Source organism: Microbacterium sp. NPDC089321 (assembly GCF_040684935.1).
Lineage (GTDB): Bacteria > Actinomycetota > Actinomycetes > Actinomycetales > Microbacteriaceae > Microbacterium.
Genome location: NZ_JBFBGX010000001.1, coordinates 961,553 through 1,074,002, shown reverse-complemented (window position 1 = coordinate 1,074,002; position 112,450 = coordinate 961,553). Strand labels below are relative to the sequence as shown.

At 69.0% G+C, this 112,450-nt stretch carries 109 protein-coding genes and 1 tRNA gene (2 of these 110 cut by a window edge); 47 read left to right on the top strand and 63 right to left on the bottom strand.

Translation table 11 applies throughout. The features are described 5' to 3' along the window. The 3 genes in view from AB0N59_RS05035 to xdhC are tightly spaced (at most 1 nt apart) and all read left to right on the top strand, a layout consistent with a single transcriptional unit that may run on beyond the window. Positions 1 to 1,457: the 3' portion of an FAD binding domain-containing protein gene (locus AB0N59_RS05035; RefSeq protein WP_363479614.1), read on the top strand. The gene continues 28 nt to the left of window position 1, outside the view; only the last 1,457 of its 1,485 coding nucleotides appear in the window; its start codon lies beyond the left edge, outside the window; its stop codon occupies positions 1,455 to 1,457. Beyond that, on the top strand, positions 1,454 to 3,817 hold the full coding sequence (xdhB, locus tag AB0N59_RS05030) for a xanthine dehydrogenase molybdopterin binding subunit (RefSeq protein WP_363479611.1): 2,364 nt from the start codon (positions 1,454 to 1,456) through the stop codon (positions 3,815 to 3,817). The genes AB0N59_RS05035 and xdhB overlap by 4 nt, the downstream gene beginning before the upstream one ends. 1 nt (position 3,818) lies before the next feature. After that, the gene (gene xdhC / locus AB0N59_RS05025) at positions 3,819 to 4,640 is read left to right on the top strand and encodes a xanthine dehydrogenase accessory protein XdhC (RefSeq protein ID WP_363479608.1); all 822 of its coding nucleotides are present in this window, start codon (positions 3,819 to 3,821) and stop codon (positions 4,638 to 4,640) included. Positions 4,641 to 4,714: 74 nt separating this feature from the next. Here xdhC and AB0N59_RS05020 read toward each other — a convergent pair whose 3' ends face one another. Continuing rightward, positions 4,715 to 6,235 carry an NCS2 family permease gene (locus tag AB0N59_RS05020; RefSeq protein ID WP_363479605.1) on the bottom strand — a complete coding sequence of 507 codons (1,521 nt, stop codon included), beginning with the start codon at positions 6,233 to 6,235 and terminating at the stop codon, positions 4,715 to 4,717. Positions 6,236 to 6,351: 116 nt separating this feature from the next. Further along, entirely contained in the window at positions 6,352 to 6,855 is a 504-nt protein-coding gene (locus AB0N59_RS05015; RefSeq protein WP_363479602.1) for a nucleoside deaminase, read from the bottom strand. Positions 6,856 to 7,074: 219 nt separating this feature from the next. Between AB0N59_RS05015 and moaA the strand changes: the two genes are divergently transcribed. Then, positions 7,075 to 8,103 (top strand): GTP 3',8-cyclase MoaA, encoded by a 1,029-nt coding sequence (moaA, locus tag AB0N59_RS05010; RefSeq protein WP_363479599.1) that lies wholly within the window; start codon positions 7,075 to 7,077, stop codon positions 8,101 to 8,103. A 24-nt stretch (positions 8,104 to 8,127) separates the two neighbouring features. Here moaA and coaBC read toward each other — a convergent pair whose 3' ends face one another. Beyond that, the gene (coaBC, locus tag AB0N59_RS05005; RefSeq protein WP_363479596.1) at positions 8,128 to 9,357 is read right to left on the bottom strand and encodes a bifunctional phosphopantothenoylcysteine decarboxylase/phosphopantothenate--cysteine ligase CoaBC; all 1,230 of its coding nucleotides are present in this window, start codon (positions 9,355 to 9,357) and stop codon (positions 8,128 to 8,130) included. A 54-nt stretch (positions 9,358 to 9,411) separates the two neighbouring features. Between coaBC and AB0N59_RS05000 the strand changes: the two genes are divergently transcribed. Together AB0N59_RS05000 and AB0N59_RS04995 are read left to right on the top strand one after the other, a co-directional pair. After that, positions 9,412 to 10,128: an NRDE family protein gene (locus AB0N59_RS05000; protein ID WP_363479593.1), complete on the top strand. Its 717-nt coding sequence runs from the start codon at positions 9,412 to 9,414 to the stop codon at positions 10,126 to 10,128. 157 nt (positions 10,129 to 10,285) lie between these two features. Continuing rightward, entirely contained in the window at positions 10,286 to 10,432 is a 147-nt protein-coding gene (locus AB0N59_RS04995; protein ID WP_363479590.1) for a hypothetical protein, read from the top strand. 121 nt (positions 10,433 to 10,553) lie between these two features. On the opposite strand, the gene AB0N59_RS04990 is transcribed toward AB0N59_RS04995, so the two are convergent. From AB0N59_RS04990 to AB0N59_RS04960, 7 genes are all read right to left on the bottom strand, one after another. Continuing rightward, positions 10,554 to 11,684, bottom strand: a complete 1,131-nt coding sequence (locus tag AB0N59_RS04990) for a glycerate kinase (protein ID WP_363479587.1) — start codon at positions 11,682 to 11,684, stop codon at positions 10,554 to 10,556. Between the two features lie 5 nt (positions 11,685 to 11,689). Next, the gene (gcl, locus tag AB0N59_RS04985; protein WP_363479584.1) at positions 11,690 to 13,477 is read right to left on the bottom strand and encodes a glyoxylate carboligase; all 1,788 of its coding nucleotides are present in this window, start codon (positions 13,475 to 13,477) and stop codon (positions 11,690 to 11,692) included. A 9-nt stretch (positions 13,478 to 13,486) separates the two neighbouring features. Beyond that, positions 13,487 to 14,371 (bottom strand): 2-hydroxy-3-oxopropionate reductase, encoded by an 885-nt coding sequence (locus AB0N59_RS04980; protein ID WP_363479581.1) that lies wholly within the window; start codon positions 14,369 to 14,371, stop codon positions 13,487 to 13,489. Between the two features lie 28 nt (positions 14,372 to 14,399). Continuing rightward, positions 14,400 to 15,185 (bottom strand): TIM barrel protein, encoded by a 786-nt coding sequence (locus AB0N59_RS04975; protein WP_363479578.1) that lies wholly within the window; start codon positions 15,183 to 15,185, stop codon positions 14,400 to 14,402. Between the two features lie 265 nt (positions 15,186 to 15,450). Continuing rightward, positions 15,451 to 16,263, bottom strand: a complete 813-nt coding sequence (locus tag AB0N59_RS04970; RefSeq protein WP_363481204.1) for a bifunctional allantoicase/(S)-ureidoglycine aminohydrolase — start codon at positions 16,261 to 16,263, stop codon at positions 15,451 to 15,453. Further along, complete coding sequence (locus AB0N59_RS04965) at positions 16,260 to 17,525, bottom strand: aldolase (protein WP_363479575.1); 1,266 nt, start codon at positions 17,523 to 17,525, stop codon at positions 16,260 to 16,262. The genes AB0N59_RS04970 and AB0N59_RS04965 overlap by 4 nt, the downstream gene beginning before the upstream one ends. Before the next feature lie 5 nt (positions 17,526 to 17,530). Further along, a complete protein-coding gene (locus AB0N59_RS04960) occupies positions 17,531 to 18,928 on the bottom strand; it encodes an NAD-dependent malic enzyme (protein WP_363479572.1) in 1,398 nt (465 codons plus the stop codon). A 195-nt stretch (positions 18,929 to 19,123) separates the two neighbouring features. On the opposite strand from AB0N59_RS04960, the gene AB0N59_RS04955 reads away from it, so the two are divergent. After that, on the top strand, positions 19,124 to 19,891 hold the full coding sequence (locus AB0N59_RS04955; RefSeq protein WP_204974846.1) for an IclR family transcriptional regulator: 768 nt from the start codon (positions 19,124 to 19,126) through the stop codon (positions 19,889 to 19,891). Between the two features lie 73 nt (positions 19,892 to 19,964). Here AB0N59_RS04955 and aceE read toward each other — a convergent pair whose 3' ends face one another. Continuing rightward, positions 19,965 to 22,691: a pyruvate dehydrogenase (acetyl-transferring), homodimeric type gene (gene aceE / locus AB0N59_RS04950; protein ID WP_363479567.1), complete on the bottom strand. Its 2,727-nt coding sequence runs from the start codon at positions 22,689 to 22,691 to the stop codon at positions 19,965 to 19,967. A gap of 65 nt (positions 22,692 to 22,756) precedes the next feature. On the opposite strand from aceE, the gene AB0N59_RS04945 reads away from it, so the two are divergent. Beyond that, the gene (locus AB0N59_RS04945) at positions 22,757 to 23,509 is read left to right on the top strand and encodes an SDR family oxidoreductase (RefSeq protein ID WP_363479564.1); all 753 of its coding nucleotides are present in this window, start codon (positions 22,757 to 22,759) and stop codon (positions 23,507 to 23,509) included. A gap of 89 nt (positions 23,510 to 23,598) precedes the next feature. On the opposite strand, the gene pucL is transcribed toward AB0N59_RS04945, so the two are convergent. The 5 genes from pucL to AB0N59_RS04920 form a co-directional block, all read right to left on the bottom strand. Continuing rightward, positions 23,599 to 24,492, bottom strand: coding sequence for a factor-independent urate hydroxylase (gene pucL / locus AB0N59_RS04940; RefSeq protein WP_204974849.1), 894 nt, complete (start codon positions 24,490 to 24,492; stop codon positions 23,599 to 23,601). 9 nt (positions 24,493 to 24,501) lie between these two features. Further along, entirely contained in the window at positions 24,502 to 24,843 is a 342-nt protein-coding gene (gene uraH, locus AB0N59_RS04935) for a hydroxyisourate hydrolase (RefSeq protein ID WP_204974850.1), read from the bottom strand. Positions 24,844 to 24,854: 11 nt separating this feature from the next. Next, positions 24,855 to 25,343 (bottom strand): 2-oxo-4-hydroxy-4-carboxy-5-ureidoimidazoline decarboxylase, encoded by a 489-nt coding sequence (uraD, locus tag AB0N59_RS04930; RefSeq protein ID WP_363479559.1) that lies wholly within the window; start codon positions 25,341 to 25,343, stop codon positions 24,855 to 24,857. A 179-nt stretch (positions 25,344 to 25,522) separates the two neighbouring features. Continuing rightward, positions 25,523 to 25,990 carry a thioredoxin-dependent thiol peroxidase gene (gene bcp, locus AB0N59_RS04925; RefSeq protein WP_363479556.1) on the bottom strand — a complete coding sequence of 156 codons (468 nt, stop codon included), beginning with the start codon at positions 25,988 to 25,990 and terminating at the stop codon, positions 25,523 to 25,525. A 44-nt stretch (positions 25,991 to 26,034) separates the two neighbouring features. Beyond that, positions 26,035 to 26,892, bottom strand: coding sequence for an aldolase/citrate lyase family protein (locus AB0N59_RS04920; protein WP_363479553.1), 858 nt, complete (start codon positions 26,890 to 26,892; stop codon positions 26,035 to 26,037). A gap of 218 nt (positions 26,893 to 27,110) precedes the next feature. Here AB0N59_RS04920 and AB0N59_RS04915 point away from each other — a divergent pair, with 218 nt between their 5' ends. From AB0N59_RS04915 to allB, 3 genes are all read left to right on the top strand, one after another. Further along, entirely contained in the window at positions 27,111 to 28,640 is a 1,530-nt protein-coding gene (locus AB0N59_RS04915; protein ID WP_363479550.1) for an NCS1 family nucleobase:cation symporter-1, read from the top strand. 23 nt (positions 28,641 to 28,663) lie between these two features. After that, positions 28,664 to 29,389, top strand: coding sequence for an aspartate/glutamate racemase family protein (locus AB0N59_RS04910; RefSeq protein WP_071641964.1), 726 nt, complete (start codon positions 28,664 to 28,666; stop codon positions 29,387 to 29,389). Between the two features lie 70 nt (positions 29,390 to 29,459). Then, a complete protein-coding gene (allB, locus tag AB0N59_RS04905) occupies positions 29,460 to 30,857 on the top strand; it encodes an allantoinase AllB (protein ID WP_363479547.1) in 1,398 nt (465 codons plus the stop codon). Positions 30,858 to 30,918: 61 nt separating this feature from the next. Here the strand turns inward: allB and AB0N59_RS04900 are convergent, their stop codons facing one another. After that, positions 30,919 to 31,887, bottom strand: a complete 969-nt coding sequence (locus AB0N59_RS04900; protein WP_363479544.1) for a helix-turn-helix domain-containing protein — start codon at positions 31,885 to 31,887, stop codon at positions 30,919 to 30,921. 99 nt (positions 31,888 to 31,986) lie between these two features. Here AB0N59_RS04900 and AB0N59_RS04895 point away from each other — a divergent pair, with 99 nt between their 5' ends. Beyond that, on the top strand, positions 31,987 to 32,130 hold the full coding sequence (locus tag AB0N59_RS04895) for a hypothetical protein (protein WP_363479541.1): 144 nt from the start codon (positions 31,987 to 31,989) through the stop codon (positions 32,128 to 32,130). Positions 32,131 to 32,155: 25 nt separating this feature from the next. Here AB0N59_RS04895 and AB0N59_RS04890 read toward each other — a convergent pair whose 3' ends face one another. Further along, a complete protein-coding gene (locus tag AB0N59_RS04890) occupies positions 32,156 to 33,334 on the bottom strand; it encodes a glycosyltransferase (protein ID WP_363479538.1) in 1,179 nt (392 codons plus the stop codon). 94 nt (positions 33,335 to 33,428) lie between these two features. Here AB0N59_RS04890 and AB0N59_RS04885 point away from each other — a divergent pair, with 94 nt between their 5' ends. After that, positions 33,429 to 34,013 carry a hypothetical protein gene (locus tag AB0N59_RS04885; protein ID WP_363479535.1) on the top strand — a complete coding sequence of 195 codons (585 nt, stop codon included), beginning with the start codon at positions 33,429 to 33,431 and terminating at the stop codon, positions 34,011 to 34,013. Positions 34,014 to 34,028: 15 nt separating this feature from the next. Here the strand turns inward: AB0N59_RS04885 and AB0N59_RS04880 are convergent, their stop codons facing one another. Beyond that, positions 34,029 to 34,601, bottom strand: coding sequence for a dihydrofolate reductase family protein (locus AB0N59_RS04880; protein ID WP_363479532.1), 573 nt, complete (start codon positions 34,599 to 34,601; stop codon positions 34,029 to 34,031). 73 nt (positions 34,602 to 34,674) lie between these two features. Here AB0N59_RS04880 and AB0N59_RS04875 point away from each other — a divergent pair, with 73 nt between their 5' ends. Continuing rightward, complete coding sequence (locus AB0N59_RS04875) at positions 34,675 to 35,241, top strand: TetR/AcrR family transcriptional regulator (RefSeq protein WP_363479529.1); 567 nt, start codon at positions 34,675 to 34,677, stop codon at positions 35,239 to 35,241. A gap of 75 nt (positions 35,242 to 35,316) precedes the next feature. On the opposite strand, the gene AB0N59_RS04870 is transcribed toward AB0N59_RS04875, so the two are convergent. From AB0N59_RS04870 to dnaK, 14 genes are all read right to left on the bottom strand, one after another. Then, entirely contained in the window at positions 35,317 to 35,796 is a 480-nt protein-coding gene (locus AB0N59_RS04870) for a hypothetical protein (protein ID WP_363479526.1), read from the bottom strand. 243 nt (positions 35,797 to 36,039) lie between these two features. After that, positions 36,040 to 37,449 carry an Ldh family oxidoreductase gene (locus tag AB0N59_RS04865; protein WP_363479523.1) on the bottom strand — a complete coding sequence of 470 codons (1,410 nt, stop codon included), beginning with the start codon at positions 37,447 to 37,449 and terminating at the stop codon, positions 36,040 to 36,042. Further along, positions 37,446 to 38,582, bottom strand: coding sequence for a hypothetical protein (locus AB0N59_RS04860; RefSeq protein ID WP_363479520.1), 1,137 nt, complete (start codon positions 38,580 to 38,582; stop codon positions 37,446 to 37,448). Before AB0N59_RS04860 ends, AB0N59_RS04865 begins: the two co-directional genes overlap by 4 nt. Positions 38,583 to 38,589: 7 nt before the next feature. After that, on the bottom strand, positions 38,590 to 39,963 hold the full coding sequence (locus AB0N59_RS04855) for a class II 3-deoxy-7-phosphoheptulonate synthase (RefSeq protein WP_363479517.1): 1,374 nt from the start codon (positions 39,961 to 39,963) through the stop codon (positions 38,590 to 38,592). Further along, positions 39,960 to 41,012, bottom strand: a complete 1,053-nt coding sequence (locus AB0N59_RS04850) for a hypothetical protein (protein ID WP_363479514.1) — start codon at positions 41,010 to 41,012, stop codon at positions 39,960 to 39,962. Before AB0N59_RS04850 ends, AB0N59_RS04855 begins: the two co-directional genes overlap by 4 nt. After that, positions 41,009 to 42,313, bottom strand: coding sequence for an MFS transporter (locus tag AB0N59_RS04845; RefSeq protein WP_363479511.1), 1,305 nt, complete (start codon positions 42,311 to 42,313; stop codon positions 41,009 to 41,011). Before AB0N59_RS04845 ends, AB0N59_RS04850 begins: the two co-directional genes overlap by 4 nt. After that, positions 42,310 to 43,101: a hypothetical protein gene (locus AB0N59_RS04840; protein WP_363479508.1), complete on the bottom strand. Its 792-nt coding sequence runs from the start codon at positions 43,099 to 43,101 to the stop codon at positions 42,310 to 42,312. The genes AB0N59_RS04845 and AB0N59_RS04840 overlap by 4 nt, the downstream gene beginning before the upstream one ends. Further along, complete coding sequence (locus AB0N59_RS04835) at positions 43,098 to 43,829, bottom strand: hypothetical protein (protein WP_363479505.1); 732 nt, start codon at positions 43,827 to 43,829, stop codon at positions 43,098 to 43,100. Before AB0N59_RS04835 ends, AB0N59_RS04840 begins: the two co-directional genes overlap by 4 nt. Further along, positions 43,826 to 44,098: a PqqD family protein gene (locus AB0N59_RS04830; RefSeq protein ID WP_363479502.1), complete on the bottom strand. Its 273-nt coding sequence runs from the start codon at positions 44,096 to 44,098 to the stop codon at positions 43,826 to 43,828. Before AB0N59_RS04830 ends, AB0N59_RS04835 begins: the two co-directional genes overlap by 4 nt. Before the next feature lie 493 nt (positions 44,099 to 44,591). Continuing rightward, positions 44,592 to 45,071, bottom strand: coding sequence for a hypothetical protein (locus AB0N59_RS04825; protein ID WP_363479499.1), 480 nt, complete (start codon positions 45,069 to 45,071; stop codon positions 44,592 to 44,594). Between the two features lie 131 nt (positions 45,072 to 45,202). Then, positions 45,203 to 45,661 (bottom strand): MerR family transcriptional regulator, encoded by a 459-nt coding sequence (locus AB0N59_RS04820; RefSeq protein ID WP_363479495.1) that lies wholly within the window; start codon positions 45,659 to 45,661, stop codon positions 45,203 to 45,205. A 2-nt stretch (positions 45,662 to 45,663) separates the two neighbouring features. Then, entirely contained in the window at positions 45,664 to 46,650 is a 987-nt protein-coding gene (locus AB0N59_RS04815) for a DnaJ C-terminal domain-containing protein (RefSeq protein WP_363479492.1), read from the bottom strand. A gap of 7 nt (positions 46,651 to 46,657) precedes the next feature. Next, positions 46,658 to 47,305, bottom strand: coding sequence for a nucleotide exchange factor GrpE (locus AB0N59_RS04810; protein ID WP_363479489.1), 648 nt, complete (start codon positions 47,303 to 47,305; stop codon positions 46,658 to 46,660). A 2-nt stretch (positions 47,306 to 47,307) separates the two neighbouring features. Next, on the bottom strand, positions 47,308 to 49,167 hold the full coding sequence (dnaK, locus tag AB0N59_RS04805; protein WP_363479486.1) for a molecular chaperone DnaK: 1,860 nt from the start codon (positions 49,165 to 49,167) through the stop codon (positions 47,308 to 47,310). A gap of 256 nt (positions 49,168 to 49,423) precedes the next feature. On the opposite strand from dnaK, the gene AB0N59_RS04800 reads away from it, so the two are divergent. From AB0N59_RS04800 to AB0N59_RS04745, 12 genes are all read left to right on the top strand, one after another. Continuing rightward, entirely contained in the window at positions 49,424 to 50,113 is a 690-nt protein-coding gene (locus AB0N59_RS04800; RefSeq protein WP_363479483.1) for a CbiX/SirB N-terminal domain-containing protein, read from the top strand. A 266-nt stretch (positions 50,114 to 50,379) separates the two neighbouring features. Beyond that, positions 50,380 to 52,101, top strand: coding sequence for a nitrite/sulfite reductase (locus AB0N59_RS04795; protein ID WP_363479480.1), 1,722 nt, complete (start codon positions 50,380 to 50,382; stop codon positions 52,099 to 52,101). Next, positions 52,098 to 52,838, top strand: a complete 741-nt coding sequence (locus tag AB0N59_RS04790) for a phosphoadenylyl-sulfate reductase (protein WP_363479477.1) — start codon at positions 52,098 to 52,100, stop codon at positions 52,836 to 52,838. Before AB0N59_RS04795 ends, AB0N59_RS04790 begins: the two co-directional genes overlap by 4 nt. Continuing rightward, positions 52,835 to 53,749 carry a sulfate adenylyltransferase subunit CysD gene (gene cysD / locus AB0N59_RS04785; protein WP_363479473.1) on the top strand — a complete coding sequence of 305 codons (915 nt, stop codon included), beginning with the start codon at positions 52,835 to 52,837 and terminating at the stop codon, positions 53,747 to 53,749. The genes AB0N59_RS04790 and cysD overlap by 4 nt, the downstream gene beginning before the upstream one ends. Beyond that, positions 53,749 to 55,047: a GTP-binding protein gene (locus tag AB0N59_RS04780; RefSeq protein ID WP_363479470.1), complete on the top strand. Its 1,299-nt coding sequence runs from the start codon at positions 53,749 to 53,751 to the stop codon at positions 55,045 to 55,047. The genes cysD and AB0N59_RS04780 overlap by 1 nt, the downstream gene beginning before the upstream one ends. A 54-nt stretch (positions 55,048 to 55,101) precedes the next feature. Next, positions 55,102 to 56,184: an ABC transporter substrate-binding protein gene (locus AB0N59_RS04775; RefSeq protein WP_363479467.1), complete on the top strand. Its 1,083-nt coding sequence runs from the start codon at positions 55,102 to 55,104 to the stop codon at positions 56,182 to 56,184. Next, entirely contained in the window at positions 56,184 to 57,038 is an 855-nt protein-coding gene (locus AB0N59_RS04770; RefSeq protein ID WP_363479464.1) for an ABC transporter ATP-binding protein, read from the top strand. Before AB0N59_RS04775 ends, AB0N59_RS04770 begins: the two co-directional genes overlap by 1 nt. Further along, positions 57,028 to 57,933 carry an ABC transporter permease gene (locus AB0N59_RS04765; RefSeq protein ID WP_363479461.1) on the top strand — a complete coding sequence of 302 codons (906 nt, stop codon included), beginning with the start codon at positions 57,028 to 57,030 and terminating at the stop codon, positions 57,931 to 57,933. Before AB0N59_RS04770 ends, AB0N59_RS04765 begins: the two co-directional genes overlap by 11 nt. Beyond that, the gene (gene cobA, locus AB0N59_RS04760; RefSeq protein WP_363479458.1) at positions 57,930 to 58,946 is read left to right on the top strand and encodes a uroporphyrinogen-III C-methyltransferase; all 1,017 of its coding nucleotides are present in this window, start codon (positions 57,930 to 57,932) and stop codon (positions 58,944 to 58,946) included. Before AB0N59_RS04765 ends, cobA begins: the two co-directional genes overlap by 4 nt. Further along, on the top strand, positions 58,943 to 60,328 hold the full coding sequence (locus AB0N59_RS04755) for an FAD-dependent oxidoreductase (protein ID WP_363479455.1): 1,386 nt from the start codon (positions 58,943 to 58,945) through the stop codon (positions 60,326 to 60,328). The genes cobA and AB0N59_RS04755 overlap by 4 nt, the downstream gene beginning before the upstream one ends. Further along, positions 60,325 to 60,654 (top strand): ferredoxin, encoded by a 330-nt coding sequence (gene fdxA, locus AB0N59_RS04750; protein ID WP_363479452.1) that lies wholly within the window; start codon positions 60,325 to 60,327, stop codon positions 60,652 to 60,654. Before AB0N59_RS04755 ends, fdxA begins: the two co-directional genes overlap by 4 nt. Further along, positions 60,647 to 61,567, top strand: a complete 921-nt coding sequence (locus tag AB0N59_RS04745; protein ID WP_363479449.1) for an NAD(P)/FAD-dependent oxidoreductase — start codon at positions 60,647 to 60,649, stop codon at positions 61,565 to 61,567. Before fdxA ends, AB0N59_RS04745 begins: the two co-directional genes overlap by 8 nt. 27 nt (positions 61,568 to 61,594) lie before the next feature. Here AB0N59_RS04745 and AB0N59_RS04740 read toward each other — a convergent pair whose 3' ends face one another. After that, positions 61,595 to 62,056: a DUF3817 domain-containing protein gene (locus AB0N59_RS04740; protein WP_363479446.1), complete on the bottom strand. Its 462-nt coding sequence runs from the start codon at positions 62,054 to 62,056 to the stop codon at positions 61,595 to 61,597. 135 nt (positions 62,057 to 62,191) lie between these two features. Then, positions 62,192 to 63,496 (bottom strand): DUF222 domain-containing protein, encoded by a 1,305-nt coding sequence (locus tag AB0N59_RS04735; protein ID WP_363479443.1) that lies wholly within the window; start codon positions 63,494 to 63,496, stop codon positions 62,192 to 62,194. Positions 63,497 to 63,767: 271 nt separating this feature from the next. Between AB0N59_RS04735 and AB0N59_RS04730 the strand changes: the two genes are divergently transcribed. The 3 genes from AB0N59_RS04730 (at position 63,768) to AB0N59_RS04720 (ending at position 68,688) form a co-directional block, all read left to right on the top strand. Then, entirely contained in the window at positions 63,768 to 64,628 is an 861-nt protein-coding gene (locus AB0N59_RS04730; RefSeq protein WP_363479440.1) for an RIO1 family regulatory kinase/ATPase, read from the top strand. Positions 64,629 to 64,746: 118 nt separating this feature from the next. Then, positions 64,747 to 66,180 (top strand): MFS transporter, encoded by a 1,434-nt coding sequence (locus tag AB0N59_RS04725; protein ID WP_363479437.1) that lies wholly within the window; start codon positions 64,747 to 64,749, stop codon positions 66,178 to 66,180. A gap of 129 nt (positions 66,181 to 66,309) precedes the next feature. Next, positions 66,310 to 68,688 carry a glycosyl hydrolase family 65 protein gene (locus tag AB0N59_RS04720; RefSeq protein WP_363479434.1) on the top strand — a complete coding sequence of 793 codons (2,379 nt, stop codon included), beginning with the start codon at positions 66,310 to 66,312 and terminating at the stop codon, positions 68,686 to 68,688. A gap of 9 nt (positions 68,689 to 68,697) precedes the next feature. On the opposite strand, the gene AB0N59_RS04715 is transcribed toward AB0N59_RS04720, so the two are convergent. Both AB0N59_RS04715 and AB0N59_RS04710 read right to left on the bottom strand, forming a co-directional pair. Continuing rightward, positions 68,698 to 69,909: an FAD-dependent oxidoreductase gene (locus AB0N59_RS04715; RefSeq protein ID WP_363479432.1), complete on the bottom strand. Its 1,212-nt coding sequence runs from the start codon at positions 69,907 to 69,909 to the stop codon at positions 68,698 to 68,700. Positions 69,910 to 70,005: 96 nt separating this feature from the next. Continuing rightward, positions 70,006 to 70,665 carry a TetR/AcrR family transcriptional regulator gene (locus tag AB0N59_RS04710; protein ID WP_363479429.1) on the bottom strand — a complete coding sequence of 220 codons (660 nt, stop codon included), beginning with the start codon at positions 70,663 to 70,665 and terminating at the stop codon, positions 70,006 to 70,008. Positions 70,666 to 70,731: 66 nt separating this feature from the next. Here AB0N59_RS04710 and AB0N59_RS04705 point away from each other — a divergent pair, with 66 nt between their 5' ends. Together AB0N59_RS04705 and AB0N59_RS04700 are read left to right on the top strand one after the other, a co-directional pair. Next, positions 70,732 to 71,628, top strand: coding sequence for an alpha/beta hydrolase (locus AB0N59_RS04705; protein WP_363479426.1), 897 nt, complete (start codon positions 70,732 to 70,734; stop codon positions 71,626 to 71,628). A gap of 147 nt (positions 71,629 to 71,775) precedes the next feature. Continuing rightward, entirely contained in the window at positions 71,776 to 72,660 is an 885-nt protein-coding gene (locus AB0N59_RS04700) for an AraC family transcriptional regulator (protein ID WP_363479423.1), read from the top strand. A 201-nt stretch (positions 72,661 to 72,861) separates the two neighbouring features. Here AB0N59_RS04700 and AB0N59_RS04695 read toward each other — a convergent pair whose 3' ends face one another. Continuing rightward, complete coding sequence (locus AB0N59_RS04695; protein ID WP_363479420.1) at positions 72,862 to 74,061, bottom strand: MFS transporter; 1,200 nt, start codon at positions 74,059 to 74,061, stop codon at positions 72,862 to 72,864. 164 nt (positions 74,062 to 74,225) lie between these two features. Continuing rightward, the gene (gene dcd, locus AB0N59_RS04690) at positions 74,226 to 74,831 is read right to left on the bottom strand and encodes a dCTP deaminase (protein ID WP_363479417.1); all 606 of its coding nucleotides are present in this window, start codon (positions 74,829 to 74,831) and stop codon (positions 74,226 to 74,228) included. 220 nt (positions 74,832 to 75,051) lie between these two features. Between dcd and AB0N59_RS04685 the strand changes: the two genes are divergently transcribed. The 5 genes from AB0N59_RS04685 to AB0N59_RS04665 all read left to right on the top strand — a co-directional run bounded on the left by AB0N59_RS04685 (position 75,052) and on the right by AB0N59_RS04665 (position 80,192). Beyond that, on the top strand, positions 75,052 to 75,618 hold the full coding sequence (locus AB0N59_RS04685) for a TasA family protein (RefSeq protein ID WP_363479414.1): 567 nt from the start codon (positions 75,052 to 75,054) through the stop codon (positions 75,616 to 75,618). A gap of 67 nt (positions 75,619 to 75,685) precedes the next feature. Then, positions 75,686 to 76,216, top strand: a complete 531-nt coding sequence (locus AB0N59_RS04680; RefSeq protein ID WP_363479411.1) for a signal peptidase I — start codon at positions 75,686 to 75,688, stop codon at positions 76,214 to 76,216. Positions 76,217 to 76,340: 124 nt separating this feature from the next. Then, on the top strand, positions 76,341 to 78,206 hold the full coding sequence (locus AB0N59_RS04675; RefSeq protein ID WP_363479408.1) for an Ig-like domain-containing protein: 1,866 nt from the start codon (positions 76,341 to 76,343) through the stop codon (positions 78,204 to 78,206). Positions 78,207 to 78,256: 50 nt separating this feature from the next. Further along, on the top strand, positions 78,257 to 78,976 hold the full coding sequence (locus AB0N59_RS04670) for a response regulator transcription factor (protein ID WP_363479405.1): 720 nt from the start codon (positions 78,257 to 78,259) through the stop codon (positions 78,974 to 78,976). Then, complete coding sequence (locus tag AB0N59_RS04665; protein WP_363479402.1) at positions 78,969 to 80,192, top strand: HAMP domain-containing sensor histidine kinase; 1,224 nt, start codon at positions 78,969 to 78,971, stop codon at positions 80,190 to 80,192. Before AB0N59_RS04670 ends, AB0N59_RS04665 begins: the two co-directional genes overlap by 8 nt. A 16-nt stretch (positions 80,193 to 80,208) precedes the next feature. Here AB0N59_RS04665 and AB0N59_RS04660 read toward each other — a convergent pair whose 3' ends face one another. The 4 genes from AB0N59_RS04660 to AB0N59_RS04645 are packed head-to-tail and all read right to left on the bottom strand — an operon-like array spanning position 80,209 to position 83,901. Then, positions 80,209 to 80,874, bottom strand: coding sequence for a response regulator transcription factor (locus AB0N59_RS04660; protein ID WP_363479399.1), 666 nt, complete (start codon positions 80,872 to 80,874; stop codon positions 80,209 to 80,211). Continuing rightward, positions 80,871 to 82,124, bottom strand: a complete 1,254-nt coding sequence (locus AB0N59_RS04655; RefSeq protein WP_363479396.1) for a histidine kinase — start codon at positions 82,122 to 82,124, stop codon at positions 80,871 to 80,873. The genes AB0N59_RS04660 and AB0N59_RS04655 overlap by 4 nt, the downstream gene beginning before the upstream one ends. A 26-nt stretch (positions 82,125 to 82,150) precedes the next feature. Continuing rightward, positions 82,151 to 82,960, bottom strand: a complete 810-nt coding sequence (locus AB0N59_RS04650; RefSeq protein ID WP_363479393.1) for an ABC transporter permease — start codon at positions 82,958 to 82,960, stop codon at positions 82,151 to 82,153. Beyond that, the gene (locus tag AB0N59_RS04645; RefSeq protein ID WP_363479390.1) at positions 82,957 to 83,901 is read right to left on the bottom strand and encodes an ABC transporter ATP-binding protein; all 945 of its coding nucleotides are present in this window, start codon (positions 83,899 to 83,901) and stop codon (positions 82,957 to 82,959) included. Before AB0N59_RS04645 ends, AB0N59_RS04650 begins: the two co-directional genes overlap by 4 nt. 256 nt (positions 83,902 to 84,157) lie before the next feature. Between AB0N59_RS04645 and AB0N59_RS04640 the strand changes: the two genes are divergently transcribed. Both AB0N59_RS04640 and AB0N59_RS04635 read left to right on the top strand, forming a co-directional pair. Next, a tRNA-Gly gene (locus AB0N59_RS04640) sits at positions 84,158 to 84,231 on the top strand. Between the two features lie 62 nt (positions 84,232 to 84,293). Beyond that, complete coding sequence (locus tag AB0N59_RS04635) at positions 84,294 to 85,031, top strand: IclR family transcriptional regulator (protein WP_363479387.1); 738 nt, start codon at positions 84,294 to 84,296, stop codon at positions 85,029 to 85,031. On the opposite strand, the gene AB0N59_RS04630 is transcribed toward AB0N59_RS04635, so the two are convergent. From AB0N59_RS04630 to AB0N59_RS04620, 3 genes are read right to left on the bottom strand one after another with little or no spacing between them, the layout of a single operon-like run. Beyond that, positions 85,028 to 85,774 (bottom strand): IclR family transcriptional regulator C-terminal domain-containing protein, encoded by a 747-nt coding sequence (locus tag AB0N59_RS04630; protein WP_363479384.1) that lies wholly within the window; start codon positions 85,772 to 85,774, stop codon positions 85,028 to 85,030. The two genes, AB0N59_RS04635 and AB0N59_RS04630, sit on opposite strands and share 4 nt — an antisense overlap. A gap of 30 nt (positions 85,775 to 85,804) precedes the next feature. Continuing rightward, entirely contained in the window at positions 85,805 to 86,926 is a 1,122-nt protein-coding gene (gene alr / locus AB0N59_RS04625) for an alanine racemase (RefSeq protein ID WP_363479381.1), read from the bottom strand. Next, the gene (locus AB0N59_RS04620) at positions 86,923 to 88,311 is read right to left on the bottom strand and encodes an amino acid permease (protein WP_363481201.1); all 1,389 of its coding nucleotides are present in this window, start codon (positions 88,309 to 88,311) and stop codon (positions 86,923 to 86,925) included. The genes alr and AB0N59_RS04620 overlap by 4 nt, the downstream gene beginning before the upstream one ends. A gap of 356 nt (positions 88,312 to 88,667) precedes the next feature. Between AB0N59_RS04620 and AB0N59_RS04615 the strand changes: the two genes are divergently transcribed. Both AB0N59_RS04615 and AB0N59_RS04610 read left to right on the top strand, forming a co-directional pair. Further along, a complete protein-coding gene (locus AB0N59_RS04615; RefSeq protein WP_363479378.1) occupies positions 88,668 to 89,723 on the top strand; it encodes a homoserine dehydrogenase in 1,056 nt (351 codons plus the stop codon). After that, complete coding sequence (locus AB0N59_RS04610; protein ID WP_363479375.1) at positions 89,720 to 91,117, top strand: aldehyde dehydrogenase family protein; 1,398 nt, start codon at positions 89,720 to 89,722, stop codon at positions 91,115 to 91,117. The genes AB0N59_RS04615 and AB0N59_RS04610 overlap by 4 nt, the downstream gene beginning before the upstream one ends. A gap of 56 nt (positions 91,118 to 91,173) precedes the next feature. On the opposite strand, the gene AB0N59_RS04605 is transcribed toward AB0N59_RS04610, so the two are convergent. Next, positions 91,174 to 91,617, bottom strand: coding sequence for an Lrp/AsnC family transcriptional regulator (locus AB0N59_RS04605; protein WP_363479372.1), 444 nt, complete (start codon positions 91,615 to 91,617; stop codon positions 91,174 to 91,176). An 86-nt stretch (positions 91,618 to 91,703) separates the two neighbouring features. On the opposite strand from AB0N59_RS04605, the gene AB0N59_RS04600 reads away from it, so the two are divergent. Further along, complete coding sequence (locus AB0N59_RS04600; protein WP_363479369.1) at positions 91,704 to 92,906, top strand: aminotransferase class V-fold PLP-dependent enzyme; 1,203 nt, start codon at positions 91,704 to 91,706, stop codon at positions 92,904 to 92,906. Positions 92,907 to 92,924: 18 nt separating this feature from the next. Here the strand turns inward: AB0N59_RS04600 and AB0N59_RS04595 are convergent, their stop codons facing one another. Further along, positions 92,925 to 93,119, bottom strand: coding sequence for a hypothetical protein (locus AB0N59_RS04595; protein WP_363479367.1), 195 nt, complete (start codon positions 93,117 to 93,119; stop codon positions 92,925 to 92,927). Positions 93,120 to 93,289: 170 nt separating this feature from the next. On the opposite strand from AB0N59_RS04595, the gene AB0N59_RS04590 reads away from it, so the two are divergent. From AB0N59_RS04590 to AB0N59_RS04580, 3 genes are all read left to right on the top strand, one after another. Beyond that, complete coding sequence (locus tag AB0N59_RS04590) at positions 93,290 to 94,135, top strand: pyruvate, water dikinase regulatory protein (protein ID WP_363479364.1); 846 nt, start codon at positions 93,290 to 93,292, stop codon at positions 94,133 to 94,135. Between the two features lie 25 nt (positions 94,136 to 94,160). Then, positions 94,161 to 96,545 carry a phosphoenolpyruvate synthase gene (ppsA, locus tag AB0N59_RS04585; RefSeq protein WP_363479361.1) on the top strand — a complete coding sequence of 795 codons (2,385 nt, stop codon included), beginning with the start codon at positions 94,161 to 94,163 and terminating at the stop codon, positions 96,543 to 96,545. Positions 96,546 to 96,684: 139 nt separating this feature from the next. Next, positions 96,685 to 97,026: a protein-L-isoaspartate carboxylmethyltransferase gene (locus AB0N59_RS04580; protein WP_363479358.1), complete on the top strand. Its 342-nt coding sequence runs from the start codon at positions 96,685 to 96,687 to the stop codon at positions 97,024 to 97,026. Positions 97,027 to 97,046: 20 nt separating this feature from the next. On the opposite strand, the gene AB0N59_RS04575 is transcribed toward AB0N59_RS04580, so the two are convergent. Together AB0N59_RS04575 and AB0N59_RS04570 are read right to left on the bottom strand one after the other, a co-directional pair. Beyond that, positions 97,047 to 97,445 carry a peptide ABC transporter permease gene (locus tag AB0N59_RS04575; protein ID WP_363479355.1) on the bottom strand — a complete coding sequence of 133 codons (399 nt, stop codon included), beginning with the start codon at positions 97,443 to 97,445 and terminating at the stop codon, positions 97,047 to 97,049. Beyond that, a complete protein-coding gene (locus AB0N59_RS04570; protein ID WP_363479352.1) occupies positions 97,442 to 97,801 on the bottom strand; it encodes a hypothetical protein in 360 nt (119 codons plus the stop codon). The genes AB0N59_RS04575 and AB0N59_RS04570 overlap by 4 nt, the downstream gene beginning before the upstream one ends. Before the next feature lie 122 nt (positions 97,802 to 97,923). Between AB0N59_RS04570 and AB0N59_RS04565 the strand changes: the two genes are divergently transcribed. Next, a complete protein-coding gene (locus AB0N59_RS04565) occupies positions 97,924 to 98,391 on the top strand; it encodes a MarR family transcriptional regulator (protein WP_363479349.1) in 468 nt (155 codons plus the stop codon). A gap of 34 nt (positions 98,392 to 98,425) precedes the next feature. Here AB0N59_RS04565 and AB0N59_RS04560 read toward each other — a convergent pair whose 3' ends face one another. From AB0N59_RS04560 to AB0N59_RS04530, 7 genes are all read right to left on the bottom strand, one after another. Further along, entirely contained in the window at positions 98,426 to 99,622 is a 1,197-nt protein-coding gene (locus AB0N59_RS04560) for an aminotransferase class I/II-fold pyridoxal phosphate-dependent enzyme (protein WP_363479346.1), read from the bottom strand. Between the two features lie 67 nt (positions 99,623 to 99,689). After that, positions 99,690 to 100,706 carry a magnesium/cobalt transporter CorA gene (gene corA / locus AB0N59_RS04555; RefSeq protein WP_363479343.1) on the bottom strand — a complete coding sequence of 339 codons (1,017 nt, stop codon included), beginning with the start codon at positions 100,704 to 100,706 and terminating at the stop codon, positions 99,690 to 99,692. Between the two features lie 89 nt (positions 100,707 to 100,795). Next, a complete protein-coding gene (locus tag AB0N59_RS04550) occupies positions 100,796 to 101,365 on the bottom strand; it encodes a copper resistance CopC family protein (RefSeq protein ID WP_363479340.1) in 570 nt (189 codons plus the stop codon). Between the two features lie 82 nt (positions 101,366 to 101,447). Further along, positions 101,448 to 102,038 carry a hypothetical protein gene (locus tag AB0N59_RS04545; protein WP_363479337.1) on the bottom strand — a complete coding sequence of 197 codons (591 nt, stop codon included), beginning with the start codon at positions 102,036 to 102,038 and terminating at the stop codon, positions 101,448 to 101,450. 12 nt (positions 102,039 to 102,050) lie between these two features. After that, positions 102,051 to 102,959 carry an EamA family transporter gene (locus AB0N59_RS04540; protein WP_363479334.1) on the bottom strand — a complete coding sequence of 303 codons (909 nt, stop codon included), beginning with the start codon at positions 102,957 to 102,959 and terminating at the stop codon, positions 102,051 to 102,053. Further along, positions 102,956 to 104,242: a serine hydrolase domain-containing protein gene (locus AB0N59_RS04535; RefSeq protein WP_363479331.1), complete on the bottom strand. Its 1,287-nt coding sequence runs from the start codon at positions 104,240 to 104,242 to the stop codon at positions 102,956 to 102,958. The genes AB0N59_RS04540 and AB0N59_RS04535 overlap by 4 nt, the downstream gene beginning before the upstream one ends. 59 nt (positions 104,243 to 104,301) lie before the next feature. Then, positions 104,302 to 105,732 (bottom strand): AAA family ATPase, encoded by a 1,431-nt coding sequence (locus tag AB0N59_RS04530; protein WP_363479328.1) that lies wholly within the window; start codon positions 105,730 to 105,732, stop codon positions 104,302 to 104,304. 81 nt (positions 105,733 to 105,813) lie between these two features. On the opposite strand from AB0N59_RS04530, the gene AB0N59_RS04525 reads away from it, so the two are divergent. Next, positions 105,814 to 106,914, top strand: coding sequence for a hypothetical protein (locus AB0N59_RS04525; protein WP_363479325.1), 1,101 nt, complete (start codon positions 105,814 to 105,816; stop codon positions 106,912 to 106,914). A 4-nt stretch (positions 106,915 to 106,918) separates the two neighbouring features. Here the strand turns inward: AB0N59_RS04525 and AB0N59_RS04520 are convergent, their stop codons facing one another. The 6 genes from AB0N59_RS04520 to rpmB all read right to left on the bottom strand — a co-directional run bounded on the left by AB0N59_RS04520 (position 106,919) and on the right by rpmB (position 111,373). Then, on the bottom strand, positions 106,919 to 108,922 hold the full coding sequence (locus AB0N59_RS04520) for a cytochrome c oxidase assembly protein (RefSeq protein ID WP_363479322.1): 2,004 nt from the start codon (positions 108,920 to 108,922) through the stop codon (positions 106,919 to 106,921). A gap of 71 nt (positions 108,923 to 108,993) precedes the next feature. Further along, positions 108,994 to 109,281 carry an HU family DNA-binding protein gene (locus tag AB0N59_RS04515; protein ID WP_071645077.1) on the bottom strand — a complete coding sequence of 96 codons (288 nt, stop codon included), beginning with the start codon at positions 109,279 to 109,281 and terminating at the stop codon, positions 108,994 to 108,996. A 300-nt stretch (positions 109,282 to 109,581) separates the two neighbouring features. Next, positions 109,582 to 110,412, bottom strand: coding sequence for a DUF559 domain-containing protein (locus AB0N59_RS04510; RefSeq protein ID WP_363479319.1), 831 nt, complete (start codon positions 110,410 to 110,412; stop codon positions 109,582 to 109,584). 245 nt (positions 110,413 to 110,657) lie between these two features. Next, positions 110,658 to 110,963, bottom strand: a complete 306-nt coding sequence (gene rpsN, locus AB0N59_RS04505) for a 30S ribosomal protein S14 (RefSeq protein ID WP_099195867.1) — start codon at positions 110,961 to 110,963, stop codon at positions 110,658 to 110,660. Positions 110,964 to 110,966: 3 nt separating this feature from the next. After that, positions 110,967 to 111,137: a 50S ribosomal protein L33 gene (gene rpmG / locus AB0N59_RS04500; RefSeq protein ID WP_045250846.1), complete on the bottom strand. Its 171-nt coding sequence runs from the start codon at positions 111,135 to 111,137 to the stop codon at positions 110,967 to 110,969. Next, on the bottom strand, positions 111,137 to 111,373 hold the full coding sequence (rpmB, locus tag AB0N59_RS04495; RefSeq protein WP_071645079.1) for a 50S ribosomal protein L28: 237 nt from the start codon (positions 111,371 to 111,373) through the stop codon (positions 111,137 to 111,139). Before rpmB ends, rpmG begins: the two co-directional genes overlap by 1 nt. 354 nt (positions 111,374 to 111,727) lie before the next feature. Between rpmB and AB0N59_RS04490 the strand changes: the two genes are divergently transcribed. After that, positions 111,728 to 112,450, top strand: the 5' portion of a protein-coding gene (locus tag AB0N59_RS04490) for a Gfo/Idh/MocA family oxidoreductase (RefSeq protein ID WP_363479315.1). It continues 486 nt past the right edge of the window; the window shows 723 of its 1,209 coding nt (coding positions 1-723); its start codon is at positions 111,728 to 111,730; the stop codon falls past the right edge of the window.

The following is a 112,450-nucleotide window of genomic DNA, read 5'->3' as shown; positions in this document are numbered from 1 at the left end:
GGCAGAGCCGCCCGCTCGGCGGTGTTGCCACCCACGTGACGGCCCTCGACTGGCTGCGCGAGTCGGGCCTGCCCGGCAGCAAGGAAGGCTGCGCGGAAGGCGAATGCGGCGCCTGCGCGATGATGATCGCCACGGCCGACGACGACGGCACGACCCGCTGGACGCCCGTCAACGCATGCCTGGTTCCGGTCTACGCCCTCGACGGCCAGGAGATCGTCACCGCCGAGGGCCTCGGCGGTGTCGAGAGCCTGCATCCGGTGCAGCAGAAGCTGGCCGAGGCCGGCGGATCCCAGTGCGGCTACTGCACCCCGGGGTTCGCGTGCAGCATGGCCGCCGAGTACTACCGGCCCGAGCGCGACTCGGCGGGCGACGACTGCCCCGTGCACGTCGGCGACGCAGTGCACGACGGCGACAACGACCACGAGATCGGCCCGAACGGCTTCGACCTGCACGCTCTCAGCGGCAACCTGTGCCGCTGCACGGGCTACCGCCCCATCCGCGACGCGGCCTACGCGCTCGGCGCGCCCGGTGGCGACGATCCGCTGCAGCGGCGTCTGTCGCAGCCCGCTCCCCCGGTCGTCGCCACTGACGTGCAGGTGGCAGGCGGACGCTTCGTGCGCCCCGCGACCCTCGCCGAGGCCCTGCGTCTGGTGCGCGATGAGCCGGATGCCCTGATCGTCGCCGGCTCGACCGACTGGGGCGTCGAGGTCAACATCCGCGGTCGTCGCGCTCCGTTCGTCGTCGCGATCGACCAGCTCGACGAGCTGCGCGGTCTCACCGAGACCGACGAGTACGTCGAGATCGGCGCCGCCCTGCCGCTGTCCGACGTCGAGCGCCGCCTCGGCGGGCGGGTGCCGCTGCTCGCCAAGCTCTTCCCGCAGTTCGCCTCCCGCCTGATCCGCAATCGCGGCACGATCGGCGGAAACCTCGGCACCGGATCGCCGATCGGCGACACCCCGCCCGCGCTCCTGGCCCTCGATGCGCGCCTGGTGCTGGCATCCGCCGACGGCGAGCGCGAGGTGCCGCTGGCCGACTACTTCACCGGCTACCGGCAGACCGTGCGTGCGAAGAACGAGCTGATCGTCGCCGTGCGCATCCCGCTGCCGCTCGCCGAGTACACCGCGTTCCACAAGATCGCGAAGCGCCGCTTCGACGACATCTCGTCGGTGGCGATCGGCTTCGCGTTCGACATCGAGGACGGCTCCGTCACCTCGGCCCGCATCGGGCTGGGCGGCGTCGCCGCCACTCCGCTGCGCGCCACCGCGACCGAGCAGGCGCTGATCGGCAAGCCGTGGAGCATCGCCACGGTGAAGGAGGCATCCGCCATCCTGCAGTCCGAGGGCACCCCGATGTCCGACCACCGGGCCAGCAGCGAGTACCGCTCGCACATGCTGGGCTCGGCCCTGCTGAAGTTCTACAGCCAGACCGTCATCCAGTCGAAGGAGGTGTCGGCATGAGCGCTCTCGCCGACCGCCCCGAGAACCCCGTCGTCGGCCACCGCGCCGTGCACGAGAGTGCGGCGCTGCACGTCACGGGTGCGGCGATGTACACCGACGACATCGCCACGCAGACGCACGGCACGCTCACCGCGTGGCCCGTGCAGTCCACCAGCGCGCACGCGCGCGTGACCATCGACGTCTCCGGCGCCTACGAGGTGCCCGGCGTCGTCCGCGTGCTCACCGCCGACGACGTGCCGGGCCTCAACGACGCCGGAATCCGCAACGATGAGCCCCTCTTCCCCAGCGAGGCCATGTTCTACGGCCATGCTCTGGTGTGGGTGCTCGGTGAGACGCAGGAGGCCGCGCGCCTCGGCGCCGAGCGCGTGAAGGTCGAGTACGAAGAGCTGCCGTCGCTGATCACCGTGCACGACGCCATCGAGGCGCAGTCGTTCATGGGCACCCCGCGCACGGTTCAGCGCGGCGACGCCGCCGCAGCCCTCGCGAGCTCGGCACACGTCTTCGAAGGGGTCACCGAGTTCGCCGGCCAGGAGCACTTCTACCTCGAGACCCACGCGTCGTTCGCCGTGCGCGACTCCGAGGGGCAGTACTTCATCCAGTGCTCGACACAGCATCCGACCGAGACGCAGGATCTCGTCTCGCATGTGCTGGGCATCCATGCCAACGAGGTCACCGTGCAGTGCCTGCGCATGGGCGGCGGCTTCGGCGGCAAGGAGATGCAGCCGCACGGCTTCGCCGCCATCGCCGCGCTCGGGGCCAAGCTCACCGGCCGCCCTGTGCGGGTGCGCCTGAACCGCACGCAGGACCTCACGATGACGGGCAAGCGGCACCCCTTCCACATCAGCTGGAAGGTCGGCCTCGATGAGAACGGCATGCTGCAGGCGCTCGACGCCGTGCTCACGGCCGACGGCGGCTGGTCGATCGACCTGTCGGAGCCGGTGCTGGGCCGCGCCCTCTGCCATCTCGACAACGCCTACTGGATCCCGAATGTGCACGCCTACGGGCGGATCGCGAAGACGAACAAGCAGTCGAACACCGCGTACCGCGGCTTCGGCGGCCCGCAGGGCGTGTTCCTGATCGAAGACATCCTCGGCCGGGTCGCCCCGACGCTCGGCATCGACCCGCTCGAGCTGCGCCGGCGCAACTTCTACCAGCCGGGGCAGACCACCCCGTACGGTCAGCTGGTGAAGGACGCCGAGCGGATGCCGACGATCTGGGACCAGCTTTCCGACGAGGCGTCGATCGCCGAGCGCACCGTCGAGATCGAGGCGTTCAACGCCGAGAACCGCGACGTGAAGCGGGGGATCTCGATGACGCCGATCAAGTTCGGCATCTCGTTCAACTTCGCCGCGTTCAATCAGGCGGGCGCCCTCGTGCACGTCTACAAGGACGGCTCGGTGCTCGTCAATCACGGCGGAACCGAGATGGGCCAGGGTCTGCACACGAAGATGCTGCAGATCGCCGCGACCGCTCTCGGCCTCGAGCTGCATCAGGTGCGCCTCGCGCCCACCCGCACCGACAAGGTGCCGAACACGTCGGCCACGGCCGCCTCATCGGGCGCCGACCTCAACGGCGGAGCGGTGAAGAACGCGTGCGACCAGATCCGCGAGCGGATGGCCGCGGTGGCCGGGCGCCTGCTGGGCGTCGACGAGCGCGACGTGCGCTTCGGCGGCGGGTTCGTGACGGCTCTCGGCAAGGACGAGCGCGTGACCTTCGCCGAGGTCGCGAAGGCCGCCTACTTCCAGCGCGTGCAGCTGTTCGCCGCGGGCTACTACCGCACGGCAGGCCTGCACTGGAACCCCGAGCTCATGCAGGGCTCGCCGTTCAAGTACTTCGCCTACGGCGCCGCCGCGACCGAGGTCGAGGTCGACGGGTTCACCGGTGCGTACCGCATCCGCCGCGTCGACATCGTGCACGATGTGGGCGACTCGCTGTCGCCCATGCTCGACATCGGCCAGATCGAGGGCGCGTACGTGCAGGGCATGGGCTGGCTGACGCTCGAGGACCTGCGGTGGGATGCCAGCGACGGGCCGCACCGCGGTCGTCTGCAGACCCAGTCGGCGTCGACCTACAAGCTGCCGAGCTTCTCGGAGATGCCCGAGGAGTTCACCGTGCGCCTGTTCCAGAACGCACGTGAAGACGGCGCGGTCTACGGCTCGAAGGCCGTCGGCGAGCCGCCGTTCATGCTCGCGTTCAGCGCGCGCGAGGCGCTGAGGCAGGCCGTCGCGGCCTTCGGCCCCGCAGGTCACTCGGTCGATCTGGCGTCGCCTGCGACGCCGGAGTCGGTGTACTGGGCTGTCGAGACCGCCCGCTCTGCCGAGGGCGCCGCGGAGCCGGAGCCCGAGCTCGCAGCGGTCTGACATGGTCGACTGGCTGGACGCCCTGCGCGCGCTGCGCGAGAGCCGCACGCCCGCGGTGATCGTGACGCTGGCCATGGTGCGCGGGCACGCGCCCCGCAACGGCGGCGCGAAGATGGTCATCTCGCCCAGCGACCAGTTCGGCACGATCGGTGGCGGCAACCTCGAGGCCACCGCCACCGATCGCGCCCGTGAGATGCTCGCCTCCGGCACGGCCGAGCCGCAGCTGCTCACACTGACGCTCAGCGACAAGGCGACGACCGAGTACGGAGTGCAGTGCTGCGGAGGAGAGGTCACGATCATGCTCGAACCGGTGCGGGTCGTGCCCTCGGTGGCGGTGTTCGGCATGGGGCATGTGGGGCTCGAACTCGCGCGCATCCTGTCGCGTCATGAGCTCTCGCTGCACCTCATCGACTCGCGTGCCGAGATGCTCGATCCCGAGCGCCTGGCGCCCGTCACGGCGGATGCCGTCGCCGGCATCCGCTCGCATCATGCGCCCGTGCCAGAGGCCGCGCTGCTGGACCTCCCCGCCGGTGCCCATGTGCTGGTGATGACGCACGATCACGTGGAGGATCTCGCGATCGTCGATCAGTCGCTGCGCACTCCGGCGCTCGGATCGATCGGCTTGATCGGGTCGGCGTCGAAGTGGGCGCGCTTCCGCAAGAAGCTGCTCGAGCTCGGTCACACCGACGCTGAGCTCGACCGCGTGACGACGCCCATCGGGGTGCCCGAGGTATCGGGCAAGCAGCCGGCGGTGATCGCGGTGAGCGTCGCCGCGCGCATCCTGCAGCTGATCGAGGAGGCCGCGCCGGCGGCATCCGGCTGATCCACTCCTTATATATAGAGAGAGGAACTCCGACCCGCTGCCCGGGCCGGGGTTCCTCTCTCTGGCCGTGCGACTCAGCCGGCGGACCCGCTCAGCAGCGCCTCGATCGGACCGCGTGCGAAGTAGATCGCGAATCCGGCGGCGACCACCCACAGCAGCCAGTGCACCTTGCGCGCACGGCCGGCCAGGGTGTTGATCAGCGCCCACGCGATGAAGCCCGCGCCGATGCCGTTCGCGATCGAGTAGGTCAGCGGCATCGTCACGATCGTGAGGAACGCGGGCATGGCGACCGAGAACTTGTTGAAGTTGATCTCCCGGATCTGCGCCATCATCAGCGCGCCCACGATCACGAGCGCTGCGGCGGCGACCTCGATGGGCACGATCGCGGTGAGCGGAGTGAGGAACATCGAGAACAGGAACAGCGCGCCGGTGATCACCGAGGCGAGGCCCGTGCGGGCCCCCTCGGCTATGCCTGCGGCGCTGTCGATGAACACCGTCGCCGACGAGCTCGACGTGCCGCCGCCGACCACGGCGCCTGCACCCTCGACCACGAAGGCGCTGCGCAGACGGGGGAACGTCGCATCCTTGTTCGCGATGCCTGCCTGCTTCGCGAGCCCGGTCATGGCTCCCATGGCGTCGAAGAAGTTCGTGAACAGCAGGGTGAAGACGAGCATGATCGCCGCCAGTGCGCCGATGCGCCCGAACGAGCCGACGAGGTCGAACTGACCGATGAGCGAGAAGTCGGGCAGGCTGAACCAGTTCGTCGGCACACCGGGAACGGTCATGTGCCAGCCCGCCGGGTTGACCTCACCGTCGCTGCCGACGGTCGGGCCGAGCTTCAGAAGGCCCTCGACGATGATCGACACGACCGTGCCGGCGACGATGCCGATGAGGATCGCACCGGGCACTCTCCTGGCGATCAGCACGCCCATCAGCACCATCGTGCCGATGAAGATCAGGGTGGGGACCGAGCTGAGCGAGCCTCCGTCACCGAGCTGCACCGGAGGGCCGGCGGGCGTGCGGTTGACGAAGCCCGAGTCGACGAAGCCGATGAAGGCGATGAACAGGCCGATGCCGACCGTGATGGCCGCCTTGAGCGCGTGGGGCACGGCGTGGAAGATCGCGGTCCGGATGCCCGTGGCCCCGAACAGCACGATCAGCACGCCGTTGATCATCACCAGACCCATCGCCTCGGGCCAGGTGACACCCTGCACGACCGAGACGGCGAGGAACGAGTTGATGCCGAGTCCGGCGGCGAGTGCGAACGGCACGCGGGCGATGAAGCCCATCAGCAGCGTCATGACACCGGCGGTGAGACCGGTGACGGCCCCGACCTGAGCGAAGTCGAGGGAGTTGCCGACGGCGTCGACGCCTCCCGAGAGGATGATCGGGTTGAGGATGACGATGTAGGCCATCGCGAAGAAGGTCACGACGCCGCCGCGGATCTCCTGCGGAACCGTGGATCCGCGCTTGGTGATCTCGAAGAAGCGGTCGAGCGCGCTGCGCGGCTCGGGGGTGCTCGTGGTGTTGGCCGTGGTCGTGGTGCTCTTGCGGGGAAGGTCCGCGTCGTCGCGGATGCCGGTGGTCTGAGACATGGCGATAGTGCTCTCTGTCGGGTGGAGAGGGATGGGTGGATGAGCGTGCGCTCGAGCGTCGGCGCTCGGGCGTCGGTGCTCGGTGAGTCGGTGCTCGGTGAGTCGGCGGGAGTGGATCAGTACTCGGTGCGGGCCGAGTTCTGGGTCCACTCGGTGAAGGGCGCGATGCGCGTGTCGTCGTCGAGGGTCTCGCGCGCGACCGGCATGATCTCTCGATCGGCGGGGCCGCCCTCGAAGTACCGGTAGAACACGGCGTCGTCGAAACCGGCATCCGCCGCGTCGTCGCGGTCTGCCGCGAAGTAGACCCGGTCGATGCGCGCCCACAGCGAGGTGGCGAGGCACATCGGGCAGGGTTCGCAGCTCGTGTAGAGCGTGGCGCCGGTGAGGTCGAATGTGCCGAGCCCCTGGCAGGCGTTGCGGATGGCGGTCACCTCGGCGTGAGCAGAGGGGTCGAGGTTCGCGGTGACGCGATTGACCCCTTCGAAGACCTGGCCGTCTGCCGATACGACGATCGCTCCGAACGGACCGCCCGCATTGCGGACGTTCTGCACGGCGATGTCGACGGCACGGGCGAGGTACTGGGCAGGTGTGAGCTGTGCCCCGAGAGCGGTGGTTGACATGCTTGAGAGCTTCCTTGCAATCTCACAGCAGTGATACGGCTTATCGGGTCGGATCCGGATCGGAACGTTCCACGAGATATACGTCGAACCGCTTGTTCTTCTGTTGTCGACTCGGAACTCGTGGTCGCGGTTCCGGGCTGAGAAAGACCGTAACAGGATCCTCGGCTCTCGTCCAGCATTGTGTGAAAGTTTGATTTCACCATGTGGTATACAGGCTCCATGCTCACCGACGAATTGGATCGCCCTCTGCGCGATCTGCGCATCTCGGTGACCGACCGCTGCAACTTCCGCTGCGTGTACTGCATGCCGAAGGAGGTCTTCGGCCGGGACTACGCCTTCCTCGACCGCGACGAGCTGCTGAGCTTCGAGGAGATCACCCGCATCGCCACCGTCGCCGCCGCGCACGGCGTGCAGAAGCTGCGGCTGACCGGTGGCGAGCCATTGCTGCGCCGCGGCATCGAGACGCTCATCGAGCAGCTCGCCGCGATCCGCACGCCCGAAGGCCACCCGCTCGACCTCGCGCTGACCACGAACGGCTCGGCACTCGCCGTGAAGGCCGAGGCGCTCAAGGCGGCGGGATTGAAGCGGGTCACGGTCTCGCTCGACTCGCTCGACGATGAGCTGTTCCAGCGGATGAACGACGTGCGCTTCCCCGTGAGCCGGGTGCTCGACGGCATCGACGCGGCCCACGCGGCGGGCCTCGGCCCGATCCGGCTGAACATGGTCGTCAAACGCGGCGTCAACGACGGCGAGATCCTCGACATGGCCAGGCACTTCAAGGGCACCCCGTACATCCTGCGCTTCATCGAGTACATGGACGTGGGCAACACCAACGGCTGGTCGCTCGACGAGGTCGTGCCCTCTGCCGAGATCATCGAGCGCATCGGGGCGGAGTTCCCGCTCGAGCAGGCGGCGTCGACCGTGACGGGCGAGACCGCGAAGCGCTGGCGCTACGCCGACGGCACGGGCGAGATCGGGGTGATCTCCAGCGTCACCAACGCGTTCTGCGGCACGTGCACACGCGCGAGGATCTCGACCGAGGGAAAGCTGTTCACCTGCCTGTTCGCCTCGAAGGGCCACGACCTGCGGGCGCTCATGCGCGGCGGCGCCGACGACGTCGAGCTCGCCGCGGCCATGGCATCCATCTGGGGTGGCCGCAGCGACCGCTACTCCGAGATCCGCGCCGGGCTGACCCCGGCGCTGCGCACGCAGCGCAAGCGCATCGAGATGTCGTACATCGGCGGCTGACGCCGCCTGACTCGCTCGACCGGGTCAGTCGAGGACGTCGGCGATGACATCCCAGATGTCGTCGGCGACCGACCGCTTGCTTCCGGATGCCCTGGCCACGACCGCACCGCCGTCGCCGATGACGTGCACGGCGTTCTCGCCCGATTCGAAGCCCCGGTCCCAGCCGACCTCGTTGACCACCAGCAGATCGACGCCCTTGCGCTCGCGCTTGCGCCGTGCGCGCTCGAGCAGCTCGTCACGGTCATCCGGCGTCTCGGCCGCGAAAGCGACCACGACCTGCCCCGGGTGACGCCGCGCGGCCAGATGGGCGACGATGTCCTCGTTCTGCACCAGCTCGATGCTCTCGAGCGGACCCGACTCCTTGGTCAGCTTGCGGTCGGAGACGTCGGCCGGGCGGTAGTCGGCGACGGCAGCGGCCATCACGATCACCGCCGCGTCCTCCGATGCGCGACGCATCGCCTCGCCGAGCTCGGCCGCGGTTCCCGCATGCGCGATGCGGATGCCGGGGTGACGCGCGGCATCGGCCAGCACCGCGCCGTCGATGTGCGCGGCGACGAGCTCGACCTCGGCACCGCGGTCGGCCGCGGCGAGGGCCAGAGCGACTCCCTGGCGCCCGCTGGAGCGGTTGCCGAGAAAGCGCACCGGGTCGAGGGGCTCGCGGGTGCCGCCGGCCGAGACCACGACGCGCAGGCCGTCGAGATCCTGCTCGTCGCCGGCAGCCGACGACGTCGGCGCGACCAGGGCGAGTGCCTCTGCCATGATCCGCTCGGGCTCGAGCATCCGCCCCGGGCCGGAATCACCGCCGGTCAGCTCGCCCTCGTCGGGGCCGAGGATCGCGACGCCGCGCTCGCGCAGGGTGGCGATGTTCGCCTGAGTCGCGGGATGCCGCCACATCTCGGTGTGCATCGCCGGGGCGATCGCGACCGGCGCCACGGTGGCGAGCAGCGTGGTGCCCAGCAGGTCGTCGGCCAGGCCGGCGGCCATCTTCGCGATCGTGTTCGCGGTCGCGGGGGCGACGATCACGAGCTCGGCGGCCTGACCGAGGGCGACGTGGCGCACCTGCGCGACGTCCTCATGCACGCTCGTGGTGACCGGTCTGCGGCTGATCGCCTCCCAGGTGGGCAGCCCGACGAAGCGCAGCGCGTCTTCGGTCGGCACGACGGTGACCTCATGACCCGCCTTGATCAGCAGGCGCACCAGGTGCACGCTCTTGTACGCGGCGATCCCGCCGGTCACGGCGACGACGATGTTCACGCTTCGATTCTGCCCCAGACCCCAGGGGTGCGGGGCGCGCATAGACTCATGCTCGTGTGCACCGTCGTGATCGATGTCGCCCCCTCATCCGACCGGCGCGCGCGGCTGCTGGCCGTGCGCGACGAGGATCCCGACCGTCCGTGGGACGACCTCGGCGAGTGGTGGCCCGACGAGAGGCCCGGTGTGATCGGCATCCGCGATCGCCGCGCCGGCGGCGCCTGGCTCGCCGCCGACCCGGCCGCCGGCCGCCTCGCCGTGCTGCTCAACCGCGCCGATGTGCTCGACCTGCCTGCCGACCAGGCTCTCTCGCGCGGTTCGCTCGCGCTGGACTCGGTTGCGGGCCGGTCGCCAAATGCCCCGGATCGCGGCGACCTGGTGAGGCGGATGCACGGGTTCAATCTGCTCGAGGTGACGCCGGAGGGCACGCGGGTGCTGTCGTGGGATGGCGTCGAACTGCGTGAGACCCGCGTGCCCGAGGGAGTGCACATGATCGCGCACGACGACCTCGACGACCCGCGCACCGCGCGCATCGACGCCTGGCTGCCCCGTTTCGCCGCCGCCGCCCCGGAGGACGACGGCTGGGCGTCACGCTGGGTGGATGTGCTCGGCGAGAGCGCCGCGCTCTCTCCCGAAGACGACAGGGCGATCGTGCGCGACAATCACGTGCACGGCTACCCGACCATGTCGCTGCTGTTCTGCACCGCCGAGGTCGCTCCAGGCGCGGTGGCCGTGCAGTCGCGCGTGCTGGCTCGCCCCGGCCACTGGGACTGACGAGACCGCTCGGGTCACCCGGAGCCGACGCGCCCGCCTTCCCCGATTGGACGTTGCGCATCGTGGAAGGCTATTGACTCTTCGCTGACGCCGTGCGTACTCTTTTCATATAGCAAGACGATTCTTCCACAGTATGGAAACGAGAACGGAGAGGGACATGAGCGCACACGCGATCGAGGCGAACGGGTACGTCCCGTCCGCAGAGAACCCGTCGGTCAACATCGACCCCGACTTCCACCTGCCTGCCGACGAGGGCAACGGCTTCGTCCGCGCATTCCGCATCCTCTTCCCGAAGGCGGCCTGAGGACTCACGCGCGAGAAGAGGGGATCGGCTCCGCCCACCGGCGGACCGGTCCCCTCTTGCGTGTCTGCGGCTCCGGCATCCGCGCGAGACCTGCGTTGCGGCTGGAGTGCTGGGGCGAGGCTCAGCGGGCGAGCAGTGCGGGAGCGTCGGCGCCGATCGCTCGGCCGACCTCGCGCAGCAGCGGCACGGCGTTGGCCATGCTCTTCGCCGGCTCGGGCTCGATGGCGCTCAGCGCGTAGACCTTTGCGAAGCCCGCAGACGTCGCCTGCGCAGCATCCAGCGTCGTACGGCCGCACACCGCGACGACGGGCTTGCCGGCCCTCGCTGCCGCCGCAGAGACACCCAGCGGCGTCTTGCCGCCGAGGCTCTGATCATCGAGGCTGCCCTCGCCGGTGATCACCAGGTCGGCGTCGGCGATACGCGCCTCCAGCCCCGTCAGACGCTGGATGACATCGATGCCGGGCTCGCGCACGGCGCCGAGCACTGCGAGCGCCGCGTAGCCGACTCCCCCGGCCGCGCCCGCGCCGGGCGCCGAGGCCGACGGGCGCACTCCCGGCAGGGAGTCGACGAGCTCTGAGAGACGCGAGAGGCCTGCCTCGAGGACGGCGACATCATCGGCGCTCGCCCCCTTCTGCGGTGCGAACACCGCAGCGGCCCCCCGGTCTCCCAGAAGTGGATTGTCGACGTCGGCAGCGAGCACGAAGCTCACGCCGTCGAGGCGGGGGTCGAGGCCCGAGATGTCGGCCGAGACCAGGTCGACCAGACCCGCACCACCAGGGCGCACGGGCCGGTCCTCGGTGCGCAGCGCGACCCCCAGGGCCTGCAGCATGCCGGCACCGCCGTCGGTGCAGGCGCTGCCGCCCACGCCGAGCACGATCGAGGTCGCACCCCGATCGAGCGCGGCGACGATGAGCTCGCCCGTGCCGCGACTCGTGGCGCCGAGGGCATCCTTCTCGCCGTCCGGCAGCACGTCCAGCCCGCTCGCCGCCGCCATCTCGATGATCGCCTCGTCGTCGCGCAGGGCGAAGGTGGCATCCACCTGCCGCCCTGTCGGACCCGTCACCGACACCGTCACCGGGGTGAAGCCGCTGGCGACGGCCGCGTCTACCGTGCCCTCGCCGCCGTCGGCGACGGGAGCCGCGTCGACGACGGCATCCGGAATGATCTCCCGGATGCCGTCGGCGACCGCCGCCGCCACCTCGGAGCCCGTCGCCGAGCCCTTGAACTTGTCAGAGGCGATGAGGATGCGCATGTCGATCAGTCAAGCAGAGCGTAGATCGCCTCAGGTGCATCGGCGGGCGACGACGCGAGATCCTCGAACTCGTTCATGGTGTCGAGGTCGGCACCCATCGCGATGTTCGTGACGCGCTCGAGGATGACCTCGACCACCACGGGCACCTGGAACTCGTCGCGCAGGCGCGCGGCCTCGGCGAACCCGGCAGCGAGCTCTTCGGGGCGCTCGACGCGGATCGCCTTGCAGCCCAGGCCCTCGGCGACCTTCACGTGGTCGACGCCGTAGCCGGTCGCGACGCTGTTCGGGTCGTTCGGGGTGTTGATGTTGTCGAACGCCAGCGAGACCTCGTAGTCCATCTCGAAGCCGCGCTGCGACTGACGGATCAGCCCCAGGTAGCTGTTGTTCACCACGACGTGGATGTACGGCAGCTTGTGCTGCGCGCCGACGGCGAGCTCTTCGATCATGAACTGGAAGTCGTAGTCGCCCGAGAGCGCGACGACCTGCTCGCCCGGCTTGCCGCGGACGACACCGAGCGCGGCGGGGCCGGTCCAGCCGAGGGGGCCGGCCTGGCCGGCGTTGATCCACTTGCGCGGGCCGTAGACGTGCAGCAGCTGCGCGCCGGCGATCTGCGACAGGCCGATCGTGGTGACGAAGGTGGTGTCGCGGTCGAACGCCGTGAGCATCTCCTGGTAGACGCGGTGCGGCTTCATCGGCACGTTGTCGAAGTTCGTCTTGCGCTGCAGGCGCGCCTTGCGGTCGCGGCACTCCTGCGCCCAGCCGTTGTAGTCGGGCAGCTCGGCGACGCGGTCGCGGGCGGCGGCGAGCAGCGCGTCGATGAACGCACCGGCGTCGGAGACCACACCGTAGTCGGGCGCGAACACTCGGCCGATCTGGGTCGGCTCGATGTCGACGTGCACGAAGGTGCGGCCCTTGCGGTACGTGTCGAGACCACCGGTGTGGCGGTTGGCCCAGCGGTTGCCGATGCCGAGCACGAAGTCGCTCTCGAGGAAGCTCGCGTTGCCGTAGCGCTGCGAGGTCTGGATGCCGACCAGGCCTGCGGCCAGCGGGTGGTCATCGGCGATGGCGCCCCAGCCCATCAGCGTGGGAACGACCGGAACCCCGAGGGTCTCGGCCAGCTCGACGAGCTTGTCGGACGCACCGGAGTTGACGATGCCGCCGCCCGCGACGATCACCGGGTGCGTGGACGAGGTCAGCATGTCGAGCACCTTCTCGGCCTGCGCGGCCGTGGCCGCGGGCTTCGCGACCGGCAGCGGCTCGTAGGTGTCGATGTCGAACTCGATCTCGGTCATCTGCACGTCGAACGGGAGGTCGATCAGCACCGGACCGGGGCGGCCGGAGCGCATGATCTGGAACGCGCTCTGGAAGACGCCCGGCACCTGGGCGCCCTCGAGCACCGTCTTGGCGAACTTGGTCACCGGCTTCGCGATCGACGCGATGTCGACGGCCTGGAAGTCCTCCTTGTCGAACTTCGCCACCGGAGCCTGGCCGGTGATGCACAGCATCGGGATGCTGTCGGCGATCGCCGCGTACAGACCGGTGATCATGTCGGTGCCGGCCGGGCCCGAGGTGCCGAGGCAGACGCCGATGCGGCCGTCGCCGGTGCGGCTGTAGCCGTCGGCCATGTGCGAGGCGCCCTCGACGTGGCGGGCGAGGGTGTGCCGGATGCCGCCGTTGGCGCGCATCGCGGAGTACAGGGGGTTGATGGCGGCTCCCGGCAGGCCGAACGCCTCGTCGGCGCCCTCCTTGATCAGGATCTGGACGATGGCGTCCACTGCACGCATGCGGGTCATGATGTGTCCTTAGTTGTTGTCGCGGCCCGAGAGCTCAGCGGTGAGCTTGAAGAGGCCGGAGTGGTCGAGGCCGCCGTCGCCGCGGGCGACGAGCGAGGTGACGAGCTGGGCGACAGCCGAGCCGAGGGGAACGGCCACGCCGGCACCGCGGGCTGCCGCGGTGACGATGCCCAGGTCCTTGTTGTGCAGGGCCAGGCGGAAGCCGGGGGCGAAGTCGCGGTCGAGCATCTTCTGCCCCTTCTGGTCGAGCACCTTGGACCCGGCGAGACCTCCGCCGAGCACCTTGAGGGCCGCGTCGGTGTCGACGCCGTACGCCTCGAGGAAGACGATCGCCTCGCTGAGCGCCTGGATGTTGACGGCCACGATGAGCTGGTTGGCGGCCTTCACCGTCTGACCGGCACCGGCGGGGCCGACGTGCACGATGGTCTTGCCGATGGCCTGCAGGATGGGCTCGGCCTTGGCGAAGTCCTCGGGCGAGCCGCCGGTCATGATCGACAGCACTCCGTCGATCGCGCCCTGCTCGCCACCCGAGACGGGGGCATCGACGGCGCCGAGTCCTGCAGCGACGGCTTCTTCGGCCAGCTCCTTGGCGACGTCGGGGCGGATCGACGAGTTGTCGATCCACAGCGCTCCGGGCTTCGCGTTGGCGAAGACGCCCTCTTCGCCGCGGACGACACCCTCGACATCCGGGGAGTCGGGAACCATCGTGATGATGACGTCGGCGTCCTTGACGCCCTCGGCGATGCTCGCCGCCCCCTTGCCGCCTGCCTCGACGAGCTTCTCGACGGCCTCGGGGCTGCGGTTGACGCCGGTGACGGTGTATCCCGCCTTGACGAGGTTCTTCGCCATGGAAAGGCCCATGATGCCGAGACCGATGATGGTGATGTTGGTCATGTCGTCGCTCCTTCGCGGAAGTGGGATGTCAGTTCTTGGTCCAGGCGAACGGGTCTGCCTGGGTGGCCTTGTACTCGAGGCCGATGACGCCGTCGTAGCCGCCGGCGCGCGCCGCCTCGATCCATTCGGCGATGGGCAGCTCTCCGGTGCCCGGCTCGCCGCGGCCGGGGGCGTCGGCGATCTGGATGTGACCGAACTCGCCCGCGTGGTCGGCGATGACCGCGGCCACGTCGTCGCCGTTGACGGCGAGGTGGTAGAAGTCGGCGAGCAGCTTGACGTTGTCGACGCCGTGCTCGTCCTTGACGCGGGCGATGATCGCGAGGGCGTCGGCGGCGGTCTTCAGCGGGTAGGCATCGGCGCCCGAGACGGGCTCGAGCAGCACGATGCCGCCGATGCGGGCGACCGCCTTGCCGGCGATCGCGAGGTTCTCGACGGCGAGGTCGTCCTGCGTCTGCGCGTCGACGCCGTCCTGGCGCAGGCCGTACAGCGCATTGAACGCCTTGGTGCCGGTGCGCTCTCCGATGCCGACGACGACCTCGACGTTGTCGCGGAACTCGCCCTCACGGCCGACCCATGAGACCAGACCGCGGTCGCCTGCGGGCATGTCGCCGGCGAAGAAGTTGAGGCCGGTGAGCTGCACGCCCGCATCCTGGATCGCGGCGACGAACGCGTCGACCTCCTGCTGCGCGGGCACAGCCGAGGCGAAGGGCCACCAGAACTCGACGGCGTCGAAGCCGGCGGCCTTGGCGGCGGCGGGACGCTCGTTCACGGGGAGGTCGGTCAGCAGGATCGAGGCGTTGACGGTGTAGCTCATGATCATCCTTGATTTCGGATTACGGAATAAAAGTTCCTATTGATGAAAGCGTAAGACGGGCGTGAGCGCCCTGTCAACGAAGAGGGGCGCGCATTCCAGCATCCGGAACCGGCTGGGATCAGGAGCGCATCTCGATCACCCTCCGGCATGCAGACCGCGGCTCGGCATCCCCCGCCGAGAGATCAGAAACGCACCTCCCGGATGCCAGGAAGGTGCGTTTCTGATCTCTCGGCCCGCGCGGGGAACCGCGCGGCGATGCGTGGCGTCAGGTCAGCTTGATCTGACGGTTCATGTCCTTGTAGAGCAGGTAGCGGAAGTCACCGGGGCCGCCGGCATAGCAGGCCTGCGGGCAGAACGCGCGAAGCAGCATGTAGTCGCCCGCCTCGACCTCGACCCAGTCGCCGTTGAGGTGGTACACGGCCTTGCCCTCGAGCACGAACAGTCCGTGCTCCATGACGTGCGTCTCGGCGAACGGGATCGAGCCGCCCGGCTTGAAGGTGACGATGTTCACCTGCATGTCGTGCGCCATGTCGCTCGAGTCGGCGAAGCGGGTGGTGAGCCACGCATCGGTGCCGACCATCGGGGTGGGCTCGATGTCCTGATCGCGGGTGACGAACGACGCGGGGGCGTCGACGCCCTCGAGCCACTCGTACGCCTTGCGGATCCAGTGGAAGCTCGTGATCTCGTCGCCCTCGTTCTTCAGCGACCAGTTGGCGCCGGGCGCGAGGAACGCGTAGCCGCCCTCTTCGAGCACGTGCGTCTCGCCCTCGAGCGTGAGCGTGAGCGCGCCGGTCGTGACGAAGATGACGCCCTCGACGCCGGCCTCGGGCTCGGGCTTGGCGGCCTCGCCGCCGGGCGAGATCTCGACGATCAGCTGCGAGAAGGTCTGGGCCGAGCTCGGGGTCGGCTTGGCGATGATCCATGCGCGGGTGTTCGAGAACCCGGGCAGGCTGCTGGTGACGATGTCACGCAGGACGCCCTTGGGGATCACCGTGTAGGCGAGCTTGACGATCGCGCGGTCGGTGAGCAGCTCGGTCTGCCCCGGCAGTCCGCCGGTCGGGGTGTAGTAGGACATCAGGCCTCCTTGGTGGCGAGTTTGGGATGGGCGAGCCGGGTGAGCTCTGCGGGCGAGGCACCGGTCGAGGCGCGCACCTCGTCTTCGGTGAGCGCACCGCACTCCAGGCCACGCACGACGAAGCGGGCGAGCGCGCGTGCGGTGGCGGGCTCGTCCATGATGGTCGCGTCGCTGCCGTGCAGGTAGTTGTCGAGGCGGCGTGCGGCCGCCTCGAAGCCCTCGCGGTAGAACGCATAGGTGGCCAGGTACCGGGTCGGCAGCTGGTTGGCGTGCAGATCCCAGCCCTGGTAGTAGCCGCGCTCGAGCGAGCGCCGCACCAGACGCGCGTGCAGCTTCCAGGCATCCTGCGCCTTCTCGCCCACCGGGATGACGTTGGTCGACCCGTCTGAGAGGCGCACTCCGGTCTCGGCGACCGCCACCTGCATGACCTGCTTTGCGTAGTCGGCGGCCGGGTGCTCCATCGACTGGTACGCCGCGGCGATCTGCAGCGAGGCGCTGTAGTCGTAGGTGCCGTAGTGCAGGGCCGACACGCGACCCTGCCCGCTGTGCAGCAGCGTCGCGACCGGGATGGTGCCGTCGGCCGCGACGATGAGCTGCGGCGTCTCCATCTGCACCTCGAAGCGCAGACGGCCGGATGCCAGCCCCAGGCGCTCTTCGAAGCGCTCGCAGAGCGCGACCATCGCCTCGACCTGCGCCACGGTGGTCACCTTGGGCAGGGTGAGGATCAGCCCGTCCGGCAGCTCGCCGGCGGCGGCGAGCGTCGTGACGAAGCGGTCGAGGGTGCGGATGCCGCGGCGCCGGGTCGGGGCCTCGAAGCACTTGAACCGGATGCCGATGAACGGCGTCGCCGTGCCTGCGGCGACGGCCTCCGCGACGCGCTCGGCGGCGAGGACGGCAGCGGCGTCCTCCTCGTCGTCGCCGCGCGTGCCGTAGCCGTCCTCGAAGTCGAGGCGCAGGTCTTCGATGGGCTCCCGTCGCAGCTTGGCGTCCACCAGCGGCGCGAGCTGGTCGGCGAGGTGCCCCAGCCCGACCGACTCGGCGAGCGCCGCCATGCCGCCCGCCGCGTCGACGGCGGCGAGCGCGTCGGCTCCGAAGCGCGCGGGCAGAGCGGGGTCGAAGCGATCGGCCGGCACATACAGCGTGTGCACCGGCTGGCGGCTGCCGTCGTCACCCGGGTACGAGTTCGTGAGCAGGGCGTCGGTCTGCGCCAGACGCGCGTCGATGTCGGCGAAGTCGTCTTCGCGCAGGGATGTGCTGGCTGACACTCGGGTCACTCCTTCTCTGCGCCGGACTTGACGACCCGGACGATCGCCTCGGCCACCGCTCCGGCGACCTCGGGGTCGAAGACGCTGGGGATGATGAAGCTCGCGTTGCGCTCTTCGTCGTCGACGCGGGAGGCGATCGCCTCGGCGGCTGCGACCAGCATAGGCGGGGTGATGTCGGACACACCCGCGTCGAGCAGACCGCGGAAGAAGCCGGGGAAGGCCAGCACGTTGTTGATCTGGTTGGGGAAGTCGCTGCGGCCGGTGGCGACGACGGCGGCGTGCTTGGATGCCACGACCGGGTCGACCTCGGGGGTGGGGTTGGCCATCGCGAAGACGATCGCGTCGTCGGCCATGGCGGCGATGTCGTTCTCGTCGAGCACGTTCGGCGCGCTCACGCCGATGAACACGTCTGCGCCGACCATGGCCTCTTTGAGGGTGCCCGTGAAGTTGCGCGGGTTCGTGTTCGCCGCGAGCTCGACACGGTGGGCGTCGGTGTACTCCTCGTCGCGGTTGATGGCGCCGTTGCGACCGCAGGCCACGATGTCCTTCGCGCCCTGCTCGAGCAGCAGCTGCGCGATCGCGTTGCCGGCGGCGCCGACACCGGAGAGCACGATGCGCACGTCTTCGATCTTCTTGCCGACGACCTTCAGCGCGTTGACGAGGGCGGCGAGGGTGACGATCGCGGTGCCGTGCTGGTCGTCGTGGAAGACGGGGATGTCGAGCTCTTCGCGCAGGCGCGCCTCGATCTCGAAGCAGCGAGGGGCGGCGATGTCCTCGAGGTTGACGCCGCCGTAGACGGGGGCGATCGCCTTGACGATCTTGATGATCTCCTCGGTGTCCTTCGTGTCGAGGCAGACCGGCCACGCGTCGACGTTGGCGAACTGCTTGAACAGGGCGGCCTTGCCCTCCATCACGGGCAGGGCGGCCTCGGGGCCGATGTCGCCGAGACCGAGCACCGCGGTGCCGTCGGTGACGACGGCGACGGTGTTGCGCTTGACGGTGAGGTTGCGCGCCTTGCTCTTGTCTTCGGCGATGGCCATGCAGACACGGGCGACACCGGGCGTGTAGGCGCGCGAGAGGTCATCGCGGTTGCGCAGCGGGACGCTGGGCACGACTTCGAGCTTGCCGCCGAGGTGCATGAGGAAGGTGCGGTCGCTCACCTGTCGCACGTGCACGCCCTCGAGCGCCTGCACCGCGTCGCGGATGCGCGAGGCGTGGTCGTCGTCGATCGTGTTGCAGGTGAGGTCGACGACGATCGAGGTCGGGTGCGACTCCACGACATCGAGTGCGGTGATGGCAGCGCCGGCGGATGCCGCGGCTGCGGCGAGCTCGCTGGTGACACTGAAGTTGGAGGGAGCGTCGATACGAAGTGTGATCGAGTTACCGGGACCGGGATTGGCCATGTTTCCTCTTCCCTGAGGTGTGCCGCACGCCTCTGCGCCGACTCACGTGAGCTGATGGACTTCTTCGTGCTTTCGCATCGTGGAGACTATTGTCTATCTTACGAAAGTTCGATGCAGTCAACGATGATGGATGCGCCAGGATTTTCGCTCACACTTCTCGCATGATGGAATCATCTCGGTACCTAGGAGGACCTGATGGCCGAAAGCAAGACTCCGCGCGGCAGCGGATCGGGAGTGCAGTCCGTCGAGCGCGTGTTCGAACTGCTCGAGCTGGTGACGGACGCCGGTGGTGACGTGACCCTGAGCGAGCTCGCATCGTCGACCGATCTTCCGCTCCCGACGATCCACCGCCTGCTGCGCACGCTGGTCTCTCTCGGCTATGCCCGCCAGCTGCCGAACCGCCGCTACGCGCTGGGACCCCGGCTCATCCGCATCGGAGAGGGCGCATCCCGGCAGTTCGGGGCGCTGGCCCGACCGCAGCTGAAGGGTCTGGTCGACCAGCTCGGCGAGAGCGCGAACATGGCCGTGCTCGACGGCAACATGGTCGTGTACGTCGCCCAGGTGCCCTCGCTGCATTCGATGCGCATGTTCACCGAGGTCGGGCGCCGAGCGCACACGCACGACACGGGCGTCGGCAAGGCCATCCTGGCGCAGCTGCCCGACGACACCGTCCGCAGCATCGTCACGCGCGCCGGCATGCCCACCCCGACCGAGTTCAGCATCGGCGACGTCGATGCCCTGATCGCCGAGCTCGACCGCATCCGCGAGCGCGGCTACGCGATCGACGACCAGGAGCAGGAGATCGGGGTGCGGTGCTTCTCGATGGCCGTGCCCGATGCACCCACGCCGACCGCCGTCTCGGTCTCCGGCCCCATCTCGCGCGTCGACGAGGCATTCGGCGAGCGCGCCGTGCCCATGCTCCGCAAGGCCGCCGAGGCGATCAGCGCCGAACTGGTCTCCTGACCGCCCGAGTTCCGAAAAAGGCGAGAGGCCCGGATGCCATGCATCCGGGCCTCTCGCCGTCTCATGACGAGGTTCAGGCGTCGCCGCCCGCGTTGCCGCTCGTGCCGGCGTTCACGTCGAGCAGGCGGTAGCGCTCAGCCGCCTGAGCGGGAGCCGCGGCATCGACCTCTCCCCTGGCGGCGAGCAGCTGCAGCGCGCGCACGACGACCGAGTGCGAATCGATCTTGAAGAAGCGGCGGGCGGCGGCCCTGGTGTCCGAGAAGCCGAAGCCGTCGGCCCCCAGAGTCGCCCAGTCGTTCTTCACGAACTGGCGGATCTGGTCGGGCAGGTCCTTCGCATAGTCGCTGACCGCCACGATGGGGCCGTGCGCGTCCGCCAGCTGCTGCTGCAGGAAGGGCGTGCGCACGCCGTTCTCGGGATGCAGGAACGCCTCCTCCTCGGCGCGCACCGCGTCGCGGCGCAGCTCGGTCCACGAGGTGACCGAGAACACGTCGGCCGCCACGCCCCATTCGTCGCGCAGCAGCTGCTGCGCCTCGAGGGCCCAGGTCACGCCGATGCCCGACGCCAGCAGGTGCGTGCGAGGGCCCTCCCCCTGCGCGGGAGAGATGCGGTGGATGCCACCGAGGATGCCCTCGACGTCGACCCCCTCGGGCTCGGCGGGCTGCACGATCGGCTCGTTGTAGACCATGAGGTTGTAGATCCGGTTGCGATCGGTCGAGTCCGGCCCGTACATCCGCTCGATGCCAGCGCGCATGATGTGACCGATCTCGTAGCCGTACGCCGGGTCGTACGTGATCACGGCCGGGTTGGTGGCGGCGAGCAGCGGCGAGTGGCCGTCGGCGTGCTGCAGGCCCTCGCCGGTCAGCGTGGTGCGGCCCGCCGTCGCCGAGATGAGGAAGCCCCGGGCCATCTGGTCGGCCGCGGCCCACAGCGAATCGCCCGTGCGCTGGAAGCCGAACATCGAGTAGAACACGTATACCGGGATCAGCGGCACGCCGTGCGTGGCGTATGCCGTGCCGGCGGCCGTGAACGCGGCGATCGAGCCCGCCTCGTTGATGCCAGCGTGCACGATCTGCCCCGACGTCGACTCCTTGTACGACAGCACGATGTCGCGGTCGACCGCGAGGTAGTTCTGTCCGTTGGGGTTGTAGATCTTCGCCGTCGGGAAGAACGCGTCCATTCCGAAGGTGCGCGCCTCATCGGGGATGATCGGCACGATGCGCTTGCCGAACTCCTTGTCGCGCATGAGGTCCTTCAGCACGCGCACGAACGCCATGGTCGTCGCCGCCTCCTGCTTGCCCGAGCCTCGGGCGGCCACCTCGTAGGCCCTGGCATCGGGCAGCGCGATCTCGCCCGCCGCATGGGGCCGGCGCTCGGGCAGGTACCCGCCCAGCGCCCGGCGGCGCTCCTGCATGTACCGGATCTCGGCCGCATCGGCGCCCGGGTGGTAGTACGGCGGCTGGTACGGGTCGGCCTCGAGCTGGGCATCCGTGATCGGCACGCGCAGGTGATCGCGGAAGTCCTTCAGATCCTGCAGCGTGAGCTTCTTCATCTGGTGCGTGGCGTTGCGCGCCTCGAAGCGCTGCCCGAGGCCGTACCCCTTGACGGTCTTCACGAGGATGACGGTCGGCTTGCCGTTGCGCTGCATCGACTGCTGATAGGCCGCGAACACCTTGTGATAGTCGTGCCCGCCGCGCTTCAGGCCCCAGATCTGATCGTCGGTGAGGTTCTCGACCAGTGCTGCGGCGCGCTCGTCGCGGCCGAAGAAGTTCTCGCGGATGAACCCGCCCGACTCCGCCTTGTACGTCTGGTAGTCGCCGTCGCGGGTGGTGTTCATGATGTCGACGAGTGCGCCGTCCTCGTCGCGGGCGAGCAGGTCGTCCCACTCCCGGCCCCAGATCACCTTGATGACGTTCCAGCCGGCACCGCGGAAGAAGCCCTCGAGCTCCTGGATGATCTTGCCGTTGCCTCGCACCGGGCCGTCGAGACGCTGCAGGTTGCAGTTGACGACGAAGGTCAGGTTGTCGAGGCCGTCGTTGGCGGCGAGCTGCAGCAGACCGCGCGACTCGGGCTCGTCCATCTCGCCGTCGCCGAGGAACGCCCAGACGTGCTGGTCGCTCGTGTCCTTGAGGCCACGGCCCTGCAGGTAGCGGTTCGACTGCGCCTGGTAGATCGCGTTCATCGGGCCGATGCCCATCGACACGGTGGGGAACTCCCAGAACTCCGGCATGAGCCGGGGATGCGGGTACGAGCTGAGCGCGTGGCCCTCGCGCGACTTCTCCTGGCGGAAGCCGTCGAGGTCGTCTTCGCTCAGGCGGCCCTCCATGTACGCGCGGGCGTACATCCCGGGCGACGCGTGGCCCTGGAAGAAGACCTGGTCGCCGCCGCCGGGGTGGTCCTTGCCGCGGAAGAAGTGGTTGAACCCGACCTCGTAGAGCGTCGCCGCGCCCGCGTACGTCGAGATGTGGCCGCCGACGCCGATGCCTGGCCGCTGCGCGCGGTGCACGAGCACGGCCGCGTTCCAGCGCATCCACGCCCGGTAGCGGCGTTCGAGCTCTTCGTCGCCGGGGTACTCGGGCTCGTCGGCCGCGGCGATCGTGTTCACGTAGTCGGTGGTGGCGCTGGGTTCGTCGCGCAGGCCGGCGCGGTCGACGAGGCTGCGCACGAGGTGCTCGCCGCGGGCCGGGCCGCGCGCGTTCACGACGGCGTCGAGGGACTCGAGCCATTCGGCGGTCTCCTCAGGGTCGATGTCGCCGGGGGCTGAGTCGAGGATGGATGCTGAGGCGCGATCGTCGTTCACTTTCGGCCTTTCTTGTTAGATGGAGTGAGGCTGCCGGTCGGGCAGGCGAACAGGAAGCGGAAGGGGTGACTGTGAGCGATCGCATCGCCGTCGTCACGGGTGCAGGTTCAGGGATCGGTCGGGCCGTCACCGTGGCGATGCTCGACGCCGGTTTCAAGGTCGCCCTGGCGGGCCGACGGGCGGATGCCCTCGAGCAGACCGCGGCAGAGCATCCGGATGCCCTGGTCGTGCCGACCGACATCACCATAGCGGCGGAGGTCGACGCGCTGTTCGCGCGGGTCGTGGCCGAGTGGGGCCGGGTGGACGTGCTGTTCAACAACGCCGGGGTGTTCGGCCCGGCGGCCTCGGCTGCCGAGGTCGACCCCGAGGAGTTCCGGCGCACGATCGACGTGAACGTCACGGGCGCCGTGCTGTGCGCGGGTGCGGCGATGCGGACCATGATCGCGCAGCAGCCCTCGGGCGGACGCATCATCAACAACGGCTCGATCTCGGCGCAGGTTCCCCGGCCGCAGTCGGTGGCCTATGCGGTCAGCAAGCATGCGATCACGGGGCTGACCCGGTCGATCGATCTCGACGGTCGTCGCCACGGCATCAGCTGCGGCCAGATCGACATCGGCAACGCCGCCACGCAGATCATGTCGGAGATCGGTGTGGGCTCGGGTGCCCTGCAGGCAGACGGATCGCGACTGGTCGAGCCGACCTTCGATGTGGCGGATGCCGCTCGGGCCGTGCTGTTCATGGCGCAGCTGCCCGCGGAGGCGAACATCACCTCGCTCACGGTGGCGGCTGCGGGCATGCCGTTCGGCGGCCGCGGCTGACCCTGCGCTGCGGTTCCGGATGCCCCGAGGGCCCGTCGGCATGGCCGACGAGCCCCCGGATGCGCATGCGGTGATCGCTGAGCGCGGGATCAGCAGAAGCCTGCGATGCCGTCCCACGACCAGTGGTCGGTGTCGGCGCCCTCGCGCAGGAACGACGCCTCGATGAGGCCGTACGGGCGGTCGGCCGCGTAGAAGACCTCGTTGGGGTTCTCGAGACCGAACGGCGACAGGTCGACAACGAAGTGGTGGCTGTTCGGCGTCGAGAAGCGGATCTCGTCGATCTCGGGGTGCGCCTCGAGCACGGCCTCGGCCATCTCCTTCAGCGTGTGCTGCAGGGCGTACGAGTAGTTGCGCGAGAAGCCGGCGAGCAGCAGGCGGCGGACGTCGGCGAAGACCTCGTTGTAGTCGAGGTCATTGCGGTTGTAGCGCCACTTGGCGGTGACCGAGGTGGCGAGGATGCGGTCCTCGGTCTCGGGCAGCGTCGTGTACTTGTCCTTCGGGTAGCCGACGAAGCCGCTCTGGGTCGACTTCAGCACCTTGAGGTCCTGCAGGCCGGCGATCACGACGGTGTCGTCGCCGTCGATCTGCACGACCGACGTGCGGGTCTCGGTGCCGCCGCGCACGAACGAGTGGTCGTGCTCGCCGTCGTCGCCCTGGATGCGCTGCCAGGTGTACTGCTCGGCCTCCCAGCGGCCGCCGGTGATCCAGTCGAACTCGCCCGTGAAGTGGCGGCCGAGGCGCAGCAGGAACTCCTCGGGGCTGCCGACGCCGTCCTTGGCGAAGGCGTACACCGTGTTCTTCTGCGTGTCGGTCGGGACGACGTGCTCGTTGTTGCCCTCGAAGTGGGCGCTGTCGAGGTCGCCTCGCAGCTGCGAGGTGACGTTGAGGTCCTCGATCTCGTGGCGGGCGGTGTCGCGCGTGACCCGGACGACCCGGACCTCGGCCTTGCCGTACTGGTTCTTGCCCAGAATGATGTTGGTCATGATCTCTACTCAGCTTCCTCGGTAAGTGGAATAGGCGAACGGGCTCAGCAGCAGCGGCACGTGGTAGTGCGCCTGCTCAGCGTCGACCTGGAAGGTCAACACCACCTCCGGGAAGAAGGTGTCCGTGTCGATGCCGGCGAAGTAGGCCGCCGTGTCGAACCGGAGGCGGTACGCACCGCTCTCCAGCCGCTCGGGGCCCAGTTCTTTCACCCGCCCGTCAGCATCTGTGGATCCTGAACCGATCGCGACCCACTCGTCGCCCTGACGGGCTTCGAGCGCGACCGCGACGTCGGGCGCAGGGCGTCCGACCGAGGTGTCCAGGATGTGGGTGGTCACGTGGGAAACGCTCATGTCGCGCTCCTTCAGCTCTCGAGGGCTCCGGCCAGGCGCAGCGCCGCGATCTCGCGCAGCTGCTGGTCGACCACGACGAGCTCCTGTTCGGGGGTGTTGCCCAGCCGCTCCTGCAGCAGGGCGAGGATCTCTTCCGCCGAGCGTCCGGCGGCGCGCACCAGGTACACGCGGTCGAACCTCTGCTCGTAGGCCTTGTTGCCCTCGGCGAGCCTGGCTGCGGTGTCGGCATCGACGCCCGGCTGCTCCTTGCGCGAGAGCGCGGCCTCGGCGGTCTCGCCCTGGGGGCGCTCGCCGATGCGAGGGTGGTGCGCCAGGGCAGCGTCGATCTCGGCCTCGGTGAGCGGGGCTGCGACGGTGGCGGCTGCGGCCGCGACCTGGTCCAGGCTCTGGTACGGCCGGCCGTCGACGATCCCGTCGATCCAGCGGGCGATGTCGAGCGCCGGCTTCACGATGGCGACGGCCTCTTCGCGAGTGGCCGCATTGAAGTTCTCGAGCAACATCTTCGATCCTCAAGCAGATGCTGGCATCCGGCGCGAAGGCTATACGGAAACCCCTGACGGAGTCTTCACGAGAAGGTTACTTCCGTATGCCGGAACTGTTATTTCAGCATGTGTAAACATTGTGTGGGCCGCCGGAGTCGTTTGTCAACATCCCCGGCGGCCCTTTTCACATCGTGGAGTCAGACTCCGAGCTCTGTGCGCAGGCGGGCCACGTGACCTTCTGCATCCACACCATATTCTGCCCGCTGCACGACGCCTTCGCCGTCGAGGACGAAGGTCGAGCGGATCACGCCGTCGAACGTGCGGTCGCCGACGGTCTTCTCGCCCCACACACCCCACGCCTTGGCGACCGCGGCGTCGCTGTCGGCGAGCAGCGGGAAGGTGAGGTGCTCGGCCTCGGCGAACGATCGGATCTCGTCGACCGAGTCGGGCGAGACGCCGATGACCGCGTAGCCGGCGGCATCGAGCGCCGAGAGGCTGTCGCGGAAGTCGCAGGCCTCGGTGGTGCAGCCGGGGGTGGCCGCCTTCGGGTAGAAGTAGACCACCACATTGCGGCCCCGGTAATCGGAGAGCGCGGTGGTGCGGCCCTCGGCGTCTGCGAGGGCGAAGTCGGGCGCCGTGCTGCCGGCGGTGAGCTTGTCGGTCATGATGACTCCGTTCTGTTCGGGGATGGATGCCGGCCGCGGCGCCGTCAGCGCGCGACGGGGAGCACGTCGAAGGCCTCGGCGAGCTGCATGATCTTGCGGGCCCGGCCGAGACGGGGCAGGTCGCTGCCGTCTCGCACGATCCGCCCGCGCGCGTCAAAGTCGGCGAGGAACTCGTGGGCCCACTCGACGTCGGTGCGGGTGGGGCTGATGACCTCGTTGACCACGGGTGTCTGATCGGCCGAGAGGCAGAGCTTCCCGGTCATGCCCATCGAGACCGTGGTGGCCGACTGCTCGCGCAGGATGGGATGGCTCGAGCCGACCGTGGGTCCGTCGATCGGGCCGGGCAGGCCGCCGACGCGGCTGGAGATGACCAGGCGGGCGCGCGGATAGGCCATGGCCTCGCGGTCGGCTGACATGCCCGTGTCGCGGCGGAAGTCGCCGCTTCCGAAGGCGAGGCGGAAGACGCCCTTGGCGCGGGCGATCTCACTGGCGTTCTCGATGCCGATGGCCGACTCGACCAGCGCGACGATCGGAACACGGGCGCCCAGGCGGTTGTAGGTGTCCATGGCCTGACCCCCGAGTTCGGTCTTGGCGAGCATCACGCCCTGCAGACCCGGCGCCGTGCGCAGCTCCTCGATGTCGTCGGCCCAGTAGTCGCTGCCGGCGTCGTTGATGCGCACCCATGCGCGTCCACCTTCACTCAGCCAGCGCACCACATCGGCGCGGGCCGACTGCTTCTTGCTGGCGTCCACGGCATCCTCGATGTCGAGCACGACGGCGTCGGCGTGCGAGGCGGCCGCGGCATCGAAGCTCTCAGGACGCGTGGCCGCGACGAGCAGCCACGAGCGCGCGAGCTCGGGGGCGATCTCGCGTCGCGGGGTGGAGGTGAGTGAAGCGTTCATGCCGGTTCCGATCAACGAGAATCAAGTTCTGCTATGCGAAAAGTCTAACGGCAGGGGTCACCCTGCGCCACAGCTTCGGAATCCACTTGACAGGGGAAACGGCGCTGTGTTCGAATAACGTACTACGAAAGAATACTTTCGCAATACGAAATACCCAGAGCACAATCACGTGCTCGACCTCATTCCCGACGGCGTAGTCCGGATATTGGAGTTTCCGCATGGCAACCGAAGAGTACGCGCACCCGCGCAGCCGCGCTTCTGAAGGTCTCGACGAGGCCCCTTCGGGGACTTTCGCCATTCAGATGGGCCTGAGCCCCCGTCTCTACAACAGCGACCTCGCACCCACCACCCGGGAAGGGCGGCACTGGAGCGCCTACAGCATCTTCGCACTGTGGGCGAACGACGTGCACAGCCTCGGCAACTACGTCTGGGCGATCGGGCTCTTCTCACTCGGCATGAGCGGCGGGGCCATTCTCGGATCGCTGGCGTTCGGCGCCCTCTTCCTCTTCCTTCTCCTCACGCTGTCGGGATTCATGGGCGAGAAGACGGGCGTTCCGTTCCCCGTCATGAGCCGCATCTCGTTCGGCATCTACGGCGCGCAGATCCCCGCACTCCTCCGCGGCGGCGTCGCCATCGCCTGGTTCGGCATCCAGACCTATCTCGCCTCCCAGGTGCTGCAGGTCGTCATCATCGCCCTGCTCCCCGGCGCGGCCGCCTGGCAGCAGGGGTCGTTCCTCGGGCTGTCGGGCCTCGGCTGGCTGACGTTCCTCGTGCTCTGGGTGCTGCAGTCGATCATCGTCAGCTACGGCATGGAGATGATCCGCAAGTACGAGGCCTTCGCCGGCCCCGTCATCCTCGCGACGTTCGTCTCGCTCGCCGTCTGGGTTCTCGTGCAGGCCGACTTCCAGATCTCCTGGACGAACGACTCGCCCCTCCAGGGAGCCGACCTCTGGCTGCACATGCTCGGCGGCGCTTCGGCCTGGGTCGCCATCTACGGCACGTTCGTGCTCAACTTCTGCGACTTCACCCGCGGGGCGCGGTCGAAGAAGTCGATCGTGAAGGGCAACTTCTGGGGCATCCCGATCAACATGCTCTTCTTCGGCACCGTCGTCGTCGTGCTGGCGGGCGGCTCGTTCACGATCAACGGCGTGGCGATCGCCTCGCCGGCCGACGTTGTCGCTGCGATCCCGAACACGCTGCTGCTCGTGCTCGCCTCGCTCGCGCTGATCGTGCTGACGATCGCCGTGAACCTGATGGCGAACTTCGTCGCCCCGACGTACGCGCTGACCAACCTGTTCCCCCGGCACCTGAACTTCCGCAAGGCCGCGCTGCTCTCGGCGGTCATCGGCCTCGTGATCCTGCCGTGGAACATGTACAACTCGCCCGTCGTCATCGGCATCTTCCTGAACGGCCTCGGCGCGCTGCTCGGCCCGCTGTTCGGCATCATCATGGTCGACTACTGGCTGATCAAGAAGCAGCGCATCAACGTGCCCGAGCTGTACTCCGAGCACGTCACCGGCGAGTACTACTACGCCCGCGGCTTCAACCCGCGAGCAGTCATCGCCCTCGCGATCTCGGGCACCATCGCCCTGCTGCTGACCTTCGTGCCCGCCTTCCAGGTCGTGAGCCAGTTCTCGTGGTTCCTCGCCGCCGGTCTCGGCGCCATCGCGTACGGCATCCTCGCCGACCGCCGCGGCCCCTTCACCGATGTCGAGGGCACTGACATCGCCGTCACCCCCACGCACTGATCGACAGCGAACGGAGAACACGCATGCGCATCCTGGTTGCCAACGTCAACACCACCCAGACGATGACAGACGGCATCGCCGAGGCGGCGCGCGCCGCCGCCTCGGCCGGCACCGAGATCATCGGCCTCACACCCGACTTCGGCGCCGACTCGTGCGAGGGCAACTTCGACAGCTACCTCGCCGCCGTCGGCGTGATGGACAAGGTCGTGCGATACGAGGGCGAGTACGACGCCGTCATCCAGGCGGGCTACGGCGAGCACGGCCGCGAAGGGCTGCAGGAGCTGCTCGACGTGCCCGTCGTCGACATCACCGAGGCGGCCGCCTCGACCGCCATGTACCTGGGCCGCACCTACTCGGTCGTCACCACCCTCGATCGTGCGGTCCCGCTGATCGAGGACCGCCTGATCCTCGCGGGCCTGCACGACCGCTGCGCATCGGTGCGCTCCTCGGGGCTCGGCGTGCTCGAGCTCGAGAGCGACCCCGACCGCGCGGTCGAGGCCATCGCCGCCGAAGCGAAGCTCGCCGTCGAGGTCGACCGCGCCGAGGTGATCGTGCTCGGCTGCGGCGGCATGGCCGAGCTGAAGGACCGCATCGTCGAGCTCTGCGGTGTTCCCGTCGTCGACGGCGTGCAGGCTGCGGTCGTCGTCGCCGAGGGCCTGGTCAACCTGGGCCTGAAGACCTCGAAGGTGCGCACCTACGCCCCTCCGCGCGCGAAGCGGATCACGGGTTTCCCCGGTCTCGTAGGCTGAGGCCACCCCGCACCCACCACCCCCACAGAACACAAGCCCGGCGGAAGCGCCGGCAGAAGGGACGCGCGACATGTCGCACGAGACCGAAGAGCACGACGGGGAATCCGTCTCGCTCGATCCGACCGGCGAGCACTACGACCTCGTCATCCGCGGTGCGCGAGTGCTGACGACCGCGGGCATCCGTCCGCGCGAGGTGGGCGTGCGCGGCGGCGTCATCGTCGCCATGCAGCCGCTCGGCAACAATCTCGCCGGTGACGAGGTCATCGAGCTCGCCGACGACGAGACCCTGATCCCCGGCCTGGTCGACACCCACGTGCACGTCAACGAGCCCGGCCGCACCGAGTGGGAGGGCTTCGCGTCCGCCACGCGCGCCGCCGCCGCCGGGGGCGTGACGACCATCATCGACATGCCGCTGAACAGCATCCCGCCGACCGTCAGCGTCGACGCGCTCGAGACGAAGCGCGAGGCCGCTCGCGGCCAGACCCACGTCGACGTGGGCTTCTGGGGCGGTGCGATCCCGGGCAACACCGACGATCTGCGTCCGCTGCACGACGCCGGCGTGTTCGGCTTCAAGAGCTTCCTGCTGCACTCCGGTGTCGACGAGTTCCCCCCGCTCGACCCCGATGAGCTCGAGAAGGACATGCGCGAGCTCGCCAGCTTCGACTCCGTGATGATCGTGCACGCCGAGGACTCCCGTGCCATCGACCGCGCACCCCAGCCCGAGGGCGACGACTACAGCAAGTTCCTGGCCTCGCGTCCCCGCGGTGCCGAGAACCTCGCCATCGCCGAGGTCATCGAGCGCGCTCGCTGGACGGGCGGGCGGGCGCACATCCTGCACCTGTCGTCGTCTGACGCGCTGCCCATGCTGCGCAGCGCCAAGCGCGACGGACTCAAGCTCACCGTCGAGACCTGCCCGCACTACCTGACGCTGACGGCCGAGGAGATCCCCCACGGCGCGACCGCCTTCAAGTGCTGCCCGCCGATCCGCGAGGCCGGCAACCGCGAGCAGCTCTGGCAGGGCCTCGAAGACGGCACGATCGACTTCGTCGTGTCGGACCACTCCCCCTCGACGCTCGACCTCAAGGACCTCGAGAACGGCGACTTCGCGGTCGCCTGGGGCGGCGTGGCATCTCTGCAGCTCGGCCTGTCGCTGATCTGGACCGAGGCACGCCAGCGCGGCCTGGCGCTCGAGACCGTCGTGGGCTGGATGAGCGAGCGCCCCGCGCAGTTCGCGGGCCTCACCGGCAAGGGACGCATCGCCCCTGGCTACGACGCCGACTTCTCGATCTTCGCCGCCGACGACGCCTACGTGGTCGACGTGAAGAAGCTGCACCACAAGAACCCGCTCACCCCGTACCAGGGCAAGGCCCTCGCGGGCGTCGTGCGCAGGACGTGGCTGCACGGCGAGGTCATCGACTTCGAGAACGCTCGCGGTCGTCTGCTGCGCCGCGGCATGACGAACGCCTGATCGCTCGAGCACAGGTCGACAGAAGAGGTTCCCGCCGTCCGGCGGGAACCTCTTCTTCGTCTCAGGCGGGCACCAGCTCGTCCCGGCACGAGAAGCGCGCCCGGTAGGCGGTCGGGGTGGTGCCGAGCACACGGGCGAAGTTCTGGCGCAGGACGGCCGCTGAGCCGAAGCCGCTCTCTTCCGCGATGCGGTCGAGACCGAAGTCGGTGCGCTCGAGCATCCGCTGCGCGCTGATCACCCGCTGACGGGTCAGCCAGGCGGCCGGCGTCGCCCCGAACTCTGCCTTGAACCGCCGCGCGAAGGTGCGCGCAGACATGTGCGCATGGTCGGCGAGCTGATCGACCGACAGGTCGTCGTGCAGGTTCTGCACCGCCCAGTCGGCGACGGATGCCAGTGACCCGCCCACATCGACCGGCAGCGGGCGGTCGATGTACTGGGCCTGGCCGCCGTCGCGCTGCGGCGGCACGACCATGCGGCGAGCGATGCGGCCGGCCATCTCGGCGCCGAGCTCGATGCGCAGGAGGTGCAGGCACGCGTCGATGCCCGCCGCGGTGCCGGCGCTGCTGATGATGCGGCCGTCCTGCACGAAGAGCACGTCGGGATCGACGTCGATGAGCGGATACATCTCGGCCAGAGTGTGCGCGTACATCCAGTGGGTGGTCGCGCGGCGCCCGTCGAGCACGCCGGCGGCAGCGAGCGCGAACGAGCCGCTGCAGACGCTCATCACCCAGGCATCCCGCGCGACGGCCGACCTCGCCAGGTCGATCAGCCTCGGATCCACGTTCGTCCACTGGCTGCGCGGCATCGGGCAGAAGATCACGAGGTCGGCCTCGTGGGCGAAGCCGAGATCGTGCTCGACCTCGACCGAGAAGCCGATCTTCGAGCGCACCAGCCCCGGTTCGGGGGCGACGACGCGGAAGTCGAAGTTGGGCACGCCGTCGTCAGCGCGATCGAGGCCGAAGGCCTCGCACGCGACCCCGAACTCGAATGGCGCGAAGCCGTTGTCGATCACGCAGGCGACGGTCTTCATGGCGGCTCTTCTCATGCGATGGATGGGTGGCAGCAATCCTACGCATGATGTCCTGTCTGCCACTAGTGGCAGTTATGAATGGATCGTAGCGTTACTGCCATGTTTCTCGTCATCATCATCCTCGCACTCGCCCTCTGGGGCACGGCGGCGACCGTCGCCGAGCTCCGTCGCGACGGGTTCCGCGCGACTCCGACCGACTGGACGCGCGTCGCCGAGAACGACCGCGCCGTTCCGTCGCGCTGACCCGGCCCGGGCATCCGGCCCCGACTCAGGCGGGCAGCGGCTCGTCGCGGTACAGCGCCTCGAAGGTGTCGAGCGTGCGGTTGATGTCGTGCACCGCGACGCCGTCGAGCGAGGCGCGCTGCATGCGCTCGTACTCCGCGGGCGAAGCGGCCAGCACCTGGGTGAGCTTGTCGGCGAGGTCATCGACGTTGCCGGGCTCGAAGAGGTGGCCGTTCTCGCCGTCGTGCACGAGGTGCGGCAGAGCGACGGCGTTGGCTCCGACGACGGGCAGGGCCGATGCCATGGCCTCCATCGTCACGATCGACTGCAGCTCGGCGATCGACGCGATCGCGAACACCGACGAGCGCGAGTAGAGCTCGCGAAGCTGCTCGTCGGTCACCCGCCCGTGGAAGGTGACACGATCCGCGATGCCGAGCTGCGCGGCGAGCGCCTCGAGAGCCTTGCGCTGGTCGCCGCCACCGGCGATGTCGAAGTGCGCGTCGAGCGCCGGGTCGAGCTTCGCGACGGCGCGCAGGACGACGTCGACCTGCTTCTCGCCGGTCAGGCGGCCGACGAACAGGATGCGGTTCTTGTCGCGGGGCGCGATCACCGGGGTGTAGTTGCGGCGGTCGATGCCGCAGCTGATCGGCACGACGCCCTTCGTCTTGATCGTTCGCTCGAGGAAGTCCGCCGCCTTGCGGGTCGGCGTGGTGACCGCGCGCGCCATGTCGAAGGTGCGCTTGGCGTCGGCCCACGCGAAGCGCAGCACGATGTCGTCGACGAACTTCGGCATGGCGGTGTGATCGAGGATGTTCTCGGCCATGACGTGGTTGGTCGCGATGACCGGGATGCCGCGCTGGTGGGCGATCCGGGTCAGACCCCGCCCGATGATGATGTGCGACTGGATGTGCACGATGTCGGGCTGCACCTCGTCGAGCACCTTGCGCGCCCAGCGCTTCGACCGCCACGGCCACACGAAGCGCACCCAGTCGTGGGGCAGCCAGCGCAGGGCGGGGAGGCGGTGCATGGTCATGGGCTCGCCCTCGATCACCTCGGTGTGCGCGGGCGAGCGACGGTAAGCGGTGTTCGGCGCGACGACGTGCACGTCGTGGCCGCGCTGCACCAGGCCGGCGGCGAGGCGCTCGGCGAAGCGAGCGGCTCCGTTGATGTCGGGCGCGAACGTGTCGCATCCGATGAGGATCTTCAGGGGGCGTCCGGAGGTCACGGGAAGTCAGCTGCCTATCTCTAGCCTTGGGCGCCCGTCACTCTACCGGAGGGGACTGTGCCCGCCCGGGAGGCGGGCCGCGTACCGTGGGGTCATGCGCCTGATCTCGTCTGCCGACCGCGCCCTCTGGATCCCCGTGACCGGCTCTCTCGGCCTCACCGGCCGGCGGCACCGCAAGGCCGCCATCCGGATGCTGATGGCCCAGGCCGGCACGGGCCTCGGGCGCGAGACGCTGCCCGGCGCCCGCTTCGGCAGCTGGCTGGCGAGTCAGGCCATCCCGTTCGCGATGCGCAAGGCAGACGGCAGGGTGCTGGCCTGGACATGGAAGGCCGAGCCGGAGCTGGTGGTGGCGATGGCGACGGTGCAGGAGCTCACGCCGCAGCTGCGCACCGCGCGCGCCATGATGCCGATGGAGTACGACGACACCGAGGACTTCCGCACCCCGCTCGGTCAGGGCGAGAAGCTCTGGATGCCCGTGCCGCCGAACCCGGCATCGCCCTCCTCGGCGACGTACACGTGGGACACCGGGACGCACCTCATCACCCTGACGGCGGTATGCAGCGACCGCGAGCGCTTCGGCACGCTGCAGGGCGCCCTCGACGACCTCGCGCGCAGCATCCGGATCGCCACCGACCTGACCGGCGGCGAGGGCGACGTGCTTCGCCTGCCACCGGCCTGATCGCGACCGCCGGGGTCATCTCCGCGAGTACTCGGCGATGACGACGCCCGACTCGTATCGCGTGACGGCGTCTGGTGTCATCCCGCTCGGCGCATAGGGCCGATCCCCGAAGAGCCGGATGCCGTCGCCGAGCAGCACCGGGCTGACCTTCAGCACGAGCCGATCGATCTCGTCGGCGAGCCGTGCAGCGAGCGCGCCGCCGCCGCAGAGCCAGATGCCGGCGCCCGGCTGGCTCTTGAGCTCGCGCACGACGTCGACCGGATCGCGGTCGGTGAAGTCGACGGACTCCGCGCCTGGGGGCGCCTGATGGGCACGCGTGAAGACGACCTGTCTCAGATGGGCGTACGGGCTCGGGAGGTGCGGCAGCCCGACGGCGTAGGTGTTCCAGCCCATCAGAACGGTGTCGAACGGGCCGCCGTCGGCAGGCACCCCCACCTGGTCGGCGAACGCCGTGGGCACGGTGCCGCGGAAGCGCTGTGCGACCGCGACCATGTGGTCGCCTTCGGCCAGGAAGCTGTCGAACTCCCCGTCGGGGCCCGCGATGAAGCCGTCGACCGAGACGGCGACGAAGTAGGTGAGTTCTCGCATCAGCTCTCCAATCACAACAGGTGCAGTGGTTGCGAGACTACAACAGATGCAGTGGTTGCGTTAGGGTCGAGCCATGGCGAAGAACGAAGCTCGACGCACCGCGCTCGCGGATGCCGGGATCACCGTGCTGGCCAGGGAAGGATCGCGAGGCCTGACGCATCGCGCGATCGACGCCGAAGCGGGCGCCCCCGTCGGAACCGCCTCGAACTACTTCCGCACCCGCGAGCTGCTGATCGCCGGACTCATCGAGCGGATCGGCGTGCGCCTCTCACCCACGCCCGCCGACCTCGCAGCCCGCAGTTCAGCGCCTCCGTCCCGCGAGCTCTTCGCCGACTACGTGCGTGACATCGTGCGACGCCTCACGACGCACCGCGATGTGACATTGGCGCTGTTCGAGCTGCGACTCGAGGTGGCACGCCGACCCGACCTGGCGCCGGCCCTCCAGGCCTGGCAGCGTGCGGCGTTCGACGCGGACGTGGCCTTCAACCAGGCTGCCGGCCTGCCCGGCGGACGTCGTGAGATCGCCCTGTTCCACTACGCGGTCGAGGGCCTGGTCTTCGATCGGCTCACCTCACCCCTCGATCCCGAGACGAGCACCGACGACATCGTCGATGCGCTCGTCGACGGCCTGCTCCCCTGATCCGGCCCGCACGCGAAGAACCCGCCCCCTGCACGAGTGCGGGGAGCGGGTTCTCGTCAGCGATCAGTGCGCTGTTCAGCCGTTGCAGGCCTCGCCGAGCTTCTTGCTGGCGTCGGTGACCTTGGTGACGGTATCGCTCATCTTCTCCATGGCCTCGTTGGCCTTGGACGGGTCGGACGAGACCTCGCCGATGATGGTCGAGAACTCGCCGTAGGCGGTGACGAACTCGTTGTAGACGGGCGAGATCTCCTCGTTGGTGATCTTCTCGCCGAGAGCCTCGAACTCCTTCTGCACGTCCTCGAGGGCGGCAGCTGCGGCGGCCGGGTCGGTGGACGCGGAAGCCGAGAGCTCCTGAGCCTTGTTGCTGATCTCGGTGCCCTCGTCGACGAAGAGCTTGCAGGCGTCGGCGACGCTCTGGCTGCTGGCGGCCGGCTTGTCTTCGGCCTTCTGGCCGTTGCCGTTGCCGTTGTCTGCCGGTGCACCCGAGCAGCCGGTGAGGCCGACGGCGAGGGCGAGAGCGGTGACGAACAGAGCGGTCTTGGGTGCGGTGCGCATGGATTCTCCTCCGGTGACAGGCCGAAGGCCCGCCTTGCGCAGCCCCCCGACTGGGAAGAGCCTATTGCACGTGTCAGCCCCGGCGCGAGGCGATGCGACCGCGCAGCAGCATGACGGCGAGCAGCACGAGGTAGGCGCCCGCGACGGTTCCGCCGCCGACCTGCGAGAAGAACAGCAGCGGTACCTGCACGAACGGCAGCGGAAGGGCGAGCCACAGCGGAACCCGAGTCCTGAGCGAGTCGTCTACAACCCCAACGCACGGGCAAGCGCGAACGGAAGCTCCACCGTCGCGATTTCGTGAGGGCGGCGCGCGTCTGCCCCGGGCAAGCGCACAGGGTGAACTGTGTTCGCACTTCGAGCGCTCGTTACATACGCGGCTAGTCGGCTCATGTTCTCTTGGACGACACCACGCACCTCGCCCATGGCATCCAGGCTCGCCGACAGAAACACAGCTGAGTTGCCCGAAGACACACGACCCGGCTGGCTGAAGCCTCCACCGCCCCAGATCCCGGCTAGCACTTCGACAGCGAGCGCAAGCCCGTAGCCCTTATGCCCGAATGCGCTCCCCCCGAGCGGAAGAAGGCTGGCCGCGCTGCTTTCCGCAAACTGACTTGGCACTCGGACAGAAGCTCCATGGCGATCCACAAGCACTCCTTCCGCGAGAGGAGACCGCATTGATGAAGCGACCTTGACGGCACCATCGGACATCGTGGAGGTGCTCACGTCGATCACCAGCGGCGGCCCTGCGGCGAAGGGAAACCCGAACACGATCGGGTTCGTCGCCAAACGCCGCTCAGTACCGCCAAAGGGAACGACTTTCTGACCGCCTCCGGCTCCGTTCACAAACCCGAGGAGGAAGCGATCAAGCTCGCAGACGTCAGCCGCCAAGGGCGCAAGCCTTCCAAGATGCCCGGACCTGCGGACAGAGAGCGTGAGCACCGGGTCCCGGCTTCCTTCGATCACACGCACGACTTCCCGCCGCGTCACGGCGCCGAGGGCTTGATCCGCGTCGAGGATGTATCTGCCTGATCCGAGAGCGGTAACGTCGAGCCGAGGGGTGGCGTTGAGCACCCGCCGTCGGAGCTTGTTCACGTACTCCTCTATGCGGACCAGCCCATGCGAAGAGTAGCCGGCGAGCTCCGCGTCTATGAGATCGCTCACAGTCGCGCGGGCATCCTCCACCGGCACGCCGACCTGCTCTAGAAGCACCGCTCCGGCATCTGCGACGTCGGCGACCTTCAGCGTCACCGCATCCGCGGGCCCACTGTGCCGCGGTGACGAAGCCACATCCGCCAGCCGACCTACGATCACTGTGCGCAGATCGGATGGTCGCGCGTAATGGGTGACGAGTGCTCGAGACGCCCACGGCGGCAACGGGTGATCTTCCGGAGCGATGACGTCCACGTTCTGGCAGTTCATCCTCCACCACCGCGTCACGGCGCGCGAAGGTCCCATCGTCGCGTTGTAACTGACGATAAGCGGCTCCTGAGCGCTGTCGAGTATCAGCGCTACTGCATCGTCGTAGGCAGAAGGCGGAAGACCCGCGCGAAGCGCACCCACCGACAAGAAGGACCACGGCGAATCGAAGGGCTCGCTTTCGAGCATGGAGTCCGCCTCCGCAGACTCCACAAGCACCAGCAGTCGCTGAGTCATTCGACCTTCTCTTCCTGCGACTCCATGCAAGCGGACAGCTCCCACGTCAACTCCATGACGTCGACAGCGCTTGCGCGCAGAAGGGATCTCTGAAGGAGAACGCCCTGTCGCCTCTCAGCGGGGGTCAGCGTGGCGCGAGCACGGTACGCTCGCCTCCGTAAATGCCAGGTCGAAATGATGTTTAACCAGTCCATTGCCATGAACCGAAGCACCTTGCGGCGGGGTAGTTCTGCCACCGTCTTCTCCGCCGATTCGATGCACTCCGCCGAATACGACCGGGCATCCTCACCATCGCTCGCACACGCCGCGCGGATGAGGAAACGCGCCATGTCTTCCGCAGGTGAGCCGAGCCTCAAGGCCGGGTCTATCAACGACAGCGTTCCCCGGCGGAAGAGCAGGTGCTCGGGTTTGAGATCGCCGTAGATCAGTCTTATCCGTGTGTCCACCAGCGGGTAGGTGCCGGAGATGGCGTCACGGAGGCCCGCGAATACCGCCCAATCGTTCGGGTCAGCAAAGTCGTCGCGCGTCGCGCGCAAGATATCTCGCGACCGAAACTTCCGTCGAAATATCGCTTCGATCGACTTCTCCGCGTTGATGCGCACCACCCGACGCATTGCATCCGTCCTCGCGGTTCGCCTCCACAGGGCGGAGAGCGCCGGCCAGAGGTTGTTCACAGACTCTCTGAACGGCTGATGCCCCCCACCCGCGACCCCAAGGTCCTCCATGATGACGACGTCGCCATCGTCATGCAACACCTGCGGCACATAGATGTTGTGCTCTCCGAGAACATCTGACAGCCATCGCAACGACATCGCTTCCGGTGAAAACGGTAGGCTTTCGCGCCGCTCATCCGCCATGCGCTGGACGTCAACCCCTCGTGCTACAAGATGCATGAGGCGAGCGATCGACAGGCCACCGTAGCTGCACTTGATCACCACGGGCCTGCCGTACGCCGTCCCCCTGAAGGCAAAATCAGTCACACTCGGGATCGTCGAGATGATCTCCACCTCTCCGAAGCGTGCGCCGAGCGACGTGCGCACCCGATCGAGCACCGCTCCGTGCAGAGCAGCGAGATGCGAGGAACTTCGGACAAGTAGCGAGTAATCGCCGTCCGCTGTAGCTGCACTGCTCACGACAGGTCTACCTGGATTCTCCCCGGAAATGCTCAGCGACGAGAAAGGCAAGGTCGAGGCCTTGGTTCCCGTTGAGCCGGGGATCGCAGAGGGACTGATAATTTCGCGACAGATCCTTCTCCAGGGTGGCCCAGCTTCCGCCCGTGCATTCAGTAACATCCTCCGGGGTCAACTCAAGGTGAACCCCACCCGGGTGAACGCCCTCCTCGCGAGCGACCGCGATGAAGTCGACGGTCTCCGACATGATGTCCTCGAAGTGTCGCGTCTTTGTCCCGTCTGCTGCGGTCCGCGTATTGCCGTGCATCGGATCGCACATCCAGACCGGGTTGTGTCCCTGGTTCTTCAGCGCGCGCATAAGAGGAGGCAGCGCTCGTCGTACGTCAGCCGCGCCTATCCTCGTCATCACTACCAATCGGCCGGGGTCTCGAGTCGGATCGAGAATCTGGCACAGGTTCAGAAGTTCTTCCGGCGTGCAGCTGCCGCTGATCTTTATCCCGATGGGGTTCTCGATCCCACGCACGTACTCAATGTGCGCGCCATCGAGCTGCCTGGTGCGTTCCCCGATCCACAGCAGGTGCGCGGAGCACCCGTACCAGGAATCGGTCAGCGAGTCCACGCGCGTGAGCGCCGACTCGTAATCGAGCACAAGCGCCTCGTGGGCGGTATAGAACTCGGAGTGGTGAAGGGCAGGAGAGTCTTCTAGCCCGCATGCACGGAGGAAGCGCATCGTTCGGTCGATGTCATCTGCAACGGACTCATACCGGGCTCCCGCCGGGCTCTCGGCGACGAAATCCTGGTTCCAGGCGTGGACAGCGCTGAGATCCGCGAACCCTCCCGTGGCGAATGCCCTGACGAGATTCAGCATCGACGCGGAATAGTTGTATCCCTGCACGAGGCGGCGCGGGTCAGGCGTACGGGACTCCTGATCAACGAATTCGCTGTTGATGAGATGGCCGCGAAATGTCGGTATGCGTCCGACGTCGGAGTCCTCGTACGCGTTGGTTCTAGGCTTGGCGAACTGGCCCGCCATCCTGCCGATCTTCACTACGGGCAGACCCATGCCGTGCGTGAGCACCAGGGACATCTGCAGAATGATCTTCATCTGATCCCGTATGCGATCTGCGCTCAGGAGCGAGAAGGACTCGGCACAGTCACCTGCTATGAGCGCGAAGGCATCGCCCACCGCGACCGAGGCCAAGCGAGATTTCAGCCTGCGGATCTCTCCAGCGAACACAAGCGGAGGCAATCGAGCGAGTCGGGATATCTCCTCACGCGCGGCACCAGCGTCTGGCCAGATCACTTCCTGCTGTTGGCGCCGACTGCGCCATCCCGCTGCCGATCCTGACTCTTCATTCCCATGTGTCCATTCAGAGAAACTCATTGATCGCCCCATCCATCCAGTACCAAGGCCCTCGCAGAGGCGAGGTCTGTCCACGTTCCCGCGTGGCTCGGGAGTCGCGACAGCGCGTTCAGCGTGACGTCAGAATGCCGAGGCCCGAACCATCCGACCCAATCTGGGCGATTTCTGTCGCGTGAGGTGACTACATGTTCCTCCGCTCGGAAGTAGGCCTCTTCGCAACTCAATGTCGTCACGTCACTCTTATCTGCGGACCAACGCGGAAAGAGGACCCTGCTGAGCAGCGCCCCATTCGCTGCGTGGATCCTCAGCGCTTTGAACAGATCAGGCCAAGTGACTCGAACCTTCGCTTCTCGCTCCCATTCCCGACTGGAGACATCTCCTGCGAGACCACGAGTTGCTTCGAAGCTCCGGAGCGTCCCAGGGAAGATGCTGATCTTCTCGGGGCATGCGAAGACCCGCAACCCGTCGGGCGTCGGCAGCACCACCACCCGTTCGCACGAGAGCGCGCTCACACCCTTTGCCGAAGCGGCCGCCATGAATAATGTCGTCTTGCCCGCTCCTCTGTCACCCAGAATGAGAACCGCACGACCCGAGGCGTCCACGACCGCCGCACCGTGCACCACGATCCCACCGAGTGACTCCAACCACGGCAAGAAGAGCATGTCTCGTACTAGCCGTCGGACGTCCTCGGCGCCGCGCCCAGCACTCGCGTTGGTCACGTGTGCCGTGCGAGCTGCCAGATCCATCCGGATCAACGAGCCGGTGTCAACAGAGCTGATGATGCGGATAGTTCCGTCGTCCCACAGCCACCCTCGCCGCAGGTCATAACTATGGCTGCCGGAATGCAGGAGAATCGGCGTGCCCGACCCGGGCGGCGGTTCTACCTCTTCGACATCGAAGGTCACGCGTGCGAGCGTCGTCGTCGGCCCGCACGCTGGCGCGGAGGGGGTGCGGTCCAGGCCGAAGAAGAGTCCGAGCTCCGACTCAAGCAAGCCGAAGACCTCCGGCGCTGCACTCTCTACCTGAACCTTCGCGCCTAACAGCGAAGCCTCACAAAGCTCTCGGTTCATACCAGCCCCTTACCCTTTCCCTGACATTGGGTGGGCTCCATCGGGGCCACCCCGACCTTCTTGATGAGAAGGCCATAGACGAAAGCGCCGACAGCAAGTGCTAGTCCGCAGACGGTCACGACAGCACGAGCGCTTGAAACCTCGATGACGACCCCGGCAGCGGCCGTCCCGGCCGCTCCTGCGAGTGCAGTGCTGAAAGTTCTCACCGATGACACGCTGCCCCGGCTCTCGCGACCCACGGCAGTCTGCTGTTGCGTCATGTTCCGTACGACATAGATCGAGATGCAGAAGCCGATACCGAAGTCCATGACGCACGCGACGGTGAATGATGATGCTGAGCTCGCCCAGAGCACCCCATAGCCCACCAAGAACGCGCCATAGCCCACCAAAGCGGCGGTCTGGATCCGCGCATGGCTCATATCACGAAGGAAACTCAAGTGCGTCATGGCCAAGGCGCCGATGACCGCTCCTGCCGACCCCACAGCCAGCACGAGCGAGTACAAGAAGAAGGGGAATTCCAGGTCGCGCACGAGGAAGAAGAGGAGAGCGACCGCCGTGACATGAATGACGAGGTTGGCGAGCGAACTTGTCACCAGCAACAGCGTGAGAAGGCGACTCTCTCGCACCGCCGCAAATCCTCGCGACACACGGCGAAGATAGGAGAGCTTTTCACCTCCGCCGGCGTCTGCTCTTGAGTGCGGCCATTTCGTCTTGACCAGACAAGCCGCTGAAAGCAGATACGAGAACGCGGTGACCCCGAATATGGCGACCGCCCCGAAGATGGATAGCGCCGCACCGCCCAGCGCAGCACTACCGGATTCGGCGACCGTGATGAGAGTCTGCAGCCGCGCGTTGCCGGCTTGCAACTGCTCCTCGCCCAGTATGTCGGGCAGACCTGCCTTGAAGCTCGCCGAGTAGATGCTGCTCGCGACCGCAATCAGCGCATTCACCACCGACAAGATCACCAAGTCCGAGACGTTCGCCGCAGCCACCAGCGCGAGGGAGCAGAGAAGCGCGGAGCGCGCCAGCTCACTGAAGATGGACACACGCTTACGGTCGAGCAGGTCCGCGATGACTCCGGCGTACAGCGGCGAGAGGATAGTCACGAGAAGTGGCCCGGTGAGTACGATCGAGACCTCGACCGGTGCCATCTGCAGATGGACAGTCAAAAAGAATGGCATCGCGAGCGATGCCATAGCACCGCCCACCGTCGACGCGAGACGCCCCGCCCAGAATCCCGTACCTACGCGACCGAATGAGTCAGACCGGTCCGACTCGCCAGGTGTCGACTCTGCGTTCACCCTTGTTCACCGTTGCGGGTATGGACGTCGAGCAAGAGCTTCTGGGCGAACTTGATCCGACGGCGGCTTTGTGCGAGGAGGTCATCATGCGCCAGCGAGACGTCTGCTTCGAGGTCGAGGTACCTATTCAGCAAGTCCGTCTCGCCGAGCGCTTCCATCTTGCGGATGCGCCACTTGCGGCGAGTATTGCTATGACCGGCCGCGGCGATGAACGCATCGATCGCATGACCCAGCGCAGCGCGCGACGAAAGCATCGCGGTGCCGGCGTCACCACAGCGTATGGCCCCAATGGCATCCTCGCTGGTCGCTTGATACTGGCGGTCCGCATCGTCGGCGATCATGCGGAGAAGGCTTCGCCACGGGAAGCTGTCCCGAATCTCATAAAATCGGGCCTTCTGCGCGAGAGGGATGCCTATCCTCAGGCTGTTGAGCGTAGTGAGGAACTCGCGCGGGATCTCAAGCACCCGTCGACGATCCTCGTCGTGAGCTGTTAGCAGCTCAACCGTGCGCTCGAATGTCCCCGCTTTGACGAGTTCGATATCGACGCGGCGCCCGCGATAGCGGGAGGTCAGGACCACAGTGTCGTCCATACGGACACCGCCGTGACCGCGCACCTTCTCATCATCCGGATGAATCGCAATCAGGTCCACATCCGAGGTGCTGTTGCCGAAGCCCTCCACGAGAGAGCCCCCAGCAAAGACGACGGATGTGGCACTGATGGTGTCCGGGAGGAGGTCCAACAGGTCTCGACTCACAAGCTCGTCTGTGAAATCAATGTTCTCGGTCAAGACTTTGCGCTTCTTCCTCTGAGGTGGGGCCGGATCGCGGCGGGTGCGTTGATGATGCAATGCCCGAGCATCACCGCGGACAACGCGGGCGGGAGAAGTATCACCACGCCGCCGAATACGATGCTCATGCCGACCCACAGCGAGATGTTGGATCTGCTTCTGGCCGTGTGCCCATTCGGCCCGACGAAGTGTTCCGCCACAAAGGTGGCTGTTGTGATGATCACGACGATTGGACCGGGGACTCCCAGCTCGGTGCAGTACGTCACCAAGACGAATCGATGTAGGTACTCCTGCGCTGCCGCCGATCCGACAAAGAAAAGCGTCTCGCTCCACCGCTCGCCTGCGGTCCCTTTCGGCATGAGCGAGAGAAGCCGCATATCCAGCGCCTTCTGCAGTTGCCGTCGGGTGGCTATCAGGTATGCACCGGCGGCCAGCGTGGCGACGACTGTCGCAGGTACGTGCACTTCCAGATCTATGCCGAAACATGTGACGGGAAGCATGTAGGGCACGAACTTGAGGGAGCGCCGGACAATCAGGTTGCGCCGCACCAGCTTATGAATCCGCACCTCTGCCCATAGTGAGATCGTGGCGAGGGTGACGACAACACACCACGTCCGGTCGTCAGGAAAGAGCAGAAGAGAAGCCGATAGCACCAGGCAGGCCGCAATCAACGAGCACTGCACGACAGGCGTCTTGACCGTTTCTCTTGTGAGGAGGCTGGACTTCACGCCTCTTCGACCAGCCCGGCTTCCATGAGTTGCCCAACGAACTCCGAAACGTCATCGACGGCCAGCGATTCTTCTACTCTGAACACGTCAGCGACGTGCGTCGCGATATCCGCGATGCTGTTGCTGGCATCGCAGAGGTTCCAGATTCGCGCCTCGACTTCACCGAACAGAAAAGCGTCGGTGCCACGCACAACGTAGAGATCTCGGTCTATTGTGCTCGTCTGGACGTCAAACGCGCGCTCCGGCCTGAAGTTGCTGGCAACAGTCATTTCTTTCTCGATCCCCCCGGACCTTGGCGGCGCGGAGTTCATCCCGCGCCGCCAGGAAAATATTCAAAATCACAGCCTGAACGACAGTGGCGCCTTCGCTACGTCAATCTTGACGAGAACGGGCTTCTTGTATGCGCGCATGATTCACCCCCCAACGATCGACGTTCCCAATACGTCCCGAGCGCTGCGCGTGAACGACGCTCGAGCGACAAGGTACAGGGCGGGCCCGCTTTTGAAGAAGCCCATGCCCCCCTTTCGGGGGCAGGGGCTGCAAGATGGTAGTCACGCACCCCTATTTCGCGAGAGATGCGCAATACATCCGCGAAGGGACGTTGCACAGTGCATGTGGAATCTGCACTCGGCATCTGCGCACGCTGCACGGAAAAGCAGCGATCGTCAGCTCAACAACGCGCGTGCATGAACGAGCAGAAACCACGCTGTCGAGCAATGAGCACAGATTCCTGCTCCGCAGGACGAGGCGCGACTCAGACGATCACTGCGAGCACGTCTGGTCGATCTGCGTGCCCGCGTCGACGAAGCTCTCGATGGCCGCCTGCATCTCGTCCATCGCCTCGGCGCTCCCGCCCTGCGCGGCGATCTCGGCCACCTTGCTGTACGCGTCGCTGAACGAGTTGTAGACCGGAGAGACCGCGTCGTTGGTGATCTTCTCGCCGAGGGCCTGGAACTTCTGGTCGAGTGCCTGCACCGCCGCGACGCTCGCCTCCGGATCGCCCTCGGTCGACGCCGAGACCTCCTTCGCCTCGTCGACGAGGGCGCCGCCTTCGTCGGCGATGATCGCGCACGCCTCCTCGATGCTCTGCATGGTCGCCGTCGGCGACGGCGACGTCTTCTCCTCGGTCTTCGGAGCGCTCTCGCTCGTGCTCTCGGCCTCTGGACCTCCCGAACAGCCGCTGAGAGCGACGACCAGGGCGATCCCTGTGAAGATCACACGTGTTCTGACGGCAGTGCGCATGGTTCCTCCTCGTAGAGAGGCGAGAGACATGCCCGATGCAGTGCCCCAGCCCGTGCGCGAAGAGTAGACCCGCTCACGGCATCGCGGAAGGGCCTTGAGCGGCGGCGGCCGCACCGGCTCGGGAGTCGCGACTACCCCTCACGCGGACCCGACTCCTGATCGGCGTCGGACGCGTCTGCGGCTCCGCGCGGATGCCAGAGCACGACCTCCGTCGAGCGGCGGATGCGCCGGCCCGACGGCAGGGTGACGACCTGCCCGGTCGCCCCGGCGGCGAACACGCGCACACCGGGGCGATTCTCGCGCTCGGCGCGCAGCGAGCCCTCGAGCTCGCTGACGCGGCGCCGCAGCATCCGCACCTCGTCTTCCAGATCGAGCAGGCGGGCGATGGCCGGCAGGCTCATCCCCTCGCTCGAGAGCTGGGCGACCTCGCGGAGCTGCTCGATGTCGCGCATCGAGTAGCGCCGCGAGCCGCCGCGGGTGCGGCCGGGCACCACCAGACCGATGCGGTCGTACTGCCGCAGGGTCTGAGGGTGCATTCCGGCGAGCTCCGCGGCGACCGCGATCGCGAAGACGGGCGAATCGGCATCCATCGTCAGGCCTTCGCCTTGGCCATCATCTCGGCCCGCGGGTTCTCTTTGGGCTCGAGCTCGTGGAAGCGCTCGAGGGCCTCGCGCGCGGCCTCGTCGAGGTGCGCGGGCACGGCGATCTGCAGCTCGGCGAGCAGGTCGCCGGTGCCCTTAGACGACGTGACGCCGCGTCCCTTGACCCTCAGCACGCGCCCGGAGGGCGTGCCAGGAGCGACCCGGAGCTTGACCGGGTCGCCGCCGAGCGTGGGCACCTCGATCGTCGCACCGAGGGTCGCCTCGGTGAACGTCACCGGCACCGTGAGGCGCAGGTTCAGCCCATCGCGGGTGAACACCGGGTGAGGACGCACCTTGACCTGCACGACGATGTCGCCGGGCTCGCCGCCGTCGGGCGAGGGGCGCCCACGTCCGCGAAGGCGGATCTTCTGCCCGTCCTTCACGCCCGCAGGCACCTTCACCTTGAACGGCTTGCCGTCGGGCGCCTGCAGGGTGATCGTGTCGCCCTGCACCGCCGTGACGAAGTCGAGCGTCGTGGTGGCCGTGACGTCGGCGCCCTTCTGAGGCCCGCCGAAGCCGCGGTATCCGCCGGACGACTGGCCGAAGCGGCCCGCACCGAACGACCCGCCGCCCTGCGAGAACATCGAGAAGATGTCGTCGAAGTCGGCCTGGCTGCCCCGGCCGCCGCCCTGCCCGAACCGGCTGAAGACGTCATCGAAGCCGCCTGCACCGCCCGAGCCGGGCGCCGTGAACCGGGCGCCCGAGCCCATGGCACGGATCTCGTCGTACTCCCGACGCTGCTCGGCGTCGCTCAGAACGCTGTACGCCTCGCTGATCTCCTTGAACTTCGCCTCGGCCGCGGCATCACCCTGGTTGGAGTCGGGGTGGTACTTGCGGGCGAGCTTGCGGTACGTCTTCTTGAGATCGGCGTCAGAGACGTCTTTCGAGACGCCCAGCGTCTTGTAGAAGTCCTTGTCGAACCAGTCCTGGCTAGCCATCGATCACCTACTCCGCGGGTACGGCGACGACGACCTTGGCCGGACGCAGCTCGACGTCGCCGAGCCGGTAGCCGACCTCGACGACCTCGAGGATCGTCGACGTGGTGGCACCGGGGGTCGGCTGCTGGAAGATCGCCTCGTGCTGCTGCGGGTCGAACTCGTCGCCCTGTGCGCCGTAGGCGACCACGCCGAGCCGCTCGACCGCTGCGCGCAGCTTGTCGGCGATCACGGCGAACGCCGAGCCCTCGGCGAGGTCGCCGTGCTGCTGGGCGCGCGCGAGGTCGTCGAGCACGGGCAGCAGGCCCTTCGCGACCTCGCCCTTGGCGCGAGCGATCTCGACGTGGCGCTGCTCTTCGGTGCGGCGGCGGTAGTTCGCGTACTCGGCCGTCAGTCGCTTGAGGTCGGTCAGCAGCGCGTGCTCGGCGTCGGCGATGCCGGCGTCGGAGCCGTCTGCGCTGGCCGCCTCGTCGATCTGCTCGGCGTTCAGGATGTCGTCGACCGTGAGGTCGTCGTCAGAGCCCTCGGCCGCTGCCGCCTCGGTCGAGTCGGGGTTGCCCGGAGCGCCCTGGTTCTGCGACGCGGGGCCGGATGCCTGAGCATCCGACCCCTCGCCGGGAACCTCGGCGCTGTTGTCGTCGAAGTTCTTGTCCGTCATGATTACTTCTTCTCGTCCTCGTCGTCCACGACCTCGGCGTCCACGACATCCTCATCGGAGGAGGCGTCGGCGGGAGCCTCGTCGCCTGCGGGGGCGCCGGCGGCGGCATCCGCCTGGGACTGCGCGTAGATCGCCTCGCCCAGCTTGGTCTGCGACTCGTTCAGCTTGTCGAACGCGGTCTTCACGGCCTCGTCGTCGTCGCCGGCGAGAGCCGTCTTGAGAGCGTCGACATCGCCCTGGACCGAGGTCTTGACGTCCTCGGGGAGCTTGTCCTCGTTCTCCTTGATCAGCTTCTCGATCGAGTAGGCGAGGGTCTCGGCCTGGTTGCGGACCTCGGCGGCCTCACGGCGCTTCTTGTCTTCGGCCGCGTTCTCCTCGGCCTCGCGCACCATGCGGTCGATGTCCTCCTTCGACAGCGACGAGCCGCCGGTGATGGTCATCGACTGCTCCTTGCCGGTGCCCTTGTCCTTTGCGGACACGTGCACGATGCCGTTGGCGTCGATGTCGAAGGTGACCTCGATCTGCGGGATGCCGCGGGGAGCAGGGGCGATGCCGGTGAGCTCGAAGGTGCCGAGCGGCTTGTTGTCGCGGGTGAACTCGCGCTCGCCCTGGAAGACCTGGATGGCGACCGACGGCTGGTTGTCGTCGGCGGTCGTGAAGGTCTCGCTGCGCTTGGTCGGGATCGCGGTGTTGCGGTCGATGAGCTTGGTCATCATGCCGCCCTTGGTCTCGATTCCGAGGCTCAGCGGGGTGACGTCGATGAGCAGCACGTCCTTGCGCTCACCCTTGAGGACACCGGCCTGCAGGGCGGCGCCGACGGCGACGACCTCATCGGGGTTGACGCCCTTGTTGGCGTCCTTGCCGGTCTCGCGCTTGACGAGCTCGGCGACCGCGGGCATGCGGGTCGAACCACCGACGAGCACGATGTGGTCGATGTCGGCGACCTTGATGCCGGCCTCGCGGATGACGTCCTCGAAGGGCTTCTTGGTGCGGTCGAGCAGGTCCTTGGTGAGGTCCTCGAACTTCGCGCGGGTCAGGCTCTCGCTCAGCGAGACGGGGCCCGACTCGGTCAGCGAGAGGTAGGGCAGGTTGATCGAGGCGCTCGTCGACGACGAGAGCTCCTTCTTGGCCTGCTCAGCGGCCTCCTTCAGGCGCTGCAGGGCGATCTTGTCGCCCGAGACGTCGACGCCCGTGGTCTCCTTGAACTGCTTGATCAGGTAGTCCACGACGCGCTGGTCCCAGTCGTCGCCGCCGAGGCGGTTGTCACCGGCGGTGGCGCGCACCTGGATGGTCGAGAAGTCGTCGTCCTTGCCCACCTCGAGGAGGGAGACGTCGAAGGTTCCGCCACCGAGGTCGAACACGAGGATGAGCTCGTCTTCCTTGCCCTTGTCGAGGCCGTACGCGAGGGCCGCCGCCGTGGGCTCGTTGATGATGCGCAGCACGTTGAGGCCCGCGATCTCACCGGCCTCCTTGGTCGCCTGACGCTCGGCGTCGTTGAAGTAGGCGGGGACGGTGATGACCGCGTCGGTCACGGTGTCGCCCAGGTACGACTCGGCGTCGCGCTTGAGCTTCTGGAGGATGCGCGCGGAGATCTCCTGCGGCGTCCACTTCTTGCCGTCGACGTCGAACGACCAGTCGGTGCCCATGTGGCGCTTGACCGACGAGATGGTGCGGTCGACGTTGGTGACGGCCTGGCGCTTGGCGGTCTCGCCGACGAGCACCTCGCCGTCCTTGGTGTACGCGACCACCGACGGGGTGGTGCGGAAGCCCTCGGCGTTGGCGATGACCTTGGGCTCGCCGCCCTCGAGGACGCTGACGACGGAGTTGGTGGTTCCGAGGTCGATACCGACAGCACGTGCCATGTGTTTCTCCTTTGCATTGGTGAAAGTCTGCGGACGATCAGATGTGAACCTGAGTCGTGATGACTCAAGTGTAAACCGACGGCCGGATGCTGTCAAACAAAGTTGATATGAGTCGACTCAGGTTTGCTCCGACTGGCTCGCGAGAGCCTGATCCAGCAGGCTCGTACGCCCCTCGGCCGCGAAGCGCGACCTGCTGCATTTCCCTCTTTGACGCCGCGCGCGACTCATCAGGGCAGCGCGACCTAGAGTCGCCCGCATGGCCAGACCCGCGCTGCTCGCCGTCTCGCACGGCACCTCCGACGTCGACGGCGCTCGGTCGATCGCGGCGCTCGTCGCACGCGTGGCCGCTCGGCTGCCCGACGTGGAGGTGCGCGAGGGGTTCGTCGACGTGCAGCAGCCCGACGCGGCGAGCGCGCTGGCCGCGATCGACGGGCCGGTGGTGATCGTGCCGCTGCTGCTCTCTCAGGGCTTCCACGTGCACCATGATCTGCACGGCGTCGCGACCGAGCGCGCGGATGCCGTCGTCACCGCGCCCCTCGGCCCCGACCCTCTGCTCGCCGAGGTGCTCGCGCTGCGGCTCGACGGGATCGGCCGCTCCGGTTCCCCGGTCGTGCTGGCCGTCGCGGGTTCGCGCGACCAGCGCTCGGTTCCGGATGCCGAGGGCATCGCCGCCCTGCTGCGCGACCGCACCGGTCGCCTCGTCGACATCGGGTACCTCGCGGCACGGCATCCGGATCTGCCGACGGCGCTGGCCGCGTCTCCGGATGCCGTCGTCGCGACCTATCTGCTCGGGCGCGGATTCTTCTTCGATCTCGCGGCACGGCACGCGGGCGATCGCCCCCTCACGCCTCCGCTGCTCGATGATCTGCAGACTGAGCAGGGCATCCCGGACGCTCTCGTCGACCTCGTGATCTCCCGATACGAGCGGGTCGCGTCCCGGAGCTGAGTCGCCGAGAACAGGCGAACACGCGAGAACAGGACGGATTCCGCGATTCCGGCCTGTTCCGGCTGAACAGCCTGTGCTCGTGCACTCGGCGCCGCGCGCGCCCCGTCGCCGGATGCACAGATCCGACGACCGCGCCACCCCTCGGGCGTCATGTTTCGCGTCACATGACGCCGTGTGTCGCCCGTGGTCTTTCCGTGTCACGGAAGGTTTCCGCACCGGATCCAAGTCCGTACGTTGATCCCCAGCCATTCAACCGAGGGGGCGAGATGACCATTCAGCAGCCGGCGGCGATCCGCGGCGCGAGGACGCGCACCAGCCGCACACCGACCAAACCGCACGGCCAGTGGGCGATCGACGGCACCGAGCCGCTGAACGGCAACGAGGAGTTCAAGCTCGCCGACAACGGCCTCAATGTGCGGGAGCGCATCGAGACGATCTACGCCCAGGGCGGGTTCGAGAGCATCGACCCGACCGACCTGCATGGGCGCTTCCGGTGGTGGGGCCTCTACACGCAGCGCAAACCGGGCATCGACGGCGGCCGCACCGCCCAGCTCGAGCCGCACGAGCTCGAAGACGAGTACTTCATGCTGCGGGTGCGCATCGACGGCGGACAGCTGACCACCGAGCAGCTGCGCGTGATCGGCGAGATCTCGACCGAGTTCGCCCGCGACACCGCCGACATCACCGACCGGCAGAACGTGCAGCTGCACTGGGTCGAGGTGCAGAGCGTGCCCGAGATCTGGCGCCGCCTCGAAGCCGTCGGCCTCAGCACGACCGAGGCCTGCGGTGACGTGCCCCGCGTGATCCTCGGCTCTCCGGTAGCCGGCATCGCGGCAGACGAGCTCATCGACCCGACCCCGCAGATCCGCGAGATCGCCGACCGGTTCCTGGGCGACGAGACCCTGTCGAACCTGCCGCGCAAGTACAAGACCGCGATCACCGGTCACCCCAGCCAGGATGTCGTGCACGAGATCAACGACTGCGCGTTCGTCGCGGTCGAGCACCCCGACCTCGGCATCGGCTACGACCTGTGGGTCGGCGGCGCGCTGTCGGTCGTGCCCCGACTCGGCGAGCGCCTGGGCGTCTTCGTCGCACCGGACAGGGTCGCCGAGGTGTGGCACGGCGTCACGCAGATCTTCCGCGACTACGGCTACCGGCGTCTGCGCAACAAGGCGCGCCTGAAGTTCCTGCTCGCCGACTGGGGCACCGAGAAGTTCCGCGACGTGCTCGAGAACGAGTACCTCGACAGCCCGCTGCCCGACGGACCTGCTGCCCCCAAGCCGAAGACCCTTGGCGATCACGTGGGCATCCACAGGCAGAAGGACGGACGGTTCTTCGTCGGCGCCGCCCCGCTCGTCGGCCGCGTCTCGGGCAGCACCCTCACCGCGCTGGCCGACCTCGCCGAGGCGCACGGCTCGCAGCGCGTGCGCACCACCCCGCATCAGAAGCTGCTCGTGCTCGACATCGACGAGGATCGGGTCGAGAGCCTCGTCGCCGGCCTCGACGCCATCGGCCTGTCGGCCCGGCCGAGCCTGTTCCGCCGCGGCACGATCGCGTGCACGGGCATCGAGTTCTGCAAGCTCGCGATCGTCGAGACCAAGGTCAACGCCGCCCGCGCCATCGAGCAGCTCGAAGAGCGCCTCGGTGCCCTCGAGCCCGAGATCGGCCGCCCGATCACGCTGCACGTGAACGGATGCCCGAACTCGTGCGCCCGCATCCAGACCGCCGACATCGGATTGAAGGGTCAGCTCGTGCTGATCGACGGCCAGCAGGTGCCCGGATACCAGGTGCACCTCGGCGGCGGACTTGCGAACGTCGACCGTGAAGAGGCGGGCCTCGGCCGCACCGTCCGCGGGCTGAAGGTGCCGGCGGACGGCATCGCCGACTACGCCGAGCGGGTCATCCGCCGCTACCTCGCCGACCGCGGGAGCGCCGACGAGACGTTCGCGCAGTGGGCGCACCGTGCCGACGATGAGGCGCTGCAATGAGCATCCCCCTCGCCGTCAGCACGGGGCGACGGCCCGCCGCCGAACTCAGGGCCCTGGCCGAGCGGGGCAACGTCGAGCTGCGCAGCCGCCGCCCCGATGAGGCGAGTCCGGCCGAGGTCGTGGCGTGGGTGGCCGAGAACTTCGCCGTCTCGCAGGCGGCCGTCGCGTGCTCGATGGCGGATGCCGCACTCCCCCACCTCGTCTCCCAGAACCTCTCGGGCGTCGACGTGCTGTTCCTCGACACGGGCTACCACTTCGCCGAGACGACGTTCACGCGCAACGAGGTCGCCGCACGCCTCGACGTGACGGTCGTCGATGTGAAGCCGGCGCAGTCGGTACGGGAGCAGGACGCCGAGTTCGGCACGGACCTGTTCGCCCGCGACCCCGGTCTGTGCTGCGCGCGCCGCAAGGTCGAGCCGCTGCAGCGGGCGCTCGGCGGCTACGAGGTGTGGTTCACCGGAGTGCGCCGCGACGAGGCGCCGACGCGCTCGACGACCGAGCTGGTCGTGTGGGACGAGCGCAATGGACTCGTCAAGGTGAACCCGGTCGCGGCGTGGAGCTTCGACGACCTCATCGACTACGCCACCGCGCACGACGTGCCGGTGAACCCCCTGATCGCCAACGGCTACCCCTCGATCGGCTGCGCTCCGTGCACCAGGCCGGTCGCCCTCGGCGAAGACCCCCGATCCGGCCGCTGGGCCGGACTGACGAAGACAGAATGCGGGCTGCACGTATGAGCACCATCATCGATCAGACAGCGCTGAGCACGCTCGACCTGCTCGAGGCCGAGGGCATCCACATCATCCGCGAGGTGGTCGCCGAGTTCGAACGCCCCGTGCTGCTGTTCTCGGGCGGCAAGGACTCGGTCGTCGTGCTGCACCTCGCGGCGAAGGCGTTCGCCCCCGGGCGCGTGCCGTTCCCGGTTCTGCACGTCGACACGGGTCACAACTTCCCCGAGGTCATCCGCTTCCGCGACGAGACGGTCGCCCGCCTCGGCATCGACCTCGAGGTCGCCAGGGTGCAGGACTACATCGACGACGGCAGGCTGTTCGAGCGCCCCGACGGCACCCGCAACCCGCTGCAGACCCAGCCGCTGCTCGACGCGATCGCCGCCGGCCGCCACGACGCGGTGTTCGGGGGCGCCCGCCGCGATGAAGACAAGGCTCGCGCCAAAGAGCGCATCATCTCGCTGCGCGACGAGTTCGGCCAGTGGGATCCGCGCAATCAGCGTCCCGAGCTGTGGAGCCTGTACAACGGCCGCCACCTGCCGGGTCAGCACGTGCGCGCCTTCCCGATCTCGAACTGGACCGAGCTCGACATCTGGCGCTACATCGAGCGCGAGGGAATCTCGCTGCCCCCGCTCTACTACGCGCACGAGCGCGATGTCTTCCAGCGCTCGGGCATGTGGTGGGCGGTGGGCGAGTTCTCGCAGCCGCGCGACGGCGAGCAGGTGGTGCGCCGCACGGTGCGCTATCGCACCGTCGGCGACATGAGCTGCACCGGAGCGGTGGAGTCGGACGCCGCCGACACCGCGTCGATCGTCGACGAGGTCTCGCGCACGACCCTCACCGAGCGCGGTGCCACGAGGGCCGACGACCGCATCAGCGAGGCCGCCATGGAAGACCGCAAGAAGGACGGGTATTTCTGATGAGCACCGAGACCACGCTGTTCCGGTTCGCGACCGCGGGCTCGGTCGACGACGGCAAGTCGACCCTCGTCGGCCGGCTGCTGCACGATGCGAAGGCGATCCTCGCCGATCAGCTCGACCAGGTCGCCGCCACCTCGCGCGCTCGCGGCTTCGCGCACGGCGCTTTCGACTTCGCCCTGCTGACCGACGGCCTGCGCGCCGAGCGCGAGCAGGGCATCACGATCGACGTCGCGTACCGGTACTTCGCGACCGACCGGCGCAGCTTCATCCTCGCCGACTGCCCCGGCCACGTGCAGTACACGCGCAACATGGTCACCGGCGCGGCCACGGCCGACGCCGTCGTGGTGCTGGTGGATGCCAGGAAGGGCGTCGTCGAGCAGACCAGGCGCCACCTGGCCGTGGCCTCGCTGCTGCGGGTGCCGCACGTGATCGTCGCGGTCAACAAGATCGACCTCACTGGCTTCGACGAGCAGACCTATGTCGACATCGAGCTGGAGGCGCTGCGTGTGGCGGACGAGCTCGGCATCCGCGCCGTGCGCGTGCTGCCTGTCTCGGCACTCGAGGGCGACAACATCGTCGACCGCTCCGAGCGCACGCCCTGGTACCGGGGCGAGACGCTGTTCGAGCTGCTCGAGACGCTGCCCGTGCGCACCGACGCCGACGCGCCCCTGCGGCTGCCGGTGCAGCTCGTGCTGCGCCCGCAGGGCGGCCTGTCGCCCGAGATCGATGCCGACGAGGCCGAGCGGTTGCGCGATTTCCGCGGTTTCGCGGGTCGCATCTCGGCCGGCGCCGTCTCGGTCGGCGACCGCGTGCAGGTGCTGCCCTCCGGTCGCGCGACCGCGGTGACCGGCGTGCACGTCGCAGGAGCCGAGGCCGGCAGCGCGGGAGTCCGCCAGTCGGTGACGCTGACCCTGGCCGACGAGATCGACGCCGCCCGCGGCGCGCTGATCGTCGCCGAGGGCTCAGCCCCCGCACTGCGCAGGGATGCCGTGGTCGAGCTCTTCCAGCTCGACCCTCGCGCCACGGTCGCCGGAGCCCGCGTGCTCGTGAAGCACGGCACGGCGACCGTGCAGGCGATCGTCGCCGAGGTGCTCACCCGTCGCGACCTCGAGACCCTCGCGCACCACGACCTGGCAGCCGCGGGCTCTCTCGCCGAGAACGAGATCGGCCGGGTGCGCCTTCGTCTGGCATCCGACCTGCCCCTCGAACCGTACGCGCAGAGCCGCGAGGGCGGCTCGCTGCTGCTGATCCACCCCGCAGACGGCGCGACGCTCGCCGCCGGCACCGTCATCGACTGACCCCGCAGACCCGCAACACCCACCACGCACCACCGAGCCTAAGGAGGCGAAACCGTGAACATCACCCGTAGGAACAGGACATTCACCGCACTGGGGGGCCTGGCGATGGGCCTCACCGCTCTGGCGCTCGCGGGCTGCGCCCCGGCATCCGGTGCGGCCGCCGAAGGCGGGAAGGACGACCTCGCCGAGGTGCGCCTCGGCTACTTCGCCAACGTCACCCACGCGCCGGCTCTCGTCGGCCTGTCGGAGGGTCTGTTCCAGGATTCCCTGGGCGACGTCGACCTGAAGACCGAGGTGTTCAACGCCGGCCCGGCCGCGATCGAGGCCCTCTCGGCCGGCGCGATCGACGCGACCTACATCGGGCCGAACCCGTCGATCAACACGTTCATCCAGTCGGGAGGCACGTCGGCGCACATCATCGCCGGCGCCACCTCCGGCGGAGCGGCGCTGGTCGTGCGCGACGGCATCGACTCGCCAGCCGATCTGAAGGGCGCGAACATCGCGACCCCGCAGCTCGGCAACACGCAGGACGTCGCGCTGCGCAGCTGGCTCGCCGACGAGGGCTTCGAGACCTCGGTGTCGGGCGGGGGCGACGTGAACGTGACGCCCACCGAGAACGCGCAGACGCTGACGCTGTTCCAGGACGGGCAGCTCGACGGCGCGTGGCTGCCCGAGCCGTGGGTGTCGCGTCTGGTCGTCGAGGCGGGTGCGCATGTGCTCGTCGACGAGGCGGACCTGTGGAAGGACGGCGCGTTCCCGACCACGGTGCTGCTGGTGCGGGCGGAGTTCGCCGAGCAGCATCCCGACGTCGTCGAGGAGCTGCTCGAAGGCCACATCGCCGCCGTGCAGTGGCTCGACGAGAACTCCGACGAGGCGCCCGCCGTGATCAACGACGCGCTCGACGAGGCCACGGGCAAGACGCTCGACGACGCGGTGCTCGCCCGCGCACTCGAGAACGTGACCTTCACTGTCGACCCGGTGGCCTCGACCTTCGAGACGCTCGTCGACAACGGCCTCGCAGCCGGCACGCAGAAGGACGGCTCGATCGACGGCCTGTTCGACCTTCGGGCGCTGAACGCGCTGCTCGAGAAGGCGGGCGCCGAGCCCGTCTCGGCCGCAGGGCTCGGGGAGGACTGATGGGCGCCACCGCGGGCAAGACGATCCTGGCCGCCCCGGCAGTCGTCCCCGAACCGGGCGCCGCGCTGGCGCCGAGCTTCGACGGCGTCACGCCGCTCGCGGCGCCGGCGCCGGTCGTCGACCCCGCGGTGCGCATCACGCACGTGACCAAGCGCTACGGCACGGGTCCGGTCGTGCTCGACGACATCTCGCTCGACATCGCCCCCGGCGAGTTCGTGTGCCTGCTCGGGGCATCGGGATGCGGCAAGTCGACGCTGCTCAACCTCATCGCGGGGCTCGAGCCGCTCACCTCCGGCGAGCTCACGACACCGGCATCCGGGTCGGCGGTGATGTTCCAGGAGTCGGCTCTCATGCCGTGGCTGACGGCCCGCAGAAACGTCGAGCTGGCGCTGCGGCTGCGCGGGATGCCCCGTGCCGAGCGCCGTGCAGAGGCCGAGCGGCTGCTCGGCACGGTCAACCTGACGGAGGCGGCCGACAAGCGTCCGCACGAGCTCTCGGGAGGCATGCGCCAGCGCGTCGCCCTCGCGCGGGCTCTCGCGCAGGACCGCTCGGTGCTGCTGATGGACGAGCCGTTCGCCGCACTCGACGCGATCACGCGCGACCTGCTGCACGAAGAGCTCGAACGGGTGTGGCGGGCCACGGGACGCACCATCGTGTTCGTCACGCACAACGTGCGCGAGGCTGCGCGCCTCGGCCAGCGCGTGATCCTGCTCTCGAGCCGCCCCGGCCGCATCGCCGGCGAATGGCGCATCCAGAACACCACAGGACGACGCATCGAGTCGCCGGAGGTCGCGGCTCTCGCCACCGAGATCACCGCCGAGCTGCGGAAGGAGATCGCCCGAAATGCCGCGTGAGCTGACTCAGCCCCGAGCCGAGGTGGGCGAGAGCGCCGACCTCGACACCCTCTCCGCCGGCCTCGACCGCCTGCAGTCCGACGTCGCCGAGCGTCAGCCGCTCGGCCGCGTCCTGCTCGGCAAGGTCGTTCCGCCCGTCGCGCTCCTGGTGGTGCTGCTGGCGGTCTGGCAGCTGTACATCGTGATCGCGAACCCGCGCCCCGACAAGGCTCCGAGCCCTGCCGCCGTCGCCGGCGCCTTCGGCGACGCCTGGGAGTCGGGCCGTCTGCAGGAGGCCGTGGTCACGAGCCTCGAGCGCGGCGTGATCGGCTTTCTCATCGCGATCGTCGTCGGCACGGCCCTGGGCATGCTGCTCGCCGAGTGGCGGCTGCTGCGCCGGGCCGCAGGCCCCCTGATCTCGGGCCTCACCGTGCTGCCATCGGTCGCGTGGGTGCCCGCCGCGATCATCTGGTTCGCCCTGAGCGACGCGACCGCGTACTTCGTGATCCTGATGGGCGCGATCCCGTCGATCGTGAACGGCCTGCTCTCGGGCATCGACCAGGTGCCGCCGCAGCTGCGCCGGGTGGGAACCGTGCTCGGCGCCAGCCGCTGGCAGCTCGCCACGGCGGTGACGCTGCCCGCGGCGCTGCCGGGGTACTTCGCCGGCCTCAAGCAGGGCTGGGCGTTCTCGTGGCGCTCGCTCATGGCCGCCGAGATCATCACGAGCGGCGGGTCGATCGGCTTCGGCCTCGGCACGATGCTCAACCAGTCGCGCGAGCTGGCGGATCTCGCCGGCGTGCTCGCGACCATCCTGCTCATCCTCGCGATCGGCATCGTCATCGAGCTCGTGCTGTTCGGGCCGATCGAACGGCGCATGCTGCGCAACCGCGGACTGCTGCTGGGAGGCACCCGATGACCACCGCACCGATCAGCACCCGGCCCGTGAACCCGACCGGCACCGTGACCCTGGTGGGTGCGGGCCCGGGAGACGCGGGCCTGCTCACCCTGCGCGGGCTCCGCGCCATCGAGAAGGCCGACGTCATCGTCGCCGACCGGCTCGGCGCCCGCAGCGTGCTCGCGCAGCTCGAAGCCGAGGGCGCGCAGATCGCGGCCGAGGTGATCGACGTCGGCAAGCTCCCCGGCCATCACCGGGTGCCTCAGGATGCCATCAACGAGCTGCTCGTCGAGCTGGCGCAGGCAGGCCGCGAAGTCGTGCGCCTCAAGGGCGGCGACCCGTTCGTGTTCGGCCGCGGTCGCGAGGAGCAGCTGTTCTGCGAGGCCGCCGGCGTGCGCGTCGAGGTCGTGCCCGGCGTGACCAGCGCCGTCTCGGTGCCTGCGGTCGCGGGCATCCCGCTGACCCACCGCAGCGTCGCCGCGTCGTTCAGCGTCGTGAGCGCCCACGATCAGATCGAGCCGGGCGGATCGGTGAGCGCCTCCGGCTCCGACCACACGCTCGTGCTGCTGATGGGAGTCAGCACCCTCGGGCACTCGGCGCACGTGCTCGCCGCCGGCGCCCGCGGCACCGACTGCCCGGTCGCGATCGTCGAAGACGGCTACGGCCCCGGCGAGCGGGTGACGATCGGAACGCTCGGCACGATCGCGCAGCTCGCTGCGGCCAGGCAGGTGCGCTCACCCGCGGTCGTCGTGATCGGCGAGGTGGTGCGGCTCAGCCCGCACGCCGCGTCGCTCGCCCCGGCTGCGGTCCCTGTGCCCGCGGATGCCGGTGGCGCCGCGTCCGCGGCATCCGGACCCGCATCAGGCACCACCTCATCGGCTGCACCCGGAAGCCCATCTCGGCCCGTGCGCCGGCGCGCCCGCTCGCGTCTCGCCGCGGCGCTCGACGCCGGCCTCGCGGTCGACACCGGGCTCATCCGGGCGATCGACGCCCACTCCCCCTCCCCCTCGTCTCGAAAGGCTCCCCTGTCATGACCCTCTCCACGCTGCGCGTCGCGATCGTCGGCGCAGGCCCGGCCGGCATCTATGCGGGCAACCTCCTCGCCCAGGCCGTCGCGGCGCACGACACCATCGAAGCCGTCGAGATCGATCTGTTCGAATCGCTGCCCGCGCCCTACGGCCTGATCCGCTACGGGGTCGCACCCGATCACCCGCGCATCAAGGGCATCGTCACCTCGCTGCACGAGATGCTCGACGCCTTCCCCGCCACGGGTGGCGCCCGGCGCACCATCCGGTTCATCGGCAACGTCGAGGTGGGTCGAGACATCGCGCTCGACGAGCTGCGCGAGCGGTACCACGGCGTGATCCTCGCCACCGGGGCGCTGCGCGACGCCGCACTCGACATCCCCGGCGTCGACCTGACCGGCTCGTACGGAGCCGCGGACTTCGTGGCCTGGTACGACGGGCATCCCGACGTGCCGCGCACCTGGCCCCTCGACGCGTCATCGGTCGCGGTGATCGGCAACGGCAACGTCGCCCTCGACGTGGCTCGCGTGCTCGCGAAGCACGCGATCGACCTGCGCACCACCGAGGTGCCCGACAACGTGCTCGCCGGCCTCGAGTCGTCTGCGGTGACCGACGTGCACGTCTTCGGCCGCCGTGGGCCCGCCGACATCAAGTTCACCCCGATCGAGCTGCGCGAGCTGGGCGACGTGCGCGACGTCGACATCGTGCTGTACGACGACGACTTCGAGGGCGTCGACCCCACCGCCGCATCGAACAATCAGCTCAAGGTCATGCTGCGCACGCTGAACTCGTGGCGCGACCGGCCCTCGACGGGGGCGTCCCGCCGGCTGCACCTGCACTTCTGGCACGCGCCGGTCGAGATCACCGGTGACGGCCGCGTCGAGGGCATCCGGTTCGCGCGCACCGCACCGGATGCCGGCGGCGCGCCCGTGCCGACCGGCGAGGTGCGCGAGTACGACGTGCAGGCCGTCTACCGCGCCATCGGCTACTACGGCACCCGCGTCGAGGGCGCCGACTTCGACGAGCACCGCGGCGTCGTGCCGAACGACGAGGGCCGCGTGCTCGGCCGGCCCGGGCTGTACGCGACGGGCTGGATCAAGCGAGGTCCGGTCGGCCTGATCGGGCACACGAAGTCCGATGCGCTCGAGACGATCGGGCACCTCGTCGCCGACGCCGAGGCGGGGGCCCTGACGCCCCCGGTGGTCGAGACCGACGTGCTCGACCTGCTCGACGAGCGCGAGACCGCGTACACGACGTGGGACGGATGGCTGGCGCTGGATGCCCACGAGCGCGCCCTCGGCGAGAACCACGAGCACGTGCGCGAGCGCGTCAAGGTCGTCGGCCGCGACGAGCAGGTCGACATCTCGCGGCCGGGGGTGCTGGCCCCGTGACCTATGTGATCGCGCTGCCGTGCGTCGACGTCAAGGACCGCGCCTGCATCGACGAATGCCCCGTGGACTGCATCTACGAGGGCGCGCGCTCGCTCTACATCCACCCCGACGAGTGCGTCGACTGCGGAGCGTGCGAGCCGGTGTGCCCTGTCGAGGCGATCTACTACGAAGACGATCTGCCCGAGGAGTGGGCCGACTACTACAGGGCGAACGTCGAGTTCTTCGACGAGATCGGGTCACCGGGCGGGGCGTCGAAGGTCGGAACGTACGACTTCGACCATGCAGTGGTGGCCGCTCTCGCGCCGCAGGAGAGCGCCCATGGCTGACTACGACGTGCTCGTCGTCGGAGGGGGCCCTGCCGGTCTCTCGGCGGCGCTGAACCTCGGCCGCTCCCTCGCCCGCGTACTCGTCGTCGACGCGGATCGACCCCGCAACGCCGCGACGCTCAACTCGCACGGCTTTCTCACGCGCGACGGCGTTCCGCCGTTCGAACTGCGGCGCATCGCCCGTGAAGAGCTCGCCGCCTATCCGAACGTCGAGATCCGCTCGCGCGTGCGGGTGGGTTCGCTGACGACGACGGATGCCGGCTTCGCCGCGGGCATCGGGCGGCGCGAGCCCTCTGAGCAGGTGACGGCGAGATCGGTGCTGCTCGCCACAGGTCTGCGCGAGACGCTGCCCGAGGTGCCGAACCTGCGCGGTTTCTACGGGATGACCCTGTTCAGCTGCGCCGCGTGCGATGCGTGGGAGCTGCGCGGCCGCAGCCTTGCTCTCATCGGAGAATCCGCCGACCTCGCCGACCGCGCCAGGCTCATCTCGCACTGGACGCCGCAGCTGACCGTGTTCACCCACGGCTCCGACGCGGTGACCACCGCCGAAGAGGCCGAGCTCGCGACGGCCGGCGTCGCCGTGGTCCGCTCGCCGATCGTCGAGCTGGCCGGCGAGCGCGGCCGGATAGAGGCGGTGCGCACAGCCGACGGCGCCGAGCGCCCCATCGACGGCGGCTTCGTGCGCCCCGAATGGGAGGCCGACCTGTCGTTCCTCGACGGCATCGCGCCGGACTGCGACACGGCAGGGCACCTGCTGACGGACAGGTCCGGTCGCACAAGCATCCCCGGGCTGTACGCGGCCGGAGATGTCGCCGCCCCCGGTCCGCAGCAGCTGATCGTCGCCGCGGGCGCGGGAGCGCGCGTCGCCGCCGTGATCACCCACGACCGCATCGGCGTCGCCACCGCGCACTGAGAGCGGCGAAGCGCGACCGAGTGCGGGTCAGCGTCCGCCGGGAGGGCCGACGAGCAGGAGGATGCTGAAGATCGCCGCCACCGCGACCAGGATCAGCAGGCCGAGCACCCACGGCCGGTGCAGGAACCAGCGCATCGTGCGGTCGTACCAGGTGCGGTCGCGCGGATCGTCGGTCTCGGTGAGCCGCCACTGGCCCTCGAGGCGCCCGCTGCGGTGCAGCCAGATCTCGACCGGGATCGTCGCGTAGGGGACGACGGCGCTCGCAACGGCGAGGATCGCCGCGCCGACGTTCCAGCGCTGGTGGAAGGCGAGCAGCACGGCCGTGGCGCCATAGGCGAGGAAGACGAAGCCGTGGATGCCTCCTGCGATCGTGACGAGCACGGCGGGCTGCCCGACCGCGCGGGCGATGAGGGCGCTGATGAGCAGGGTCCAGGTGATCGCCTCGGCGATCGCGAGCGCGCGGAACAGGCGGGCAGGAGTGGTGAACACGGATCTCCTCGAGTGGGCGTGCCTCCACGCTAGTGAGCATGACTATGCGCCTCCTGACCTGCTGCGGCATCCTGGCGACGACCGTGCTCCGGGTCACGGCCGAGCCGCTCCACGCGCACCGGCCCTGACCTCGCGTCAGAACGGCGCTTCGGCGAATGTGACGGTGTTCGGCGGGGGCGGCCGGTCGATGTAGGTGCGGCCTGTGGGACTCGTCCACTCGAGCAGTCCGTCGCCGAGCTGCACGACGTGCCACGGCGTGTGGTGCTTCAGCACATGATGTCGCCGGCAGAGTGCGGCGAGGTTGTCTTCGCTGGTCTCGCCGCCGAACGCCGCATCGCGGGTGTGGTCGAGGTCGCTGTCGAGCGCCGGCATGCCGCATCCGGGGAACCGGCAGCGCTGATCGCGTGCGCGCAGCCGACGGCGGAGCGATTCGGGTGGCCGGTATCGATCCACGGCGAGCACTCCGCCGTTCACCGGGTGCGTGAGCACGCGGTCCCAGCCGGTGGCTGCACCGGCCAGCTTGCGGACGGTCACGGGATCCACCGGAGTCCGACCGTCGAGCTCTGCCGCCGGCCCCTCCTGCCCCATCAGCGTGGTCGCCGGCACGGTGACCGACATATGGGGCGTGATCGCGCCCAGCAGCGCGTCATCCGTGTCGTGGCCGGCGGGAGAGCCGGTCAGCAGCAGATCGAGCGCGAGATCGCAGCGACGCTGCGCGAGGGTGCGTGCATCGACGCTCCCCGGTGCCACGGTGGCGTCGGCACCCGTGTGGTCGCCGTCATCCGCCGTCACGCCGGCGGCCTTCAGCGACGCGCCCATCTCCGTCAGCCGGTCGTGCACGCCGTGGATCAGCGCCGACGGGCCCAGGACGTGCAGCTCGGACATGGCATCCGGGTGATCCGTCACCCACACCCCGCGATTCGCGCGGGCGTCTTCATGACGCTCGTCGAGCGAACGCGCCTGATACTGCTGCGCGATGCGCTCGGCGACCACTCGCACGCGGTTGGGCGACTCGTTCTGCGCGAACTCGACCGCACGCGCCGCGTAGGCGGCTCGCGCATCGGCGTCGCCGATGTGCGAACCGCTGTCGACGATCACGCGGGCATGTCCTGCGGTGATCAGCCCCGCGCCCTGCGCCTGCCATACCGCCGGGAACCGCTCGACGAGCACCTCGGCCGCCAGCATCCGGCGCTGCACGGTGCGGTCGCTGACCCGCAGGGCCGTTGCCAGCTCGGCGGCGACCGCACGCAGCGTGAGGTCGGACTGCTCGAGGCCGTCGCCCTGCTCGGCGATCGACATGGCCAGCCGATTCGCGAGCGCAAGCAGCCCGTCTCGAGCGGCCAGCACACCCTGCAGAGTCTTCTCGATGGCCGCCAGCGACGATACGACTGAGCCGAGGTTCGCCATGTCCTCGTCGGTCGCTGTCGCAATTCCGTTCACATGTCCAGTATCCAGAGGGCCTCCGACATTCGCGGATCAGAACGAGCGGGAGCCGGGTTGCCAGGTCACGAAGGCGTAACGACCGGGCATCCGCCGATACCGCCCCCGCATCGCCCGCCCCTACACTCGACCTGCACCGGGAAGCGCCCGGAAGATGCCAGCGGAAGGAGCGACCGATGAACACCGTCACCGTCGTGCCCGCCGCCGACGCCCTTCCCGTCGAGGCCACCCGCTTCTGATCCGTGTGTGGCCTCCCTTCCGGAGCCACATCGTGAACACTCACCCCTCCGCGTCCTTCGACGCATCGCCCTTCGACATCACCCTCGCCTTCGCCGACACCGAGATCGGCGAGAATCAGCGCTGGTCGACCTGGCCCTCGACCATGCCGACCGAACGAGGCCCGCTTCCCCGTCCCGAGTGGGTCGTCACCAGCGCCGCCGCGGTCGACACCGAGCTCGGCATCCTCAAGACCGGCAAGGAGGCCGACGTCTTCCTGATCGAGCGGGCCGTTCCCGGCGCCGGCTCGAGGCCGGGCACGAGCACGCTGCTCGCAGCCAAGCGCTACCGCGACAGCGATCACCGCAGCTTCCAGCGCTCATCGGTGTACGCCGAGGGTCGCCGCACGAGGAGAACGCGCGACGCCCGAGCTCTCGCGAAGAAGTCGGCGCACGGCCGCGCGGTCGCAGCCGCCGAGTGGTCGTTCGCGGAGTTCGCGGCACTCAGCCGCATGCACGAGCTCGGCGCGCCCGTGCCCTATCCCGTGCAGGTCGACGGCACCGAGATCCTCATGGAGTTCATCGGCGACGATCGCGTCGCCGCACCCCGGCTCGCGCAGGTGAGGGCGGATGCCCGAGAGCTGGCCGGCCTGTTCGACCAGATCGTCGAGACGATGCACCTCTTCGCAGCCGCCGGACTCGCGCACGGCGACCTATCGCCTTACAACCTGCTCGTGCATCGCGGCAGGGTGCGTGTGATCGATCTGCCGCAGATCGTCGATACGGTGTCCAATCCGCAGGGCTTCGACCTGCTGCACCGAGACTGCGTCAACATCTGCGACTGGTTCGCGCGCCGCCGCGTCGCCTGCGACGCCGAGGATCTGTTCGCCGCGCTGATGACCAGCGCTTTCGGCTGAGCGGGCGGAGGGCCCGGAAGCATCGAGCGCGCGACCACTTCGACGTCAGCGACGCGACGAAGCTCTCGGGGCGCTCGGCACCCTCGTGGCCGGCGCCGGATCCGGTAGCGTGACCGCTATGACCGGTCGTGACGCCGACGCGCCCCCGCCCACCGCTCGCACGGGAGCCGTCGCGGCCTTCGGCCGGGAGCACCCCGATTCCGGACGTGAGGCGACGCGCAAGCAGGTCGTGTCGTGGGCGATGTGGGACTGGGCGATGCAGCCGTTCAACACCGTCATCCTCACCTTCGTCTGGATCGCGCTATACCTGACGTCGCGGATGTTCCTCGACCCGTCGGTGCGCGAATCGGGGCTGCTCGCCGACGGCTCGTACATGAACTGCAACCGGTCGGAGTTCGCGGGCTCGGCCTACTGCCAGGGGCTCACCGACCTCTCGGAGTGGTGGGGATGGGCGAACTTCGCCGCCGGCATCCTGATTCTTCTGCTCGCACCGGTGCTCGGCCAGCAGGCCGACGCACGCGGCAGCAAGAAGAAGTGGGTGATGGGCGCGACCCTCGCCATCGCGCTGGTGCAGTTCTCGCTGTTCTTCGTCGACGCAGACCCGAAGTTCTTCTGGTTCGGCGCGTTCGCCGTCGCGATCGCGGCCGTGATCGGCGAGATCGGCAACGTCAGCTATTACGCGATGCTGTCCGAGGTGTCGACGCCGAAGAACGTCGGCCGGGTCTCGGGTCTCGGATGGGGCCTCGGGTACATCGGCGGCGTGGTCGCCCTGATCGTGTGCATCCCCGTGCTGTTCCTGGTGGGGCAGAGCGAGCCGCTCGCCTTCAAGCTCGTCGCGGTCATCTGCGCCGTATGGACCCTCGTGTTCTCGATCCCGATGTTCCGCAACGTGCCCGAGTCGCCCTCGTACGCCTCGACCGAGAAGGTGGGCTTCTTCCGCTCGTACATCGTGCTGGGCCGCAGCATCGCCGAGCTCTTCCGCACGAACCGCCCGACCTTCTGGTTCATGCTCGCGGCGGCCGTGTATCGCGACGGACTCGCCGGGGTCTTCGCCTTCGGCGCCGTGCTGGCCGCCCAGGGGTTCGGCTTCTCGTTCCTCGAGGTGATCGTCTTCGGGCTGGCAGCCAACCTCGTCGCCGGCATCTCGACCCTGCTCGCGGGGCGCATCGACGACGCGATCGGTCCGCGCCGCCTCATCATCTTCGCCCTCGCCGGGCTCGTCGTGATGGCGTTCGTCGTCTACGCGCTGCGCGATTTCGGCACGATCGTCTTCTGGGTGTGCGGACTGCTGCTGTGCGCCTTCGTGGGCCCGACCCAGGCATCCAGCCGCAGCCTGCTCACGCGTCTCACCCCCGCCAGCCAGCAGGGCACCATCTTCGGCCTGTATGCGACGACCGGCCGCGTGGCGTCGTTCCTCTCGCCGCTCGCCTGGTCTCTCTTCCTGCTCTGGTTCGGCGGAATCGTCTACGGCGTGCTCGGCATCGGGCTCATCCTGCTGATCGGCCTCGTGCTGCTGCTCTGCGTTCGCTTCCCCGACGACGTCGGGGCCTGACACCGCGGTCCCAGGCCGACGACCGGCCGGATGCCATAGCCGGATGCCCTCGTGCGCCGCAAGGGTGGCGCACGAGACCGCCCTTGAGACGCACAATGGTCGCTCCGAGTCGAGCACGACGGGAGCGACATGGCACAGCACCGATTCGACGTGGCTGCGTGGGGCATCGGCTGGTCGTGTCTGCAGGATGCCGGCTGGGAGGAAGAGGGGCAGTCGCACCGCGAGTCCGTCTTCGCTCTCTCGAACGGGCACATCGGCTGGCGCGGCACCCTCGATGAGGGCGATCCGAGCGCCGCGGCGGGCAGCTACCTCAACGGCGTCTTCGAAGAGCATCCGATGCCCTACGCCGAAGACGGCTACGGCTACCCCGAGCACGGCCAGACGGTCGTGCACGTGCCCGACGGCAAGGTCATCAGGCTGATCGTCGACGATGAGCCCTTCGACATCCGCACCGGGACGCTCGCCGCCCACGAGCAGCGCCTCGACTTCCGCACGGGCATCCTGCACCGCACGGCCACCTGGACCTCCCCCGCCGGACGCACCGTGACGGTCGAATCGCAGAGGCTCGTGTCGTTCACCCGCCGGCCGATCGCCGCCGTGGTCTACGAGGTCACCGCGGTCGACGAAGACACCGAGGTGACGCTGCTCTCAGAGGTCGTCGCCGACGAGCCGCTTCCCGAGGTGCACTCCGAGCCGCGCGTGATGGACGCCCTGCGGCATCCCTTCGAGCCGGTCTCGCACCGGGTATCCGGGGGCCGGGCCACCCTGGCTCAGCGCACCACGCGCAGCCGGATCACCGTCGCCGTCGCGACCGATCACCGCGTCAGCACCTCGACGGCGCGCCCTGCTCCCGAGCCGGTGACCGAGAGCACCCCCGACCTCGCCCGCACCACGGTGCGCACCAGGCTCACCGCGGGCGAGAGCATCCGCCTCTTCAAGGTGGTCGGTCACGAGTGGGCGGCCGATGTCGATGACGTCGGCCTGCAGGACCGGGCAGAGGTTGCGGTCGTCAACGCGATCGACGCCGGATGGCAGGCGCTCGCCGACGAGCAGCGCGAGTACCTCGACGAGTTCTGGGGCTGCGCCGACGTCGTCATCGAGGGCGACGAGCGCCTGCAGCAGAGCGCGCGGTTCGCCCTGTTCCAGGTGCTGCAGGCCGCGGCGCGCGCCGAGGTGCGGTCGATTCCGGGCAAGGGGCTGACGGGCGTCGGCTACGAGGGCCACACCTTCTGGGATGCCGAGACCTTCGTCTTGCCCGTGCTGACCTACACGGTGCCGCACGCCGCAAGAGACGCTCTGGCGTGGAGGCACTCGACCCTCGGCCATGCCCGCGACCGGGCCGAGCAGCTGCACCTCGAGGGCGCGACCTTCCCGTGGCGCACGATCGACGGGCGCGAATGCTCGGGCTACTGGCCCGCCGGCACCGTCGCGTTCCACATCAACGCGGACATCGCCGCCGCGATCGTGCGGTACGTCAAGGCGACCGGCGATGAGCGGTTCGAGCGCGAGAAGGGCGCCGAGATCCTCATCGAGACCGCTCGGCTGTGGTGCTCGCTCGGCCGATGGGACGACGACGGCGCCTTCCACATCGACGGCATCACCGGGCCCGACGAGTACTCCGCGCTCGTCGACGACAACGTCTTCACGAACCTCTCGGCGCAGCGCAACCTGCGCGCTGCGGCCGCTGCGGCACGCAGGCACGGCGATCAGGCATCCGCCCTCGATGTGACGGCCGACGAGATCGCACTGTGGACCGCGACCGCAGACGCGATCACCATCCCGTTCGACGAGAAGCGGGGGATCCCGCAGCAGTCCGCCGGCTTCACCGAGAAGGAGCGGTGGGACTTCGAGGGCACCCGAGACGACCAGTACCCGCTGCACAGCCACTTCCCGTACTTCGACCTGTACCGCAAGCAGGTGCTGAAGCAGGCCGACCTCGTTCTCGCCCTGCAGTCGATGCCCGAGGCCTTCACCCCCGAGCAGACAGCCCGCGCCTTCGCCTACTACGAGCAGCTCACCGTGCGCGACTCGTCTCTCTCGGCGTCGGTGCAGGCAGCCGTCGCCGCCCGGGTCGGGCACCTCGACCTGGCGATGGACTACCTCGTCGAGGCCGGCACCGTCGACCTCGACGACCTGCAGGACGACGTCGACGAGGGACTGCACGTCGCGGCGCTGGCCGGCGTGTGGAACGCCCTGGTCGGCGGGTTCGGCGGCATGCGCGACGACGGCGAGACGCTGCGTTTCGCACCGCGGGTCGCACCGCCGATGACGGCCTTCTCGTTCGGGATGCGGGTGCGCGGCCACACGCTCCGCGTCGAGGTCGAACAGGATGCCGTGACCTACCGGCTCACAGACGGGCCGGCGCTCGGCATCCGGCACTTCGACGAGGACGTCACGCTGACGGCGGGCGAAGCCGCACGCCTGAGCACCGCGCCGCTGCCCGACCCCGGCCCGCGCCCGACTCAGCCGCGCGGACGCGCGCCGCGGCGGGCGCATGACGCGACCTGAGGTCGCGCGTCAGGCCCGTCCCTGCAGGATCAGGTGCCAGTAGACCTGCGGGAAGATCCGCCGGTCGATGATCCAGTTCATCCGGCTCTCGCGGTACGAGCTGCGCCACAGCGTCGGCTGCAGCCGGCGCTGATCGTCGAACTCGGCGAAGACGGCCGTCGATCGCGTGACGGTGAAGGGGCAGACGCCGTAGCCGTCATAGCTCGACGCCGGCTCGCGTCCGTCGAGCACGGCGCTGAGATTCTCGGCGAGCACCTTCGTCTGCTTGCGCAGCGCCCCGCCCGACTTGGAGTTGGTCGTTCCCGCGGCGTCGCCCAGACCCCAGATCTCGGGATGCACCGTAGAGCGCAGCGTATGCGGGTCGACGGCGACGAAGCCGTCGTCGTCGGCGAGGCCGCTCGCACGGATCCACTCGGGCGCCTTCTGCGGCGGCTCGGCGAGCAGCAGGTCGTAGTGCAGCTGCTTCCTCTCGCCGCCGTCGCCTCCGAAGACGACCGTGCGGTTCTCGGCGTCGACCTCGTGCAGCAGCGTCCCGGTGCGCACGTCGATGTCGTACTCGTCGATGCTGCGCTGCAGCTCGGCATCGATCTCGGGGATGCCGAAGATGGTCGGTGACGGCACGAGCAGCACCACGTGGATGTCGTGCAGCACGTTCATCGCGCGCCAGTAGGCGCAGGCCTGGTACATGGGCTTCTGCGCGGCGCCCGCGCACGACGCAGGGCCTGGGGCCTGCACGAAGACGACGGTGCCCGAGCGCACCGACCTCAGCAGCTGCGACGCCTTGCGGGCCAGCCCGAACTCGTAGTTCGACGCGCCGTGCGGAGACTTCATCGCCTGATCGAGGCCGGGCACGGCATCCCAGTCGTTGCGGATGCCGGGGCTCAGGATCAGCTGCTCGTACCGGACGGTGTCACCGGATGCCAGGTGCACCCGCCGGTTCTGCGGATCGACCGAGGTCACGGCATCCGGAATCCACGCGACCCCGTGGGGGATCACATCGGCCTGCGCCCGCACCGCCTCGCGCGCCCGTGCGGTGCCGGCGGCGACGTGAGAGAAGAGCGGCTTGTAGAAGTGGGTCTGCGACGGCTCGATCACGGCGATGTCGGTCACGCCGGCGCGGCGCAGCCGCCCGGCGACCGACAGTCCGCCGTTGCCTCCGCCGACGACCAGCACCTGATGCGCGCGCTCGCTGGTGTCGGGATGCTGGTCGTGTGGGCTCATGGAAGCCGACCGTAGGCGTGGCGACCGGCCGAGACGACGGGCTTGACAGCGTGGGAGGGAGACTGCCGTCGAGCCGAGGGGTGCATTCGGCTCACATCAGGCCGCCAGCATCGTCAGCATGCTCTCGTCCGCCCCTGCGCGCACGAGCAGGTCGTGCATCCCCCGCTGCGCGAGGAGGTACGGCTCGTCGGTGCCCCACAGCAGCGACCGCGCATTGGCCTGCTCGTAGAGAGCCGGCAGCGAGAACGCGAGCAGCTCGATGCCGTCATCATCCAGTTCGAGCTCTCCGGCGTCGACCGCCGCGCTCACCTGCGCCCGCACGTACCCGTACCAGTCGTGCATCGCCGCGCGCACTGCTTCGCGGACGGGCCCCGGCTTCGAGTCGTAGTCCGCGCTCACCGCGGCGAAGAAGCACCCGCCGGCGAACACGCGGTCTCGCGAGTAGTCGATCAGGTGACGCATCAGCGCGACGAGGCGCGGCAGCCCCCGATCGTGGCGTCGCGCCGGGTCGACCACGACCTCCATGAAGATCGCTCGCCCTGCCGCGACGGTCGCCAGCTGCAGCCCTTCCTTGTTCTGGAAGAGCCCCGCGATGCTGCTCTTGCTGTGGCCCGACTCCGCTGCCAGCCGCCCGATGCTCAGACCGTCCAGCCCCTCGATCGAGACCAGATCGGTGGCGCGTCGCAGCACCGAGCGGCGCGACGCGTCACCGCGCACGCGGCGACCGTCGGCGACTGCAGAATCGGGATCCGTCACACCTCTAGTCTACGAACGATCGTTCGGATAGTCTAAGAACGATCGTTCGTATTGATAGGAGACGTCGTGTCTGCACTCATGAGCATCGCCGCGTCCGGCATCCGCCTGCTCGGCGCCGTCTCGCCCGGCCTTACGGCGCGCATCGCTCTCGCCGCCTTCTTCTCGACCACCCCGCGCATGCCGGTGCGGGAGGACGACCGGCACACCCACTCGCAGGCCGTGCGCCGGGAGATCGAGGTGCGGGGCCGACGCGTGACCTCGTACGAATGGGGCCGCGGCACGCGCGCCGTGCTTCTCATGCACGGATGGAACGCCCGAGCCGCGCAGTTCGCCACGCTCGTCCGCGAGCTCGTCAGCGAGGGGTACCGCGTGGTGAGCTTCGACGCGCCCGCCAACGGAGACTCCCCCGGCCGACGCACCGACGTGCGCGACTGGGTCGCCGCCGCTCATCAGCTCTCCGACAGCGAGGGGCCGTTCGACCTGATCGTCGGGCACTCCTTCGGAGGGTTCGCCGCGCTCGCAGCCGTGCGAAGCGGCGTCAGCACGCCGCGAGTGGCGACGGTCTCCGCCGCGGGGGCTGTTCAGGCCTTCCACGATCAGTTCGCCGCCACCCTGCGGCTCGCACCGCCCGTCAGGACATCGTTCGAGAAGCAGTTCTACCGCCGCCTGGGCCTCTCGCGCGCCACAGCGGATGCGCACTACGACTCGCTGCAGAACCCCCTCCCGGCAGACGTCGAACTGCTGATCGTGCACGACGTCGACGACCGCAGACTCGATGTCGGCCATTCGTGTGAACTTCATGCGGCCCACCGTGGGCACTCCGAGCTTCTGCTCACCCGCGGCTACGGCCACAACCGCACACTCCGCGCCGACCCCGTGCTCGACGCCATCCTCGCCTTCGCCGCCGCGCCGAGCATCTCCGCGATGCCGGCCGCGGCCGAGCCGTCGCACCAGGCCCGCTGACCGCGCCCAGCCCGGCCGGCGGGGACGACCGCTTCACGGCGGGCACCCCGTGCACAGCCACGCAGATCACTGACGGCCGCACCCGTGAGCGAGCATCCCGCATCCGAGCGCTGGAATAGTCCCGCGCTCGGGCGGGTTGCCAGAGGCATGACCCTTCTCGCGCCCGCGCCCGCCGCACCCGCGGCCCGCAGCGCGCGCGGCGATGCGCTCGAGAAGCTGCTCGGAGCGATCGCGATCAGCATCCGCTCCCAGCGCCGCCTCTTCCCCGCGATCGACGACACGATCCCGCTCGGCGTCGATGGACTCTCCCTCGTCTACGTGCTCGCCGGACGCGTGGCACTGCCTGCGTCCGCCGGGCTCCCCCACGACCTGGCGGCCGGCGACGTCCTGCTGCTGTCGGGCGCGCGGCCGCTGGCCCTGCACGTCCCCGCCGGGGCCGGGGTGCTCGTCTCGCACCTCTCACTGACCGACGGCTCGGCGCACGTCGGCGAGCTGCTGCCCGATCTCGCCTGGATCCGCGGCTTCGCCGACCTCGAGCCCGCCGCGGCCGCTCTGGCGCAGCACATGGGAACAGATGCGCCGGTGGTCTGCGATCGCGACGGAGACCTGGTCATCTGCCGCATGATGGCGACGACCCTGCTGCAGTCGGTGATCCGGGCGTGGTCGAGCGTGTGCGCGCCGCAGGGGTGGCCGTCGCTCACCGGCGATCCGTTCCTCGACCGCGTGGTCGACGCCGTGAACGCCGACCCGGGGCGCGACTGGACGGTCGAGCAGATGGCATCCGTCAGCGCCCTCTCGCGCTCGGTGTTCGCCGAGCGGTTCCGCGCGGCCTTCGACCGGTCGCCGGGGCAGTACGTCGCCGAGGTGCGGATGCGCGCTGCGCGCGCCCTGCTCATCGACGGCCGTGGCGTCAGCGAGGTCTCGCGCGAGCTGGGCTATGCGTCCGACGAGGGCTTCAGCCGCGCGTTCCGACGCCACACCGGGCTGACGCCCTCGGCCTGGCGTGCACGCGGCCCCCTGGCATCCGCCTGATCCGACGCCCCCGCCCAGAAGTCGAAAAGGCACCGCGATACGCCCGTACCGGTGCTTTTCTGACCTCTCACCCCCGCGCCCGCGCCAGCGGGCACCGCGCCCGCGCCGAGCCCGACGCCGAGAAGTCGAAAAGGCACCGCAATACGCCGCTTCCGGTGCTTTTCTGACCTCTCGACCGGACGGCGCCACGGCGCGCGCGCGTCAGCGGCTGCGGCGGTCCGACAGGCCGAAGAGCACGGCACCCAGGGCGAGCATCGCGGCGCCCACGGTGTACGCGAGCTCGATGCCGAGCGCATCCACGAGCATCCCGCCCACTCCCGCGGCGAGCATGATCGCCGCCTGGAATCCGACGACCACCAGTCCTCCGCCCGCCTCGAGGCGATCGGGCATGCGGTGACCGACCCAGGTGTTCACGATCAGCAGCCACGACGCGAAGAAGAAGCCCCAGACGAAAGCGACGACCCCGACCGTCCACAGCGAGCCGGCGCCCACGATGATCAGCATCACGGCGAGCGCGATCGCCACCGGCGTCGCCACCGCGAGCACGCGGTAGGTGCGGTCGATACCCGCGCCGATCACGAGGTTGCCGATGAATCCGCCGACGCCGAACACCGCGAGCAGCACGATCACGGCGCCCTCGTCGATGACTCCCCCGTCGATCCGCACCCGCTCGAGTGCGAGGCGGATGTACGTGTACGCCAGCGCATGGCCGAAGATCACCAGCACGTGCCCGACGACCCCGAGCCCGATCCCCGGCCGGCGCAGGGTCTCGACCAGCACCGACGGCCGCGCGACGTTCTCGGCCGGCACGGCGGGCAGCAGGGTCCGCAGCGCCACCGCGAGCAGCGCTGTGGCTCCCGCGGCGATGCCGAACACGCCGCGCCAGTCGAGCAGCTGGCTGAGCATCACCCCCACCGGAACCCCGGCGACCGTGGCGAGCGAGGTGCCCGCCGAGGTGAACATCACCGCTCGGCCCAGCCGCTCGGGCCCCGCGATGCGCGCCGCGACCGTAATCGACATGGTCCAGAAGCCCGACAGCGCGGCGCCCAGCAGCACGCGGGCGACGAGCATCAGCGCGAGCGAGGGCGCGATGGCGACCACGAGGTTCGAGACCGCGGCGAGCACGGCCATCCACACCAGCAGGGTCCGCCGGTCGAGCCAGGGCAGCATGAGCCCGATGGTCGGCGCGACGAGCAGTCCGGCGAGCGCGGTGACGGTCACGAGCTGCCCGGCCTGTCCCGGCGTGACCTCGAGTTCGGCGGCGATCTCGGTGAGCACGCCGTTGGGCAGGAACTCGGCACTGACGAGCAGGAAGCTCATCGCCATCATCGTCAGCAGCGCCGCATACGGCATGCGCGCGACCCGGTCGTTCGCCGTGGGAACAGGTGCGGTGATCGTCATGGTTCCAGCCTGATGGTGGAGCGGATGCCGTGCCCGACCGAGCGTCCGAGGCATCCGACCGTTCGTCCGGGAGGCGCAGCGGGGTCGATCGCGCACGGCAGTCGTGCCGGAACCGCGCACGGATCACCCCCCGCGGGCGCCGCGCGGCGCGGTGGGGCGGGGAGTCAGCCGCCGAGCGCGCCGGCGTCGGTCGTGCCCACGTCGGTGCGGTGGAAGTTCTGGAACGAGCGGGATGCCGTCGGTCCGCGCTGCCCCTGGTAGCGGTTTCCGTACGGGCCCGACCCGTACGCGTTCTCGGTCGGCGAGGTGAGACGGAAGAAGCAGAACTGCCCGATCTTCATTCCCGGCCAGAGCTTGATCGGCAGCGTCGCGACGTTGGCGAGCTCGAGCGTCACGTGTCCGCTGAAGCCGGGGTCGATGAATCCGGCGGTGGAGTGCGTGATGAGCCCGAGCCGGCCGAGCGACGACTTGCCCTCGAGACGCGCGGCGACGTCGTCGGGCAGCGAGATCTGCTCGAAGGTCGCGCCGAGCGCGAACTCGCCGGGGTGCAGGATGAACGGCTCGTCGGGGTCGACCTCGATCAGGCGGGTCAGCTCGGGCTGGTCCTCCGAGGGATCGATGAACGGGTACTTGTGGTTGTCGAACAGCCGGAAGTACCGGTCGAGGCGCACATCGACGCTCGACGGCTGCACCATCTGCTCGTCGTACGGGGCGAGGCCGATGCGGCCCGTTGCGAGTTCTGCCTTGATGTCGCGGTCGCTGAGAAGCACGAGTTCAGCGTAACGGTGCCGCTCCCGCAGCGCCGAGACGTGACGCGGGGCGAGCTGCGCCGAGGGCGAGCTGTAACGCGGCGCACGCAGCTGTAACCGAACCGGGGCGGCTGTGTTGCCCTGCCGTGGCAGAGCCGTAGTCGCCGCCTCCGTAGCGTCGAACCACAAGCTTTCCCCCACGAACAGCCGCCGGAGATCCGGCCCCGCAGAACGGAAGACCATGAACGAGACCACCACCACCGCAGCCGCCCCCGCGAAGTCGCGCAAGCGTCTCGCCATCGTTCCGCTGGCCGGCCTGCTCGTCGCAGCCGCGGTCGCTGTCGGCTCCGGCGCCGACTTCGTGTCGAACTCGGTCAACACCGCCAACGCGTTCAGCACCGGCACCCTCTCGCAGCAGAACTCGAAGGCCGACAAGGCGATCTTCGACCTCGCGAACCTCAAGCCGGGCGACACGCTCAACGGCTCGGTGACCATCACCAACTCCGGCAGCCTGCCCGCCTCGTTCACCCTCACCGAGAACGCGGTCAACGGCTTCGTGAAGGCCGACAACCTCACCCTCGTCATCACCCGCGCCGGCTCGACGACCCCCGTGTGGTCGGGAACGTTCGGCGCGCTCACGAAGGCCGGCCCGCTCGACCTCGGCACGTTCGCCGCCGGCGAGAAGCGCGACTACACCTTCAGCACCACCCTCGCGCAGAGCGCCGACAACACCGAGCAGGGCAAGACGGCGAAGGCGACCTACACCTGGGATGCCAAGCAGGGCGCGGCCGAGACGTTCAACCAGTAAGACCTCAGACCGGTGAGCTGACCCCTCACCCACCAGCTGATCACCCGAGATCAGAAGAAGGACGAGCATGAGCACTGCGCGGACGACCCGAGTGATCGGCACCACCCTGATGACGATCACCGTCCTCATCGCCACGGCGATCGCAGCGCTCATGCTCGTCCCGTCCGTGCTCGGCTTCGACCGCTACGTCATCACGGGCGGATCGATGTCGGGCACGTTCGAGCGCGGCACCGTCGTCTACGAGCGACAGGTGCCCGTCGCCGACCTGGAGGTCGGCGACATCATCACGTACATCCCGCCGGCGGAGTCGGGCATCGACGAGCCGGTCACCCACCGCATCCTGTCGATCACCGACGACCCCGCCGTCGAGGGCGGGCGCATCCTGCGGACCCAGGGCGACGCCAACGCGAGCGCCGACCCGTGGACCTTCACCCTGGCGGCGACCGTTCAGCCGCGCGTCGAGGGCTGGGTCCCTGGGATCGGCTGGATCTTCATCGTGCTGTCGATGCCTGGCATCCGGATGCTGGCCATCGGCCTTCCTGCCGCGATCATCGCCGCACTCTTCCTGCGCGACCTGATCCGGGGCCTGCGCGGTTGATCGCCGCCTGCCCCCCCCTGATGCGGGGCCTGCCGGACTGATCGCAGACCTTGCCTGAGATCGTGTCGCGGCTGAGGGACTCGTGTGGCACGGCTGTAACCCACCGCTCCGTAACGTCGAGTACATGACCGAAGGAAGGGCCGCGACCATGCCCGGCACCGCTCTGCGCAGCACCGCACTCGCGGTTCTGCTCTGCGCGCTGCTGGCCGTCGCCGGCTTCAACGGTCTGCGCTTCTCGACCGCGGCGTACACGTCGCAGTCGACCAACACCGCGAGCACGGTCGGCGCCGCCGCCGACTGGACTCCCCCGACCGTGAGCGTCGTCGCCCCCTCAGCCCCCCTGAAGGGCGCGGCGGCGCTCACTGTGCACGCCGCCGACGGCGAGACCGGCGTGAAGACCGTGGTCGTGCAGTCGCAGCCCGTCGGCGGCTCGACCTGGACGACCCTGTGCTCGCTCACCGCCTCGCCGTACACCTGCACCTGGCAGACGGCGACGGTCGCCGATGGCGCATACGACGTGCGCGCCATCGCCACAGACAACTCCGGGTACTCGACGACGTCCGCCGCGGTGCGCGTGAGCGTCAGCAACGCGTTCGGCATCGTGCTCACCGATCCGGGTGACGTGCTGCGCGGCACCGTGCCGCTTCAGGCCAGCCTGCAGAACGCCGACATGCTCGCCGCCTACAACCTGTCGTTCGAGTACTCCGTCGCCGGGTCGGGTCGATGGACCACGATCAGCGTCGGCTGCCCGAACCTGCTGGGCGGCGCGACCTGCATGCGCGACTGGTCGACGACCGGCATCGCGAGCGGAACCTACGATCTGCGCGCCAAGGCGACTCCGGCGATCGGCACGACCGTGTACTCGACCGTCTACACCGACATCACGATCGACAACACCGCCCCGACGGTGTCGATGACGACCCCGACCTCGCCGCTCAGCGGTGCGGTGACGCTGAGCGCGACGGCGGCGGACGCCGACTCCGGCATCGCGTCGGTGACGATCCAGTACCAGGCCGTCGGCGGGGCATGGACGACCGCGTGCGTCGTGACCGAGTCGCCGTACTCCTGCCGCTTCAGCACCCTCGGGCTCGCGAACGGCTCGTACATCTTCCGCGCCGTCGCCGCCGACCTCGCCGGCAACACGACGACCTCGGCATCGACCGCGAGCCGCACGGTCGACAACACGATGTCGTCGGTCTCACTGGACGACCCCGCCGCCTACCTCTCAGGAACCACGACGCTGACCGCTCAGGCGAACTCCACCGCCGGAGTCGCCTCGGTGACCATCCAGTACGCCCCGGCCGGCACCACGAGCTGGACGACCGTCTGCGCGCGCACCGCCGCACCGTACTCATGCTCGTGGAACACCACGACCGTCGCCGACGCCGCGTACGACCTGCGCGCCGTGCTCGTCGACGGCGCAGGCAAGACGACGACCTCGGCCATCGTGACGAACCGCCGCGTCGACAACGCCCCGGTTCGCGGCGCAGACGTCCAGACGGCCAACGGCGCAGGCACGGCCGGCCGCGTGGACGCGGGCGACTCGATCACGTTCACGTACAGCAAGCAGATGAGCCCGGCGAGCATCGCGGCGGGCTGGAACGGCGGCTCGACGGCCGTGACCCTGCGCCTGCGCGACGGCGGACTGACCGGGGTCGGCACCGGCTCCACAGCAGACAGCGTCGACGTGCTCATCGGCAGCACCCCGGTGAACCTCGGATCGGTCAACCTGCGCGGCGACTACATCAAGACCGGCAAGACCTCGACCTACGCGGCGACGATGACCGCGACGACCGCGACCGTCAACGGCGCGCCGGTGACCGTGGTCACCGTCACCGTCGGATCGCTCGCCTCGGGCGGCGCCGTGCGCACCGCGACGACCAGCGGCGCCATGATCTGGACGCCGTCGACCAACGCCACCGATCTCACCGGTGTGCGCAGCACGAACGCGCCGGTCACCGAGACCGGCGCACTCGACAGGGAGTTCTGATGTCACACACCGGTATATCGGGCGAGGACGAGGTTGATAGCCTCGACCACGTGGGGCGAAGAATCCTGGTGGTCGAAGACGACGACGGCATCGCGGTGCCGCTGCTGCGCACCCTCGACCGCGAGGGCTACGTGGTCGAGCGGGTCGCCGACGGCGGCTCTGCGCTCGAGCGCGCAGGAGACGACGTCGACCTCGTGGTGCTCGATCTCGGCCTGCCCGACATGGACGGCCTCGACGTCTGCCGTCGCCTGCGCGAGCAGGACTTCGCCGGGGGCATCGTCATCCTCACCGCCCGAGACGGCGAGCTCGACCGCGTCGTCGGCCTCGACGTCGGCGCAGACGACTACATCGCCAAGCCGTTCGCGCTGGCCGAGCTGCTCGCGCGCCTGCGCGCGCTGCTTCGCCGCAGCGGAACCTCGGTCCCGGCCGCGCCGGTCGAGACAGGGCATCCGGATGCCGCCTCCGCGGCGCCCGCGCCGACGCTCGTCGTCGATGTCGCGGCGCGACGCGTGCTCGTCGGCACGCGCGAGATCGCGCTGAGCACCAAGGAGTTCGACCTGCTCGCCCAGCTCGACGCCACGCGCGGCGCGGTCGTCACCCGCGAGCGGCTGATGGACCAGGTGTGGGACGAGAACTGGTTCGGATCGACCAAGACGCTCGACGTGACGGTCGCCCGACTGCGCCAGAAACTCGAGGAGTCGGGGGCCGACGTGCGCATCACGACACTGCGGGGCGTCGGCTTCAGGCTCGATGAGGGCGCCGATGCGTAGGCGCCTCATCGTCGCCTTCCTCGCCCTGGCGCTGGGCATCATCGCGCTCTACGGCGTGCCGCGCATCATCATGGTCGCCGACCTCGTGCACGCCTCCGAGACCCAGTACGCCGGACGGATGGCAGGAGTGGTCGCCGCCGTGATCGACGACCGCGGCAAGCCCGTCGACGAGGCGTTCCTCGCATCGCTGCTCACCGAGGGCGAGAGCGTCGAGTACCGCCCGGCGAGCGGCGATGCCGTGCAGGCCGGCGGCACGCCCGCCGCGGGCGACATCACGCGCTCCGCCGACGTCGCCGGAGGCGGCACCGTCGCGTTCACCCGCTCAGGCGAGGTGGTCGCCGACCGCGTCACCACCGCCATCGCTCCGGTCATCGTCATCGGCATCGGCCTGCTCGTCATCTCGACGGTCGTGGCCGTGCTGCTCGCCCGCAGCCTGTCGCGCCCGTTCCTGAAGATCCTCGAGACCGTGCGCGACATCGGCAGAGGACAGCTGCGACCGTCGTCCGAGCCGTTGCGGATACCAGAGGCGCGCGCCATCGACGCCGCGCTGCGCGACAGCGCCGCGACGCTCGAGAACCGGATCCGCCGTGAGCACGAGTTCGCCGCCAATGCCTCGCACCAGCTGCGCACCCCGATCACCGCGCTTCGCCTCGAGCTCGAAGACCTGTCGCTGTGGCCGCAGACCGCACCGGTGGTGCGCGAGCAGCTGGATCACGCCGTGCGCGAGATCGACCGACTGGCCGACGCCATCTCGCAGCTGCTCGAGTTCGCCAGGGGCGAGACCCCCGGTTCGGGCACCTTCGAGCCGCTCGGAGAGGCGATCCACGCCGCGGCCGCACGGTGGACTCCGCAGGCCGAGGCATCCGGGCGTCGCATCCGGATCGGCTCAGCCGATGCCGCGCTCGGCGATGCGCCCGCGGCGGCCTCGCAGATCCTCGATGTGCTGCTGCACAACGCGCTGAAGCACGGCAGGGGCGAGATCACGATCAGCGGTTCGCGTCGTGCCGAGTACGTGACGGTGCAGGTTGCCGACGAGGGCGCGCGCCCGGGCGGCAATGAGATCTTCCAGCGCGGCGCCACCCAGCGCAACGCCACCTCCGGAGAGGGCATCGGCCTGGCTCTGTCTGCCGAGCTCGCCGAGAGCCTGGGCGGTCACCTGCTGCTCGAGGGCATGGCGACGACCAGGTTCTCGCTGATCCTGCCCGCCCGCGCCTGAGCGTCGACCGGCGCCCTCAGACCAGCCCGGCCTCGTACGCGAGGATCACCAGGTGGATGCGGTCGCGCGCGCCGAGCTTGGCGAGCACGCGCCCCACGTGCGTCTTGACCGTCGACTCGCCGAGGAAGAACCGCTGGGCGATCTCGCCGTTCGTGAGTCCCTGCGCGATCGCGAGGAACACCTCCCGCTCGCGCTCGGTGAGCCCCGAGGTCGGGTCGGCGACCGGTCCGGATGCCGTGCGCGCCCCCTCGCCCTGCCCCGAGACCCTGTCGAGCAGCGCCCGCGTCACACGCGGGGCGAGCACTCCGTCGCCGCGGTGCACGGCGCGCACGGCCGAGACGAGCTCGTGCCGCTCGGCGTCCTTCAGCAGGAAGCCGCTCGCGCCGGCGCGGATCGCCGCGAAGGCGTACTCGTCGAGGTCGAACGTGGTCAGCACGAGCACCCTGGTGCCGGGGTGGCTGCGCACGATGGCATCCGTCGCGGCTATGCCGTCGATCCCGGGCATCCGGATGTCCATGAGCACCACGTCGGGGCCGATGGCCGCGACCCGGGCGATCGCCTCGGCGCCGTCGGCCGCCTCACCGACCACCTCGACGTCGGGCTCGGCGTCGAGCACCATGCGGAAGCCGAGCCGGATGAGCGGCTGGTCGTCGACCAGCAGAACGCGGATCTGAGCGGTCACGACTCGGCTCCTTCGAGCAGCTCGCGGGTGCGATGCGGCAGTTCGGCTCGCAGCATCCATCGCCCGGCGCCGGCGGGAGCGGACACGACCCGGCCGCCGAGCAGCGCGGCCCGCTCGGCCAGCCCGCGCAGGCCGAATCCGGCTTCGGACGGTTCTCCGGTGGCCCCGTCGTTGACGATCTCGATGATCAGCGGCGTCGCGGCGTGGTCGATGCGCACGTCGATGGCCGTGGCGGACGGCGCGTGACGGATGGCGTTCGTCACCCCTTCCTGCACGATGCGTCCGACCGCGAACCGCACGGCGGGAGCGGGGTCGGGGTCGCCTCGAACGGCGATGGATGCCGGGAATCCCGCCGCCTGGGCGGCCGCCACGGTCGCGGCGGGGCTGGCGGGCTCGAGGGGCGCGAGTGAGGCATCCGAGTCGCCGTCGCGCAGCACGCCGAGCATCGAGCGCATCTCGGTGAGAGCGGAGCGGGCGGTGCGGGCGGCTGCGAGCGACGCATCGCGAGAGCGGCTGCGGTCGTCGGTCGCGGCCGCGCCCTCCGACAGGGCCACGACGACGGTCAGCGAATGCGACACGATGTCGTGCATCTCGCGCGCGATGCGGTCGCGCTCGGCGGCCGCCGCCAGCTGGGCCTGCTGATCCCGCTCGACGAGCAGCTGCCGCGACCGGTCGATGATCGCCTCGACATAGCGGCGGCGACCGCCGATGTTCATGCCGATGAGAACGCCGATCACACCCGGCACCGTCACCGAGAGCATGGCGTTCCACAGGTCCTGCAGGGTGAGGTCGCCGGCGAGCAGCATCGCGAGGGCGAGCGCGGTGACGGCCGTGCAGCCGACGCCCAGCCAGATCCACGCGAGGCGCGTCGAGCGGTACACGGCGACGGTGTAGACCGCGACCGTGAACATGGGAGAACCGGTCGAGGCCGTGGTCACCAGCAGCGTGAGGTCGACGATGATGGCTGCCACGACGGCCGTGGTCGTGCGGGTGCGCCGCCACACGAGCAGAACGCACGAGGTGACGGTCACGATGCCCAGCACGGCGCTCGCGGCGGGCGACACCACCGGGTAGGGGTCGTCCGGGATCGCGCTGACGCCGAACGAGGCCGTCAGGCAGATCAGGGCGATGAGAATGTCGGCGAAGAGCGGATGCCTGGCCCAGAACCGCCTGATCACCCCGGGCGGACGCGGCAGCCGCAGCCCGTCGTCTGCGAGGACGTCCGAGCTGCGGCTGCGCGGTGAAGACACGCTCACGACTCTACGTGGCGGTGCTCTCAGGCATCCCGCCCGCGCAGCGTCGCCCACCCGGCGACGAGCGAGACCGCGGCCCATCCGCCGAGCGTCAGCCACGACTCCGCGCCGCCCAGCGTGTTCACGTCGGCGGGCAGGATCGCGCTGGGCGCGGCGGATGCCGGCAGGTAGTCCGCCGCGTCGATCAGCCAGGTGAAGTCGGGCAGGAACGAGCCGACCAGGCCGAAGATCACCGGCAGCACGAAGATGATGCCGACCGTGGCGGCGATCGCGCCCGCACCAGAGCGCAGCAGGAAGCCGAGTCCGACGCCGATCAGCGAGAACAGCGCCATGGCGGCGGATGCCGACAGGATGGGCAGGATCACGGCATCCGGTGTCGCCCAGTCGAACGTCACGCCATCGGCGGCGAGGATCGGCGTGACGATGAGCGCGGCAGCGACGAAGATCACGAGCGACACGGCGAACAGGAACCCCGCGAGCACGGCGGCCTTCGCCGCGAGCACCGAGCCGCGTCGCGGGTTGGCGGTGAGCGTCGAGCGGATCATGCCGGTCGAGTACTCGCCGGTGACCGAGATGACCCCCAGGATGCCGGCGAGAAGCATCGTGAACTGCACGGGTGCGACGATCACCATGATCGGGTTGCCCATGCCCTTGGGCAGGTTGGCGCCGAAGAGCACCGCGATGCCGACGGTGAGCACAGCCACGATCGCGACGGACCACCAGGTGCCGCGCACCGAGAGCAGCTTGATGAGCTCGCTGCGCAGCTGCCGACCGAGCGACACGTGCGATGCGGTGGTGGGGATGTGCGTGGCGCGGGCCTGGATGGCGGTCATGCGCGGGCCTCCTCGAGAGGGGCGACGTCCTGCGGGACCTCGCGGGTGCGGTATTCGACGGCGTCGCCCGTGAGGGCGAGGTAGGCGTCTTCGAGCGAGCCGCTCGTGGGGGTGAGCTCGTGCACGGCGATGCCGCGGTCGGCGGCGATGTCGCCGATGCGCGATGCCGGCAGACCCGTCACGTCGAGCGTGAACCGATCGCTGCTCGTGACCTCGACCTCGGAGCCGGCGAGCGCGTCGGCCAGCTCTGCCGCACGAGGGCTGCGCACGTGCACGCGCTCGGTGGTCCAGGCACGGACGAGCTCGGGCAGCCGGGCGTCGGCGAGCACCTTGCCGCGGCCGAGCACGATCACGTGGTCGGCCGTCTGCGCCATCTCGCTCATGAGGTGGCTGGAGAGAAGCACGGTGCGCCCCTCGGATGCCGCGTGGCGGACGAACTGGCGCACCCAGCGCACGCCTTCGGGATCAAGGCCGTTGACCGGCTCGTCGAGGATGAGGGTGTGCGGGTCGCCGAGCAGGGCGGCCGCGATGCCGAGCCGCTGGCCCATGCCGAGCGAGAAACCGCCTGCGCGCTTGCGAGCGACCGAGCCGATTCCGGTGATCTCGATCACCTCGTCGACGCGGGATGCCGGGATGCCGTGCGTCGCGGCCATGGCGCGCAGATGGTTGCGGGCGCTGCGGCCGGTGTGCACGGCCTTGGCGTCGAGCAGCACGCCGACTTCGCCCAGCGGCGCCTTGAGGTCGGTGTAGCTCTGGCCGTTGATCATGACGCGACCGGATGTCGGACGATCGAGCCCCACGATCATGCGCATGGTGGTCGATTTGCCGGCGCCGTTCGGCCCCAGGAAGCCCGTGACGCTGCCCGGGCGCACCGTGAACGACACGTCGTCGACGGCGACCTTGTCTCCGTACCTCTTGCCGAGGCCCTCTGCTGTGATCATGCCTTCGACGCTACGGATAGGGATGCCCGTGCCGCGTCCGCCTGCAGAGTGACTCTGGGTGGCCCGGGTCATCCCGTGGTACTACTTCCCGGGCGCCGGCGGGGTCGAGCGATGTCGGAAATCTCGGACCATCCGGTTCGCGGACGGCGTGTCCCCCGTGCGGTGGGCGTGCCGGCAGCGTGTCGTCCGAGATCCCCGACGCCGCGCGAGCATCCTGAGCACCTTTGTTATGCTTGCCACGCGCCTCCGGGCGTGCGGGGCTGTAGTTCAATGGCAGAACTTCTGCTTCCCAAGCAGACAGCGCGGGTTCGATTCCCGTCAGCCCCTCCATGAGCCGATTCGACATCGGCGCCTGACGGTACTGTCGTCGTATGCAGGTCGCGACGAGCAGTATGGGCCGAGGATTCGACGTCCTCAGCGCTGTGGCGGATGTCGTCGCAGAAGGGCGCCCCGCGACGGTGTCCGAGATCGCGACCATGCTCGGTCGCGAGCGGTCCCAGGTGTCGCGGTCTCTGGCGGCGCTGGACAAGCAGGGGTACATCACGCGCGGCGCGGGGCGAGGGTACGACCTGGCGTGGTCGTGGTACGCGACCGCGCAGGAGCTCACGGCACATCGGATGCATCAGCACGGGCTCGCCGTACTGGATGACCTCGCCACCACGGTCGGCGAAGCCGCCTTCCTCGGCGTGCTGCAGGGAAGCACGACCCTGACGGTGCTCGAGAGCCTTCCGCCCACGACGCGGATGATCGGCTCCTGGATCGGCCGTTCATACCCTGCGTACTGCAGCGATGCGGGCCGCGCCACGCTGTGGGACGCGTCGGACGACGAGGTGCGCGCCGTCTTCTCGTCGACGACGTTCCGGGCGCAGGGCCCGAACACGCCGGGCTCGGTCGATGATCTGCTGGTTCGGCTTCGCGCGGATCGCGAGCGCGGGTACTGCATCGTGGATCAGGAGGCGGAACCGGGGCTGTACTCGGTCGCGGCGCCGGTGTGGGACTTCCGCCAGGAGGTGGTCGCGGCGATCCAAGTGGTCGGCGCGTACTCCGACATGGTGGGCCGCACCGAGAAGTGCGGTGACGCATGCGCCCAGGCGGCTGCGGCGCTCAGTGAACTGCTGGGTGCTCGCTAGTCGGCATCCGCGGCGATCGACAGCTCGTCCGCCAGGTGCACGAGCGTCGAGCGCATCGCGCGGCTGATGCCCGCCGGCCGGTGCCGACCCCTCACCGCCAGCGACGCGATGACGGCTCCTCGATGCCGGATCGGCACGGCGTACTCGTCGACGCCCTCGTCGTACTCCTGGTCGGCGGAGATGACGCCTGCTTCCCGGTCGCGCTCGAGACGGTCGTGCACCTCGTCGACGGAGCGCGGCGCGTGCGGACCTCCCACGCCGCTGAACTGCACGCCGTCGAGCAGGCTCGCCAGGTCGTTCGCGGAATGATCCCAGAGCAGGGCACGCCCTGCGCCGGTGCACCAGATCGGGGTCACCAGTCCGTCGCGGATGGAGCGGTCGAAGTCGTTCGACGCGAGCTCGTAGCGCAGCAGCATCGCACGCGGACCGTTCGCCACGGTGATCAGGGCATGCACGCCGAGACCGGAGCTGAGCGAGCGGAGCGCCGGCCGCGAGGCGCGCAGCCACCCTGTGTTCAGCGCCGACGCCGTCCGGAAGAAGGCGCTGCCCGCCGAGAGAGTCGCCGTCTCATCGCGCTGCAGCATCTCCCGAGCGCGAAGCTCGCGGCTGAGGCGGGACACCCTGCTTCGCTCGATCCCCGTCTGCTCGGCCAGCCGCGACGCGTTCAGGCCGGGCTGATTGCGCCGCTCCTGATCGATCACAGCACCCAGCAGACTCAGCCCCTGAGTCAGAGACGACGTCATCCCGCCCCCTTCGTGTGACGAACAGCAACTCTATCCGGTGGGCTGCACGGCGAACCGCGGCAGCAGCTGCCCCCAGCTCGGATAGAGATCGGCGGCGATGTGACCGTGCGAGCGCTCGATGTCATCCGAGGTGATGCACTCCGCACCGCTGCGGCCGAAGAGAACGACCTCGTCGCCCGGTGCGACCCCGGGGATGCGGGTCACATCGACGAGGAAGCCGTTCATCGCGATGCGGTCGATGATCCTCGCACGCTCTCCGCGGACCAGGACCTCGCCCCGGCCGCTGAGGCTCCGGTGGAATCCATCCGCATAGCCGAGGGGGATCAGTGCCAGCGTCGCGTCGTGCTCGAGCCGGTGCCAGCCGTCGTACCCGACCGAGCTTCCGCGTCGGTAGGAGTTGACCGCGGTGACGGTGGAGAGCACGCGCATCGCCGGGCGCAGGGCACCGTCGAGCGCGGAGGTGTCGCCGTAGAGCCCGGCCCCGATGCGCACCATGTCGAGCCGGCTCTCGGGCACGTGCAGGCCGGCGTACGTCGTCGCGCAATGGCGGGTCACGGCGCTCTTCGCCGGGGCGACGCTGCTGCATTCGAGCAGGAACCGCGCCGTCCCCCGTCGAACGTCGTCGGCATCCTCGCGCGGGAAATGCGTGCACACGCCCACGATGTCGAATGACTCGTCGGCGAACACCCGGCGAACAGCATCCGCTTCGCCCGCGGCCCCGACATCCCATCCGTCACGGCTCAGACCCGTCGAGTTCAGCGAGAGATGGCTCGCGATGGGCCGGCGTCGCCGGCGGGCGACGGACCGGACGACGTCTGCGTGAGCAGGCCCGCCGATCCACTCCTCGATGCCGAGGGGCACACCGTCGCTGATCTCGTCGGCAGCCCCGGGGCGCACGCGTATGAGGCGACCCCGGAAGCCGCAGCGGCGAACCCGGTCTGCCTCCGCGTTGGAGGCCACGCCGATGACCTCGACCCCCGCGGCCTGCAGCACCGGGACGACGATGTCGACACCATGGCCGTATGCGTCGGCCTTCACGACCGCGCAGAACTCGACGGCGTCGCCGAGCTCTGCGCGGATCGTGCTCACGTTGTGGGCGAGCGCGGCTGAGTCGATCTCGACCCAGCCGCGAGCCGGGAACGGGGGCTTCACTCAGCGGGTGCCGATTCTCGATCGATGCGCGGGGTCTGCTGCTTTCCCTTGCGACCGTGGCGGAGCCAGAAGTACAGGTAGCACGCGCCGACGAAGGGGACGCCGAAGTACAGCGCGGCGACCTGGTTGGGGTCGAAGGCGATGGCCACCACCGAGATCAGCAGCACCACGAACGCGAGGATGGGAAGGAACGGGTACCAGGGGGTGCGGTACGACAGATCCGCGACGACACCGCCCTCTCGCACGAACCGCCGACGGTGGAAGAACTGCGACGCCACGATGGACATCCAGACCGCGACCACCGCGAACCCCGCGATGGACACCAGCACCAGGTACACGGTGTCGGCGGCGATCACGCTGGTGAGCAGCGAGACGAGGCCGATGAGAATGCTCACCGAGAGGGCGAACAGCGGCACACCGCGCTTCGTGAGCTTGGTGAAGGCCTGCGGGGCGTGCCCCTCCTCCGCGAGGGAGAACAGCATCCGAGCGCAGGAGAACAGTCCACTGTTCCCTGCGGACAGCAGCGCGGTGATGATGACGAAGTTCATGATGTCGGGCGCGAACGGCACGCCGACGTACTGGAAGACGTCCACGAAGGGGCTGCTGGTCAGGCCGGCCTCCTGCCACGGGATGATCGCCGCGATGACCGCGATGGCGCCGACGAACAGGATCAGCAGTCGCAGCACCGTCGAACGCAGCGCCCGCGGGATGTTCTTGGCCGGATCCTTGGTCTCGCCGGCCGCGACTCCGATCAGCTCGGACCCGCTGAAGGCGTAGAACACGGCCAGGGCGGTGACGATGACTCCGCTGAACCCGTTGGGGAACAGTCCTTCGCCGGTGTCGAAGTTGCTCAGGAGCAGAGCCGGCGGATGCTCGCCGGACAGCGGGGTGAACCCGAAGATCGCCGCTGCGCCGAGAACGATCAGCGCCACGATGGCGAGCACCTTGACGAGGGAGAACCAGAACTCCGCCTCTCCGAACACGCGGGCCGAGATGGCGTTCAGCGTGAAGAGGATGGCGGCGAAGATCAGGCACCACACCCAGACCGGCACGGCCGGGAACCAGCGCTGCATGAGGATGCCCGAGGCGGTGAACTCCGATCCGAGCGCCACGACCCAGCAGAGCCAGTAGAGCCAGGCGGTGGTGAAGCCCGTGGCGGGGCCGATGGAACGGGCCGCGTAGATGTGGAACGCTCCCGAGACGGGGTACGCGATGGCGAGCTCGCCGAGGCATGCCATCACCAGGTAGACGACGGCGGCGCCGACGAGGTAGGCGATGATCGCGCCGAGCGGCCCGGCCTGGGAGATCGTGTATCCCGAGCTCAGGAAGAGTCCGGAGCCGATCACTCCCCCGAGGGCGATCATGATCAGGTGGCGGGCGTCCATCGTCCGCTGCAGACGCCGGAGCGGCACCTGGGTGGCGGTGGTCTGCGGCAGGGAGTTGGGAAGAGTCTTCTCCCCTGGAAGAGGCGTCATTGGAACTCTCATTCGGGTCGGGTGTGCATCATTTTCACATCAATGTGACTATGCAGCAAGGCGTCTGCTGTCTCGGGGACGATATCCGCTCCTGGATCGCGACGCAAGAGGCCCACTCCCGTTCTCGTGACATGCGGGCATGCGCACCGACATTACGGCATCGGCCACCGCCTTCCCGGCACGGGTGCACGGACGTCGACGCGACTGATCATGGGACTACCGGCGCGGCACTGTCACCCGCCGCACCAACGAACAAGGAGAAACCCGTGACCCACCACGACCTGGCCCTCATCGGCTTCGGGGGCGTCAACCGTGCGCTCGCCGAGATCATCCGCGACCGCGGCGCGGACCTGGAAGACGAGCTCGGCTTCGGCCTTCGCGTCGTGGCCATCACCGATCTGCGCCTCGGCTCGCTCATGCAGGCCGACGGCATCGACCTCGACGCGGTGTTCGCCATGACCGGGGACGACTCCTTCGCGTCGATGCCCGGAGGCCACGCAGAACCGCGCAACGACTACGTGATCCGCAACAGCACCGCCGACATCGTCGTGGAGGCCACATTCACCAACCCGGTCGACGGCGAACCCGCCGTCTCGCACGTGCGGGCCGCACTCGAGAGCGGGAAGAGCGTCACCACGACCAACAAGGGCCCGGTCGCCATCGCCGGCGCCGAGCTGAACCGCGTGGCCGCGGACAACCACGCCTTCTTCGAATACGAGGGCTCGGTGATGAGCGGCACCCCCGTGCTGCGCTTCGCATCCTCGACGCTCAAGGGCCTGCAGATCACCCGCATCGAAGGCATCCTCAACGGCACGAGCAACTTCGTGCTGGGCGAGATGGAATCCGGCAAGAGCCTCGAGGCGGCGGTCGCCGAGGCCCAGGCGCTGGGTTACGCCGAGGCCGACCCGACGGCGGACATCGAAGGCTCCGACGTGCAGCTCAAGGTCGCGATCCTCGCCAATGAGGTGCTCGGAGCGGACATCACGACCGCTGACGTCGCTCGCACCGGGATCACCGGGATCACGGCCGGCGACATCATCGCCGCAGGAGCCGCCGGCGAGCGGTGGAAGCTGATCGGATCCGTGGAGACCGACGCCGCAGGCGCGGTCACGGCATCCGTCGCGCCGCGGTCGCTGCCGGCCGACCACCCGCTCGCCGGCATCTCCGGAGCGACCAACGCCGTGTCGTTCACCACGGATCTGCTCGGGACGGTGACGGTCTCGGGCCCTGGCGCGGGGCGGATGGAGACCGCCTACGCACTGCTGTCAGACATCATCGCCATCGACGAGCGGCAGCGCTCCTTCGCGGGGGCTGGACGATGACCCCCGCCGTCCTCGCCGCAGACGAGAGGCTCGCGGTCTGCAACCCCTACTCGGGCGAGCTGATCGCCCACGTCGATCAGAGCCGAGTGGAAGACGTCGATGCCATCATGGCCCGTGCCCGTCTGGGGGCGACGCTGTCGAAGGAGCTGACGCGGCACACCCGGCACACGATCCTCGACCGCGCCTCGCGCCTGCTCAGCGCACGTGCGGATGAGGCTGCCGAACTCATCGTCCGCGAAGCGGGCAAGACGATCACCCAGGCGAGGAAGGAGGTGTCGCGTGCGGTCAGCACGCTGTCCCTCTCCGCCGAGGCGGCCCGTTCGGCAGACGGCGAGGTCATCCCTTTCGACGCGTTCGAAGGCTCCTCCCGCCGGCGCGGATGGTTCACCCGTGAGCCCCTCGGCATCATCCTCGCCATCACGCCCTACAACGACGCGCTCAACCTCGTCGCGCACAAGCTCGGCCCGGCGATCGCCGGCGGCAATGCCGTCATCCTGAAGCCGTCGCAGCTCACGCCGCTGACGGCAGGTCTGCTCGTGGAGATCCTGACGGAAGCGGGCCTTCCGGATGAGATCATCACGACGGTCCACGGTGATCGGACGGTCACCCAGGCGCTCATCGCCGTTCGCGACATCCGGATGGTCTCCTTCACCGGAGGCTTCGCGACGGGTGATGCGATCGCCCGGACGGCCGGGATCAAGAGACTGGCCATGGAGCTCGGCGGCAACGCCCCGATCCTCGTGTTCGCGGATGCCGACCTGGATGCCGCCGTGGAGGCGTGCGTGTCCGGCGCCTTCTGGGCGGCGGGGCAGAACTGCGTCGGCGCTCAGCGCATCCTCGTGGAGCGCTCCGTCTACGACTCGTTCCGCGACCGCTTCGCTGCGCGAACGATGCTGCTGCGCGCCGGCGACCCGTCCGACCCGTCCACCGACGTCGGCCCGATGATCACCGAGGCCGCGGCGCGGAACGCGCAGCGGATCGTCGACGATGCGGTCGCTGCCGGCGCGCAGGTCATCGCCGGTCATCACCGTGAGGGCTCGGTGTACTGGCCGACCGTCGTCGAGAACGTCGACACCGCATGCGAGCTGTGGAGCGACGAGGCCTTCGCCCCGGTCGTGTCCCTGGCGCCTTTCGACACCGAAGAGGCCGCCATCGCGGAGGCGAACAGCGTCGACTATGCGCTGCACGCCGGCGTCTTCACCTCCGACCTCGCACGGGCACTGCGCGTGTCAGAGGCGCTCGAGGCGGGCGGCGTCATGATCAACGACTCGTCGGACTACCGGATCGACAGCATGCCGTTCGGTGGCGCGAAGTACGGGAGCATGGGCCGCGAGGGCGTGCGCTTCGCATACGAGGAGATGACCCAGCCGAAGGTCACCTGCATCGCGCTGTGAAGGCTCCTCGCGGGAGAGCAGGGGTCCAGGGGGATACCCTGCTCCCCCGCGAGGTCTCAGCGGTCCACCACCCGGGTCAGGGTCACCGACGTGACCGTGTTCTCGACACCGGGGAGGGCCGCCAGGATCTCCCAGATCTCGCCGATGCGCTCCATGGAGTCCGCGTCCAGCGAGACCAGGAGGTCGAACTCCCCCGACATCACGTCGCACCGCTTGACCTCGGGGATCCGGGCGATCTCGGCGATGACCCCGCCGCCGCGCATCCGGTCGGTGCGGTAGACCAGCACCGTCGCTGTGACCCGGGCGGCGCCCGCGCGCCCCGGCACGACGGTGTAGCCGGCGATCACACCCTGACGCTCCATCCGCTCGATCCTCTGCTTCACGGCGTTCCGCGACAGGTGCACGCGCGCCGCCAGCGCCACCAGAGACACCCGGGCGTCCTCGGTCAGCGCGCTCAGTATGGTGCGGTCGGTCTGGTCGAGCGGCGAACGTTCCATCATCACTCCATTGCGATATAAACATTTGCGTGTGTTTATTATGCACCCTAGGCTGACACCATCGTCATCTCGCCGTCGAAGGAGACACCGTGACCCGCCCCGATCGCACGCAAGCGCTCACCCTGTCCGACCTGAGCCTCGCCGTCCACGGCGGCGTCGAGCTCGACTCGACCCAGGCCCTGCGCACGCCGCTCGTGATGGCCAACTCGTACCAGCTCCCCGACGACCCGAGCGAGATCAGCTGGTCGGCGACGGCTGCGGGCCTCTACACGCGCAACTCCGGCGTGAACCAGGTCGCGCTCGAGAACAAGCTCGCCGCCTTCGACGAAGCGGAAGACGCGGTGGCGCTGGCGTCAGGGGTGGCCGCCCTGCACGCCGTCTTCTTCACGCACGTGCGAGCCGGTGACCACGTCGTCGTCAGCGACGTGGTCTACGAGGCCACGTGGCGGCTGTGGACCGAGCTGCTGCCGCAGCGGTACGGACTCGAAGCCACGTTCGTCGACATCAGCGACCTCGACGCGGTTCGGGCGGCGATGCGACCGACGACGCGCCTGGTGTGCATAGAGGCCATCGCGAACCCCACGACCAAGGTCGCCGATGTGGCGGCGGTCGCCGAGATCGCACACGCGTCGGGCGCGCTGCTGATGGTGGATTCCACCTTCTCCCCGCCTCCGTTCTACCGTCCGATCCGCGACGGAGCGGATCTCGTCGTCCACTCGCTCACGAAGTACATCAACGGTCACGGCGATGCGATGGGCGGGTCTGTGACCGGACGGCGGGAACTCATCGAGCCGATCAAGGCCGATGCCATGGTCGACGTGGGCGGCATCATCTCGCCCTTCAACGCCTGGCAGATCCAGAGAGGCACCGTGACCCTGCCGCTCCGCCTGCGCCAGCACTTCGGATCCGCCCAGCGCATCGCCGAGATGCTGAGCGCGGACCCGCGCGTCGAGTACATCGCCTACCCCGGACTGGACACGCATCCTGACCACGACCTCGCCGCACGCCAGTTCGGCGGGGCCGGCTTCGGCGGGATGATGGCCTTCGCCGTGAAGGGCACCCCTGACACGCAGAATCGATTCGTCGCGAACCTGCGCCTCATCACCTCCGGGTTCTCACTGGGACACGACGACTCCCTCATCGTCCACACGGGAACAGAAGGAGGACGCGTGGCGACGTACCCCGAGCCGTTCCGCGTCCACGGCCACCTGCGGCTGTCCGTCGGCCTGGAGGACACCGATGACCTCCTCGACGACCTCGCCGCCGCGCTGGATGAGACCTTCCCCGGCTGAGCTGGGGCCTCGTGCCGCCTACTCCCCCAGGCGAAGCACGCTCAACCGCATGTCGAGCTGCTCGACCCGGTCGGCATCACCCTGCTCGAGCGCCCTGTCGCGCAGTTGCTGCAGCTTGGCGATCTCGTCGGCTCGGGTCGCGGTGCCGTTCTGCGGCCGCTCGACCATCGCCTCGTCCAGACCGCTGAGATCTTCCGCATTCTGCTCGCTCATGCCCGCACTCTAGCCACCGCTTCCCCGCACCGGGCGGGGGTTGCGCGCCGCGTCGAGGAGAGTCCTGCAGGTCACGCATCCGCGTCCTCCTTGCGAACTGCTTAAATTCTCCGGATATTTCGCGAGAGAACCGACGAAGGTTCCCCGGTTCCTCCATCTAGAGTCGGTGCATGGCCGAGAAGACCGCCTCCGATACGACGACGACGCGTGCTGTGCGCGCGGCGTACTTCGTGTCAGACAGCACGGGCATCACCGCCGAGACGCTCGGCAACGCCTTGCTGGCGAACTTCCCCGGCATGGTGTTCCTCAAGCACACCATCCCGTTCGTCGACTCGGTCGACGTCGCCGTGACGATCGCCGACCAGATCGCCCAGGACGCCGCGGGCGGACTCGAGCCCCTCGTCTTCACGACGGCCAAGAACCCCGCCGTCCTCACGGTGCTCACCGCCGTGCCCGCGACGCACATCGACCTGCTCAGCGGACACCTCAGCGAGCTCGCCGAAGCGCTCGGCACCCCGCCGTCCGAGCAGCTGGGCCAGTTCCACACCCTCGGCGACGCCACCGAGTACTTCGCCCGCATGCGCGCGGTCGAGTACGCGATCGAGCACGACGACGGGCAGAGCGACCGGGCGCTCGACCTCGCCGACGTGATCATCGTCGCGCCGAGCCGCTGCGGCAAGACCCCGACGACCATGTACCTCGCTCTCCAGTACGGCCTGCTGGTGGCGAACTATCCGCTCACCGACGACGACTTCCCCACCGACGACCTGCCGCCGCTCATCAAGAAGTACGCGTCCCGCTGCTTCGGGCTGACGACGACGCCGCTGCGCCTCAGCCAGGTGCGCCATGAGCGCCGACCCGACTCGCGCTACTCGAGCCTCGCGCAGTGCACCACCGAGCTGCGCAGGGCCGAGAAGCTCTACGCCCGCAACGGCATCCCCTTTCTCAACTCCTCGACGAAGAGCGTCGAGGAGATGTCCGCAGTGATCCTGCAAGCCCTCGGCCTTCGCCGCTGACCACCCTCAGACGAAAGAGCTCCTCGTGACCAACATCCTCTGGTTCGATTCGATCGGAATGACCGACCTTCCCCAGGTCGGCGGCAAGAACGCCTCGCTCGGCGAGATGATCTCGAATCTCTCCGACCTCGGCGTGCGGGTGCCTGGCGGCTTCGCCACGACGGCGGACGCCTACCGCCGCTTCCTCGAGCACGATGGGCTGCGCGATCGCATTCGCGAGGCGATCGCCGCACTCGACACCGACGACGTCTCGCGTCTCGCCCTCGTCGGCACCGAGATCCGCGGCTGGGTCACCGAGCATCCGCTGCCCGACGACCTCGAACGCGACATCCGCGACGCCTACGACCAGCTCGTCGCGAACGACGTCGATCCCGAGGGGGTCACGTGGGCGGTGCGGTCGTCGGCGACGGCCGAAGACCTTCCGGATGCCTCGTTCGCCGGTCAGCAGGAGACGTTCCTCAACGTGGGCGGGATCGGCAACGTGCTCGCCGCGATCCGCAGCGTGTACGCGTCGCTCTACAACGACCGCGCGATCGCCTACCGCGCGCACCAGGGATTCGACCATGACGAGGTCGCGCTCTCGGCGGGCGTGCAGCGCATGGTGCGCTCAGACGTCGGCGCCTCTGGCGTGATGTTCACGGTCGACACCGAGTCGGGCTTCGACGAGGCCGTGTTCGTCACCAGCTCCTACGGGCTGGGCGAGGCCGTCGTGCAGGGCGCCGTGAACCCCGACGAGTTCTACGTCTCGAAGCCGGCGCTGCGCGCGGACCGCCCCGCGATCCTCAAGCGCTCGGTCGGCGAGAAGGCGATCGCGATGCGCTACACCGACAGCACGGAGGCGGGCGCCAGCACCGCGTTCGTCGACGTGCCCGCAGCCGACCGCCGGCTGTTCTCGATCACCGACGACGAGCTCACCGAGCTCGCGCGCCATGCGCTGGTCATCGAGGCCCACTACGGCCGCCCGATGGACATCGAATGGGGCAAGGACGGCGTCGACGGGCAGCTGTACATCCTTCAGGCGCGGCCCGAGACGGTCGTCTCCCGGGAGTCGGCGAACGTCATGCGACGGTTCCGGCTGCAGCAGAAGGGCGAGGTCGCCGTCGAGGGGCGCGCGATCGGCCAGCGCATCGGCGCAGGCCCCGTGCGCATCCTCCGCGACGCCACGCAGATGAGCGAGTTCCAGACCGGCGACGTGCTCGTCGCCGACATGACCGACCCCGACTGGGAGCCGATCATGAAGCGCGCGTCGGCCATCATCACCAACCGCGGCGGCCGCACCTGCCACGCGGCGATCATCGCCCGCGAGCTCGGCATCCCCGCCGTCGTCGGCACCGGCGACGCGACCAGGGTGCTGACAGATGGCCAGCCGGTGACCGTGTCGTGCGCCGAAGGCGACACGGGCGTCGTCTACGAGGGCATCCTCCCCTTCGCCGAGGAGGAGACGGCCCTCGACAGCATGCCCGAGGCGCCGGTCAAGATCATGATGAACGTCGGCACCCCAGACCAGGCCTTCTCGTTCTCGCGCCTGCCGCACCGCGGCGTCGGCCTCGCGCGGCTCGAGTTCATCATCAACCGCCAGATCGGCATCCACCCCCGCGCCCTGCTCGAGCACGACTCCCTGCCCGACGACCTCCGCCGGCAGGTGGATGCCCGTATCGCCGCCTACCCGTCACCGCGCGAGTACTTCGTGCAGCGCGTCATCGAGGGCGTCTCGATGCTGGCGGCGGCCTTCGCCCCCGAACCCGTCATCGTGCGCATGAGCGACTTCAAGTCGAACGAGTACGCCAACCTCATCGGCGGCGAGCGCTACGAGCCGCACGAGGAGAACCCGATGATCGGCTACCGCGGGGCGTCGCGGTACATCTCTGCCGACTTCCGCGAGTGCTTCGAGATGGAGTGCGAGGCACTGAAGTTCGTGCGCGACGAGATGGGCTTCACGAACGTGCAGGTGATGGTGCCCTTCGTGCGCACGGTCGCAGAGGGAGAGGCCGTCGTCGAGCTGCTGGCTCAGAACGGCCTGCGCCGCGGTGAGAACGACCTGAAGGTCGTGATGATGTGCGAGGTGCCCACGAACGCACTGCTGGCCGACGAGTACCTCGAGCACTTCGACGGGTTCTCGATCGGCTCGAACGACATGACGCAGCTGACCCTCGGCCTCGACCGCGACAGCGCACTCGTGGCCGACACGTTCGACGAGCGCGACCCGGCGGTGCTCAAGCTGCTGTCGATGGCGATCGAGGCGTGCCGCCGGAACGGCAAGTACGTCGGCATCTGCGGTCAGGGTCCGAGCGATCACCCCGAGCTCGCGGAATGGCTGGTCGAGCAGGGGATCGAATCGGTATCGCTCAACCCCGACACCGTGATCGAGACGTGGCTGCGGCTCGCGCGCACCGAGCCCGCGAGCGCGTGATTTTAGCGACTCAGTGCTGACCGAGGGCGAAAGGACCTTTCGCATTCCGTACGCGATGGGCCTTCACGGCCTCGCGCTCAGGGGCGTCGACTAGCGTTCACCATGAACGCATCTGCGTTCGATGAAGAGAAGGTGCCCCATGCCATACCGCGACCGGACCACAGTGGAGCGCTGGGTCAACGAGTACATCGTGTCGCACAGCGCCGACTCGCTGGGCGTCGCCGTGCTCGACAACAACTTCGAGTCCGGACCGAACTCCGGGATGGTCGTCGTGACGCTGCGATCCGCCAGCACCATCACTCTGCTGCATCCCGAGATCCGCCGGGGCATGCCCACCTGGGTGGTCACATTCGAAGGCCGTGACGCCTCGATGGACCTGGATGACGCCGATCTTCGCCTGCTCGCCGACGACATCGCCCGACTTGCAGAGCTCCGCTCGTTCCTTCAGCAGAAGACCGACGAGGTCGTGCTCACGCACTGACCCGTCGTCCGCGCGGCTGCTCAGACGGGAGCGACGCCGAGCAGCGCGCCGAGCGCTGCGGTCGCCACGGCGACCAGACCGGCTGATGCCGCGATGGGGGCGACGGCCTCGGAGAGACGGCGATCCCGGATGCGCGTGCGCTCGGGCTTCCAGGCGAGCACGGCCGACTTGGCTTCCGACAGCTCGGCGTAGCGGCCGATCGGTGCGCTGGTGCCGTCGAAGGCGACGAAGTGCCCGTCGGGTGTCGTGTCGACCGAACCCACGTACTCCCCAGCACGCGATGCGACGTGGAAGCCGGTGTCGACCTTGCTCCACGTGACGGCACGCGGCAGGGCCGGCGCCAGAGGCGCTGCGGGTGCTGCCTGGGCGGTGGAGCCCGGAACGAAGAGCCGGCCCGCGGGGTGCTCTGCGATGGTCATGCCACACGCGCCAGGGCCGGGGTGCTGACGGCGATCTCGGAGATCTCGCGCTCGGCCACCTGGTCGCTCAGGTCGATGACGACGCCGGCCGAGGAGTTCGCCTGGTCGGCGAGCTGCTGAAGGTAGGCGCGGTCGAGCTGCTTGGAGGCTTCGGCGTCCATCTGGAACTGCAGCGGGATGGAGCAGTGCAGCCAGATGCTGGATCGCTCGACGGCTCCGTCGATGAGGCGATCCCACGACAGCGAGAAGCTCTCGTTGCGGCGCAGCTTGGTCGAGATCAGAACCTTCAGGTGAGCGAGGATGCGATCAGGCATCTCGATCGGACCACCGGTTGCTCCGTAGTGCAGCGTGCCCATGTCAACTCCTCAGGTCGGTGTGAATCTGATGTGAGAAAACTTACTCAGATCAAAAGTAGTTTGTCAAACTACATATCCGGCACACTTCATGTTTTGCTATGATCGATCACGAGGAGGGGCACATGAGCGATCACGTGAGTTCCGAAACCCAGATCATCAACGCACTTCGGCAGTACCAAGAGGCCGACAGCGCGATGCACGCACGTGCTCGCGCGGCCTCGTCGATGTCCGACAACGAGATCCGGATCATCCAGTACCTGCTCACCGCGGCGCGCAACGACAACACGGTCACGCCGACCGCTCTGTCGAAGCACCTCGGTGTCACCTCGGCGTCTATGACTGCACTGCTCGACCGTCTCGAGCGCGCCGGCGCCATCGAGCGCGTGCGCCACCCCTCCGATCGGCGCAGCCTGGTCATCACCGCGACGCCGCTCGCCGAGCGCACCGTCGGGGCCCCCGTCGTCGCCTTTCAGCAGGCGACGCGTCAGATCGCCTCCGAGCTCAGCGCCGACGAGCACGCCGCCGTCGTCGGATTCCTCAGCAGGCTCACGAAGGCCGTGGATCAGGCCAGCCGCACGGTCGCGCCCTGAAGGCCCGACGCCCCGCGTCCACGTGCCCGAGGGGTCAGCGCGTGAGAGCCTCGGCGATCCGCAGCACAGCCTCCCTGATGATGGGCCGCGGCGTCGCGAAGACGAAGCGAGTGCATCCCACCGCCGCCTGACCGCACAGCGCGCCATCGGTCATCGCGACCCCCGCGTTCTCGCGGAACCAGGTGCCGAGGTCGGCGTCACCGCCCAGCTCCTTCCACAGGCGCGTCCCGCGGAAGTCGAGCAGCGCGATGTACGTGCCCTCGGGCACGGTGACCCGCACACCGGGAAGATGCTCGGCCACGAGCTCGGCGAGCAGACGCCGACTGCCGTCGAGATAGTCGGTGACGTCGTCGAGCCACTCTGCGCCCGCCGTGTACGCGGCCAGCTGAGCGACCACGCCGATCGTGGCTGTGCCATGCCCCGCCCAGCCGCCGTCGGCCTCCCAGGCCCCACGCGTCTCGTCGTTCGACAGGATCAGCTGCGCGCACTTGAAGCCGGCCAGGTTCCACGCCTTCGACGCCGACGTCGCGGTGAGGGTGTGCTCTGCCGCCGCCGCCGACACCGACGCGTACGGGATGTGCCGCGCGGGCGCGTACACGAGCGGCGCGTGGATCTCGTCCGAGAACACCCGCCCGCCGGCATCCGTCACCGTGTCGGCGATCGCTCGCAGCTCGTCGAGCGTCGCGACCGTGCCGAGCGGATTGTGCGGGTTGCACAGCACGAGCAGCTCACCGCCGTCGGCGAAGGCCGCGGCGACCGCATCGAGGTCCATCGCCCACCGCCCGTCGGTCTCGACGCTCGGCACCTCGATCACCCGGCGCCCGTGGCGCAGCGGCACGTCGAGGAACGGCATGTACGCCGGCGTCGGCACGATGACGGCGGCACCCGGCTGGGTGTACGTGGAGATCGCGAACTCGTAAGCCGCGATCACGTCGGCCACCAGGCGCACATCGCCCGCGGCGACAGCCCAGTCGCACTTCTCGGCGTACCAGTCGGCGACGGCCTGCTGCAGCGCCTGCGCCGTCGGCTGCGGCAGGTAGCCGGTGAAGCCGGCACGCAGTGCATCTGCGACCGCGTCCGAGATGGCAGGAGCGACGCCGAAGTCCATCTCGGCGATGAAGGTGCCGATCGTGTCGGGGAACCGCGTCCACTTCACGCTTCCCGCGTCACGCAGCTGGTCTGCCGTGATGGCGTCGAACGGGTGCGTGGTGGCGAGGTCGGCGAGCGTCATGCATCCATTCTGCGCCGAGCGACCGGGATCAGGGAGAAGGTCGTCCCGCGGCGTCACAGAACGACGGCTACAGCCAGCCCTTGCGCCTGAACGCGAGCCAGAGCCCTCCGGCGAGGGCGGCCATCGCCGCGATCGAGAGCGGGTAGCCGAGAGGCCAGTCGAGCTCGGGCATGTACCTGAAGTTCATGCCGTAGATCGCGCCGATCAGCGTCGGCGCGAACAGGATCGCCGCCCACGCCGAGATGCGCTTCATCTGCTCTCCCTGGCGCATGCTCTCCTCGGTCATCCGGCGCATCTCCTCGTTCTGCCTTCGGGCGACGATCGTCGACTCGACGGTGAGCGCGTTCTCGAGCACCGCGCGGAAGGTGGCGGCGCGATCCGCGACCCGGATCGTGTGGTCGTGCACATCTCGCAGACGGCGCTGCAGCTCGGCATCCGCTCCCCGCTTCTCGCCCTCGCGCAGCAGCGCGCCGACCATCTCGGTCAACGGCTGCGCCGCCCGCTGGAAGTCGAGCACCTCGCGCGAGAGCTCGTAGATGCGCTGCGTGGCGTCGACGTCGTCGACGAACAGCTGGTTCTCGATCTCGTCGATGTCGTTCTCGAGTCCGGCGAGCACCGGCGCGTAGCGGTCGACGACCTCGTCGAGGATCGCGTAGAGCACGGCCTCGGGTCCGTGGGCCAGCAGTTCGGGCTCGACCTCGAGGCGGCGGCGCACGCGGCCCAGGTCGGGCTCTTCGGCGTGCCGCACGGTGACCACGAAGTCGCTGCCGACGAACACGTGCACCTCGCCGAACTCGACCTCCTCCTCGGCGTCGAGGTAGCGGGCCGGGCGCAGCACCACGAAGAGGTGGTCCTCGTACTGCTCGAGCTTGGGACGCTGGTGTCCGCGCAGCGCGTCCTCGACCGCGAGCTCGTGCAGGCCGAACTCGGCAGCCACCGCCTGCAGCTCGGCGGCATCGGGACGGTAGAGTCCGATCCACCCCATTCCGCCGCGCTCGCGCATCAGCTCGAACGTCTCGTCGAGGCTGCCGGGGTTGGCGGTGCGCACGCCGTTCACGTAGATGCCGTTGTCGATGATCGCCATGCCGTGCCTCCTGAAACCCGCGCGCCTCGCCGACGCTATCACCGCGAGCGGGCCCCGCCGATTCCGGCGAGGCCCGCTCTGTCGGGGTGTCAGCGCTTGCGTCGCGCGGCGATCACGATCACGATCACGATCGCGGCGAGCACGACCACGCCCAGGCCGATCAGCAGCGGCCACTGCATCGAATCGGCCTGCTGCGCCGGCTGCGTCGTCTCAGCCGGCTCGGGCTGCTCGTCGGCCGTCTCACTCGGCGTCGCGCTCGGCGTAGCGGATGCCTCGGCCGCGGCCAGCGAGAACGAGTACTCGCCCGACGTCGGGTGACCGTCGCTCGAGACGACCTGCCAGGTCACCGCGTAGTCGCCGTTCGGCATGCCCTCGGCCAGCGGAACCGTGACGCTGTCGGCCTGGATCACCGGCTCGCCGTCGACCCAGTCCTCGCCGGTCGCGTCGACGACGGTGATGGCGGTGCCGCTGTTCTCGTCGAGCGAGAGCAGGTTGTTCGAGAAGGTCAGCGACAGCTCGGCCGGCGCTGCGGTGAGCTGTGCGTCGGCGGCCGGGGTGCTCGCCACGAGCTCGTCATGGGCGGATGCCGGTGCCGCGACGGCGAGGGCGGCGATGGTCGCCACGGCGGCGGCGGCGACGGCGGTGCGGATACGGAACATGGAAACCTCTTTCTGGGTGCCGCTGAGCGGCGAGTCATCTGGGAACGGGCGCGACGGCGCCCTGCGGCAGGGCCGCGATGGATCAGACGACGAGCAGAGGCGGGCCCCGCCGCTTGAGGCAGGCGAAGCGGGGTTCGGTGCGCAGAGGCGCGGGCTGCACGGCCCAGCGCGCCCGCGACGGGATGAGCGGAAGGGCGGGAGCGGCGACGACGGCGCGGCTGATCCATCGCGCGACGACGGATGCCAGGACCGTGAGCGCCTGCAGCAGTCGCTCGCCGCGGTGCAGGGCCAGCACCGTGATCGCCGCGGCGATGCCGTGCGCCACCCACATCCCCGCATCCTCGGGGACGATCAGGGCGGCGCCGGCCGAGGGAAGAGCGAGGGGGCCGTGCACGTGCGGTGCGACACCGCTGCGCGGCGTGATCGCCCCCAGCACGAAGAGCGAGTGGAACAGCGCCTGAGACAGCAGCACCGAGGCGGTCAGGCGGAACGCCGAGAGCCGGATGCCGGAGAGCAGCGTGCACAGCATGAACGACAGCAGCCACGGGACGACGATGCCCAGCATCCCCGGCATCTGCCCGCCGACCCAGACATGCGAGGCCAGGGCGACGAAGGTCGAGACCGAGGCGCCCGCGAAGCCGCGGAGCAGCCGGGTTCTACGAGACGCACGCACCCGTCCATCCTTTCACGGCGTGGGAGGCACATCGGCGACGAGGTCGGGCTCGGCGCGCTCGACCCGCCCGGCCCATACCGCGCCGGCGCTCGCGACGACCACGAGCGCGACCCCGGCGATCTCGAGCAGAGAGAGCCGCTGCCCGAGCAGCACGAAGCCGGCGACGCAGGCCAGAGCGGGGCCCAGGCTCATGAGGATGCCGAAGACCGCCGGCGTCAGGCGGCGCAGCGCCACCAGCTCGAGCGCGTACGGGATGGTCGAGCTCAGCACGGCGACGGCCGCTCCGAGGGCGACCAGCTCGATGCGCAGCAGTGCACCACCGGCATCCGCGATCCCGAACGGCAGCGACAGCAGCGCTCCGAACGCCATGGCGAGGGCGAGACCGTCGAGGCGGTCGAAGTCGCGCCCCACCCGCGCCGACGACAGGATGTACCCCGCCCAGCTCGCCGCCGCACCGAGGGCGAAGAGCACTCCGGCGAGTGTCAGCCGGTCCCACCCGCCGCCGCCGAGCGCGACGATTCCGACCAGCGCGAGGCCCGCCCACACCCATGAGGTGCGCGTGCGCGCCGCCACGACGGCGAGCGCGAGAGGCCCGAGCACCTCGATCGTGACCGTCACGCCCAGGGGCAGCTCGCGCAGAGCCAGGTAGTAGAAGCTGTTCATGAGCGCGAGCACGCCGCCGAGCATGAGAGCCGAGCGCCACGCACGCGGCGAGTGCCCGCGCAGCGTCGGCCGGGCGATGACGAGCAGGATCAGAGTCGAGAAGACCAGCCGCAGCATGACCATGCCGAGCGGTCCGACCTCGGGGAACAGCATGATCGCCGCCGACGAGCCGACCTGCTGGCAGATCAGTCCGATCGCGACGAGGCCGACGGCGCCCACTCCGGCGGTGCCGGGGGCGGGCCCTGCTGCCGCGCTCACCCTTCTGCGGGCGGAGAGCAGATCGCCGCGTCGGCGATGCTCTGGGCGTACTGCTCAGCCGTGAACGGCAGCCCGAACTCCGGAGCCGTCTGCCCCTTCGCGGCCGGTGCCTTCGAGGCGATCGCCGCCAGCTGCCACGCCAGGTAGGCGGCGAGCGAGCCGCCGGCCGACGAGCCGTTGAGCGTCACGGCGACCGTGAATCCGGTGGCCGGATCGGAGTACGCCGCTGTGGCATAGCCGGGGACCCAGCCATGCTGGCCGATGAGCGAGCCGACGAGGAATCCGCCGCCCGTCGCCTGGTACCAGCTCGGGGCCTTGGCCGTGGCCGGAAGCGGCGCGCCGAAGCGAGCGGGTTCCGCGTTCTTCTCGCGCAGCGCCTGGCTCGCCTCGGCCTGGGCGTAGCGGCCGAGGTCGGTGATCGTCGAGACGACACCGGAATCGGTGAAGCCGATGCTCGACGAGCTCTCGGTGATGTCGACAGGCGCGGCGCAGTCGTAGCCGCCGCCCTCGACAGTGGGCAGGTAGGTGCCGGTGAGCGCGGGCGCCGGCGTCGGCGGGGCCGACTGCCGCGGCGGCAGCGACGTCGACTCGAGGCCGAGGGGCGTCGTGACGTACTTGGCGATCAGCTGCGCGGCGCTCATGCCCGAGATGCGCTCCAGGGCCATGCCGAGCATGAGGTAGCCGGCGTCGGAGTCGCGGTACGCGGTGTGCGCGGGGCCGCGGCTGCCGCCGAGACCGAAGCTCGCCAGCTGCAGCGGCGCCCACTGGCGACCCGGTGTGTTCAGCCAGTACTGCTTCACGGCGGCCTCGGACGAGCCGACCCCGCTGGTGCCGTTGCACAGATCGAGAAGCGTGATGTCGGTGAGGTCGGCGACGCCCGAGACGTACTTGGTCACAGGAGCGTCGAGTTCGACCTTGCCGTCGTCCACCATGCCGTAGAGCACGTCGCAGGTCATCAGACGGGTCACGTCGGCGACGCGGAACGACATGTCGGCGCTGACCTTCGCGCCGTCCTTGCCCTGCGTGCCGAGGCCGGCGACCCACTCGCCGCTCCAGGGCACCCAGACGCCGACGATGGCGCCGGTCGAGCCGGTCGCGACCATCGCCTGCTCGACCGCGGCCTGCAGCTGACCGGTGACGTCGTCAGGCAGCTTCGCGTCGACCTGCTCGGGCGGCGTGTAGCTGAACTCAGCATCCGACCCGGTGCAGCCGGTCAGTGCGAGGGCCAGGGCGAGGGCGCCGCCGACGGCTGCGCGCACGCGGCGCGACGAACGAAGATGCATATGACACTCCCGGAGATGGACTCTCCGAGTCTAGGGCGACGAGCCTGAAAGGCGGCCGGTCATGGCATCCGGATGCTCTTCGCGGTACCCTCGGCGGATTCGGCCGTCTCCTGCTCTGCTCTCTGGGCCTGCCTGGCCTCCCAGGCTTCGCGCATGAAGCGGCGCACATCCTCGTCGACGCGGATGTCGCTCGGCCGCAGCGGCCGCGACAGGTAGAGGCCGTCGAGCGAGGTGAGCCGCGACAGCGCCACGTACGTCTGCCCCGGCGCGAACGCGCCCGAGCCGAGGTCGACCACCGCGCGGTCATAGGTCTTGCCCTGCGACTTGTGGATCGTCACCGCCCAGGCCAGTCGCAGCGGGAACTGCGTGAACTCCGCGGCGACCTCTCTCGTCAGCGTCTTGGTGCCGGGGTTGTACGCGTAGCGGAACCTCTCCCACACCGCCGGCTCGACGTCGAACTCGTCGCCGTCGACGTCGACGCGCACCGAGTCGCCCATGATGCGCATGACCGTGCCGATCGAGCCGTTGACCCAGCGCGGCGGCTCGCCCTGCATCGAGATGTCGTTGCGCAGGAACATCACCTGAGCGCCCACCTTGAGCTTGAGCTCGGCGTCGGCAGGATAGTTCGCCTCGCCGCGCCCGAAGTCGCCCGACACCTCGGCGTGCGCGGTCTGCTCACGGCCGGGGAGTGCGGCGAGATGGCGGCGGTTGATGCTGTTGACGATGTCGTTGCGGGTGGCGAGCGTGATGATCGGCACCTCCCCCGGCTCGGGCTCCGGGGGCGTCCGGGCACCCTTCGCATTGAGCACGTCGGCGATGTCCTTGGTGACGCGGCCGTAGCGCACCGCATTGAGCATCGCCTTGAATCCGTCGTCCGACTGACGGTGGATGTGCACCAGCTCGTGCACGTGCAGCTTGGCGCCGTACGTGCCGATGTCGAGCATCCCGCCGCCGTCCTCACCCTGTCGGCCGCCGGTCCACACCTTCGCGTCGAAGAACCAGAACGAGCGGTAGTGATCCTGGATGTAGCGCAGCTCGTCACCGCGCGGAGGAACGGGTGCGAGCTGGTACGGATCGCCGAACATGACGATCTGCACACCGCCGAACGGGATGCCCCGCTTGCCCCGCGCCTGGCGGAGCGACCGATCGATGGCATCCATGAGATCGGCGTTCACCATCGAGATCTCGTCGATCACGAGCGTCTCGATCGCGTTCAGGATGCGGCGGGTCGCATCGGACTGATCGATCTCGCTCTCGGCGATGAGGCCGATCGGCAGCCGGAACAGCGAGTGGATCGTCTGGCCCTCGACGTTCAGCGCGGCGACGCCCGTCGGCGCGCAGATCGCGATCTGCTTCTTCGTGTTCCACGCGAAGTGCTGCAGCAGGGTCGACTTGCCCGTGCCCGCTCGGCCCGTGATGAAGACGTGCTCGTCGGTGTCCTCGATGAGCCGGAACAGCGCCTGCTGTTCTTCTGAGAGGGCGATGGACACGCACCCTATGTTAAGTCCCGTGTCCGACTGCGAGTCGCGCGCTCGGCTTCGTCCCAGCACCGACTCCTTAGACTTGGCGCCATGATGCAGGGGCGGGTGTCACGCGAGAGCGCGCGCCCGCGCGCCCGCTCGACGCTGCGCGCCGATCTCGCGCTGCTGGCGTTCATCGGCCTGCTGCTGGTCGCCGCGATCGGCGCCGGCGGCATGTCGCTGTACCAGTCGTTCTACAGCCCGTCGGCCTTCGTGCAGCGCTACGTCGACCTGCTCTCGAACGGCCGGGCCGTCGAGGCCCTGCAGGTGCCCGGCGTATCGCTCGACCTGGCGGTGCTTCAGGATGCCGGGATCGACGCGTCCGCGTCGGAGGCGCTGCTGCGCCGAGCGGCCCTCGCCCCGCTGACCGACGTCACCGTCACCGAGACGGGCGAGAAAGACGGCGTGCACGAGATCGTCGTCGACTATCGCGCCGGGGGCGTGGAGGGCACCTCCGTGTTCACGGTCGCGCAGGACGGCTGGGTCGGAGTCACCCCGAACTGGCGCTTCACCCAGAGCCCGCTGGCCGAGATCGAGCTGACCGTGCGCGGCGCCGACGTGTTCGCGGTGAACGGCTTCGCGATCGACCGCCGCCAGGTCTCGGTCGACGGCGCCGAGGCCGGTCCGCTCGATCCCCTGCACCTGCTCGTCTTCACCCCCGGGCGCTACTCGGTCACCGTCGACACCGCGATCGCGGCGTCACGCGGCGTGAGCGTGCTCGCCGACACCGCCCTCGCCCGCACTCCGGTCGACGTGCAGGCAGAGCCCACCGACAAGTTCGTCGGTGTCGTGCAGCAGCAGGTCGAGCAGTTCCTCATGCAGTGCGCCACCCAGGAGGTGCTGCAGCCCACCCGCTGCCCGTTCGGGCTGCAGCTGCACAATCGTCTGGCGCCCGGCACCACACCGAAGTGGTCGATCGCGAAGCAGCCCGCCGTGACCCTCGTGCCGGACGGCGCCGCCTGGGCGATCCCCGCGACCGAGGCGATGGCCCACATCGACGTCGAGATCCAGTCGCTCTTCGACGGCACCGTGCGCGAGGTCTCGCAGGACGTGCCCTTCCGGGTCAACGGAACCGCCACCGTGCTCCCCGACGGTACCGTGTCGATCCGGGTCGGATCACCCGAAGGCGATCAGCCGGCTCTCGAGGAGTGAGTGCTCAGCGGGCGCTGTCGCGCTCGGCCATGCGCGCCAGGCGCGCGTTGTACTCCTCGAGCTCGGCATCACCCGTGCGATCGGCGTGCCTATCGCGTCGGCGCTGCAGCCGGGCATCCGATCGCGACCACTGGATCGCGAGCGTGATCGCGAGGATCAGCGTCGGGATCTCGCCGACAGACCAGGCGATGCCGCCGCCGATGTACTGATCCTCCATCGGCGTGGGACCCCACGTCCTGCCCATCGACCCGTACCACTCTGCGACGATCAGCCCCGACTGCATCATGATCGCCATGCCGAAGAACGCGTGCGTCGCCATCACGGCGATGAGCGTGATCAGGCGGCCGGCGTAGGGCAGGCGATACGGGATCGGGTCGACCCCGATCAGCGTCATCGCGAACAGGTAGCCCGAGATGAGGAAGTGGATGATCATCCACTCGTGGCCGAGGTGGTCGTACATCGCCCAGCGCACGAGATCCGTGAAGTAGAAGGCCCACAGCGACAGCGCGAAGATGCCGGCGGCGACGAACGGATGCGTGATGAACCGCGAGTACGGCGAGTGCACCGCCCAGAGGATCCACTCGCGTCCGCCGCGCGTGCCGTCGTCGCGCTTGTCGATGCTGCGCAGAGCCAGCGTGATCGGCGCTCCGGCCGCGAGCAGCACGGGGATGGCCATGCTCAGCAGCATGTGCCCGGCCATGTGCACGCTGAACAGGTAGTCCTGGTAGGCGTTGATCGGCCCGTTCGTGACCCAGAGCAGCAGCGCCAGCCCCGACATCCAGAAGATCGTGCGGTGCAGCGGCCAGGCATCCCCCCGCCTGCGCAGCCGGATGATCCCCGCGGCGTAGAGGAAGACGCCGAACGCGACGGCGGCGATCCACAGCACGTCGAGATCGAACGACGTGAACCACCGGTCGAGGGTCAGCTCGGGCGGCAGCGGACTGCGGGTGAGGCGCTCTGCCGGCGTCTGCACCGCCGGCGCCTCTTCGCCGAGCGGCGGGGGCGTGCGGGCGAGCGCCGCGGCGGCGCCCGAGGCGATGCCCATCAGAGCCAGCTCGCCGAGGATGAGGGTCCAGAACGCGCGCTTCTCGCGGTCGCCGTCGAGGTGCGGGATGAGCCTGCGGCGGTACCACGCGCCGAACAGGCCGAGCCCGACGAGGGCCACCGCCTTGGCGATCACGATCAGGCCGTAGGGCGAGAGCAGCTCGCTCCACGCCCCCAGCGCGACCACGGTGCGGGCGACACCCGAGAACGCCACCACAGCGAAGGCGGCGATGGCCAGCGACGAGTAGCGCGCGACGAGCACGGCGAGGTCGAACCCGGCATCCGGCCTGCGGCCCTTGCCCTGTACGGCCGGACGGCCGTCGACGTGCCGGAGGATGACGAGCAGCAGCACGCCGCCGACCCAGACCGCCGCGCCGATCGTGTGCAGCAGGATGGCGTTGACCGCGACGGTGTGACCGGCGACATCGCCCGAGTGGCCCTGCGTGGCCATCGGCAGGAATGAGGCGGCGGCGAGCACGGCCGTGAGCATCGTGCCCGTCCAGCTTCGCCATCCGAACAGCAGCAGCGTGATCACGGCGCCCATCAGCGTGGTGATCAGCCACGCCTGTCCGAGGGGCAGCTCGAGCAGATACCGCCCGAACTGCTCGCCGAAGCCGCGGTCGGCGGTGAGCTTCGGGTTGAAGGCCGCCATGAAGGTGAGGAAGGCCGTGATGCCCGAGCCGATCGTGAAGACGGCGGCGCCGACGGATGCCGTGTCGATCGCGACCTCGAAGGGGCGCGAGGCCGCACGCAGGCCGAAGAGCGCGAGCACGAGCGAGCCGAACATCGCCGCCGCACCCAGGTTGGCCGCGAGCTTGGCGGCGGGAAGGCCCCACATGACGACGGGACCCGGGTCGAGCAGCTTCGGCGGCACGGCGCCGCCGCCGATGAGAAGGGCGGCGATGAGGCCGGCGACCCCGCTGACGACGAGGATCGCCAGGCCAGCGAGACGGTACGGATTCACCGTTCCAGCCTACGGCCGATACGAGAGAAGGCCGCCCCCGGAGGGACGGCCTTCTCTCGCAGCAAGCGGTCTTACTTGACGGCTGCCTTCAGCTTGGAGCCAGCGGTGACCTTGACGCGCTTGCCGGCCGGGATCTTGATCTCGGCGCCGGTCTGCGGGTTGCGGCCGGTGCGAGCGGCGGTGTCGACCTGCTCGAACGCGATCCAACCGGGGATCGAGACCTTGCTGCCCTTGGCAACGGCGTCCGACACGGTGGTGAACAGCGAGTCGAGGACGCGCGAGACGGTGGCCTGGCTCTCGCCGGTGGCCGAAGCGATGCTCGCGACGAGCTCGGTCTTGGTGATGGACTTGTCAGCCATGTCACTCCTCCAGCGACGAAGGTCCGTCGCATCGTGTTGATTTCGAGGGAGAGCCCCCGTCGGTCGTTCGACCGCCTCGAATGTACCAACCACAACCCCTGATTCCGCGTCATTTCGCGGGTTTCGGCGTGATTTCTCGGCGAGTTCCGTCACTTTGGTCACTTCAGTCACAGATTCAGGTGGATCGGATGCCCGAGCGCCCCGTCGCGCGACCTCGCGGAACGCAGGAGATCGCCTGGAACGCAGGAGCGGATGCTGTGCTGCATCCTGCATTTCGTGTGAACTCCTGTGATTCGGGGCTCACCGATCAGCGAGATGCAGACCCTGGGCGACTGCCTCGGTGATCAGCGCCTGCACCTGCTCCCAGCGATTCATCACCTGCTCGAAGCTGAAGCGCAGCACGTGGAAGCCGTGGAGAGTGAGCAGAGCGTCGTGCTCGATGTCGCTCGTGCGCTGCGCGCCGGTATGAGTGGCCCCATCGAGCTGGATCACCAGGCGCTCCGCGATGAGAAGGTCCACGCGATGCCCGTACAGCCAGGCCTGGGGAAGCATCGGGAGCCTCAGCCACCCCAGCCGATGCACGATGATCGTCTCGAGGCCGGAGTCGGCGTAGGGACGTGCGCGCTCGAGCACGGCCCGCGCGGCGGCGGGCAGCGCGAGTCTCGCCATGGATGCTCGATCGATCAGCCGCTTGTTCAGCGCCGACTCCCAGATGATCAGCGCCGTCTCGAGCGGCTGACATCGCGCCACGAGCACCAGCGCGTTCCGCAGGTCGTCTTCCACTGCATCCGGCTGCCGCGGCACGACGGGCTTCGCCCAGTGCACGACCGCGTGCTCCGGCATCGTGAACCGCGAGGAGTGCGGCGAGGCCACGACATGTCGCTGATGACGTTCCGGAACCCACAGCCCGCGGCGTTCGGCGACGCTGACGCAGCTGAGCACGAGGCCGCGGCGGACGACCGCGAGCGCGAGCCGATCGGAATCCGGCAGGGCGACCCAGCCGTTCCGCGGCCTGATCACGGCGCCGGCCGCCTTCGCCCGCCGCAGCGCATGAGCCGAGACACCTGCATCCAGCAGAGTGCGTGTTCGTGTGATGCCGCCGCGACGACGGAGCTCATCGATCAAATCCATGCGCCGAGCCTCTACCGCGCCGGGACGACCAGCGGACTCGGGAACCACGATGTGGGGACATCTCGGGCCGAACGGCACCTGTGCAGGGAAGCCGAAGCTCAGGAGTTCTCACGAAACACAGGAGCGGATGCTGTGCTGCATCCTGCATTTCGAGTGAACTCCTGCGTTCCGGGCGCGACGGCAGGAGCGGGGAACGAGAAAGGGGCGAGGATCCGAAGATCCTCGCCCCTTTCGGAAGCGGATGCTTACCAGCTCGACTTGGTGATGCCGGGCAGCTCGCCACGGTGGGCCATGTCACGGAAGCGGACACGCGAGATGCCGAACTTCGTGAGCACGCCACGGGGGCGGCCGTCGATGGCGTCACGCGAACGGACGCGGATCGGCGACGCGTTGCGCGGCAGCTTCTGCAGGCCGACGCGAGCGGCCTCGCGAGCCTCGTCGGTGGCGTTCGGGTCGACCAGGGTCTTCTTCAGCTCGGCGCGACGCTCGGCGTAGCGCTCGACGATGACCTTGCGCTGCTCGTTACGCGCGATCTTGCTCTTCTTAGCCATGGATCAACGCTCCTCTCGGAATTCGACGTGCTTGCGAACCACCGGGTCGTACTTCTTCAGCACGAGGCGGTCGGGGGTGTTGCGGCGGTTCTTCTTGGTCACGTAGGTGTAACCGGTGCCCGCCGTCGAGCGCAGCTTGATGATCGGACGGATGTCCTGAGCCTTCTTGGCCATTAGAGCTTCACACCCTTCGCCTTGAGGTCTGCGACGACCTTCTCGATACCGCGGGCGTCGATCACCTTGATGCCCTTGGCGGACACGTTCAGGGTGACCTTACGACCGAGCGACGGCACGTAGTAGGTCTTCTTCTGCACGTTCGGGTCGAAGCGACGCTTCGTCCGGCGGTGCGAGTGCGAGATGTTGTGACCGAAGCCGGGAACAGCACCGGTCACCTGGCACACTGCTGCCATTTTGTGACTCCTTCATTACCGTGAGACCGGACGGCCTCACCCAAGATCCCTTGTCTGCATCCCACTCGCAGGCACAGCACAAGGCCGCTCAGGAGATGTGGGATACGAACTGCGCACAGGAGTGTGCACAGACAAGGAGTCAGTCTAGCACGCGGCGCGGCGTCGGCCGAACGGCCCCCCGAGCCGGCACGAATTCCCACCCGGGGCGGCGATGTGCATCCGCGGGCGAGTCGTGATACTCTACCCGCGTAGATCACTGGGGAAACAGGGATCTCGAAACCGTTCTGAGGGGCACGGTTTCGAGATCCCTGACTCAGTTGACACCCGTTGACACGCGGTGGAAGACTGCGGCATATGGCGTTCACCATGGGGCTCGTCGGCGCGGGCCAGTTCGCGGGTCAGTTCGCCACCCTCTTCCATCATCATCCCGGCATCTCGGCTGTGCACGTCACGGACGTCGTGCCCTCGCGAGCAGCCGAGCTCGTGGCATCCGCCGGCCTGGCCGGCACCTTCGGCAGCTTTCAAGAGATGCTCGCCTCGCCCGAGATCGACTCGGTGGCGATCTTCACTCAGCGCTGGACCCACGGTCCGCTCGTGGTCGAGGCTCTGCGCGCCGGCAAGCACGTCTACTCGGCCGTGCCCATGGCCATCACGGTCGACGAGATCGCCGCGATCATCGACGCGGTGCGCGAGACCGGGCTCACCTACATGATGGGCGAGACCAGCTACTACAACCCCTCGACCGTCTACGCCCGTCAGAAGCTCGCATCCGGTGAGTTCGGCAGGCTGTTCTACGGCGAGGGCGACTACATCCACGACATGGATCTCGGCTTCTACGAGGCCTACCAGTACTCCGGCGGCGCGGCGTGGAAGAGCACGGCCAGCTACCCGCCCCTGCTCTATCCGACGCACTCCATCGGCGGAGTGCTCGGCGCCTGGCCGACCCATGCCGTCGCCGTCTCGGCGATCGGCGTCGTCGACGAGCGGGGCGACGGCGTCTTCGAGCGCGGGGTCAGCCAGTTCGACAACGACTTCTCGAACGCCACCGCACTTTTCGAGCTCGCGGCCGGCGGCTCC

Excerpts from the sequence above, each read along its gene's own strand:
- xdhB (WP_363479611.1), top strand. The coding sequence starts at position 1,454 with ATGAGCGCTCTCGCCGACCGCCCCGAGAACCCCGTCGTCGGCCACCGC.
- xdhC (WP_363479608.1), top strand. The coding sequence starts at position 3,819 with ATGGTCGACTGGCTGGACGCCCTGCGCGCGCTGCGCGAGAGCCGCACG.
- AB0N59_RS05020 (WP_363479605.1), bottom strand. The coding sequence starts at position 6,235 with ATGTCTCAGACCACCGGCATCCGCGACGACGCGGACCTTCCCCGCAAG.
- AB0N59_RS05015 (WP_363479602.1), bottom strand. The coding sequence starts at position 6,855 with ATGTCAACCACCGCTCTCGGGGCACAGCTCACACCTGCCCAGTACCTC.
- moaA (WP_363479599.1), top strand. The coding sequence starts at position 7,075 with ATGCTCACCGACGAATTGGATCGCCCTCTGCGCGATCTGCGCATCTCG.
- AB0N59_RS04995 (WP_363479590.1), top strand. The coding sequence starts at position 10,286 with ATGAGCGCACACGCGATCGAGGCGAACGGGTACGTCCCGTCCGCAGAG.
- AB0N59_RS04990 (WP_363479587.1), bottom strand. The coding sequence starts at position 11,684 with ATGCGCATCCTCATCGCCTCTGACAAGTTCAAGGGCTCGGCGACGGGC.
- gcl (WP_363479584.1), bottom strand. The coding sequence starts at position 13,477 with ATGACCCGCATGCGTGCAGTGGACGCCATCGTCCAGATCCTGATCAAG.
- AB0N59_RS04980 (WP_363479581.1), bottom strand. The coding sequence starts at position 14,371 with ATGACCAACATCACCATCATCGGTCTCGGCATCATGGGCCTTTCCATG.
- AB0N59_RS04975 (WP_363479578.1), bottom strand. The coding sequence starts at position 15,185 with ATGAGCTACACCGTCAACGCCTCGATCCTGCTGACCGACCTCCCCGTG.
- AB0N59_RS04960 (WP_363479572.1), bottom strand. The coding sequence starts at position 18,928 with ATGGCCAATCCCGGTCCCGGTAACTCGATCACACTTCGTATCGACGCT.
- AB0N59_RS04955 (WP_204974846.1), top strand. The coding sequence starts at position 19,124 with ATGGCCGAAAGCAAGACTCCGCGCGGCAGCGGATCGGGAGTGCAGTCC.
- pucL (WP_204974849.1), bottom strand. The coding sequence starts at position 24,492 with ATGACCAACATCATTCTGGGCAAGAACCAGTACGGCAAGGCCGAGGTC.
- uraH (WP_204974850.1), bottom strand. The coding sequence starts at position 24,843 with ATGAGCGTTTCCCACGTGACCACCCACATCCTGGACACCTCGGTCGGA.
- uraD (WP_363479559.1), bottom strand. The coding sequence starts at position 25,343 with ATGTTGCTCGAGAACTTCAATGCGGCCACTCGCGAAGAGGCCGTCGCC.
- bcp (WP_363479556.1), bottom strand. The coding sequence starts at position 25,990 with ATGACCGACAAGCTCACCGCCGGCAGCACGGCGCCCGACTTCGCCCTC.
- AB0N59_RS04920 (WP_363479553.1), bottom strand. The coding sequence starts at position 26,892 with ATGAACGCTTCACTCACCTCCACCCCGCGACGCGAGATCGCCCCCGAG.
- AB0N59_RS04915 (WP_363479550.1), top strand. The coding sequence starts at position 27,111 with ATGGCAACCGAAGAGTACGCGCACCCGCGCAGCCGCGCTTCTGAAGGT.
- AB0N59_RS04910 (WP_071641964.1), top strand. The coding sequence starts at position 28,664 with ATGCGCATCCTGGTTGCCAACGTCAACACCACCCAGACGATGACAGAC.
- allB (WP_363479547.1), top strand. The coding sequence starts at position 29,460 with ATGTCGCACGAGACCGAAGAGCACGACGGGGAATCCGTCTCGCTCGAT.
- AB0N59_RS04900 (WP_363479544.1), bottom strand. The coding sequence starts at position 31,887 with ATGAAGACCGTCGCCTGCGTGATCGACAACGGCTTCGCGCCATTCGAG.
- AB0N59_RS04895 (WP_363479541.1), top strand. The coding sequence starts at position 31,987 with ATGTTTCTCGTCATCATCATCCTCGCACTCGCCCTCTGGGGCACGGCG.
- AB0N59_RS04885 (WP_363479535.1), top strand. The coding sequence starts at position 33,429 with ATGCGCCTGATCTCGTCTGCCGACCGCGCCCTCTGGATCCCCGTGACC.
- AB0N59_RS04880 (WP_363479532.1), bottom strand. The coding sequence starts at position 34,601 with ATGCGAGAACTCACCTACTTCGTCGCCGTCTCGGTCGACGGCTTCATC.
- AB0N59_RS04875 (WP_363479529.1), top strand. The coding sequence starts at position 34,675 with ATGGCGAAGAACGAAGCTCGACGCACCGCGCTCGCGGATGCCGGGATC.
- AB0N59_RS04870 (WP_363479526.1), bottom strand. The coding sequence starts at position 35,796 with ATGCGCACCGCACCCAAGACCGCTCTGTTCGTCACCGCTCTCGCCCTC.
- AB0N59_RS04865 (WP_363479523.1), bottom strand. The coding sequence starts at position 37,449 with ATGACTCAGCGACTGCTGGTGCTTGTGGAGTCTGCGGAGGCGGACTCC.
- AB0N59_RS04855 (WP_363479517.1), bottom strand. The coding sequence starts at position 39,963 with ATGAGTTTCTCTGAATGGACACATGGGAATGAAGAGTCAGGATCGGCA.
- AB0N59_RS04850 (WP_363479514.1), bottom strand. The coding sequence starts at position 41,012 with ATGAACCGAGAGCTTTGTGAGGCTTCGCTGTTAGGCGCGAAGGTTCAG.
- AB0N59_RS04830 (WP_363479502.1), bottom strand. The coding sequence starts at position 44,098 with ATGACTGTTGCCAGCAACTTCAGGCCGGAGCGCGCGTTTGACGTCCAG.
- AB0N59_RS04825 (WP_363479499.1), bottom strand. The coding sequence starts at position 45,071 with ATGCGCACTGCCGTCAGAACACGTGTGATCTTCACAGGGATCGCCCTG.
- AB0N59_RS04820 (WP_363479495.1), bottom strand. The coding sequence starts at position 45,661 with ATGGATGCCGATTCGCCCGTCTTCGCGATCGCGGTCGCCGCGGAGCTC.
- AB0N59_RS04815 (WP_363479492.1), bottom strand. The coding sequence starts at position 46,650 with ATGGCTAGCCAGGACTGGTTCGACAAGGACTTCTACAAGACGCTGGGC.
- AB0N59_RS04810 (WP_363479489.1), bottom strand. The coding sequence starts at position 47,305 with ATGACGGACAAGAACTTCGACGACAACAGCGCCGAGGTTCCCGGCGAG.
- dnaK (WP_363479486.1), bottom strand. The coding sequence starts at position 49,167 with ATGGCACGTGCTGTCGGTATCGACCTCGGAACCACCAACTCCGTCGTC.
- AB0N59_RS04800 (WP_363479483.1), top strand. The coding sequence starts at position 49,424 with ATGGCCAGACCCGCGCTGCTCGCCGTCTCGCACGGCACCTCCGACGTC.
- AB0N59_RS04795 (WP_363479480.1), top strand. The coding sequence starts at position 50,380 with ATGACCATTCAGCAGCCGGCGGCGATCCGCGGCGCGAGGACGCGCACC.
- AB0N59_RS04790 (WP_363479477.1), top strand. The coding sequence starts at position 52,098 with ATGAGCATCCCCCTCGCCGTCAGCACGGGGCGACGGCCCGCCGCCGAA.
- cysD (WP_363479473.1), top strand. The coding sequence starts at position 52,835 with ATGAGCACCATCATCGATCAGACAGCGCTGAGCACGCTCGACCTGCTC.
- AB0N59_RS04780 (WP_363479470.1), top strand. The coding sequence starts at position 53,749 with ATGAGCACCGAGACCACGCTGTTCCGGTTCGCGACCGCGGGCTCGGTC.
- AB0N59_RS04770 (WP_363479464.1), top strand. The coding sequence starts at position 56,184 with ATGGGCGCCACCGCGGGCAAGACGATCCTGGCCGCCCCGGCAGTCGTC.
- AB0N59_RS04765 (WP_363479461.1), top strand. The coding sequence starts at position 57,028 with ATGCCGCGTGAGCTGACTCAGCCCCGAGCCGAGGTGGGCGAGAGCGCC.
- cobA (WP_363479458.1), top strand. The coding sequence starts at position 57,930 with ATGACCACCGCACCGATCAGCACCCGGCCCGTGAACCCGACCGGCACC.
- AB0N59_RS04755 (WP_363479455.1), top strand. The coding sequence starts at position 58,943 with ATGACCCTCTCCACGCTGCGCGTCGCGATCGTCGGCGCAGGCCCGGCC.
- AB0N59_RS04745 (WP_363479449.1), top strand. The coding sequence starts at position 60,647 with ATGGCTGACTACGACGTGCTCGTCGTCGGAGGGGGCCCTGCCGGTCTC.
- AB0N59_RS04725 (WP_363479437.1), top strand. The coding sequence starts at position 64,747 with ATGACCGGTCGTGACGCCGACGCGCCCCCGCCCACCGCTCGCACGGGA.
- AB0N59_RS04720 (WP_363479434.1), top strand. The coding sequence starts at position 66,310 with ATGGCACAGCACCGATTCGACGTGGCTGCGTGGGGCATCGGCTGGTCG.
- AB0N59_RS04715 (WP_363479432.1), bottom strand. The coding sequence starts at position 69,909 with ATGAGCCCACACGACCAGCATCCCGACACCAGCGAGCGCGCGCATCAG.
- AB0N59_RS04700 (WP_363479423.1), top strand. The coding sequence starts at position 71,776 with ATGACCCTTCTCGCGCCCGCGCCCGCCGCACCCGCGGCCCGCAGCGCG.
- AB0N59_RS04695 (WP_363479420.1), bottom strand. The coding sequence starts at position 74,061 with ATGACGATCACCGCACCTGTTCCCACGGCGAACGACCGGGTCGCGCGC.
- AB0N59_RS04685 (WP_363479414.1), top strand. The coding sequence starts at position 75,052 with ATGAACGAGACCACCACCACCGCAGCCGCCCCCGCGAAGTCGCGCAAG.
- AB0N59_RS04680 (WP_363479411.1), top strand. The coding sequence starts at position 75,686 with ATGAGCACTGCGCGGACGACCCGAGTGATCGGCACCACCCTGATGACG.
- AB0N59_RS04675 (WP_363479408.1), top strand. The coding sequence starts at position 76,341 with ATGACCGAAGGAAGGGCCGCGACCATGCCCGGCACCGCTCTGCGCAGC.
- AB0N59_RS04665 (WP_363479402.1), top strand. The coding sequence starts at position 78,969 with ATGCGTAGGCGCCTCATCGTCGCCTTCCTCGCCCTGGCGCTGGGCATC.
- AB0N59_RS04650 (WP_363479393.1), bottom strand. The coding sequence starts at position 82,960 with ATGACCGCCATCCAGGCCCGCGCCACGCACATCCCCACCACCGCATCG.
- AB0N59_RS04645 (WP_363479390.1), bottom strand. The coding sequence starts at position 83,901 with ATGATCACAGCAGAGGGCCTCGGCAAGAGGTACGGAGACAAGGTCGCC.
- AB0N59_RS04635 (WP_363479387.1), top strand. The coding sequence starts at position 84,294 with ATGGGCCGAGGATTCGACGTCCTCAGCGCTGTGGCGGATGTCGTCGCA.
- AB0N59_RS04630 (WP_363479384.1), bottom strand. The coding sequence starts at position 85,774 with ATGACGTCGTCTCTGACTCAGGGGCTGAGTCTGCTGGGTGCTGTGATC.
- AB0N59_RS04620 (WP_363481201.1), bottom strand. The coding sequence starts at position 88,311 with ATGGACGCCCGCCACCTGATCATGATCGCCCTCGGGGGAGTGATCGGC.
- AB0N59_RS04610 (WP_363479375.1), top strand. The coding sequence starts at position 89,720 with ATGACCCCCGCCGTCCTCGCCGCAGACGAGAGGCTCGCGGTCTGCAAC.
- AB0N59_RS04605 (WP_363479372.1), bottom strand. The coding sequence starts at position 91,617 with ATGATGGAACGTTCGCCGCTCGACCAGACCGACCGCACCATACTGAGC.
- AB0N59_RS04595 (WP_363479367.1), bottom strand. The coding sequence starts at position 93,119 with ATGAGCGAGCAGAATGCGGAAGATCTCAGCGGTCTGGACGAGGCGATG.
- AB0N59_RS04590 (WP_363479364.1), top strand. The coding sequence starts at position 93,290 with ATGGCCGAGAAGACCGCCTCCGATACGACGACGACGCGTGCTGTGCGC.
- AB0N59_RS04580 (WP_363479358.1), top strand. The coding sequence starts at position 96,685 with ATGCCATACCGCGACCGGACCACAGTGGAGCGCTGGGTCAACGAGTAC.
- AB0N59_RS04575 (WP_363479355.1), bottom strand. The coding sequence starts at position 97,445 with ATGACCATCGCAGAGCACCCCGCGGGCCGGCTCTTCGTTCCGGGCTCC.
- AB0N59_RS04570 (WP_363479352.1), bottom strand. The coding sequence starts at position 97,801 with ATGGGCACGCTGCACTACGGAGCAACCGGTGGTCCGATCGAGATGCCT.
- AB0N59_RS04565 (WP_363479349.1), top strand. The coding sequence starts at position 97,924 with ATGAGCGATCACGTGAGTTCCGAAACCCAGATCATCAACGCACTTCGG.
- AB0N59_RS04560 (WP_363479346.1), bottom strand. The coding sequence starts at position 99,622 with ATGACGCTCGCCGACCTCGCCACCACGCACCCGTTCGACGCCATCACG.
- corA (WP_363479343.1), bottom strand. The coding sequence starts at position 100,706 with ATGGCGATCATCGACAACGGCATCTACGTGAACGGCGTGCGCACCGCC.
- AB0N59_RS04550 (WP_363479340.1), bottom strand. The coding sequence starts at position 101,365 with ATGTTCCGTATCCGCACCGCCGTCGCCGCCGCCGCCGTGGCGACCATC.
- AB0N59_RS04535 (WP_363479331.1), bottom strand. The coding sequence starts at position 104,242 with ATGCATCTTCGTTCGTCGCGCCGCGTGCGCGCAGCCGTCGGCGGCGCC.
- AB0N59_RS04525 (WP_363479325.1), top strand. The coding sequence starts at position 105,814 with ATGATGCAGGGGCGGGTGTCACGCGAGAGCGCGCGCCCGCGCGCCCGC.
- AB0N59_RS04515 (WP_071645077.1), bottom strand. The coding sequence starts at position 109,281 with ATGGCTGACAAGTCCATCACCAAGACCGAGCTCGTCGCGAGCATCGCT.
- AB0N59_RS04510 (WP_363479319.1), bottom strand. The coding sequence starts at position 110,412 with ATGGATTTGATCGATGAGCTCCGTCGTCGCGGCGGCATCACACGAACA.
- rpsN (WP_099195867.1), bottom strand. The coding sequence starts at position 110,963 with ATGGCTAAGAAGAGCAAGATCGCGCGTAACGAGCAGCGCAAGGTCATC.
- rpmG (WP_045250846.1), bottom strand. The coding sequence starts at position 111,137 with ATGGCCAAGAAGGCTCAGGACATCCGTCCGATCATCAAGCTGCGCTCG.
- rpmB (WP_071645079.1), bottom strand. The coding sequence starts at position 111,373 with ATGGCAGCAGTGTGCCAGGTGACCGGTGCTGTTCCCGGCTTCGGTCAC.